This window comes from Tomitella fengzijianii, assembly GCF_007559025.1.
Lineage (GTDB): Bacteria > Actinomycetota > Actinomycetes > Mycobacteriales > Mycobacteriaceae > Tomitella > Tomitella fengzijianii.
Genome location: NZ_CP041765.1, coordinates 2,464,363 through 2,579,705 on the forward strand (window position 1 = coordinate 2,464,363; position 115,343 = coordinate 2,579,705).

General features: G+C 70.8%; 100 protein-coding genes, 1 tRNA gene, 3 rRNA genes and 1 pseudogene (2 of these 105 only partly in view). 31 read left to right on the top strand and 74 right to left on the bottom strand.

From position 1 onward, the window contains the following. A protein-coding gene (locus tag FO059_RS11180) for an ATP-dependent helicase (protein WP_143908807.1) crosses the window boundary here: on the top strand, positions 1 to 549 show its 3' end. 4,077 nt of this gene lie to the left of the window's left edge; only the last 549 of its 4,626 coding nucleotides appear in the window; its start codon lies off the left edge, out of view; the stop codon is at positions 547 to 549. Positions 550 to 565: 16 nt separating this feature from the next. Here the strand turns inward: FO059_RS11180 and FO059_RS11185 are convergent, their stop codons facing one another. The 21 genes from FO059_RS11185 to infC all read right to left on the bottom strand — a co-directional run bounded on the left by FO059_RS11185 (position 566) and on the right by infC (position 28,885). After that, positions 566 to 2,794, bottom strand: a complete 2,229-nt coding sequence (locus tag FO059_RS11185; protein WP_233267110.1) for an FUSC family protein — start codon at positions 2,792 to 2,794, stop codon at positions 566 to 568. Positions 2,795 to 2,975: 181 nt separating this feature from the next. Next, positions 2,976 to 3,091 (bottom strand): 5S ribosomal RNA (rrf, locus tag FO059_RS11190). Positions 3,092 to 3,178: 87 nt separating this feature from the next. Next, positions 3,179 to 6,325, bottom strand: a 23S ribosomal RNA gene (locus FO059_RS11195). A 344-nt stretch (positions 6,326 to 6,669) separates the two neighbouring features. Beyond that, positions 6,670 to 8,193, bottom strand: a 16S ribosomal RNA gene (locus FO059_RS11200). Together the 16S, 23S and 5S rRNA genes form the textbook arrangement of a ribosomal RNA operon. Before the next feature lie 665 nt (positions 8,194 to 8,858). Next, positions 8,859 to 10,136, bottom strand: a complete 1,278-nt coding sequence (gene tyrS / locus FO059_RS11205) for a tyrosine--tRNA ligase (RefSeq protein ID WP_143908808.1) — start codon at positions 10,134 to 10,136, stop codon at positions 8,859 to 8,861. Between the two features lie 80 nt (positions 10,137 to 10,216). Next, the gene (locus tag FO059_RS11210; protein WP_372497878.1) at positions 10,217 to 10,867 is read right to left on the bottom strand and encodes a DNA-3-methyladenine glycosylase; all 651 of its coding nucleotides are present in this window, start codon (positions 10,865 to 10,867) and stop codon (positions 10,217 to 10,219) included. Then, positions 10,864 to 13,851, bottom strand: coding sequence for an AMP-binding protein (locus FO059_RS11215; protein ID WP_143908810.1), 2,988 nt, complete (start codon positions 13,849 to 13,851; stop codon positions 10,864 to 10,866). Before FO059_RS11215 ends, FO059_RS11210 begins: the two co-directional genes overlap by 4 nt. Positions 13,852 to 13,960: 109 nt before the next feature. Continuing rightward, complete coding sequence (gene argH / locus FO059_RS11220) at positions 13,961 to 15,421, bottom strand: argininosuccinate lyase (RefSeq protein WP_143908812.1); 1,461 nt, start codon at positions 15,419 to 15,421, stop codon at positions 13,961 to 13,963. Between the two features lie 91 nt (positions 15,422 to 15,512). Continuing rightward, the gene (locus FO059_RS11225; RefSeq protein ID WP_143908814.1) at positions 15,513 to 16,712 is read right to left on the bottom strand and encodes an argininosuccinate synthase; all 1,200 of its coding nucleotides are present in this window, start codon (positions 16,710 to 16,712) and stop codon (positions 15,513 to 15,515) included. A gap of 117 nt (positions 16,713 to 16,829) precedes the next feature. Further along, positions 16,830 to 17,327 (bottom strand): arginine repressor, encoded by a 498-nt coding sequence (locus FO059_RS11230; RefSeq protein WP_143908816.1) that lies wholly within the window; start codon positions 17,325 to 17,327, stop codon positions 16,830 to 16,832. 13 nt (positions 17,328 to 17,340) lie between these two features. After that, a complete protein-coding gene (gene argF, locus FO059_RS11235; protein ID WP_143908818.1) occupies positions 17,341 to 18,264 on the bottom strand; it encodes an ornithine carbamoyltransferase in 924 nt (307 codons plus the stop codon). Continuing rightward, the gene (locus FO059_RS11240; protein WP_143908820.1) at positions 18,261 to 19,469 is read right to left on the bottom strand and encodes an acetylornithine transaminase; all 1,209 of its coding nucleotides are present in this window, start codon (positions 19,467 to 19,469) and stop codon (positions 18,261 to 18,263) included. The genes argF and FO059_RS11240 overlap by 4 nt, the downstream gene beginning before the upstream one ends. Next, positions 19,466 to 20,434 carry an acetylglutamate kinase gene (argB, locus tag FO059_RS11245; RefSeq protein WP_199257162.1) on the bottom strand — a complete coding sequence of 323 codons (969 nt, stop codon included), beginning with the start codon at positions 20,432 to 20,434 and terminating at the stop codon, positions 19,466 to 19,468. Before argB ends, FO059_RS11240 begins: the two co-directional genes overlap by 4 nt. 38 nt (positions 20,435 to 20,472) lie before the next feature. After that, positions 20,473 to 21,708: a bifunctional glutamate N-acetyltransferase/amino-acid acetyltransferase ArgJ gene (gene argJ, locus FO059_RS11250; protein ID WP_143908822.1), complete on the bottom strand. Its 1,236-nt coding sequence runs from the start codon at positions 21,706 to 21,708 to the stop codon at positions 20,473 to 20,475. Further along, complete coding sequence (gene argC, locus FO059_RS11255) at positions 21,705 to 22,754, bottom strand: N-acetyl-gamma-glutamyl-phosphate reductase (protein ID WP_143908824.1); 1,050 nt, start codon at positions 22,752 to 22,754, stop codon at positions 21,705 to 21,707. The genes argJ and argC overlap by 4 nt, the downstream gene beginning before the upstream one ends. 67 nt (positions 22,755 to 22,821) lie before the next feature. Next, positions 22,822 to 25,308, bottom strand: a complete 2,487-nt coding sequence (pheT, locus tag FO059_RS11260; protein ID WP_143908826.1) for a phenylalanine--tRNA ligase subunit beta — start codon at positions 25,306 to 25,308, stop codon at positions 22,822 to 22,824. A 100-nt stretch (positions 25,309 to 25,408) separates the two neighbouring features. Beyond that, entirely contained in the window at positions 25,409 to 26,476 is a 1,068-nt protein-coding gene (gene pheS, locus FO059_RS11265; protein WP_143908828.1) for a phenylalanine--tRNA ligase subunit alpha, read from the bottom strand. Positions 26,477 to 26,564: 88 nt separating this feature from the next. Continuing rightward, complete coding sequence (locus FO059_RS11270) at positions 26,565 to 27,485, bottom strand: TrmH family RNA methyltransferase (RefSeq protein ID WP_143908830.1); 921 nt, start codon at positions 27,483 to 27,485, stop codon at positions 26,565 to 26,567. A gap of 38 nt (positions 27,486 to 27,523) precedes the next feature. Next, a complete protein-coding gene (gene rplT / locus FO059_RS11275) occupies positions 27,524 to 27,913 on the bottom strand; it encodes a 50S ribosomal protein L20 (RefSeq protein ID WP_143908832.1) in 390 nt (129 codons plus the stop codon). Positions 27,914 to 27,993: 80 nt separating this feature from the next. After that, on the bottom strand, positions 27,994 to 28,188 hold the full coding sequence (gene rpmI, locus FO059_RS11280) for a 50S ribosomal protein L35 (protein ID WP_143908834.1): 195 nt from the start codon (positions 28,186 to 28,188) through the stop codon (positions 27,994 to 27,996). Positions 28,189 to 28,285: 97 nt separating this feature from the next. Next, positions 28,286 to 28,885 carry a translation initiation factor IF-3 gene (gene infC, locus FO059_RS11285; protein ID WP_143908836.1) on the bottom strand — a complete coding sequence of 200 codons (600 nt, stop codon included), beginning with the start codon at positions 28,883 to 28,885 and terminating at the stop codon, positions 28,286 to 28,288. 405 nt (positions 28,886 to 29,290) lie between these two features. Between infC and FO059_RS11290 the strand changes: the two genes are divergently transcribed. The 3 genes from FO059_RS11290 to FO059_RS11300 are packed head-to-tail and all read left to right on the top strand — an operon-like array spanning position 29,291 to position 33,112. Continuing rightward, positions 29,291 to 29,701, top strand: a complete 411-nt coding sequence (locus FO059_RS11290) for a DUF1844 domain-containing protein (protein WP_168226616.1) — start codon at positions 29,291 to 29,293, stop codon at positions 29,699 to 29,701. A 43-nt stretch (positions 29,702 to 29,744) separates the two neighbouring features. Continuing rightward, positions 29,745 to 30,554, top strand: coding sequence for an ABC transporter ATP-binding protein (locus FO059_RS11295; protein ID WP_143908838.1), 810 nt, complete (start codon positions 29,745 to 29,747; stop codon positions 30,552 to 30,554). A 35-nt stretch (positions 30,555 to 30,589) separates the two neighbouring features. Then, positions 30,590 to 33,112: an ABC transporter permease gene (locus tag FO059_RS11300; protein ID WP_143910682.1), complete on the top strand. Its 2,523-nt coding sequence runs from the start codon at positions 30,590 to 30,592 to the stop codon at positions 33,110 to 33,112. A gap of 13 nt (positions 33,113 to 33,125) precedes the next feature. Here the strand turns inward: FO059_RS11300 and uvrA are convergent, their stop codons facing one another. Continuing rightward, positions 33,126 to 35,981, bottom strand: coding sequence for an excinuclease ABC subunit UvrA (gene uvrA / locus FO059_RS11305; protein WP_143908840.1), 2,856 nt, complete (start codon positions 35,979 to 35,981; stop codon positions 33,126 to 33,128). A 262-nt stretch (positions 35,982 to 36,243) separates the two neighbouring features. Between uvrA and FO059_RS11310 the strand changes: the two genes are divergently transcribed. The 4 genes from FO059_RS11310 to FO059_RS11325 all read left to right on the top strand — a co-directional run bounded on the left by FO059_RS11310 (position 36,244) and on the right by FO059_RS11325 (position 40,944). Then, positions 36,244 to 36,927, top strand: coding sequence for an MBL fold metallo-hydrolase (locus tag FO059_RS11310; protein WP_143908842.1), 684 nt, complete (start codon positions 36,244 to 36,246; stop codon positions 36,925 to 36,927). 67 nt (positions 36,928 to 36,994) lie between these two features. Continuing rightward, positions 36,995 to 37,996: a DoxX family protein gene (locus FO059_RS11315; protein WP_143908844.1), complete on the top strand. Its 1,002-nt coding sequence runs from the start codon at positions 36,995 to 36,997 to the stop codon at positions 37,994 to 37,996. 195 nt (positions 37,997 to 38,191) lie between these two features. Further along, positions 38,192 to 40,516, top strand: a complete 2,325-nt coding sequence (locus tag FO059_RS11320) for a HelD family protein (protein ID WP_143910683.1) — start codon at positions 38,192 to 38,194, stop codon at positions 40,514 to 40,516. Then, a complete protein-coding gene (locus FO059_RS11325; RefSeq protein WP_143908846.1) occupies positions 40,513 to 40,944 on the top strand; it encodes a hypothetical protein in 432 nt (143 codons plus the stop codon). Before FO059_RS11320 ends, FO059_RS11325 begins: the two co-directional genes overlap by 4 nt. A 55-nt stretch (positions 40,945 to 40,999) precedes the next feature. Here FO059_RS11325 and FO059_RS11330 read toward each other — a convergent pair whose 3' ends face one another. From FO059_RS11330 to FO059_RS18380, 3 genes are all read right to left on the bottom strand, one after another. Beyond that, entirely contained in the window at positions 41,000 to 41,449 is a 450-nt protein-coding gene (locus FO059_RS11330) for a universal stress protein (protein ID WP_143908848.1), read from the bottom strand. 249 nt (positions 41,450 to 41,698) lie between these two features. After that, positions 41,699 to 43,861 carry an excinuclease ABC subunit UvrB gene (uvrB, locus tag FO059_RS11335; RefSeq protein WP_143908850.1) on the bottom strand — a complete coding sequence of 721 codons (2,163 nt, stop codon included), beginning with the start codon at positions 43,859 to 43,861 and terminating at the stop codon, positions 41,699 to 41,701. A gap of 65 nt (positions 43,862 to 43,926) precedes the next feature. Continuing rightward, entirely contained in the window at positions 43,927 to 45,249 is a 1,323-nt protein-coding gene (locus tag FO059_RS18380) for a hypothetical protein (protein ID WP_158726838.1), read from the bottom strand. 115 nt (positions 45,250 to 45,364) lie between these two features. On the opposite strand from FO059_RS18380, the gene FO059_RS11340 reads away from it, so the two are divergent. Beyond that, positions 45,365 to 45,901: a DUF402 domain-containing protein gene (locus FO059_RS11340; RefSeq protein ID WP_143908852.1), complete on the top strand. Its 537-nt coding sequence runs from the start codon at positions 45,365 to 45,367 to the stop codon at positions 45,899 to 45,901. Positions 45,902 to 45,930: 29 nt separating this feature from the next. On the opposite strand, the gene coaE is transcribed toward FO059_RS11340, so the two are convergent. Together coaE and rpsA are read right to left on the bottom strand one after the other, a co-directional pair. Beyond that, positions 45,931 to 46,824, bottom strand: a complete 894-nt coding sequence (coaE, locus tag FO059_RS11345; RefSeq protein WP_308339557.1) for a dephospho-CoA kinase — start codon at positions 46,822 to 46,824, stop codon at positions 45,931 to 45,933. 150 nt (positions 46,825 to 46,974) lie between these two features. After that, a complete protein-coding gene (gene rpsA / locus FO059_RS11350) occupies positions 46,975 to 48,459 on the bottom strand; it encodes a 30S ribosomal protein S1 (RefSeq protein ID WP_143908856.1) in 1,485 nt (494 codons plus the stop codon). Positions 48,460 to 48,790: 331 nt separating this feature from the next. Here rpsA and FO059_RS11355 point away from each other — a divergent pair, with 331 nt between their 5' ends. Next, complete coding sequence (locus tag FO059_RS11355; RefSeq protein WP_199257161.1) at positions 48,791 to 49,681, top strand: class I SAM-dependent methyltransferase; 891 nt, start codon at positions 48,791 to 48,793, stop codon at positions 49,679 to 49,681. A 20-nt stretch (positions 49,682 to 49,701) separates the two neighbouring features. Here the strand turns inward: FO059_RS11355 and FO059_RS11360 are convergent, their stop codons facing one another. The 4 genes from FO059_RS11360 to FO059_RS18765 all read right to left on the bottom strand — a co-directional run bounded on the left by FO059_RS11360 (position 49,702) and on the right by FO059_RS18765 (position 53,306). Continuing rightward, on the bottom strand, positions 49,702 to 50,454 hold the full coding sequence (locus FO059_RS11360) for an amino acid ABC transporter ATP-binding protein (RefSeq protein ID WP_143910685.1): 753 nt from the start codon (positions 50,452 to 50,454) through the stop codon (positions 49,702 to 49,704). Positions 50,455 to 50,522: 68 nt separating this feature from the next. After that, positions 50,523 to 51,458 (bottom strand): amino acid ABC transporter permease, encoded by a 936-nt coding sequence (locus FO059_RS11365; protein WP_143910686.1) that lies wholly within the window; start codon positions 51,456 to 51,458, stop codon positions 50,523 to 50,525. Between the two features lie 11 nt (positions 51,459 to 51,469). Beyond that, positions 51,470 to 52,333 (bottom strand): ABC transporter substrate-binding protein, encoded by an 864-nt coding sequence (locus FO059_RS11370; protein ID WP_372497880.1) that lies wholly within the window; start codon positions 52,331 to 52,333, stop codon positions 51,470 to 51,472. Positions 52,334 to 52,460: 127 nt separating this feature from the next. After that, entirely contained in the window at positions 52,461 to 53,306 is an 846-nt protein-coding gene (locus tag FO059_RS18765) for a patatin-like phospholipase family protein (protein ID WP_143908860.1), read from the bottom strand. A 196-nt stretch (positions 53,307 to 53,502) separates the two neighbouring features. Here FO059_RS18765 and FO059_RS11380 point away from each other — a divergent pair, with 196 nt between their 5' ends. The 4 genes from FO059_RS11380 (at position 53,503) to FO059_RS11395 (ending at position 59,188) form a co-directional block, all read left to right on the top strand. Beyond that, positions 53,503 to 55,929: a glycerol-3-phosphate 1-O-acyltransferase gene (locus FO059_RS11380; RefSeq protein ID WP_143908862.1), complete on the top strand. Its 2,427-nt coding sequence runs from the start codon at positions 53,503 to 53,505 to the stop codon at positions 55,927 to 55,929. Then, positions 55,926 to 57,380, top strand: a complete 1,455-nt coding sequence (locus FO059_RS11385; RefSeq protein ID WP_233267096.1) for an HAD-IB family hydrolase — start codon at positions 55,926 to 55,928, stop codon at positions 57,378 to 57,380. The genes FO059_RS11380 and FO059_RS11385 overlap by 4 nt, the downstream gene beginning before the upstream one ends. Before the next feature lie 147 nt (positions 57,381 to 57,527). Beyond that, complete coding sequence (locus FO059_RS11390) at positions 57,528 to 59,075, top strand: sodium-dependent transporter (RefSeq protein ID WP_143908864.1); 1,548 nt, start codon at positions 57,528 to 57,530, stop codon at positions 59,073 to 59,075. Between the two features lie 2 nt (positions 59,076 to 59,077). Then, positions 59,078 to 59,188, top strand: a complete 111-nt coding sequence (locus tag FO059_RS11395; RefSeq protein ID WP_143908866.1) for a methionine/alanine import family NSS transporter small subunit — start codon at positions 59,078 to 59,080, stop codon at positions 59,186 to 59,188. 90 nt (positions 59,189 to 59,278) lie between these two features. Here the strand turns inward: FO059_RS11395 and polA are convergent, their stop codons facing one another. Further along, positions 59,279 to 62,089, bottom strand: coding sequence for a DNA polymerase I (gene polA, locus FO059_RS11400; RefSeq protein WP_143908868.1), 2,811 nt, complete (start codon positions 62,087 to 62,089; stop codon positions 59,279 to 59,281). A gap of 40 nt (positions 62,090 to 62,129) precedes the next feature. Further along, positions 62,130 to 62,753, bottom strand: a complete 624-nt coding sequence (locus tag FO059_RS11405; protein WP_143908870.1) for an ANTAR domain-containing response regulator — start codon at positions 62,751 to 62,753, stop codon at positions 62,130 to 62,132. 192 nt (positions 62,754 to 62,945) lie between these two features. On the opposite strand from FO059_RS11405, the gene FO059_RS11410 reads away from it, so the two are divergent. The 3 genes from FO059_RS11410 to arfB all read left to right on the top strand — a co-directional run bounded on the left by FO059_RS11410 (position 62,946) and on the right by arfB (position 64,422). Further along, positions 62,946 to 63,022 (top strand) — tRNA-Leu (locus FO059_RS11410). A 305-nt stretch (positions 63,023 to 63,327) separates the two neighbouring features. After that, positions 63,328 to 63,849, top strand: coding sequence for a hypothetical protein (locus tag FO059_RS11415; protein ID WP_143908872.1), 522 nt, complete (start codon positions 63,328 to 63,330; stop codon positions 63,847 to 63,849). A 96-nt stretch (positions 63,850 to 63,945) separates the two neighbouring features. Further along, positions 63,946 to 64,422 carry an alternative ribosome rescue aminoacyl-tRNA hydrolase ArfB gene (arfB, locus tag FO059_RS11420; protein WP_143908874.1) on the top strand — a complete coding sequence of 159 codons (477 nt, stop codon included), beginning with the start codon at positions 63,946 to 63,948 and terminating at the stop codon, positions 64,420 to 64,422. 14 nt (positions 64,423 to 64,436) lie between these two features. Here arfB and FO059_RS11425 read toward each other — a convergent pair whose 3' ends face one another. The 17 genes from FO059_RS11425 to FO059_RS11505 all read right to left on the bottom strand — a co-directional run bounded on the left by FO059_RS11425 (position 64,437) and on the right by FO059_RS11505 (position 80,401). Next, a complete protein-coding gene (locus tag FO059_RS11425) occupies positions 64,437 to 64,709 on the bottom strand; it encodes a GlsB/YeaQ/YmgE family stress response membrane protein (RefSeq protein ID WP_143908876.1) in 273 nt (90 codons plus the stop codon). A 120-nt stretch (positions 64,710 to 64,829) separates the two neighbouring features. Next, entirely contained in the window at positions 64,830 to 65,423 is a 594-nt protein-coding gene (locus FO059_RS11430) for a class I SAM-dependent methyltransferase (RefSeq protein ID WP_143908878.1), read from the bottom strand. 103 nt (positions 65,424 to 65,526) lie between these two features. Further along, positions 65,527 to 67,077 carry an FAD-binding protein gene (locus FO059_RS11435; RefSeq protein WP_233267095.1) on the bottom strand — a complete coding sequence of 517 codons (1,551 nt, stop codon included), beginning with the start codon at positions 67,075 to 67,077 and terminating at the stop codon, positions 65,527 to 65,529. 96 nt (positions 67,078 to 67,173) lie between these two features. After that, positions 67,174 to 68,175, bottom strand: coding sequence for a COX15/CtaA family protein (locus tag FO059_RS11440; protein ID WP_158726837.1), 1,002 nt, complete (start codon positions 68,173 to 68,175; stop codon positions 67,174 to 67,176). A gap of 215 nt (positions 68,176 to 68,390) precedes the next feature. Next, positions 68,391 to 69,311: an acyl-CoA thioesterase gene (locus FO059_RS11445; protein ID WP_233267094.1), complete on the bottom strand. Its 921-nt coding sequence runs from the start codon at positions 69,309 to 69,311 to the stop codon at positions 68,391 to 68,393. A 4-nt stretch (positions 69,312 to 69,315) separates the two neighbouring features. Then, on the bottom strand, positions 69,316 to 70,734 hold the full coding sequence (gene pyk, locus FO059_RS11450) for a pyruvate kinase (protein WP_143908883.1): 1,419 nt from the start codon (positions 70,732 to 70,734) through the stop codon (positions 69,316 to 69,318). Positions 70,735 to 70,810: 76 nt separating this feature from the next. After that, positions 70,811 to 71,776 (bottom strand): TM2 domain-containing protein, encoded by a 966-nt coding sequence (locus tag FO059_RS11455; protein WP_143908885.1) that lies wholly within the window; start codon positions 71,774 to 71,776, stop codon positions 70,811 to 70,813. Next, complete coding sequence (gene lgt / locus FO059_RS11460) at positions 71,773 to 72,831, bottom strand: prolipoprotein diacylglyceryl transferase (protein ID WP_143908887.1); 1,059 nt, start codon at positions 72,829 to 72,831, stop codon at positions 71,773 to 71,775. Before lgt ends, FO059_RS11455 begins: the two co-directional genes overlap by 4 nt. Continuing rightward, the gene (gene trpA, locus FO059_RS11465) at positions 72,828 to 73,601 is read right to left on the bottom strand and encodes a tryptophan synthase subunit alpha (protein ID WP_282451349.1); all 774 of its coding nucleotides are present in this window, start codon (positions 73,599 to 73,601) and stop codon (positions 72,828 to 72,830) included. Before trpA ends, lgt begins: the two co-directional genes overlap by 4 nt. 20 nt (positions 73,602 to 73,621) lie before the next feature. Continuing rightward, positions 73,622 to 74,944, bottom strand: coding sequence for a tryptophan synthase subunit beta (gene trpB, locus FO059_RS11470; RefSeq protein ID WP_233267098.1), 1,323 nt, complete (start codon positions 74,942 to 74,944; stop codon positions 73,622 to 73,624). A 115-nt stretch (positions 74,945 to 75,059) separates the two neighbouring features. Continuing rightward, the gene (gene trpC / locus FO059_RS11475) at positions 75,060 to 75,869 is read right to left on the bottom strand and encodes an indole-3-glycerol phosphate synthase TrpC (RefSeq protein ID WP_143908893.1); all 810 of its coding nucleotides are present in this window, start codon (positions 75,867 to 75,869) and stop codon (positions 75,060 to 75,062) included. A 140-nt stretch (positions 75,870 to 76,009) separates the two neighbouring features. Then, a complete protein-coding gene (locus tag FO059_RS11480; protein ID WP_143908895.1) occupies positions 76,010 to 76,759 on the bottom strand; it encodes a Trp biosynthesis-associated membrane protein in 750 nt (249 codons plus the stop codon). Further along, complete coding sequence (locus FO059_RS11485; RefSeq protein WP_143908897.1) at positions 76,756 to 78,339, bottom strand: anthranilate synthase component I; 1,584 nt, start codon at positions 78,337 to 78,339, stop codon at positions 76,756 to 76,758. The genes FO059_RS11480 and FO059_RS11485 overlap by 4 nt, the downstream gene beginning before the upstream one ends. Before the next feature lie 25 nt (positions 78,340 to 78,364). Further along, positions 78,365 to 78,550 carry a tautomerase family protein gene (locus FO059_RS11490; RefSeq protein WP_143908899.1) on the bottom strand — a complete coding sequence of 62 codons (186 nt, stop codon included), beginning with the start codon at positions 78,548 to 78,550 and terminating at the stop codon, positions 78,365 to 78,367. 45 nt (positions 78,551 to 78,595) lie between these two features. Beyond that, positions 78,596 to 78,832: a hypothetical protein gene (locus tag FO059_RS11495; protein ID WP_143908901.1), complete on the bottom strand. Its 237-nt coding sequence runs from the start codon at positions 78,830 to 78,832 to the stop codon at positions 78,596 to 78,598. A gap of 149 nt (positions 78,833 to 78,981) precedes the next feature. Beyond that, positions 78,982 to 79,911: a sigma-70 family RNA polymerase sigma factor gene (locus FO059_RS11500; protein WP_143908903.1), complete on the bottom strand. Its 930-nt coding sequence runs from the start codon at positions 79,909 to 79,911 to the stop codon at positions 78,982 to 78,984. Positions 79,912 to 79,924: 13 nt separating this feature from the next. Beyond that, positions 79,925 to 80,401, bottom strand: a complete 477-nt coding sequence (locus tag FO059_RS11505; protein WP_199257160.1) for a carboxymuconolactone decarboxylase family protein — start codon at positions 80,399 to 80,401, stop codon at positions 79,925 to 79,927. A gap of 173 nt (positions 80,402 to 80,574) precedes the next feature. Here FO059_RS11505 and FO059_RS11510 point away from each other — a divergent pair, with 173 nt between their 5' ends. After that, complete coding sequence (locus tag FO059_RS11510) at positions 80,575 to 81,252, top strand: protein-L-isoaspartate(D-aspartate) O-methyltransferase (RefSeq protein WP_143908906.1); 678 nt, start codon at positions 80,575 to 80,577, stop codon at positions 81,250 to 81,252. A 27-nt stretch (positions 81,253 to 81,279) separates the two neighbouring features. On the opposite strand, the gene hisI is transcribed toward FO059_RS11510, so the two are convergent. From hisI to nadA, 13 genes are all read right to left on the bottom strand, one after another. Beyond that, positions 81,280 to 81,645, bottom strand: coding sequence for a phosphoribosyl-AMP cyclohydrolase (hisI, locus tag FO059_RS11515; RefSeq protein ID WP_143908908.1), 366 nt, complete (start codon positions 81,643 to 81,645; stop codon positions 81,280 to 81,282). Next, entirely contained in the window at positions 81,642 to 82,415 is a 774-nt protein-coding gene (gene hisF, locus FO059_RS11520; RefSeq protein WP_143908910.1) for an imidazole glycerol phosphate synthase subunit HisF, read from the bottom strand. Before hisF ends, hisI begins: the two co-directional genes overlap by 4 nt. 23 nt (positions 82,416 to 82,438) lie before the next feature. Then, positions 82,439 to 83,308 (bottom strand): inositol monophosphatase family protein, encoded by an 870-nt coding sequence (locus FO059_RS11525; protein WP_143908912.1) that lies wholly within the window; start codon positions 83,306 to 83,308, stop codon positions 82,439 to 82,441. 22 nt (positions 83,309 to 83,330) lie between these two features. After that, positions 83,331 to 84,065 carry a bifunctional 1-(5-phosphoribosyl)-5-((5-phosphoribosylamino)methylideneamino)imidazole-4-carboxamide isomerase/phosphoribosylanthranilate isomerase PriA gene (gene priA, locus FO059_RS11530; RefSeq protein WP_143908914.1) on the bottom strand — a complete coding sequence of 245 codons (735 nt, stop codon included), beginning with the start codon at positions 84,063 to 84,065 and terminating at the stop codon, positions 83,331 to 83,333. 10 nt (positions 84,066 to 84,075) lie between these two features. Beyond that, on the bottom strand, positions 84,076 to 84,429 hold the full coding sequence (locus tag FO059_RS11535; protein ID WP_143908916.1) for a hypothetical protein: 354 nt from the start codon (positions 84,427 to 84,429) through the stop codon (positions 84,076 to 84,078). Positions 84,430 to 84,510: 81 nt separating this feature from the next. Next, the gene (gene hisH / locus FO059_RS11540; protein ID WP_143908918.1) at positions 84,511 to 85,146 is read right to left on the bottom strand and encodes an imidazole glycerol phosphate synthase subunit HisH; all 636 of its coding nucleotides are present in this window, start codon (positions 85,144 to 85,146) and stop codon (positions 84,511 to 84,513) included. A 76-nt stretch (positions 85,147 to 85,222) separates the two neighbouring features. Beyond that, entirely contained in the window at positions 85,223 to 85,384 is a 162-nt protein-coding gene (locus FO059_RS18385; protein ID WP_168226617.1) for a hypothetical protein, read from the bottom strand. Beyond that, positions 85,381 to 85,995, bottom strand: a complete 615-nt coding sequence (gene hisB / locus FO059_RS11545) for an imidazoleglycerol-phosphate dehydratase HisB (protein WP_143910691.1) — start codon at positions 85,993 to 85,995, stop codon at positions 85,381 to 85,383. The genes FO059_RS18385 and hisB overlap by 4 nt, the downstream gene beginning before the upstream one ends. A gap of 2 nt (positions 85,996 to 85,997) precedes the next feature. Beyond that, a complete protein-coding gene (locus FO059_RS11550) occupies positions 85,998 to 87,173 on the bottom strand; it encodes a histidinol-phosphate transaminase (protein WP_143908920.1) in 1,176 nt (391 codons plus the stop codon). Between the two features lie 21 nt (positions 87,174 to 87,194). Then, positions 87,195 to 88,553 (bottom strand): histidinol dehydrogenase, encoded by a 1,359-nt coding sequence (gene hisD / locus FO059_RS11555; protein WP_143908922.1) that lies wholly within the window; start codon positions 88,551 to 88,553, stop codon positions 87,195 to 87,197. A 195-nt stretch (positions 88,554 to 88,748) separates the two neighbouring features. Further along, complete coding sequence (nadC, locus tag FO059_RS11560; RefSeq protein ID WP_143910692.1) at positions 88,749 to 89,627, bottom strand: carboxylating nicotinate-nucleotide diphosphorylase; 879 nt, start codon at positions 89,625 to 89,627, stop codon at positions 88,749 to 88,751. Between the two features lie 2 nt (positions 89,628 to 89,629). Continuing rightward, positions 89,630 to 91,318, bottom strand: coding sequence for an L-aspartate oxidase (locus tag FO059_RS11565; RefSeq protein WP_143908923.1), 1,689 nt, complete (start codon positions 91,316 to 91,318; stop codon positions 89,630 to 89,632). Then, positions 91,318 to 92,370 carry a quinolinate synthase NadA gene (gene nadA / locus FO059_RS11570; RefSeq protein ID WP_143908925.1) on the bottom strand — a complete coding sequence of 351 codons (1,053 nt, stop codon included), beginning with the start codon at positions 92,368 to 92,370 and terminating at the stop codon, positions 91,318 to 91,320. The genes FO059_RS11565 and nadA overlap by 1 nt, the downstream gene beginning before the upstream one ends. A 143-nt stretch (positions 92,371 to 92,513) precedes the next feature. Between nadA and FO059_RS11575 the strand changes: the two genes are divergently transcribed. Beyond that, complete coding sequence (locus FO059_RS11575) at positions 92,514 to 93,194, top strand: NUDIX hydrolase (RefSeq protein ID WP_143908927.1); 681 nt, start codon at positions 92,514 to 92,516, stop codon at positions 93,192 to 93,194. Positions 93,195 to 93,262: 68 nt separating this feature from the next. Here the strand turns inward: FO059_RS11575 and FO059_RS11580 are convergent, their stop codons facing one another. Beyond that, positions 93,263 to 93,784, bottom strand: a complete 522-nt coding sequence (locus FO059_RS11580; RefSeq protein WP_143908929.1) for a hypothetical protein — start codon at positions 93,782 to 93,784, stop codon at positions 93,263 to 93,265. 142 nt (positions 93,785 to 93,926) lie between these two features. On the opposite strand from FO059_RS11580, the gene FO059_RS11585 reads away from it, so the two are divergent. Further along, positions 93,927 to 94,529, top strand: coding sequence for a hypothetical protein (locus FO059_RS11585; RefSeq protein WP_143908931.1), 603 nt, complete (start codon positions 93,927 to 93,929; stop codon positions 94,527 to 94,529). A gap of 45 nt (positions 94,530 to 94,574) precedes the next feature. Here FO059_RS11585 and FO059_RS11590 read toward each other — a convergent pair whose 3' ends face one another. Continuing rightward, positions 94,575 to 95,192 carry a DUF2567 domain-containing protein gene (locus FO059_RS11590; RefSeq protein WP_143908932.1) on the bottom strand — a complete coding sequence of 206 codons (618 nt, stop codon included), beginning with the start codon at positions 95,190 to 95,192 and terminating at the stop codon, positions 94,575 to 94,577. 154 nt (positions 95,193 to 95,346) lie between these two features. Between FO059_RS11590 and FO059_RS18770 the strand changes: the two genes are divergently transcribed. After that, positions 95,347 to 96,984 carry an HNH endonuclease signature motif containing protein gene (locus FO059_RS18770; protein WP_158726834.1) on the top strand — a complete coding sequence of 546 codons (1,638 nt, stop codon included), beginning with the start codon at positions 95,347 to 95,349 and terminating at the stop codon, positions 96,982 to 96,984. A 102-nt stretch (positions 96,985 to 97,086) separates the two neighbouring features. Here the strand turns inward: FO059_RS18770 and FO059_RS11600 are convergent, their stop codons facing one another. Then, complete coding sequence (locus FO059_RS11600; RefSeq protein WP_143908937.1) at positions 97,087 to 97,686, bottom strand: hypothetical protein; 600 nt, start codon at positions 97,684 to 97,686, stop codon at positions 97,087 to 97,089. 131 nt (positions 97,687 to 97,817) lie between these two features. On the opposite strand from FO059_RS11600, the gene FO059_RS18960 reads away from it, so the two are divergent. Beyond that, positions 97,818 to 98,381 (top strand): DapH/DapD/GlmU-related protein, encoded by a 564-nt coding sequence (locus FO059_RS18960; RefSeq protein WP_143908939.1) that lies wholly within the window; start codon positions 97,818 to 97,820, stop codon positions 98,379 to 98,381. Between the two features lie 55 nt (positions 98,382 to 98,436). On the opposite strand, the gene bsaP is transcribed toward FO059_RS18960, so the two are convergent. Continuing rightward, the gene (gene bsaP / locus FO059_RS11610) at positions 98,437 to 98,712 is read right to left on the bottom strand and encodes a biotin synthase auxiliary protein BsaP (protein ID WP_233267093.1); all 276 of its coding nucleotides are present in this window, start codon (positions 98,710 to 98,712) and stop codon (positions 98,437 to 98,439) included. Continuing rightward, complete coding sequence (bioB, locus tag FO059_RS11615) at positions 98,709 to 99,737, bottom strand: biotin synthase BioB (protein WP_143910694.1); 1,029 nt, start codon at positions 99,735 to 99,737, stop codon at positions 98,709 to 98,711. Before bioB ends, bsaP begins: the two co-directional genes overlap by 4 nt. Before the next feature lie 169 nt (positions 99,738 to 99,906). Here bioB and FO059_RS11620 point away from each other — a divergent pair, with 169 nt between their 5' ends. From FO059_RS11620 to FO059_RS18780, 5 genes and pseudogenes are all read left to right on the top strand, one after another. Beyond that, entirely contained in the window at positions 99,907 to 100,506 is a 600-nt protein-coding gene (locus FO059_RS11620) for a TetR family transcriptional regulator (RefSeq protein WP_143908941.1), read from the top strand. 59 nt (positions 100,507 to 100,565) lie between these two features. Next, a complete protein-coding gene (locus tag FO059_RS11625; RefSeq protein ID WP_372497879.1) occupies positions 100,566 to 101,585 on the top strand; it encodes an ATP-binding cassette domain-containing protein in 1,020 nt (339 codons plus the stop codon). Further along, positions 101,582 to 102,412, top strand: coding sequence for an ABC transporter permease (locus FO059_RS11630; protein ID WP_143908943.1), 831 nt, complete (start codon positions 101,582 to 101,584; stop codon positions 102,410 to 102,412). Before FO059_RS11625 ends, FO059_RS11630 begins: the two co-directional genes overlap by 4 nt. A gap of 72 nt (positions 102,413 to 102,484) precedes the next feature. Then, positions 102,485 to 103,951: an alanine/glycine:cation symporter family protein gene (locus FO059_RS11635; RefSeq protein WP_143908945.1), complete on the top strand. Its 1,467-nt coding sequence runs from the start codon at positions 102,485 to 102,487 to the stop codon at positions 103,949 to 103,951. Then, positions 103,941 to 104,342: pseudogene (locus FO059_RS18780) on the top strand (IMPACT family protein); the annotation flags it as partial. The gene FO059_RS11635 and the pseudogene FO059_RS18780, both read left to right, overlap by 11 nt. Positions 104,343 to 104,476: 134 nt before the next feature. Here the strand turns inward: FO059_RS18780 and bioD are convergent. From bioD to FO059_RS11655, 3 genes are all read right to left on the bottom strand, one after another. Further along, positions 104,477 to 105,319: a dethiobiotin synthase gene (gene bioD, locus FO059_RS11645; RefSeq protein WP_199256988.1), complete on the bottom strand. Its 843-nt coding sequence runs from the start codon at positions 105,317 to 105,319 to the stop codon at positions 104,477 to 104,479. Beyond that, positions 105,316 to 106,521 (bottom strand): 8-amino-7-oxononanoate synthase, encoded by a 1,206-nt coding sequence (locus tag FO059_RS11650; RefSeq protein ID WP_143908949.1) that lies wholly within the window; start codon positions 106,519 to 106,521, stop codon positions 105,316 to 105,318. The genes bioD and FO059_RS11650 overlap by 4 nt, the downstream gene beginning before the upstream one ends. 63 nt (positions 106,522 to 106,584) lie before the next feature. Then, complete coding sequence (locus tag FO059_RS11655; RefSeq protein WP_233266699.1) at positions 106,585 to 107,907, bottom strand: adenosylmethionine--8-amino-7-oxononanoate transaminase; 1,323 nt, start codon at positions 107,905 to 107,907, stop codon at positions 106,585 to 106,587. 115 nt (positions 107,908 to 108,022) lie between these two features. Between FO059_RS11655 and FO059_RS11660 the strand changes: the two genes are divergently transcribed. The 3 genes from FO059_RS11660 (at position 108,023) to FO059_RS11670 (ending at position 110,738) form a co-directional block, all read left to right on the top strand. After that, positions 108,023 to 108,571, top strand: a complete 549-nt coding sequence (locus FO059_RS11660; protein WP_143908951.1) for a nuclear transport factor 2 family protein — start codon at positions 108,023 to 108,025, stop codon at positions 108,569 to 108,571. Positions 108,572 to 108,573: 2 nt separating this feature from the next. After that, complete coding sequence (locus FO059_RS11665) at positions 108,574 to 109,722, top strand: oxidoreductase (RefSeq protein ID WP_143908953.1); 1,149 nt, start codon at positions 108,574 to 108,576, stop codon at positions 109,720 to 109,722. Positions 109,723 to 109,916: 194 nt separating this feature from the next. Beyond that, on the top strand, positions 109,917 to 110,738 hold the full coding sequence (locus FO059_RS11670; protein ID WP_143908955.1) for a mycofactocin-coupled SDR family oxidoreductase: 822 nt from the start codon (positions 109,917 to 109,919) through the stop codon (positions 110,736 to 110,738). Positions 110,739 to 110,788: 50 nt separating this feature from the next. Here FO059_RS11670 and FO059_RS18390 read toward each other — a convergent pair whose 3' ends face one another. Both FO059_RS18390 and FO059_RS11680 read right to left on the bottom strand, forming a co-directional pair. Next, complete coding sequence (locus FO059_RS18390) at positions 110,789 to 111,796, bottom strand: cupredoxin domain-containing protein (RefSeq protein WP_158726374.1); 1,008 nt, start codon at positions 111,794 to 111,796, stop codon at positions 110,789 to 110,791. Positions 111,797 to 112,148: 352 nt separating this feature from the next. Continuing rightward, entirely contained in the window at positions 112,149 to 113,705 is a 1,557-nt protein-coding gene (locus FO059_RS11680) for an MFS transporter (RefSeq protein ID WP_143908957.1), read from the bottom strand. Between the two features lie 125 nt (positions 113,706 to 113,830). Here FO059_RS11680 and FO059_RS11685 point away from each other — a divergent pair, with 125 nt between their 5' ends. Beyond that, positions 113,831 to 114,364 (top strand): TetR/AcrR family transcriptional regulator, encoded by a 534-nt coding sequence (locus FO059_RS11685; RefSeq protein ID WP_143908959.1) that lies wholly within the window; start codon positions 113,831 to 113,833, stop codon positions 114,362 to 114,364. Between the two features lie 34 nt (positions 114,365 to 114,398). On the opposite strand, the gene ilvA is transcribed toward FO059_RS11685, so the two are convergent. Then, a protein-coding gene (ilvA, locus tag FO059_RS11690) for a threonine ammonia-lyase IlvA (RefSeq protein WP_143910697.1) crosses the window boundary here: on the bottom strand, positions 114,399 to 115,343 show its 3' portion. Its footprint extends 402 nt past the window's final position; 945 of the gene's 1,347 nt are visible here — the last part of the coding sequence; its start codon lies off the right edge, out of view; it ends in the stop codon at positions 114,399 to 114,401.

The following is a 115,343-nucleotide window of genomic DNA, read 5'->3' on the forward strand; positions in this document are numbered from 1 at the left end:
GGCGTGGCCGCTGCCGAAGGGGTCGTCGGCGGATTCTCCCGGCTCTACCCGGTGCTCAGCAGGTTCGAGGAGGCCGGGCACTGCCGGCGCGGGTACGTCATCGACGGACTCGGCGGCGCCCAGTTCGCGGCGCCGGAGGCGATCGACCTGCTGCGCGCGGCTGCAGTGGAGGAAGACTCCGCACCGCTGGTCCTGGCCGCGGCGGATCCCGCCAATCCGTATGGCGCGGCGGTCGATTGGCCGCGGCCGCACGCCGGCGGGCACCGCCCGTCGCGCGCCGCCGGTGCTGTCGTCGTGCTGGTCGACGGCGCGCCGCAGATCTTCGTCGAGCGCGGTGGACGCAGCATCCTCACCTTCTCGGAGGACCAGGAGAGGATCGTCGCCGCGCTGTCCGCGCTCGCCGCAGGAGCACCGTTGCGCGCCGGTGCGCGCCGGCCACTCGTCGTCACGCGGTGGGACGGCGAGTCGGTGCACGGCAATCCGCACGCGGCGCCGCTCGCCGACGCCGGCTTCCGGCTCACCCCGCGCGGCTACCGCGCCGCCTGGTGACGGGTGGCGCTGCGCCTCAGGAGAACGCCTCGAACAGCGCTCGGTTGAGTTTGCTCAGCGACCGCAAGGACAGGCGAAGGGCACCCGGGGCGTGCGTCGCCGAGAGGAGCACCGCGAGCACTGGCACCTCGGCGTCCCTGTCCGGCCGCTTGATCCTCCGGCCGGTGACGCTCCGGCGCAGCAGGTCCGCCCTGCCGCTTACCGATTCCGCCGCGGCACGCAGCTCCCCCGCCGTCTCCGCGCTCGGCGCAGTCGAGCCGTCCGCCCGCGTCGCCATGACACCCGCTCGCGCGAGCTGGTGCGCCGCACGGTTGATCACGGTGAGTGCGCGGGTGAATCTGCGGACGCTGTGCCGACTGCGCACCGCCGGGCGCAACCGTAAGGGCTCGGCCGCCTTGAGAACATCCTGCAACGCCGCGTCGAGTCGCCGCGTAGTTTCGACGACCCCGCTTGCGCCGCCGGGTGCGGCCACCGACTCGACCGCCTCCGAGATCACCTCGTCCAACAGATCGAGGTAGTCGACGGTCTTCGCCTCCAACTCGCCCTGCGTGGAGGTCGCCAGGATGAAGTACGCGGACGCGAGCCCGACGACCGCCCCCACCGCCGTCTCCGCGATCCGCAGTCCGAGTACCTCGATGCTGAAGACGCCGAGCAGGCCGTAGAGCATCGCGAGCAGCACCGTCACGCAGAACGTCAGCAGGGCGTAGGCGACGGGGGCGAAGTAGAACGCGAAGAAGATGCACACGATGATCAGCACCATCTGCAACGGCGGGTTGTGGCCGACGAGCGCGGCGATGAGGACGCCGGCCACCACCCCCGCCACCGTGCCGACGATGCGGTGCCCCGCCCGCGAGAGGATCTCGCCACGGGTGGACGCGCCGTTGAACACGAGGAACGCGGTCAGCACCGCCCAGTACCACCGATCGGGCGAGACGAGCTCTCCGAGCAGCGTGGCAGCGCTCGTGGCCACCGCCACCTGGATCGCGGCCCTCGTGGTCGGCTGCCACGCCGCGGCCCGCTCCGCGAAGCCCCGCACGGACAGGCCGTCATCGACGGCGGCCTGTTCCCCTCCGTCCGCGGACTGCGCGGGCACGGGCGACAGGCCCCGCTCGGACGCAGCGCTGTCGTGGTTCCGCACCGGCCCCTCGTCGACCCTCGCCCGGCGCGCCTTGCGACCCTGCCCCGCAGACATCCATGGCGGCGGGGCGAACAGCAGCACCGCCCGCACTGTGATGCGGTGGATCGCTATGTGCGCCTGCACGGCGCGGTGCGCAACCAATGTGGCGATACCCGCGGGGTCCGACGGGTCCGCCTCCCGTGCCGCAGCCGCAGCGACATCTGCGGCTGCTCGCAGTTCCTCCGCCGTCGGCCTGTCCTGCAGCACCACGCTCAGGGCGTTGGTCGCCCGCTCGAGCCCGCTCGGCCACCGCGCATCCGGATCCAGGTTCCACAGGGCGCTCGCGAGTTGTTCCGTGGCGATCTGCGCGTCGAACACCATCACCGAGAACGACCTGCCGGTGACGCTGACGAGCTCGGCGCCGTCGTGCCGGTCGATCCAGTCCTCGATCATCAGCGCGGTTTCACCGAGACCGTCGAGCCGTACACGAAGACGGGCGAGGTCGCGGTGATCGCGGTCGCCGCCTGCGTCGACGGCGTCGATCGATGCGGCGCGCAGTGCCCGCGCCAGCCTCCGGATTTCTAGCCGCGGACGTTCAGGGAGAACCAGCACGCGGATGAAAAGCGTGCAGGCGACGCCGACGACGATGGCGACGCAGAACATCGGCACGTCGTCGAAGGTGGAGTGCAGGAAGAGGCTGAAGAAGTACGCGACGAATGCGACCATGCCCAGCGCCTCGCCGCGCGGGCCCCACCGTCGCACCCACACCGCGACGAAGAGGACCCCGATAAAACCGACTTCGGCAAGCGGATCCACCGCCAGCAGTGCCGTCGCCAGCACGACAGCGGCAACCGCTGGCAGCGGGAAGAGCAACGTGGTGACCACGCGCGCGGACTGAGACGGGTCCTTCACGACGGCCGCCGCCTGCACCGCGATCACCGTGCCGAGGAGCGCCACCGTGATCGGTTCGTCGTAGGTGGACGTGACCGCGATCAGCACCGCCATCGCCAGCGCCGCCGACGCCGCCACGGTCGTGGCCTTGCGGAGCCGAAGCCGGCCGGGGTCGCTCACCGCGAGCGTACGCAGCCGCGCCTGGGTGTAGTCGACGACCGTCATCACATCTGGCATTGTCCGTCATCGGCGCGATGGGCACGCGGCCCCTGCCCCTTCACGCCGCGATACGGGCGGCCCTGGTGAACGCCGGCGCCGTGCGGTCACCCACGCGTGCGGGACCGCATCCACCCCCACAAACACGTTTCGGGCCCGGTCCCCCACCAAGGGGGGCCGGGCCCGAAACGATTCAAATATTGTGCGGCAGTGACCTACTCTCCCACACCCTGAGGGTGCAGTACCATCGGCGCAGTAAGGCTTAGCTACCGGGTTCGGAATGGGACCGGGCGTGACCCTCACGCTATAACCACCGCAACTCCATGCGACACACACCCACACGCAGTGAACGTGGGTGTTGCCTCAGACACCGGACAGTGGACGCACAAACAACCAGACAACTTCATGGGTAAGCCTACGGCCTATTAGTACCGGTCACCTCACACCCCTCACAGGGCTTCCAGCTCCGGCCTATCAACCCCATCATCTCTAGGGGGCCTTACCCCACAAAAGGGGAAAGAAACCTCATCTTGGAACAGGCTTCCCGCTTAGATGCTTTCAGCGGTTATCCCTCCCGAACGTAGCCAACCAGCAATGCCCCTGGCGGAACAACTGGCACACCAGAGGTTCGTCCGTCCCGGTCCTCTCGTACTAGGGACAGCCTTCCTCAAGTTTCTTACGCGCGCGGCGGATAGAGACCGAACTGTCTCACGACGTTCTAAACCCAGCTCGCGTGCCGCTTTAATGGGCGAACAGCCCAACCCTTGGGACCTACTCCAGCCCCAGGATGCGACGAGCCGACATCGAGGTGCCAAACCATCCCGTCGATATGGACTCTTGGGGAAGATCAGCCTGTTATCCCCGGGGTACCTTTTATCCGTTGAGCGACACCGCTTCCACAAGCCAGTGCCGGATCACTAGTCCCGACTTTCGTCCCTGCTCGACCCGTCAGTCTCACAGTCAAGCCCCCTTGTGCACTTGCACTCAACACCTGATTGCCAACCAGGCTGAGGGAACCTTTGGGCGCCTCCGTTACTCTTTAGGAGGCAACCGCCCCAGTTAAACTACCCACCAGGCACTGTCCCTGAACCAGATCATGGTCCGAGGTTAGAAGTCCGATACGATCAGAGTGGTATTTCAACAACGACTCCACACCGGCTGGCGCCGGCGCATCACAGTCTCCCACCTATCCTACACAAACCGAATCACACACCAATACCAAGCTATAGTAAAGGTCCCGGGGTCTTTTCGTCCTGCCGCGCGTAACGAGCATCTTTACTCGTAATGCAATTTCGCCGAGCCTGTGGTTGAGACAGCAGAGAAGTCGTTACGCCATTCGTGCAGGTCGGAACTTACCCGACAAGGAATTTCGCTACCTTAGGATGGTTATAGTTACCACCGCCGTTTACTGGGGCTTAAATTCTCAGCTTCGCGGCCCCGAAGAGCCACTAACCGGTCCTCTTAACCTTCCAGCACCGGGCAGGCGTCAGTCCGTATACATCGTCTTACGACTTCGCACGGACCTGTGTTTTTAGTAAACAGTCGCTTCTCTCTGGTCTCTGCGACCACACCCAGCTCCCACCGCACGGGTGTTCACCGGACATGGCCCCCCTTCTCCCGAAGTTACGGGGGCAATTTGCCGAGTTCCTTAACCACAGTTCTCTCGATCGCCTCGGTATTCTCTACCAGACCACCTGTGTCGGTTTGGGGTACGGGCCATGACACCACTCGCTAGAGGCTTTTCTCGACAGCATAGGATCACAGAATCCCCCACACCGGGGTCGCATCGCCTCTCAGGCCACATGAGGCACGGATTTACCTGCACCTCGCCCTACGGGCTTACACCAGTATTACCACTGACTGGCTCTGCTACCTTCCTGCGTCACCCCATCGCTTGGCTACTACCAGATCAGGTCCCACGCATCCACCACACGCCGGCACCCGAAAGTGCACGACACGGGCTTCAGGATGGTTAGTATCACTGATTCACCACGGGCGCGATATCACGGGTACGGGAATATCAACCCGTTGTCCATCGACTACGCCTGACGGCCTCGCCTTAGGTCCCGACTCACCCTGGGCGGATTAACCTGGCCCAGGAACCCTTGGTCATTCGGCGGACGAGTTTCTCACTCGTCTTTCGCTACTCATGCCTGCATTCTCACTCGCGCAGCCTCCACGGCTAGATCACTCTGCCGCTTCCCCGGCTACACGACGCTCCCCTACCCACCCACACGGCTGCACACCCACCCGCAGGCAGATGCGAACCACACATGTGAGTGCCGCGGCTTCGGCGGTGTACTTGAGCCCCGCTACATTATCGGCGCAGGACCACTCGACCAGTGAGCTATTACGCACTCTTTCAAGGATGGCTGCTTCTGAGCCAACCTCCTGGCTGTCTTCGCAATCCCACATCCTTTTCCACTTAGTACACGCTTAGGGGCCTTAGCCGGCGATCTGGGCTGTTTCCCTCTCGACTACGAAGCTTATCCCCCGCAGTCTCACTGCCACGCTCTCACACCACGGCATTCGGAGTTTGGCTGACGTCAGTAACCCGGTAAGGCCCATCAGCCAACCAGTAGCTCTACCTCCATGGTGAAACACGCGACGCTGCACCTAAATGCATTTCGGGGAGAACCAGCTATCACGGAGTTTGATTGGCCTTTCACCCCTACCCACAACTCATCCCCTCAGTTTTCAACCTAAGTGGGTTCGGGCCTCCACGACGTCTTACCGTCGCTTCACCCTGGCCATGGGTAGATCACTCCGCTTCGGGTCTAGAACATGCCACTAACTCGCCCTATTCGGACTCGCTTTCGCTACGACTACCCCACACGGGTTAACCTCGCGACATGCCACTAACTCGCAGGCTCATTCTTCAAAAGGCACGCCATCACCCACCGCAGACCAAACTACGCGCAGGCTTTGACGGATTGTAAGCACACGGTTTCAGGTACTCTTTCACTCCCCTCCCGGGGTACTTTTCACCATTCCCTCACGGTACTATCCGCTATCGGTCACCAGGGAGTATTCAGGCTTACCGGGTGGTCCCGGCAGATTCACAGCAGATTTCACGGGCCCGCTGCTACTCGGGCACCACGACAAGGCAGACACACAGCTTTCACGTACGGGACTCTCACCCACTACGGCAGGCCATCCCAGACCACTTCCGCTAACCATGTGTTTTCTACAACTACCCGCCGGCACGGCAGTACCGGCACGCCGCAGCCCCACAACCCCACACACACAACCCCTGCCGGGTATCACATGCGCATGGTTTAGCCTCATCCGCTTTCGCTCGCCACTACTCACAGAATCACTATTGTTTTCTCTTCCTACGGGTACTGAGATGTTTCACTTCCCCGCGTTCCCTCCACACGCCCTATACATTCAGGCGCGGGTAACAGCGCATCACCGCTGCTGGGTTTCCCCATTCGGACATCCTCGGATCACAGCTCGGTTGACAGCTCCCCGAGGCTTAACGCAGCCTCCCACGTCCTTCATCGGCTCCTGGTGCCAAGGCATCCACCGTGTGCTCTTACACACTTACAACACAAAGATCAAAGATGCTCGCGTCCACTGTCCAGTTCTCAAACAACACACACACCACCACACCCACCACACCCGGCCACCCACCCCACAACAGGGCAAGACCAGCCGAGCGCATCCGGCAGGCACACCGGCGCATCACATCAAGACAACCCACCACACACAAACACGCGGCGTGTTCCCTCAAAGCCCAACAGCATGCCGACTAGCACCCCCGCCCCGCACCGGCCACCACCCATAACGGCGGCGACCACCACGAAACTCCTGCACGAAGTGCCACCAGTGTCCACCCATGAGCAACCCCAGACCACACGCACGGCGGCCTCGAGGCACTTGATGCTCCTTAGAAAGGAGGTGATCCAGCCGCACCTTCCGGTACGGCTACCTTGTTACGACTTCGTCCCAATCGCCGATCCCACCTTCGACGGCTCCCTCCCACAAGGGGTTGGGCCACCGGCTTCGGGTGTTACCAACTTTCATGACGTGACGGGCGGTGTGTACAAGGCCCGGGAACGTATTCACCGCAGCGTTGCTGATCTGCGATTACTAGCGACTCCGACTTCATGGGGTCGAGTTGCAGACCCCAATCCGAACTGAGGCCGGCTTTAAGGGATTCGCTGAACCTCACGGTCTCGCAGCCCTCTGTACCGACCATTGTAGCATGTGTGAAGCCCTGGACATAAGGGGCATGATGACTTGACGTCGTCCCCACCTTCCTCCGAGTTGACCCCGGCAGTCTCCTGCGAGTCCCCACCATTACGTGCTGGCAACACAGGATAAGGGTTGCGCTCGTTGCGGGACTTAACCCAACATCTCACGACACGAGCTGACGACAGCCATGCACCACCTGTACACCGGCCACAAGGGAAACCGTGTCTCCACGGCGATCCGGCGTATGTCAAACCCAGGTAAGGTTCTTCGCGTTGCATCGAATTAATCCACATGCTCCGCCGCTTGTGCGGGCCCCCGTCAATTCCTTTGAGTTTTAGCCTTGCGGCCGTACTCCCCAGGCGGGGTACTTAATGCGTTAGCTACGGCACAGAACCCGTGGAAGGGTCCCACACCTAGTACCCACCGTTTACGGCGTGGACTACCAGGGTATCTAATCCTGTTCGCTCCCCACGCTTTCGCTCCTCAGCGTCAGTTACTGCCCAGAGACCCGCCTTCGCCACCGGTGTTCCTCCTGATATCTGCGCATTTCACCGCTACACCAGGAATTCCAGTCTCCCCTGCAGTACTCAAGTCTGCCCGTATCGCCCGCACGCCCACAGTTAAGCTGCGAGTTTTCACGGACGACGCGACAAACCGCCTACGAGCTCTTTACGCCCAGTAATTCCGGACAACGCTCGCACCCTACGTATTACCGCGGCTGCTGGCACGTAGTTGGCCGGTGCTTCTTCTGTACCTACCGTCACTTCCGCTTCGTCGGCACTGAAAGAGGTTTACAACCCGAAGGCCGTCATCCCTCACGCGGCGTCGCTGCATCAGGCTTGCGCCCATTGTGCAATATTCCCCACTGCTGCCTCCCGTAGGAGTCTGGGCCGTGTCTCAGTCCCAGTGTGGCCGGTCGCCCTCTCAGGCCGGCTACCCGTCGTCGCCTTGGTAGGCCATTACCCCACCAACAAGCTGATAGGCCGCGGGCCCATCTCACACCGCTACATAACGCTTTCCACCACACCCCATGCGAGGTACGGTCCTATCCGGTATTAGACCCGGTTTCCCAGGCTTATCCCAGAGTGCAAGGCAGATCACCCACGTGTTACTCACCCGTTCGCCACTCGAGTACCCCCGAAGGGGCCTTTCCGTTCGACTTGCATGTGTTAAGCACGCCGCCAGCGTTCGTCCTGAGCCAGGATCAAACTCTCCGTTGAAAGATTCACAACCCACCATCCCACCGGCACCACCACACACGGCAGCAGCCCCGACGACACGGCGAATCAGTCAAATCACATCGAGAAATCCACTAGCAAAACAAACCTAGCTTCAAAAAACATCGAGCCGCACCTCCCGACAGGGAATGGAAGACACGACCCGCAAACAACCACACCCCACAAACCATGGGATGCGGCATGCCAAATTATTGGCACTGGCATTCATCGACACACTGTTGAGTTCTCAAAGAACACGCACAACCACCACCACCCGGACACTCCCGAGCTTCAGCCGGCCGCACCTGCTTCACTAACTGTAGCACATCCGATTGCCGTCTCCGGCCCTCATTTGTGCAACTCTTCCACTATAGCCTATCGGATCCGCCGGCGCAAACCGATTGCCGGATCCGAAAAAGTGGATAGTCAGCGAATCAGAGGAGCTTTCCGGCGCTGCCGGGCGTCTCGCTCTGACTTGAACCAAGTTACGCGACCGGGCACGTCTTGCCAAATCGGGCCGTCATAGCCCTTTCATAAGCATCATCGCTGGTCACCGGCGCCAAATCCGGCCTGCGGCATGGGGACCCTCCTCCGCGAGGCACCGTGACGCTGGGCACACTGCCGCGAGGGCCCGGCCGGCCCGCGCTGTCCGCGGACCGGCTCCCGGTTCACGAACGCGCGCGCCGGATGCCGGCGACGTTCTTCTTCCCCCGCCGCACCACGAGCCATTCGCCGTGCAGGAAGTCGGTCGGCTCGGGTGTCCAGTCCTCATCGGCGATGCGGAGGTTGTTCACCGAGACACCGCCCTCGCGGACCGTGCGCCGCGCGGCCCCCTTGCTGGCGGACAACCCGCTCGCCACCAGAAGGTCGACGATCGAATCCGGGGCGCCGTCACCGAGTTCGGACACCGGCGCCTCCGCCAGCGCCGCGGCCAGGGTCGCGGAGTCGAGCTCCCCGAGATCCGCCCTGCCGAACAACGCCTGGCTGGCCAGTTCCACCGCGTGGGTCTGCGACTCGCCGTGCACCAACGTGGTCATCTCCCGCGCCAGCCGGCGCTGGGCTGCACGGGCGTGCGGGCGCTCGTCGGTTTCGCGCTGCAGCTCATCCAGCTCCGCGCGCTCGAGGAACGTGAACCACCGCAGGTACTTGACCACGTCCGCATCCGCGGTGTTGATGAAGTACTGGTACCAGGCGTACGGACTGGTCATCTCCGGATCCAGCCACAGGCTCCCGCCCCCGGTGGACTTTCCGAACTTGCGGCCGTCGGAGGACGTCACCAGCGGGACCGTCAGCCCGTGGGCCGTCGCGCCGTCGACCTTCCTGTTGAGGTCGACGCCCGCGACGATGTTGCCCCATTGATCCGAACCGCCCACCTGCAGGCTGCAGTCGTGCTTACGGCGCAGCTGCACGAAGTCGTTGGCCTGGAGCAGCATGTAGCTGAACTCCGTGAAGGACATCCCGTCAGCCGCCAGCCGCTTGCGGACGGTGTCCCGCGCCAGCATGACGTTGACCGAGAAGTGCTTGCCCACATCGCGCAGCAGGTCGATCGCAGTCATCCGTCCGGTCCAGTCCATGTTGTTCTCGATGACGGCGCCGGTGGGCGAATCGTCGAACTCCACGAACCTCTCGAGCTGCGAACGGATCCGCTGAGCCCACTCCGCGACGGTGTCCGCCGAGTTCATCGAGCGCTCCCCCACGTCGCGCGGGTCGCCGATCAGTCCGGTGGCCCCGCCGGCCAGCACGATCGGCCGGTGCCCGGCGCGCTGGAAGCGCTTGAGCGCCAACAGCGGGACGAGGTGCCCGGCGTGCAGACTCGGCCCGGTGGGGTCGAAGCCCGCATACAGGCTCACGGGCCCGGAATCGAGCGCGGTCCGCATCGCGTCGAGATCAGTCGACTGCGCGATGAGGCCGCGCCATTGGAGTTCATCGAGAATATTCGCAGTCACGGCATCGATCCTCCCGTATCCCCGCCGCGGAGGCGACACCGGTCGGTCCTCCGCCGGCCGTGCTGCGCAGGCCGGCGTGGTCAGTCGCGCGGCGGATCCGCGCGCGGGCTGCGGCGGTAGGCGGACACGGCAGGGCTTCCCCGCAGCCACAAGCGCCAGGGCACATCGGCATTGACGCTCACGCCCACTCGCGGACCGCTGTGCACGGCCGCGGCGTCGACGGCGCCCGCTGCGGGGAGCGTCAGGCGCATCGTCGCCCCCGGCGCCAGCAGATCGGCACCGCCGTCCCCCGTCCCGATGCCCATCACTCTGCCCAGGTTGCCCGGTCCGCGCCCCAGTGCCAGTGCGGTGCGCGCGCTCGGACGACGCTCCGCGGCCACCTCCTGCCCCTCGGTGACTTCGCCGGCGCGCAGCAGTACCGCCCACCCGGCACCCTCGAGCCCCGCGCTGACGTTCATGCAGGTGTGGATGCCGTAGCTGCGATAGACGTACAGGTGGCCGGCGGGTCCGAACATCACGCGGTTCCGCGGGGTCGGGCCCCGGTAGGCGTGCGAGGCGGGATCGGTCGAGCCGCGGTACGCCTCCACCTCGACGATGCGCACCGTCACCCCGTTGGCAGTGAAGTGCGCTCCCAGCAGCGCGCGGGCCGCGTCCAGCGGCTCGGTCGCCAGGATCGCGCGGGCCGCCTCGCCCCCCACGCGCGCATCGGGACCGTCCTGCGATTCGGTCACGGCACGGCGATGAGCGACGACCGCAGTTCCGGGGTCAGCACGGCGTAGTGCCCCGAGTCGCGGTCGTATCCGAAGACGCCGCTCCCCTCGGCGGGCAGGCCCTCCGCGGCGAATCCCGAGCCGATCGGGCGATACCAGGCGGTGCGCGGGATCGACTCGACGACGCGGACCACGGCAGGACGGTTGCCCGCCGGGAGCACCGAGACCGCCTCGTCGAGGTCCGACGCCTGCACGACGTCGCCAGCGCGGACGGTCACGGCGGCGACCGCCACCTGGGCTCCGCCCGCGTCCACACCGTAGGCCACCGCCCCGGTGACCTCCGGCAGCCGTCCGAGCGCGTCGGCCACCGGCATCCGATAGACGGGCCCGTCCACGCCGTGCACGACGCCCTCGACCGTGTCGATCATCCAGAAGTCGCCGTCGGAATCCAGGTAGAACAGGTCATGGGATGGCACCCACGCGTCGCCCGATTCGAATACGCCGCGCAGAACCGTCGCCGGGACGTCCATGTCCGGCAACACCTTCGACAGCAGCCTGCCGACCTCGCCCTCACCCGCCTGACGGACCAGCCCGTCCTCGTCCTCCAGGTACGTGCCGGACTCGACGTCGAACGCTGCGAGGCGCACCGGCGCGCTGCCGGGCAGCGGACGCCCCTTCGCGCCCGGCTTCTTCTGCGACAGGTTGGCCAGAACGGCACCGCCCTCGGTGGACGCGTAGAACTCCACCACCTGGGCGGGCGCGAAGACCTCCGTCACCGACTCCCACAGCCCCGCCGGCATCCCGGATCCGATGAACATGCGGATGGGGTGGTGCGCACCGAGTGCGGGTGCGGACTCCCCGACGAGGTCGCGCATCTGCGTCCACGTGTAGGCGACGACCGTGACCCCGTACCGCGGCACCTCCTCCACGAACCGCGCCGGGTCGAACCTGCCGGTGAGCGCAATGCGCGCGCCACCCGCCACCGCGCCGCCGACGCTGGTGAGCAGCCCCGACGGATGGTTCAGCGGGGTGAGGCAGTAGACGGTGTCGCCGTTACCGAGCGCCGCCGCGCTGGCGGTGCCGAATGCCGACAGCGCCCACCGCCTGTTGCTGATGCGCCGCGCCTCCACTTGGCCGCCCGATTCTGCGAACATGATGAAGGCGAGGTCACGGGCCTGACCCGGGTCCGGCCGGTACCACTTGGGCAGACGGACCGTCGTCGGGTCGATCTTCTCCATGTCCACGACCTGGTGGCGCCCGCGCAGGTCGAGCTCGCGCGCGTCTCCGCCGCCGAGCACCAGTACGCGGCACCCGGCCTCCGCGGCCTCTTCGATGCTCTCGGGATCGGCCAGCACTGTGCTCACCGAGGTCAGCTCCATCGCCGGTCTGAGCCCTTCGCCCATCGGCAGGAGCACGGCGACGGCGCCCAGGCGCGACAGGGCGGCGATGGCCACGAGCGCACTGGGGCGCGTCTCCATCAGCACCCCGACCTCCGCCCCCTGGCGCACGCCTACGTGGATCAGGCCCCGCACGACGTTGTCGATGCGCTCGTCGACCGCCTTATTGGTGTGCACGCGGTCCTCGAACAGGAAGCATTCGCCGTCCGGCGCCGCCTGGGCCTGCTCCGCCAGGAGGCGGCCGAAGGAGATGCGCGTGTGCGACTGCATCTCGCCGAGCCGCGCGAGCCGGGGCAGGGTGCGCGCCGCCTCCTCCGCGATCGCGACCGCGCTGCGGGTGACGCCGAGAGTCAGCCCGATGATGCTCTTCGTGGCGCCGATACCCGCCTCCGTGAGCGTGTTGACGCCGTGACTCAGCCGCGAGGTCACTGTGACACCGGTGTCGCCGGGCTCGCCCTCGTCCGGCGCCATCCGGTGGATGCGATCGCTGAGCTCGGCCGTACCGTTCTGCGCGCCGGCCTCCTGCCACAGGATCCACGATGCCGTGCCCGGCCACGTCTGCTCCGCCGCCGTGGATCCGACGACGAGGCCGAAGTGCCCGGACGGCAGGCGGTGTTCGTAGACGTCCGCTTTGGGCGCCGCCTTGACTATGCCCTGCACCGCGACAGGCTGGCCGATGTCGTCGACGTCGCCGACGAACGCCAGGACCGGACAGGTGATCTCGGCGAGGCTGACGAGCCGCCCGTCGATGACGAACCCGCCCGTCATCATGCGGTTGTGCGCGATGAACTGCTTGAGCAGTTCGGCGATGGCCGGGCCCGCATAGGCGACGAAGCCGTCGTTCTCCAGGAACCTTCGCTGCGCCTCCCTCGGCAGCAGCGCGTCGCGATCGTGCAGCTGGCGCACGAAGTCCAGCCGCGACTTGGCCGTCTTCACCGGGTCGAGCAGCTGGAAGCCCAGTCGCGCGCCCCAGGCGGGGAGGTAAAGGTGGCTCAGCACGTGGTCCGCCAGCAGGTCCGCGCCGCGGGTCGCCAGGCCCACCGGCAGGCCGAAGGGCAGTCCGGCGAGCGTGTCGACAGGGCTTCCGAAGGTGATGACCCCCGCCAGCCCGGCCGACTGGCGGTACGCCGCCGCCTGGTAGGCGAACATGCCGCCCTGCGAGTACCCGGCCAGATGGACGTCACGCCCGGTGCGCTCGCGAATCGTGTCGACGGCCTGGCTCACCGCCACGATGTGGTCCGCCAGATTGCGTCCCAGGCCACCGGCCTCCGTGTCCGGAGAACCGAAGTCGATCACCCACGGATCCACGCCGTGGTCGTGCAGGACCCCCGCGCCGCCCTTGTCGCGCGTGACGTCGTAGACCTCGGCGTCGAGCATCATCGGCGGGATGAGCAGGATCGGCGGACGGTCCGACACGCCGTCGACCGCGTGGACGGACTCCGGGAAGTACCTGCGCAAGCGGTACATCGGGCGACGGTCGACCACCTCGAAAGGGGACTTCTCCGGTTCCATCTCCAACCCGCCCAGGCGCAGGACCTCCAGGCCGTTCTGCGCCGTGGCGAGCACCCTGTTGACCGAGTTCGCCACCGACCTGCCACCGATGATCACCTGCGCACCTGCCTCTCCCCTGGTCCCGCGCGCGGCGGCGCGACGTCCCCTGCGCCGGCGCGCGATGTGCGACAGTGCCTGCTACGAGTCGATACCCTCTCGCTGCGAGTCAGCTGTGAGTCAGCTCGCGCCGGAACGATGAAAGTGTCTCACGTACGCCCGCGAGCTGTTCGGTGACTCGCACCTCCGCCGTACCGCCCTTGGCGTCGCGCGAGGCGATCGATCCCGGAACCGTCAGCACCTCGCGCACGTCGGGCGTCAGATGCGGGTCCACCGCGGCCAGTTCGTCATCGGTCAGGTCGTCGAGCCCCACGGCGCGCTCCTCGGCGGCACGAACGCATCCGCCGGCGGCCTCGTGCGCCACCCGGAAGGGCACGCCTCGCCGCACCAGCCACTCGGCTATGTCGGTCGCCAGCGTGAAGCCCGCCGGGGCCAGCTCGGCCATGCGGTCCCCGTGGAACACCAGCGTGGAAACCAGCCCGGTCACCGCCGGCAGCAGCAGCTCCAGCTGTGCCACCGAGTCGAACACCGGCTCCTTGTCCTCCTGGAGATCGCGGTTGTACGCCAGGGGCTGCGCCTTGAGGGTGGCCATGAGCCCGGTCAGATTGCCGATGAGCCGCCCCGTCTTGCCGCGCACCAGCTCCGCGACGTCGGGGTTCTTCTTCTGCGGCATGATCGACGAGCCGGTGGACCAGGCGTCGGCCAGGGTGACGTACCCGAACTCCGCGGTGGACCAGGTGATGATCTCCTCGGACAGCCGCGACAGGTCCACCGCGATCATCGCGAAGACGAAGGCGGCCTCGGCGGCGAAGTCGCGGGCGGCCGTGCCGTCGATCGAGTTCTCCGACGACGACGCGAAGCCGAGGTCGGCGGCGATCGCCTCCGGGTCCAGCCCCAGGGAGGATCCGGCGAGGGCGCCCGAACCGTACGGGGAGACCGCAAGTCGGACGTCGAGGTCCGTCAGCCGCTGCACGTCCCGCAGCAGCGGGTGCGCGTGCGCCAGCAGGTGGTGCGACAGCAGGATCGGCTGCGCGTGTTGCAGGTGCGTGCGGCCCGGCATGGGCGCGCCCATGTGCGCGTCGGCCTGATCGGCCAGCGCCCCCACCACGTCGAGCACGCCTGCGGCGACCCGCCGGGAGGCCTCCCGCAGCCACATCCGGAACAACGTGGCCACCTGGTCGTTGCGGGAGCGGCCCGCGCGCAGCCGTCCGCCCACCTCGGGACCGACGCGGTCGATCAGCCCGCGCTCGAGGGCGCCGTGCACGTCTTCGTCGGACTCGGCGGGAACGAAGGCGCTGGACGCGACGTCGTCGGCCAACTGCCGCAGCCCCCGGAGCATCTCCGCATGGTCGGCGTCGGAGAGCAGTCCGGCGCGATGGAGCACGTCCGCATGCGCCTGCGAGGCGCGCACGTCGTACGGCGCGAGCACCCAGTCGAAGTGCGTCGACTTGCTCAGCGCGGCCATCGCCTCCGCCGGGCCGGAGGCGAAGCGGCCGCCCCACAACGCGCCCTCATTGGTCCCATGCGAGTCCTCGTGGGCCTCGTTGCGGGTTCCCGGGTTTTCCACCATGTGCTCCTCGACGTCCCTTCACGGTGCCGGCCCCGGTACGGCCCGCGACGGGACGGACCGGGGCCGGGGACCGGCGGATGCGGTTACGGGCCTACAGGCCCAGGTCGCGCTTGGCCGCAACCTTGCTGGAAAGTCCGTGGATCTGGACGAAGCCCTTGGCGTAGGACTGGTCGAACGAGTCGCCCTCGTCGTAGGTGGCCAGGTTGAAGTCGTAGAGCGACTCGCCGCTGCGCCGGCCGTTGACCGTGATGCCGCCGCCGTGCAGGACCAGCCGGATGTCGCCGGAGACCCGCTCCTGCGTCTTGTCGATGAAGGTGTCCAGCGCAGTCCGGAGCGGGGAGAACCACAGGCCGTCGTACACCAGCTCGCCCCAGCGCTGCTCAGTCTGCCGCTTGAAGCGGCCCAGCTCGCGCTCGAGGGTGACGTGCTCGAGTTCCTGGTGCGCCGTGATCAGCACCATGGCGCCGGGCGCCTCGTAGATCTCGCGGCTCTTGATGCCGACGAGGCGGTCCTCGACCACGTCCAGGCGCCCCACGCCCTGCGCACCCGCGCGGCGGTTGAGCTCCTCGATCGCGCCGAGGACGGAGACCGGGCGACCGTCGATGGCCACCGGGCGGCCCTTGTCGAAGGAGATGATCAGCTCATCCGGCGCCTGCCAGTTGGTGGTGGGGTCCTCGGTGTAGCTGTAGACGTCCTTGGTGGGCGCGTTCCACAGGTCCTCGAGGAAGCCGGTCTCCACCGCACGTCCCCAGACGTTCTGGTCGATCGAGAACGGCGATTTCTTGGTGACGTTGATCGGGATGTCGTTCTGCTCCGCGAACGCGATCGCCTTCTCGCGGGTCCAGGCGTAGTCGCGCACCGGGGCGATGACGTCGAGGTCGGGCGCCAGCGAGCCGAAGCCCACCTCGAAGCGCACCTGGTCGTTGCCCTTGCCCGTGCAGCCGTGCGCCACGGTGGTGCCGCCGTGCGACCGCGCGGCCTCCACGAGGTGCTTGACGATCAGCGGCCGGCTGATCGCCGAGACCAACGGGTACCGGTCCATGTAGAGACCGTTGGCGGCGATCGTGGGCAGGCAGTACTCGTCCGCGAACTCGTCGCGCGCGTCCACCACCACCGCCTCGACGGCACCGCAGTCCAGTGCGCGCCGACGCACCGTCTCCATGTCCTCGCCGCCCTGGCCGAGGTCGATCGCCACGGCGACGACCTCCTTGCCGGTCTCCTTGCCGATCCAGCTGATGGCAACGGAGGTGTCCAGTCCTCCCGAGTAGGCGAGAATCACGCGATCAGCCATGGTGTGCGCTCCTTATCGATCTGGTCTGTCTTCTGCAAAGTTCCACAATCCGCGCCGGCGGACCGCCCGCCGCCGCACTTCCGGTCCTGCCCCGCGCCGCCCGCCAATCGTGCCACGTCATCGCGCCGTGAGCGCACTCAGGAGGCCCGCCAGCTGTGCGCCTGTCGTCGGGTCGCGCGCGATCACGGCGATGGTGTCGTCGCCGGCGATCGTGCCCACGACCTCCGGCAGCCCCGCACGGTCGAGGGCGCTCGCCAGAAACGAGGCCGCCCCCGGCGGCGTCCGCAGCACCGCGATGTTGCCGCTCGCGTCCACGGAGGCCAGCAGCTCGCCCAGCAACCGCGCGAGCCTGTCGGTTCCGCCGACCGCGCCGCGGACCGGGCTGCCGTCCTCCGGCACCACGTAGACGCCCACCCCGCCGTCGACTCCGCGCAGCTTGACGGCGCCGAGGTCGTCGAGGTCGCGGGAGATCGTCGCCTGCGTCGCCGCGATGCCGTCCTTGGCCAGCAACGCCTGCAGCTCCGGCTGACTGCGTACCTGGTGGGCGGCCAGGATCGCCACGATCCTGGCCTGCCGGGCGGCGCGCGTCGCGGCCGGGCGCGGTTCCTCGCTCATCGCCGGCACCGGCTCATTGGTGCTCCAGCAGCCACACCATCAGCGCCTTCTGCGCGTGCAGTCTGTTCTCCGCCTCGTCCCACACCACGGCGCGCGGCCCGTCCAGCACGTCCGCCGTGATCTCGTTCCCCCGATACGCCGGCAGGCAGTGCAGGACTATCGAGTCGGATGCGGACCGCGTCAGGATCTCCGCGTCGAGCTGGTAGGGGCGCAGGTCGGAAAGCCGTCCGGCCTTCTCCGCCTCCTGCCCCATCGACACCCACGTGTCGGTGACCAGCACGTCCGCACCCTCGGCGGCCGCATGCGGGTCCGTGCCGACGGTGACGCTGCCGCCGGTCTCCCCGGCCCGGCGGCGCGCCGCATCCACCACGGAGTCCGCCGGAAGGTAGCCCTCGGGTCCGGCGACGCGCACGTGCATGCCCGCTGTGGCGCCGCCCAGCATCAGCGAGTTCGCCATGTTGTTGGCGCCGTCGCCCAGGTAGGTCAGCGTCAGGCCCGCGGTGGCCCCTTTGTGCTCGCGGATCGTCTGCAGGTCCGCCAGCACCTGGCACGGATGGAAGTCGTCGGTGAGCGCGTTGATCAGAGGCACCGTCGCGTTGCGGGCGAACGCCTCCACACGCTCCTGCCCGTAGGTGCGCCACACGACCATCTCGACGAACCGCGACATCACGCGCGCGGTGTCCTCCACCGTCTCGCCCTTGCCGATCTGCGTGCTCGACGAGTCGACGACGATCGAATGACCGCCGAGCTCGGCGATCCCCGCGTCGAACGACATGCGCGTGCGCGTGGAGGTCTTGTCGAACAGCACGGCGACCGACTTCGGCCCTTCCAGGGGCCGGCGCGAGTACGGCCGCGCCTTCAGCTCGGCCGCAAGTGCGAGCACCTCCGCCTGCTCGGCCGGGGAGAGGTCGTCGTCGCGGAGAATGTGGCGGGTCATCCGTCAGTGCCTTTCGTTTCCATTGCCGCGGTCGCGTCGACGGCGGCATCCAGCATCGCGGGCAGCGCGGCGACGAAGCCCGCCGCCTGCTCCGCGCTGAGGATCAGCGGCGGAGCGATGCGGATCACGTCCGGACGCGGCGCGTTGATCAGGTATCCGGCCGAGCGCGCGGCCGCCTCCGCCTGCTTGGCCACCGGCGAGGTCAGGACGATTCCGAGCAGCAGCCCCTCGCCGCGGACGTGGTCGATCGCCGGGTGGCCCAGGGATTCCACGTCCGATGCGATCGCCCTGCCGAGCGTCCGCACGTGGTCGAGCAGCCCGCCGGACTCGATGGTCTCCAGCACCGCGAGCGCCGCGGCCGCGCACACCGGGTTGCCGCCGAACGTGGTGCCGTGCTGCCCCGGTCCGAACAGCGCCGCGGCCTTTCCGACGGCGATGCACGCGCCGATCGGCAGCCCGCCGCCGAGCCCCTTCGCGAGGGTTACGACGTCGGGCACCACGCCGGCGCTCTGATGCGCGAACCAGCGGCCCATGCGCCCCACGCCCGTCTGGACCTCGTCGAGCATGAGCAGCGCCCCGTGCTCCTCGGTGATCCGCCGCGCCTCCACCAGGTATCCGGCGGGCGGCGCGACCACCCCGATCTCGCCCTGCACCGGCTCGAGCATCACGGCCGCGGTCTGATCGTCCACCGCCGCGGCCAAGGCCGCGGCGTCACCGAACGGAACGAACTCGACGCCCGGGGGCATCGGTTCGAACGGTGCGCGCTTGTCGGGCTGGCCGGTCATCGCGAGCGCGCCCATGGTGCGACCGTGGAAACCGCCCTCGGCGGCGATGATCTTCGGCCGTCCGGTGCGCCGGGCGATCTTGAACGCCGCCTCGTTGGCCTCGGTCCCCGAGTTGCACAGGAACACCCGGCCGGTCTGTCCCAGCTTGTCCAGCAGCGCCTCCGCCAGGGCGACCGGCGGTTCGCTGGCGTACAGATTGGACACGTGGCCGAGCGTGGTGAGCTGGAGGTGCACCGCGTCGACGACGGCGGGATGGCCGTGCCCGAGGCAGTTGACGGCGATGCCCCCGAGCAGGTCCAGGTAGCGCTTGCCGTCGGCGTCGGTGAGCACCGCGCCATCCCCGCGCGCCAATGCCACCCCGGGCACGCCGTAGGTGTTCATGAGCGCGTCCGACCAGCGGTCCTGCAGTGGTCCGGTCATGCGCGTGCAGCCTCCTGTCCTGAGTGTCCCGGGGTCGCGGCCGGCGTCACCATGGTGCCGATGCCCTCCTCTGTGAGCAGCTCGAGCAGTACCGAGTGGCCGAGCCGCCCGTCGATGACGTGGGCGCTGGGCACCCCGCCGTGCACCGCACGCAGGCAGGCCTCCATCTTGGGCACCATGCCGGAATCCAGCCGCGGCAGGAGCTGCTCCAACGCGGCGGCATCGATGCGGCTGACCAGCGAATCGCGGTCTGGCCATTCGGTGTAGAGGCCTTCGACGTCCGTGAGGACCACCAGCTTCTCCGCGCCGATCGCCGCGGCCAGCGCGCCCGCCGCCGTATCGGCGTTGACGTTGTGCACGACACCGTCCGCGTCCGGCGCCACGGTGGACACCACCGGGATGCGCCCGGCATCGATGAGGTCCAGCACCGCGTCGGGGTTCACCGACGCGATGTCGCCGACGAGACCGATGTCGGTGGCCACGCCTTCGACCATCACGCTGCGCTGCGCCGCGGTGAACAGATGGGCGTCCTCGCCGGAGATGCCCACCGCGTACGGGCCGTGCGCGTTGATCAGGCCCACGAGCTCGCGCCCCACCTGGCCGAACAGCACCATGCGCACCACGTCCATCACCTCGGGCGTGGTCACCCGGAACCCGCCCTTGAACTCGCCCTCCAAGCCGAGACGCGCCAGCATCGAGCTGATCTGCGGGCCGCCGCCGTGCACCACCACCGGCTGGATGCCGACCGTGCGCAGGAACACCATGTCCGCCGCGAAGGCCCGCTTGAGCGCGTCGTCGATCATCGCGTTGCCGCCGTACTTTACGACCACGGTGCGGCCGCGGAACTGCTGCAGCCAGGGCAGCGCCTCGGCGAGGACGTACGCCTTGTCCATCGCGGTGAGAGCGCCCAGGGCCGGCGACGGCGCCGTCGGCCTGTGCACGGTCGTCCCCTCGTCGCGCGTCATACCGGTTCCCCTGTCCTGGCCCTCCCGGCCGTCGCCGCTCACGACGAGTAGGCCGAGTTCTCTTCGACGTACGCGTGCGACAGGTCCGTGGTGCGGATCGAGGCCGACGCGGCGCCCATGCCCAGCTCGACGAGCACGTGGATGTCCTCCCCGCTCAGGTCCACCTCACGCGCGCCGGGCGCACCCATGCCGTCGATGCACACGGGCGCCCCGTTGAACGAGACCCGGATGCGGTCGGGATCCAGCGCGATGGGGGCGATGCCGATGGCGGCCAGCACCCGTCCCCAGTTGGGGTCCGAGCCGAACAGCGCCGTCTTGACCAGGCTGTCGCGGGCGACGGCGCGGGCGCCGACGAGCGCCTCTTCCTCGCTGGAGGCGCCCTCCACCGTGATGCGCACGCGCTTGGTCACGCCCTCGGCGTCCGCCATCATCTGATCGGCGAGGCTGTCGCACACCGCGAACACCGCGGCGTCGAGCTGATCCTGCTGGGCCGTCACGCCGCTCGCGCCCGACGCGAGGAGCAGCACCGTGTCGTTCGTGGACGTGGCCCCGTCGACATCGAGCCGGTCGAAGGTCCGCGCCGTCGCATTGCGCAACGCCTGGTCCAACTGTGCGGGTGTCGCCGACACGTCGGTGGTGATCACGCAGAGCATCGTGGCGAGCGAGGGCGCCAGCATGCCGGCCCCCTTGGCCATCCCGCCCACGTTCCACTTGCCGGCATGGTGGACCGCCGCCTGCTTCGGAACCGTGTCCGTGGTCATGATCGCCCGCGCGGCAGCGTCGCCCCCGGTGAGTCCGCCGGCGAGCTCATGCACGATCTCGCGCACCCCGGACAGCAGCGTGTCCATCGGCAACCGGTCTCCGATCAGCCCGGTGGAGCACACCGCCACCTCGCCGGCGCCCGTCTCGCTCCCCCAGTCGCTGAGCGCCGCGGCGGTCTCCTCCGCCGTGCGGTGCGCGTCCTGGAATCCCGGCGCGCCGGTGCAGGCGTTGGCGCCGCCCGAGTTGAGGACGACCGCGCGCACGCGCTCACCGCGCAGAACCTGCGACGACCACAGGACCGGCGCCGCCTTGACCTTGTTGCGCGTGAACACGCCGGCGGCGGCGAAGTCCGGCCCCTCGTTGAGCAGCAGGGCCAGGTCGGGCCGGCCGCTCGCCTTGATTCCCGCGACGATGCCCGCGGCGCGGAACCCCGCCGCCGCGGTGACGCCCTGATCCGTCACCACCCTGGTCTCCGCCTGTTCGTGCTGCGCGGCGTCCGCTGAATCGGTCATGGTGCCACCCCTGCGATCGGTAGGCCCTGGGTCTCCGGCAGCCCCAGGGCGAGGTTCATCGACTGGACCGCGCCGCCGGCCGTTCCCTTGGTCAGGTTGTCCAGCGCGGCCAGCGCCACAAGACGGCCCGCGCGCTCGTCCACCGTGACCTGCACGTGCACGGTGTTCGATCCGATGACGGAGCTGGTCTGCGGCAGCTGCCCCTGCGGGAGCACGTGCACGAACGGCTCGTCGGCGTAGGCCGCGGCGTACACCGCGCGGATCGCGTCCTCGTCCGGCGTCACGCCGGGGGCCAACGGCGCGACGCACGTGGCCAGGATTCCGCGCGCCATCGGCGCGAGGACGGGGGTGAACGACACCGACACCTCTCCGCCGGCGAACCGTGAAAGGTTCTGGATGATCTCGGGCGTGTGCCGGTGCGCCCCGCCGACCCCGTAGGCCCGCGCCGAGCCGATGATCTCCGAGCCCAGCAGGTCCGTGCGCAGCGACCTGCCGGCGCCGGACGAGCCGCTGACGGCCACGACGGTGACCTCCGGCCGCACGAGCCCGGCCGCCACGGCGGGCGTGATCGCCAGGTTCGCACTGCTCGGGTAGCAGCCGGGCACCGCGATCCGCTTCGCGCCGTGCAGCGCCTCCCTGTTACCCGGCAGCTCCGGCAGCCCGTACGGCCAGGTGCCGGCATGGTGGCCGCCGTAGTAGCGGTCCCATTCTGCGGCCTCGCCCAGCCGGAAGTCCGCGCCGCAGTCGATGATGGTCACCGACTCCGCCAACCGCCCGGCGATCTCCGCCGACTTGCCGTGCGGAAGCGCGAGGAAGACCACGTCGTGTCCGCCGAGCACCTCGGGGTTGGTGTCCTCCAGCATGCGGCCCGCCAGGGGCGTCAGGTGCGGCTGCAGCGATCCCAGCGCCGCGCCCGCGTTACCGCCGGCGGTCAGTGCGCCGATCTCGATGGAACCGTCCTGCACGCCCGGGTGCCCCAGGAGGAGACGCAGAATCTCCCCGCCCGCGTAGCCACTGGCACCGGCGACCGCAACCTTCGTCGTCATGCGTATAAGTATGCACGCTTCCGAATCTTCATGCAAGCAATGGTCGCGGCCGCGCCGGCACGTGCCGTCAGCTGCGCAGCTCGGCCCCCACCGCGTCGGCCGCCGCGGCCACCGCCGCCTCGCGGTGCACGCTGACCTCGTCCTCGGTCAGTGTCCTGTCGGCGGCCCGGAAGGTGAGCGCGTAGGCCAGCGACTTGCGACCCCCGCCCAGCTGCTCGCCCGTGAACACGTCGAAGAGCGCGAGGTCCTCCAGCAGCTCGCCGGCCCCCTTCCGCAGGGCGGCCTCCACCGCCGCGGCCGGCACACCGGCGTCGACCACCACCGCGACGTCCTGCAGCACCGCGGGGTAGGCGGAGATGGTGGGCGCCGGGTAGTTCTCGGTGATCGGCAGCCCGTCCAGATCCATCTCGACAGCGCAGGTGCGCGCCGGAAGCCCCGCACGCTCCAGCACGGCGGGGTGCAGCTCGCCGGCATACCCGACCGTCCGCCCGCCCACCGACAACCGCGCACACCGCCCCGGGTGCCAGGGAAGATGCTGCGCGGCTTCGATGTCCAGTCCGATCCCCGCGGTGCCGGCGATGAGCCGGGCCGCGTCGATCGCGTCGGCCGCATCGGCAGGCCGTCCCGGCCCCCACTGCCCACGCGGATCACGCAGCCCCGTCAGCACCGCGCCGACGTGCACGGGCTGATCCGGCAGCGAGTCGATCAGCATGGCGATCTGCGCGTCGCTCGGGCGACGGTCCACCGGCAGCGCCGGCACCGGCTCGGTGCCGGGATGTGGAAGGACCACCTGCGCGATCGAGAACAGCGACAGGTCGCGGCGGCCGCGGGCCACGTTGCGGGCGACGATCTCGAGGAGCCCGGGCAGAAGAGTGGTCGCCAGCTCGGGCCGATCGGCCTCCAGCGGATTGAGCACCGAGGTGGTGGTGCGGCGCGGGTCGTCGGCGTCAAGGCCCCAGGTGTCGAAGACCGCGGCCGGCAGGAACGGGCTGGGCAGCACCTCAATGTACCCGCCGTGCGCCAGGGCCCGTCCGACCGACCGGCGGCGGCGCTGCCGCGGCGTCAACCCGCGCCCGGCGGGCGTCGCCGGCACCACCGACGGGATCTTCTCGAGCCCTTCGAGCCGCAGCACCTCCTCGACCAGGTCGGCGGGCCGGGTCAGGTCGGGGCGCCAGGTCGGCGGCGTCACCGAGAGCACATCCCCGCCGGCGCGGACCGCGCAGCCGATCTGCCGCAGCCGGCGCTCCGCCGCGCCCTGCGCGTAGCCGGTGCCCGCGACCCGCTCCGGCAGTCCCGCATCCATCGTGATCCCCGCGGTCTCCGGCACGCCGCCGACGTCCGTGAGCACGGGCTCCACCCGGCCGCCTGAGATCCCGGTGAGCAGCGCCGCGGCGCGGTCGAGCGCGGCCGCGGCGACGGCCGGATCCACGTTGCGCTCGAACCTGCGGCTCGCCTCACTGGGCAGCTTGTGGCGCCGGGCGGTCTTGAACACTGCGAGCGGGTCCCAGCAGGCCGCCTCCAGAAGGATGCGGGTGGACGAGTCGCGCACCTCGGTGGACTCCCCGCCCATCACACCGGCGAGCGAGACGGGGCCCGAGTCGTCGCAGATCACGACGTCCTCGGCGTCGAGCTTCCGTTCGATCCCGTCCAGGGTGGTGAGCGTCTCGCCCGGCGCGGCGCGGCGCACGACCAGCCCGCCGCGCACCTGGTCGGCGTCGAAAGCGTGCAGCGGCTGGCCGAGCTCGAGCATCACGTAGTTGGTGACGTCCACGGCCGGCGAGATGGGCCGGATCCCGGAGAGCAACAGACGCCGGCGCATCCACCACGGCGTGAGCGCCGCCGGGTCCACCCCGGTGACCTCGCGCATCGCGAAGCGCTGCGCCCCCGACTCGGCGCGCAGCTCCACCGTCGGCCCCCCTCCCCCGACGGGAAGCGGGGCCACGTCCGCGGGGTCGGCGAATTCGAGGTCGAACCCGCAGGCCAGTTCCCTGGCCAGACCGCGCAGGCTCAAGCAGTAGCCGCGGTCGGGTGTCACAGCGAGCTCGAAGACCGAGTCGTCCAGACCGAGCAGCGGCAGCGCGTCGTCGCCCGGCGCATGCGCGCCTTGCGCCCCCGCCGCGGACTCGAGGACGAGGATCCCGGAATGGTCGTCACCCACGCCGAGCTCGGACGGCGAGCAGATCATGCCGTCCGAGACCTGGCCGTACGTCTTGCGCGAGGCGATGGCGAAACCGCCCGGGAGCTCGGCCCCCGGCAGCGCGACGACGACCAGGTCGCCCTCGGCGAAGTTGCGCGCGCCGCACACGATGCTGCGCGGCTCCTGCTCCCCCACGTCCACCTGGCAGTGCCGGATGGGCTTCTTGAACCCTTCGAGCTCCACGATCTGCGCGACCCGGCCCACCACCACGGGCCCGCGGACGGCGTCGAACCCCGTCACTTCCTCCACTTCGAGGCCCACGCGCACGAAGCCCGCGTCCAGTTCCGCGGGCGTCACCTGCCAGCCCGCGTTGGCCTGCCGGAGTACCTCGGTCACCCAGGATTGCGCTACTCGCACGTTGCTTCGCTCTCTCGATCGTGGAAGTGGTGTGTGCCGATCGTGGAAGTGGTGTTTTCGCCGATCGGGGAAGTGGTGGTGGCGATGCCCTCGGCAGGCCCTAGACCTCGACGCCGAACGGCAGGGTGAAACGGGCATCGCCCTCGACGATGTCACGCATGTCGGGGATGCCGTTGCGGAACTGCAGCGTGCGCTCGAGCCCCATCCCGAACGCGAACCCGGAATACACCTCGGGATCGATCCCGCATGCGATGAGCACGTTCGGATCGACCATGCCGCAGCCGCCCCATTCCACCCAGCCGGCGCCGCCCTTCTTGCGGGGGAACCACACGTCCACCTCCGCGGAAGGCTCGGTGAACGGGAAGTAGTTGGGCCGCATGCGCGTGCGCGTCTCCTCACCGAACAGCGCGCGCGCGAACGCGTCGAGCGTGCCCTTGAGGTGGGCCATCGTCAGCCCTTCGTCCACGGCCAGGCCCTCGATCTGGGAGAACACCGGCGTGTGGGTGGCGTCGAGCTCGTCGGTGCGGAACGTCCGCCCCGGGCACACCACGTACAGCGGCAGATCGCGGCTCAGCATGGAACGCACCTGGACCGGCGAGGTGTGGGTGCGCATCACCTGGCGGGACCCCTCCGGCGCGATGTGGAAGGTGTCCTGCATGGTGCGGGCGGGGTGATCCGGCAGGAAATTGAGGGCGTCGAAGTTGAAGTGCTCGGTCTCGACCTCCGGCCCGTCCGCGACCTCCCAGCCCATACCGACGAACACGTCGGTGATCTGCTCGGAGATCAGGGTGATGGGGTGCCGTGCGCCGACGGGGCGGCGGGTCGACGGCACCGTCACGTCGATGGCCTCGGAGACCAGGACCGCGGCGTCGCGCTCGGCGAGCAGCACCCCGCGGCGCGCCTCGTACGCCTTGTGCACGCGGCCGATCGCCATGTTGACGGCGCGCCCGGCGTCCTTGCGATCGCCCTTGGGCAGCGAGCCCAGCCCGCGCTTGGCCGACGGCAGGACCGCACGGTCGCCCAGGTGGGCGTGCCGGGCCTCCGTGAGCGCGTCCAGGTCCGCGGCACCGGCGAACGCCGACTCGGCCGAATCCGCCGCGGCGGTCAGCCGGTCCTCGGCGTAATCGGACTGCGCTACGGCGTCCTTCGCGTCCTGTTCGGTCTCCATCGCCACAGGGGAACACTCCTCGTCAGTTCTCGTCCGGCCCCGCGCCGGCGGCACAGCCAGAGTTTATGGGACCCGCGCGGCCGGTCCCTCAGCCGCGGGTGCCCGCGCGCCGCTGCGCCCGCGCGGACGCGTGCAGGCAGATCGCCGCCGCGGTGGCCAGGTTGAGGCTCTCGGCCCGCCCGCCGATGGGGATCCGCACCCGGTGATCCGCGGCCGCCGCGTCACCGGGAGCCAGTCCGTGCGCCTCGTTGCCGAACAGCCACGCGGTGGGCCCGGCCAGAATGTCGTCGGCGTCGTCCACGTCCACCTCGCCGTCCGCGGCGGTGGCCAGAATCCGCACGCCGCGGTCGCGCAGCTCCGCCAGCGCCCCCGCGGTGTCGCGGCGGCGGGCGATCGGCACATGGAACACGCTGCCCGCCGACGAGCGCACGCACTTGCCGTTGTGCGGGTCGACGCTGTCGCCCGCGAGGACCACGGCGCGCGCGCCCATCGCGTCCGCGATCCGGACGATCGTCCCGGCGTTCCCCGGGTCGGCGACTCCCACCGGGACCGCGACCAGTCCGGGCGTGGCCGGACCCAGCGCCTCGTCCAGGCCGACGTCGAGGAGGCGGCAGACCGCGACGATGCCCTGCGGCGTGACCGTCTCCGAGAGTCGCGCGGCCGCCCGCTCGGTGACCTGCCGGACCGGTATGCCGCAGGCCTGCGCCCGGGCGAGCGCGTCATGGATGCCGGGTCGCCCGGCCGCCGATGCGGCGTAGAAGATCTCGGTGCACGCGCCCGTCCCGGTGGGCTGCACGGCCGAGTCCGGGTGCGCGTCGGGTCGGGACTCGAGCGCCGCGATCACCGCGTTCGCCCCTTCCGCGAGGAAAAGTCCGCGCTTGCGGCGTTCCGGCGCGCGATGAAGCTTGACAGCCGACACGACCCGCGGGTTCCGCTCGGAGAGCGGCTCCGCGGGCCGTGCCCCGCCATCGGCGCCCCGTGCCGAACCGTCGGTGCTCCGGGGTGCCAAGGCGGTCGCGTCCTTCCGTGAGACCGAGGGCCGGCCTGTCAGGCCGCGTCGCCTGCGGGCGCGTTGACGTCGGCGGGCAGCGCCGCCTTCGCCACGGCGACGAGGCCGGCGAACGCCTCCGGCTCGTTGACGGCCAGCTCGGCGAGGTTCTTGCGGTCCACCTCCACATCCGCGGCCTTCAGGCCCTGGATGAAGCGGTTGTAGGTCATGTCGTTGGCGCGGGCCGCGGCGTTGATGCGCGCGATCCACAGCTTGCGGAAGTCGCCCTTGCGCGCACGGCGGTCGCGGTAGGAGTAGGTCATCGAGTGGAGCATCTGCTCCTTGGCCTTGCGGTACAGCCGCGAACGCTGACCGCGGTAGCCCTTGGTTGACTCGAGAACCGTACGACGCTTCTTCTGGGCGTTGACCGCCCTCTTCACGCGTGCCACTTGATAGATCCTGTCGAACTCAGGGGCGCTGCGCGCCCGGAGGGGATGTCGGGACTACTGCCGCTGCGAACGGCGGCCGGTCACTTGCCGAGCAGGCGCTTGACGCGGGCCGTGTCGTTCTTGTGCACGTCGGCGGTGCCTTCCAGACGGCGGGTGCGGCGCGACGACTTGTGCTCGAGCAGGTGGCGGCGTCCGGCGCGCTCGCGGCGGAGCTTGCCGCTGCCGGTGACCTTGAAGCGCTTGGCGGTGCCGCTATGGGTCTTGGCCTTAGGCATGGAATCCTCGAACTTTCATGGTTGTTAGCCCTCCGGGCGACGGGCGCGATCGATCAGCGCCCCGGAGGGGGGTCCTGTCGGAAATGGACCGCAGCGCCTACGCGCCGGCCCCCTGCGCATCCGCCGGCTGCTGTCCGCTGCGGCCGCGACCGCCGCCGTCCTGCTTGGTCTGACCGCGCGTCTTGGCGTTCTTGTGCGGTGCCACGACCATCGTCATGTTGCGGCCGTCCTGCTTGGCCGGGGTCTCGACGAAGCCGAGCTCCTCGATGTCGGAGGCGAGACGCTGCAGCAGGCGGAAACCCAGCTCCGGGCGCGACTGCTCACGGCCGCGGAACATGATCGTGACCTTGACCTTGGAGCCCTGCTCGAGGAAGCGGACGACGTTCTTCTTCTTGGTCTCGTAGTCATGGTCGTCGATCTTGGGGCGCAGCTTCTGCTCTTTGATCACGGTCTGCTGCTGATTACGGCGCGATTCACGGGCCTTCTGCGCGGCCTCGTACTTGAACTTGCCGTAGTCCATGATCTTGCACACCGGCGGACGGGCCGTGGGAGCGACCTCGACCAGGTCCAGGTCCGCCTCCACTGCCAGCCGGAGTGCATCCTCGACACGCACGATCCCGACCTGCTCTCCGCCGGGTCCGACAAGGCGGACCTCTGGTACGCGGATGCGGTCGTTGATGCGGTTGTCAGCGCTGATGGGGCCTCCTCGGTAGATACTGCGTTCTCAGTACGGCCGCGAGCAACACCACAGAATCCACCGCCGGCGGCGGCGCCGGCGAAATGGCGCCTCACCTCAGCAGTAAGGCCCCCGCGTATGCCCGGGCTGACGCCCGGACCCGCCAGGGGCCCGTCACCGACCGTTCCACGGCCCGCCGCACTACGGACGGGCGCCTGCGTCACGCCTGCAGCGGCGCGTGCAGTCCACCGTGCCCGCGCGGGCACGGGGTGGACCGGACCGCACAACCGTCGTATCCGTCGCCGCAGGGCGGCGTCGCGAGAGTAATGCACGCGAAACGGATACAGTCGTCGAACGGTGGGAGCGGGACTCCACTTGTTGCCCCCGGTTGCTCCGGGGGCGGTCGTGAATGCAAGGCTACCAGGCATGACCGATCACTCCCAGCCGACCCCCGAGCCCCCCACGCCCGGCGCCGACTCCCCCGCCGCCGCGGATTCCCCCGACGGCCCCGAAGCGCCCGTCCGCGAACTCGATTCCATCCCCGCCATCGAGGTTATCTCCCGTGCCGCCGTCATGCTGATGAGCGCCGCCGCGGAGAAGCTGGGCCTGGCGCACGAGGACCCGGACACCAGCCCGCATCGCGACCTCGACGAGGCGCGGCGGCTGATCCAGGCTCTCGCGGGCCTGATCACGGAGTCGGCCGAGTACCTCGGACCGCACGCAGCGCCGCTGCGCGACGGGCTGCAGTCGCTGCAGCGCGCGTTCCGCGAGACGTCCGCCATCCCGGACGAGCCCGGCAAGGGGCCCGGCGAACACCTGACCGGCCCGGTCCGCTGACGCCTCCTCGCGCACGCCGCCGCGACGCGTCACACTCAGTGCTATGAGCGCGCACGGGCAGGTCCCCGCCGCCCAGGCCGAGGGCCTGGTCAAGACCTACGGTTCCGGGGCCGCGAAGGTGGTCGCCCTGGGCGGCGACGACCTGACCGGCGTGGACCTGACGCTGCCCCGCGGGGAGTTCACGGCGATCATGGGGCCGTCCGGCTCCGGCAAGTCCACCCTGATGCACTGCCTCGCGGGCCTCGATTCCCCCACGTCGGGATCCGTGCACATCGGTGCGACGGAGCTGGGCGGCCTGGGCGACAAGGCGCTCACTGAACTCCGGCGCGACCGCATCGGTTTCGTGTTCCAGTCGTTCAACCTCGTTCCCACGCTGACCGCCGCGGAGAACATCACCCTGCCCGTGGACATCGCCGGGCGGGCGGTCGACCGCGACCGCTACGACAGCGTGATCGACCGGCTCGGACTGCGCGACCGGCTCGGGCACCGCCCGTCCGAGCTCTCGGGCGGCCAGCAGCAGCGTGTCGCCTGCGCGCGGGCGCTCGTCGGTGCGCCCGAGCTGGTTTTCGGCGACGAACCCACCGGCAACCTCGACTCACGGTCCTCCGGCGAGGTGCTCGGTATCCTGCGCGACGCCGTGGACGTGCTGGGGCACACCGTCGTCATCGTCACCCACGAGCCGTCGGCCGCCGCATACGCCGACCGCGTCGTCTTCCTGGCGGATGGGCGCATCGTGGGCGAGTTGCGCGACCCCACCGCCGATTCGGTGCTGGACAGGATGAAGGTGCTGGACGTCGGCACGCCCACCTCCACCGGGCACGGCGCCGCCGACGGGGAGTACGAGGACGCGTGACGACCGGGCGGGCCCGCGGCGGGCATGCGCCGGCGATGCGCCGGGTCGCGCTGCGCAACCTCGCCGCCAACCGGGTCCGCCTCGCGCTCACCGTCATCGCGGTGGTGCTCGGAACCGCGTTCGTCGCGGGTTCCTTCGTCTTCACCGACACCCTGCACAAGGCGTTCGACGGCGTGTTCGCCGATGTGGCCCGGGGAGTGGACGTGCAGGTCTCCCCGGAGCACAGGGGCGCAGGCGGGGTCCCCGACTCCTACCGCCCGCTGCTCCGCGGTCTCCCCCACGTCGCCGAGGTGACGCCGCAAGTGTCCGGGCCGGTGGTCCTGGTCGACGCCGAGGGGGATCCCGTGCAGACCGGCGGCGCCCCGAGCATGGGGATGTCTTACACGCCGCCCGGCGAGGCGCCGGGCCCCACCACGCCCGTCGTGGCCGGTGCGCCGCCGTCCTCCCCCGGGGACGTGATGCTCAATACCGGCGCAGCGCGCGCCGCCGGCCTGCGGGTCGGTGACCGGACGCAGGTGCTCGTTCCGGCCAAGGGCCTGCAGGACGTCACCGTCACCGGCGTCTACTCCCCTGCCGCGGACTCGGGCGGTTACGTGGGCGTCGAGTTCACCCCGGCGCAGGCCCGCGCACTGTTCACCGACGGCGCGCACGTCGCCGCGTTCGACGTGACCGCCGCCCCCGGCACCGAACCCGCCGCATTGCGCGACGAGATCGCCGCCGCCCTGCCCGACAACCCGGACCTACGGGTCGAGACCGGCGCACAGGTACGCGCGCGCGTGCAGTCGCAACTCGACGACGCGCTGCGTTTCGTGAACTACTTCCTATTCGCCTTCGGCGCCATCGCGCTGCTCGCGGGGACGTTCATCATCTACAACACCTTCTCGATGATCGTGGCGCAGCGCATGCGCGAGCTGGCGCTGCTGCGGGCGGTCGGCGCCGGGCGCCGTCAGCTCCGCCGCTCGGTGCTGGGCGAGGCGGCGGCGGTGGGCATCGCGGGCAGCGCGGTAGGCCTGGCCGCGGGGATCGGTCTGGCATACGGACTGCGCGCCGCCCTCAACGCGGCCGACCTGGGCCTGCCCCGCGGCGACCTCGCGGTGACCGCCCGGACCGTGCTGACCGCGCTGGTGATCGGCACGGTCGTCACCGTCGTCAGCGCCTGGGTGCCCGCGCGGCGCGCGTCGTCGGTGCCGCCCGTGGCCGCGATGCGGGCGGAGTTCGCCTCCACCGGGACGTCGCTGCGCCGGCGCACCGCCGCCGGGGCGCTGGGGATCGCCGGCGGTGCCGTGGCGCTCGCGCTCGGCGCGACGGCGGACACCACCCCCGTCGCCGCCTCCGTCGTCGGCGCCGGCGCCGCAGCGGTGCTGATCGGCACCCTGCTGGTCTCGCCCGCACTGTCCTCGCCCGCCATCCGCCTGATCGGGGCGGCCGTCCCGCGGATCTTCCGCACCCCCGGGCGCCTCGCGCTCACCAACGCCACCCGCAATCCGCGCCGCACCTCGGCCACCGGCTTCGCCCTCACGCTCGGCCTCATGCTGGTCACCCTGATCGGCGTGTTCGGGGCGTCCGCCCGCAGCAGCGTGGACGCGCTCATCAACACAGGAATCCGCGCGGAGTTCGTACTCACCGGCATCGGGCACTCCGGCGTGCCGCCACGCGCCGCCGACGCCGCGGCCGAGGCTCCGGGCGTCGGCGAGGTGGTCCGTTTCCATCCCGTCCGGGCGGAGCTGGACGGCGCCTCGGCCACCGGCTTCGCCGCCTCCGGCCCCGTGTCCGACCTGCTACGGCTCGACATCGCCTCCGGACGCGCGGAACTGTCCGGCGACGGCATGCTCGTGTCCACCGACGCCGCCGCGGAACACGGGTGGCACATGGGCGATGCCGTCGAGCTGACCGGGCCGGACGGCACCGTGTCCCGCAACATCGTCCGGGGCACCTACGCGCCGCAGCCCGCGCTGGGCGACTGGATCGTCGGCGACGCCGCCTATCGCGCCCTCGTGCCGGAACTGGCGCGCCACGACATCCTCATCCTCGTGGACCCCGCGCCCGGCGTCACTCCGGGAGCCTTGCGGACCGCGCTGACCGAGGCCACGGACCCGTACCTGGTGGTGCAGGTGCAGGACCGCGACGAGTTCCGCGGTGCGCAGGCCCGGCAGATCGACCAGATGCTCGCGGTGCTCTACGGGCTGCTTGCGCTCGCGATCGTCATCGCAGTGCTGGGGATCGTCAACACGCTCGCGCTGTCGGTGGTCGAGCGGCGGCGGGAGATCGGCATGCTGCGGGCCATCGGCATGCACCGCGCCCAGGTGCGCCGGACCGTGTACCTCGAGTCGACGCTCATCGCCGTGTACGGGGCGGTGATCGGGGTGGTCCTGGGTCTCGCCTTCGGGGCTGCGTTCGTCCACGCGCTGCGGAACGAAGGGATCGATCACCTCGCGATCCCCTGGGCGCAATCGCTCGCCATGCTCGTCGGCTCCGCCGCGGTCGGCGTCGCCGCAGCGGTGTGGCCCGCATCCCGTGCGGCGCGCACCGATCCGCTCACCGCGATAGAGGAGCCGTGAACCGGCGCACCGGTCAGCGCAGCAACGGCTTGAGGAAGCGGCCCGTGTAGCTCTCGGGCGCCGCCGCGATGTCCTCCGGCGTACCGGATGCGACGACCGTGCCCCCGCCGGCACCGCCCTCCGGGCCCATGTCGATGATCCAGTCCGACGTCTTGACGACATCCAGGTTGTGCTCGATGACCAATACGGTGTTCCCCTTGTCCACCAGGCCGCCGATCACCGCGAGCAGTTTGCGGATGTCCTCGAAGTGCAGCCCTGTGGTGGGCTCGTCGAGCACGTAGACAGTGCGCCCGTTGGAACGCTTCTGCAGCTCTGCGGCGAGCTTGACGCGCTGCGCCTCGCCGCCGGAGAGCGTCGGCGCCGGCTGGCCCAGCCGCACGTAGCCCAGTCCGACGTCGACCAGAGTGGCCAGGTACCGGTGGATCGAGGTGATCGGCTTGAAGAACTCCGCCGCCTCCTCGATGGACATCTCGAGCACCTCGGCGATGGTCTTGCCCTTGTAGCGGACCTCGAGCGTCTCGCGGTTGTACCGGGCGCCGTGGCACACCTCGCACGGCACGTAGACGTCCGGCAGGAAGTTCATCTCGATCTTCAGGGTGCCGTCTCCCGAACACGCCTCGCAGCGCCCGCCCTTGACGTTGAACGAGAACCGCCCGGGCTGGTAACCGCGCACCTTGGCCTCGGTGGTGGCGGCGAACAGCGTGCGGATCTTGTCGAACACCCCGGTGTAGGTGGCCGGGTTGGACCGGGGCGTACGGCCGATCGGTGACTGGTCCACCTGCACGAGCTTGTCCAGATTGTCCAGGCCGGTGATCCGCTTGTGCCTGCCGGGGACCTGCCGCGCGCCGTTGAGCCGGTTGGCCAACACGGTCGAGAGGATGGTGTTGACCAGGGTCGACTTTCCCGAACCGGACACACCGGTGATCGTCGTGAGGACGCCGAGCGGGAACGGGACATCGATATCGCGCAGGTTGTTCTCACGCGCGCCCACGACCGTGAGCATCCGCGCGGGGTCCACCGGGCGCCGGGCCGCCGGCAGCGGGATCTGTTCGCGCCCGGCCAGATACGCGCCCGTGAGCGACTCCGCGTTGTCGAGCAGATCCGCGAAGCTGCCGCTGTGGACGATCCTGCCGCCGTGCTCGCCGGCATGCGGCCCGATGTCGACGATCCAGTCGGAGGCCCGGATGGTGTCCTCGTCGTGCTCGACGACGATGAGCGTGTTGCCGAGGTCCCGCAGCCGCGACAGGGTTTCCAGAAGCCGGTGGTTGTCGCGCTGATGCAGGCCGATCGACGGCTCGTCCAGAACGTAGAGAACCCCCACCAGACCGGAGCCGATCTGCGTGGCGAGGCGGATGCGCTGCGCCTCGCCGCCGGACAGCGTGGCCGCCGGCCGCTCCAGCGACAGGTACTCCAGCCCCACGTCCAGCAGGAACCCCAGGCGCGCCTGCACCTCCCGCAGCACCTGGCCCGCGATGGCCTCCTCGCGCCTGCCGAGGGTGAGGCTGCCCAGGAACTTCGCGCATTCGGAGATCGACAGCGCACAGACCTCGGCGATGGATCTGCGCCCGCTCTGCCCGCCGGAGAGGGTCACCGAAAGGATCTCCGGGCGCAGCCGCGCGCCCCCGCACGCGGGGCACGGGACGTCGCGCATGTAGCCCTCGTAGCGCTCCTTCATCTGGTCGGACTCGGTCTGCTCCAGGCGGCGGTGGAGGAAGGGGATCACGCCCTCGAATGCCGCATAGTAGGACCGGGTGCGGCCGTAACGGTTGCGATAGCGCACGTGCACCTGCGCGTCGCTACCGTGCAGCACCGCCTTGCGCACCTTCTTGGGCAGTTCCCGCCAGGGCGCGTCGATGTCGAACTCGAGTTCCCCCGCCAGGCCGGAGAGCAGCCGGCCGAAGTACTCGGCGCTCTGGCCCGTCGACCACGGCGCCACCGCGCCATCGGCGAGGCTGAGATCCGGATCCGGCACCACCAGGTCCGGATCGACCTCCTTGTGGATGCCCAGGCCCGCGCACTCCGGGCACGCGCCGTACGGGGAGTTGAATGAGAACGACCGCGGCTCGAGGTCGTCGATGGCCAGCGCGTGGCCGTTGGGGCAGGCCAGCTTTTCCGAGAAGCGCCGCAGCCGGTCCGGCGCATCCTCCTCCCGGTCGACGAACTCGAGCACGACGATGCCGTCCGCCAGCCGCAACGCGGTCTCGACGGAGTCCGTCAGCCGCTGCTTCGCCGACGCCTTGACCGTGAGGCGGTCCACGACCACGTCGACGTCGTGCTTCTCCTGCTTCTTGAGCTTCGGCGGGTCGGTCAGCGGATAAACCTGGCCGTCGACGCGCACGCGGGCGAATCCCTGCGCAGCGAGCTGCTCGAACAGATCCACGAACTCGCCCTTGCGCGTGCGGACCACCGGGGCCAGCACCTGGAACTTGGTGCGCTCCTCCATGGCCAGGACCTGGTCCACGATCTGCTGCGGAGTCTGCCGCGTGATGGGCTCACCGCACTGCGGGCAGTGCGCGGAACCGGCGCGCGCATACAGCAGGCGCAGGTAGTCGTAGACCTCCGTGATGGTGCCCACGGTGGATCGCGGATTGCGGTTGGTGGACTTCTGGTCGATCGACACGGCCGGCGAGAGGCCCTCGATGAAGTCGACGTCGGGCTTGTCCATCTGGCCGAGGAACTGGCGGGCGTAGGCCGACAGGGACTCGACGTAGCGGCGCTGCCCCTCCGCGAAGATCGTGTCGAACGCTAGCGACGACTTGCCCGAACCGGACAGCCCCGTGAACGCGATCATCGCGTCCCGCGGAAGATCCAGATCCACCCCGCGCAGGTTGTGCTCGCGGGCGCCCCGCACGATCAGCCGATCACTCACCGGTTAGGTCCTCCCAGCGTGTCACGCGCGGCGGCAGTGCTCCGCAGCGCATTCGGTGGCCTCCGGGACGGAAGCTCCGCGGTTCCCCCGCGCCGCCGCCGGGCGTGAGCGGAGCCGGTGCGAGGCCGGCCCCGGCCCCCTTCCGGACACCACTTCTCTCGAACGCAGATTCTAACGGATTCCATCCCCCTGTTCACCCCGGGACCCGACGCACCGCGGCGGGGGCACGACCGCGCGCCGAGGAATCTGTAGCGTGTGGGCAATGACGACCGCACCGTTGAAGATCGCCGACGAGTACACCGGCACGCTCTCGCCCGGCGGCACACCGCAGCGCCGCACGTTGAGCGGAGCCACCATCATCAAGGCGTCCGTCGGCCCGATGGACAACAACGCCTACCTCGTCACCTGCACGAAGACCGGTTCCGCTGTGCTCATCGATGCGGCCAACGATTCCGAAGACCTGATGCGGATCATCGACGAGAGCGCTCCGGAGCTGAGCCTCATCGTCACGACCCATCGGCACCCCGACCACTGGCAGTCGCTCGAGGACGTCGTGGCCGGATTCGCCTCGCCCACCGCCGCGAGCGCGGTGGACGGCCCGGAACTTCCGGTCACCCCGGACCGCACCGTCGCGCACGGCGACACGGTCACCGTCGGCGCACTGTCGTTCAAGGTCATCGAGTTGCGCGGCCACACACCGGGGTCCATCGCCCTGGCGTTGAAGGTCGACGGCGCCACCCACCTGTTCACGGGCGACAGCCTCTTTCCCGGCGGGCCGGGGAAGACCGACGGAGCAGCCGAATTCGGCGCGCTGATGACCGACCTGGAGCAGCGCGTGTTCAGCGTTTACGACGACTCCACGGTGGTATATCCGGGGCACGGGGCCGACACGACTCTCGGCGCCGAGCGTCCGCACCTGAAACAATGGCGCGAACGCGGTTGGTGACCACCCGCCGCGATCCGAGCGCCGCGCAGATCGGCGCCCTTCCGGGGCGCCGGACCAGGAGGTAGCCATGCTCGTCCGCAGAATCGCCCGGCCGATGCTCGCATCGATCTTCGTGATCATGGGCGCGGACGCGCTCCGCGACCCGTCCGGACGCGCCGTCGCCGTGACCGGCTTCGCGGACAGCTACCGCAGCGCGCTCCCAGACGCCGTGTGCGGCGCGATGGAGTCCGCGCCCGAGAACCTCGTCCGCGCCAACGGGCTGGTCCAGGTCGGCGGCGGCCTCATGCTCGCCGCGGGTCGGTACCCGCGTGTCGCTGCGGGGACCCTCGCCGCGTCGATGGGGCCGACGACGGTGATCGGCCACGACTTCTGGAACGAGTCCGACCCCGCCCAGCGCAAGGCGCAGATGGTCCAGTTCCTCAAGAACCTGGGGCTGACCGGCGGGCTGCTGCTCGCCGCCGTCGACACAGAGGGCAAGCCCTCACTGGGCTGGCGCGGGCGGCGCGCGATCCACAAGATGCAGGAGGCCGTCGTCACCGCCGGACCGGGCGGCGCGGACACCACCGCACGCCATGGGGCGGAACTCACCGAGACCGCCGCCCAGCGCGGGGCCGAGTGGGCGGACGCGGCCCGGCGCTGGGGCGGCGATGTCGCCGATTCGGCCGGCTCCGCCGGTCACCGCGGGTCGCAGTGGGCGGATGCCGCCCTGCACCGGGGCGCCGAATGGGCCGAGACGGCGCGCAAGCGCGGCGCAGAGCTCACCGACGTCGCGGAGAGCCGCGGTGCGGGACTGGCCGAGACGGCGCGCAAGCGCGGCGCCGAACTCGCCGACGCCGCGGAGAGCCGCGGTGCCGAGTGGGCGGAGGCCGCCGGAGATTGGGCGGGCGCCGCCGGGCACCGAGGCGGCGAATGGCTCGAGCGTGCCCAGGCTCGCGCCCAGGCCGAAGCGCCGCAGCTGGGCCGCAGGGCCCAGGCCCGCGCCGAGAAGGCGGCCCGCCGATCCGCCCGCGCCGCCGGGAACCTGTCCGACGAGGTCAAGCGGAGTGGCCTCCTCGGCAAGTCGAGGTAACTCCGGCTTCTCGTCTAGACTGGCGTGTCGCCGTCCACGGTCCCGCGCCACCGGCCGGGCGTGCGCATCGGCAGCCGTATCCGCCCGTCAGGAGAGTGCACCCCCGCCTTGTCCGACAATGCACCTGCCGACCCCCCGCCTGTCGACCCCGCACATTCCGCCGAGCTTGCACGGGAACAGCGTGCGCTCGACGCCATGTACACCCGGCTGGACCAATTGCGCGGCTACACGCGTGAGCGGTTGAGCCGCGTGCTTCTCGAAAGCGGCGGCACGCCCCAGGCCCGCTCCGAGCGGGAGTCCTACACCCAGCTCTACACCGACGACATCGTCCGCTACGACGCCGCCGAACACGGTCTGTGCTTCGGCCGGCTGGACATGGACGACGGCGAGACCCGCCGGATAGGCCGCATCGGCATCCGCGACGAGGACGACTTCGCCACCCCTCTGCTCCTGGACTGGCGCGCCCCGCTCGCCAGGCCGTTCTACCTGGCCACCGCGCTCTCCCCGGACGGGGTCGCACGCCGCCTGCACCTGCGCACCCGCAACCGCCGGGTCACCGGCCTCAGCGACGAGCACCTGAGCGGCGCCGCGGATGCCGGCCGGGCCTCCGCAGACGGCGGCGCGGCCCGCGACGCGACCTCCGCCGGGGTGGCAGGCGAGGAGGCCCTGCTGACGGCCCTGGAGCAGGCGCGCACCGGGCGGATGTCCGACATCGTCGAGACCATCCAGGGCCAGCAGGACACGATCATCCGCTCCGGTCACCGCGGGGTCCTCGTCGTCCAGGGCGGGCCCGGCACGGGCAAGACGGCAGTGGCGCTGCACCGCGCGGCCTTCCTGCTCTACACGCACCGCAAGCAGCTCGCCCGCAGCGGCGTTCTGGTCATCGGGCCCAACCCCACGTTCCTCGACTACATCGCCCGCGTTCTCCCGTCCCTCGGCGAGACCGGCGTGCTGCTGTCCACGATCGGCGACCTCTACCCCGGCGTCACTGCCGAGGGGACCGATGGTCGCGCCGCCGCAGCGGTCAAGGGATCGCTCGATGTGATCGCGATCCTCAAGAAGGCGGTCCGCGACCGTCAGGGCGTGCCGGACGAGCCGATCACCGTCCGGTTCGACGGCTACTCCCTGCGCATCGACAAGAAGATGTGCACAAGGGCACGGGGGCGTGCCCGTTCGTCGCGGCGCCCGCACAACCTTGCGCGGCCCCTCTTCCGTTCCGTGGTGATCGACGCGCTGGCCGATCAGCTGGCGGAGACGATCGGCACCAGCGTCGTCGACGGTTCGAACCTGCTCAGTGCGGCGGACCTGGCCGACATCCGGCACGACCTGCGCCAGGATCAGGAGGTGCGCGCGGAGATCGATGCCCTCTACCCGGAGCTCACCCCCCAACAGGTGCTCTCGGACCTGTTCGCCTCCGAGGACCGGCTGCGCTCAGCCGCGCCCGGGCTCGACGACGACCAGGTCGCCGCCCTGCTGCGGCCCGCACCGGCCGGATTCAGCGACGCGGACGCGCCGCTGCTGGACGAGCTCGCGGAGTTGCTCGGCGTCGACGATTCCGCCGAGCAGGACCGCGAGAGGTCCCGGTGGCGCAGGCAGATCGCCGACGCGCAGGGCGCCCTCGACATCCTCACCGGCTCCGCGCCCCAGGACCTCGAGGACGAGTTGGACCCCGAGATCCTCATGGCCTACGACCTCATCGATGCCGACGAGCTCGCCCGCCGCCACGACACCGCCGAGAGCCGCACCGCCGCGGAGCGCGCTGCGGAGGATCGAACCTGGGCGTTCGGTCACGTGATCGTGGATGAGGCGCAGGAACTGTCCCCGATGGCCTGGCGCATGCTCATGCGCCGCTCCCCCAATCGCTGGATGACGGTGGTGGGCGACACCGCGCAGACGGGCGCCGTCGACGGCGCCTCCGCGTGGGACGACGTGCTCTCGCCGTATGTGGCGCAACGCTGGCGCCTGGCCGAGCTCACCGTCAACTACCGGACCCCCGGCGAGATCATGGCCGTGGCCGCCCCGCTGCTGGCCGCGATCGACCCGGCTCAGACGCCGCCGGTGTCCGTGCGTGATTCGGGGCACCCGCCGGAGAGCGTCGCCACCGAGTCGGAGCGGATCGAGGAGTCCGTCGCCGAGGTCGTCGCCGCGCTGCCTCCCGTCGGCACCGCGGCGGTGCTGTGCACGCCGGAGCTTGTGGACCGCCTGCGGCATCTGGGCGGTGACCGCGTCGACGTGATGCCGGTGGCGGACGTCAAGGGGCTCGAGTTCGACTCCGTGATCGTCGTCGAACCCGACGCGATCATCGGCGGGTCGGAGCGTGGCCTCGCCGACCTCTATGTGGCGTTGACACGTGCGACCCAACGCCTGTCCGTGGTGCACAGCCGGGTGCTGCCGAGGGAGCTCGCAGGGCTGCGGGCAGTCGGCGGCGTCCCCGCGGCAGCCAGGCCCGCGGCGGACGACATCGCCGCGGGGGCCGGGGCCGCTGCTGCGGAGGCCACTGCTGCGGAGGCCGCGCGGTGATCCGACGGCGCACGAGGGCCGCGTTGGCGGGCCTGATCCCCGTACTGGCGATCGTCACGGCATGCGGCTCGGGCGCCGATGCGGGCTCCGCCCCCGCGCCGTCGGCGGTCACTCCGCCGAGCGCGGCCACCGCACCCGAACGCTCACAGGCACAGGAGGCCGGCCGCACCATGGCCGAGCCGGGGCCGGGATTCGCGCGTGCCCTCACCGACCGCGGCATTCCCGCCGAGAAGCTGGGCGATGCCGCGACGCTCGCCCAGCTGGCGCGGGGGATCTGCAGCCAAGACGCGGCCGGGATGCCCGCCGCGGAGATCCGCGAGCATCTGGCCCCGGTTCTCCGCTATGCCCAGTCGCTGGTCGGCGACGCGATGAACGTGGACCAACTCTCCGCGTCGTTCATCGATTCCGCGCGGCAGACCAGCTGTTGACCTGACGGGGCGGAACAAGTGAGCGCGGCGGGCATGATGGAATGACCGCCGCCGGTCAGCGCACCGTGTGCACGATGAGGACGTCGCTGTGCGCCTTGCGCGCCACGTCCGAGGGAACCGACCCGAGCAGCCGGCCGGTGATCGTGTTCAGCCCGCGGTTGCCCACCACGAGGAGGTCCGCGGAGACGTCGTTGGTCAGCTTCAGCAGCGACTCCACCGGCGGCCCCACGATGGAGCGCTCCTCGATGTTCGTCGCACCGGCCCCGCGCGCCCGCTCGTTGGCGGTACGCAGGATCTCGTAAGTGGGTGCCGCGCCGTGCACCTGGTAGGCGTCTTCGCGGAGCTGGTCGGATGCCGACTCGACGCTGCGCGGATCCGACGGGAAATATGCGCAGGCGATGACGAGCTTGGCGGTCGACCCGGCGATGCTCGCGGCGCGTTGCACTGCCTTCAGGGACGATTCCGACCCGTCGGTCCCCACCACGACGGTCGTGTATTCGCTCATTCATTCCTCCATGTCGGGGCGGCGGTCCCGCGGCATGTGCCGCGCCGGTCCCGTGCCCGGCGGTTCCTGGTGCGGTGGTTCCTGGTGCGGTGGCAGCCCGTTCGACCACCGCATTCTGCGGCTCCGCCGCGACACGACGCGATCGCCGTGCCGCGGCGTCCCGCGTCCCACGCTGACCTTATCGTCAGTCGGCTGTTCACACATACTTTTGCCGAGGGTTCCACGCAGGTTCGCGCTGCACGGCGCGTTTCAGCTGATGCCGGCCTCGTCCATCCCGCGCAGTTCCTTCTTCAGGTCGCCGACCTCGTCACGCAGCCGGGCTGCGAGCTCGAACTGCAGGTCGCGAGCGGCCGCCATCATCTGATCGGTCAGCTCCGAGATGAGATCCGCAAGCTCGGCCCGCGGCATCGACGACGTGTCCCGCCCCTCGTAGATGCCGGCGCTCACGGCCCGGCCCGCCTCCCCCTGGGCGCGCCTGCCGCGGCTCGCGTTGCGTCCGGAACCGCCGACCTCCACCAGCTGATCGACGTCGTCGGCCTCCTCGTAGACGCGGTCGAGGATGTCCGCGATCTGTTTGCGCAACGGGGTCGGATCGATGCCGTTCTCGGTGTTGTAGGCGATCTGCTTCTCGCGGCGGCGCTCGGTCTCCTCGATGGCCTGCGCCATCGAGTCGGTGATGCGGTCCGCGTACATGTGGACCTCGCCGGAGACGTTGCGCGCCGCACGTCCGATCGTCTGGATGAGACTGCGGGTGCTGCGCAGGAAGCCCTCTTTGTCAGCGTCCAGGATCGCGACCAGCGAAACCTCGGGCAGGTCCAGCCCCTCGCGCAGCAGGTTGATGCCCACCAGCACGTCGTACTCGCCCAGGCGGAGCTCACGGAGCAGTTCCACACGGCGGAGCGTGTCGATGTCCGAGTGCAGGTACCGCACGCGGATGCCGAGCTCGAGCAGATAGTCGGTGAGGTCCTCGGACATCTTCTTGGTCAGCGTGGTGACCAGGACGCGCTCGTCGCGGGCGGTGCGCTCGCGGACCTGTTCCACGAGGTCGTCGATCTGGCCGTCCGTCGGCTTGACCACCACCTTGGGGTCGAGCAGGCCGGTCGGCCGGATCACCTGTTCGACGAACTCACCGCCGGTGCGGCCCATCTCGTAGTCGCCCGGGGTGGCCGACATGTACACCGTCTGGCCCACCCTGTCGGAGAATTCGTCCCAGGTCAGCGGCCGGTTGTCGGTGGCCGACGGCAGGCGGAAGCCGAAGTCCACGAGGTTGCGCTTGCGGGACATGTCGCCCTCGTACATCGCGCCGATCTGCGGCACGGTCACATGCGACTCGTCGATGACCAGCAGGAAGTCCTCCGGGAAGTAGTCGAGCAGCGTCGCGGGGGCGGAGCCGGCCGGCCGGCCGTCGATGTGCCGCGAATAGTTCTCGATGCCGGAGCAGAACCCGACCTGCCGGATCATCTCGAGGTCGTAGGTGGTGCGCATGCGCAGCCGCTGGGCCTCCAGAAGCTTGCCGCGGTTCTCCAGGTCCGCCAGCCGCTCCTCCAGCTCCGCCTCGATGTCGTGCACCGCGCGCTCCATGCGCTCCGGGCCCGCCACATAGTGCGTGGCGGGGAAGATCCGCAGTGCGTCGACCTTTTTGACCGCCTCGCCGGTGAGCGGGTTCAGGTAGTAGAGCGCATCGATCTCATCACCGAAGAACTCGATGCGCACCGCCAGCTCCTCGTAGGCGGGGATGATGTCGACCGTGTCGCCCTTGACCCGGAACGACCCGCGCGTGAACGCCATGTCGTTGCGCGTGTACTGCACGTCGACGAGCAGCCGCAGCAGTTGGTCGCGCGGCACCTCCACGCCCACCTCCAGCGGAACGGAGCGGTCGAGGTAGGACTGCGGCGTGCCCAGCCCGTAGATGCAGGACACCGACGCGACCACGACGACGTCGCGGCGCGAAAGCAGGCTCGACGTCGCCGAGTGACGCAGGCGCTCCACGTCGTCGTTGATGGACGAGTCCTTCTCGATGTAGGTGTCCGTCTGCGCGATGTACGCCTCGGGCTGGTAGTAGTCGTAATACGAGACGAAGTATTCCACTGCGTTGTGCGGCAGCATCTCGCGAAGTTCGTTGGCCAGCTGAGCGGCGAGCGTCTTGTTCGGCGCCATGACCAGCGTGGGCCGCTGCACTTTCTCGATCAGCCAGGCCGCGGTGGCCGACTTGCCGGTGCCGGTGGCGCCGAGCAGCACGACGTCCCGCTCCCCGCCGTCCAGCCGCCCGGCGAGTTCCGCGATGGCCTTCGGCTGGTCGCCGGACGGCGTGTAGTCGCTGACGACCTCGAACCCGCCGTCCGCGCGTTCGATCGCCCCGATGGGACGAAACTCCGACTGCGCGACCACGGGATGCTCCGACGCGAATGCCATGCAACCAGGCTAACCGCAGGGACCGACGACTTCGCACCGTCGTACGCACGGCGGCGCGGTGGCCGTCACCGTCCCCTCGCCGCAGTGAGCTCCTCGATCTCGCGCTCGACCTGGCTGCGGTAGCCGATGACGTTCCAGTCGCCGGAATCCGCCTCTTCGCCGAGCCTGTGCAGGTCCTCGGTGAACAGCATCCGGCCGCCCGTACGCCCGACGAGCCCATCGATGCGGCCGTCCAGCGATTCCGCGCGCTGCGCCGCGCTCTCCGCGCGCAGCCCGGCATCGAGCCGATCCATCGCTTCCGCGATGCGGTCGAACGACACGAGCCTCTCGACAAGCCGGTCCCAGACCGGCCGCAGGGCCCGTGAGCGCGCGTCGACCTCGCCGAGCGCCCGCCCGCCGGACGCCGAGGACCGCGCCGCCGCCAGCTCGCCGGCCAAGCTCTGCAGCTCTGCCGAGTCCCTCGACAGTTCCACCAGCTCGCCGGCGAGATCCACCCGGCCCCGGTGCACCGCGAACGCCTCCGAATTCCACGCCTCCGAACGCCGGATCCTGTCGAAGTACCGGCCGCACAGGTACACGAGAGTCTCGTAGGGGTCGTGGAACGGCGCACCCGGCTGCGTGTGCCGGGCCTGCTCCCCCGCCCCTGCCCCCGCCCACCGCTCGATGCGCTGCAGCGCCGCCGGCACCGCGGCGGCGGCACCGTCGCCGCGGCCGCCGGAACCCGTCCTGCGGCCGGCCGCCGCATCCCACTTTGTCGCTGCGAGGTCCACCAGGTCGGCCACCGCCGCCTGCCCGAACCCGGCGATGCGCCCGCGCCCCTGCGACTCCGGCGCGGGAGTCCAGCACAGCAGCCCGAACACCTGCTCCCGCTGGTCGAGCGTCAGGTGGATCCCCTCGCGGCGTTCGCGCCGCACGCCCCGCAGCCCGCCGCCGTGCACCACCAGCGACGCCGCGACCCGGGAACGGGTCGCGCCGAGCTGCCGGCGCAGCAGGTCCGCTCGGCGATTGCGCAGCATCGCACGCGCCCCGCCCGGCACCGCCGCCGCACCGGCATCGAATTCACGCAGCCGAGCCGCGTCGCTCCGGAGCCCGGTGTAGTCGCCGATCGCGGGAACCCCGACCCCCGCACGCGCCCGCGCGGTGAGCACCGCGCGCAGCGCATCCCCGGAACGCCCCGCCGCGATGTACAGCGCGGCCAGGTCGGACAGGTCCGGCACAGGACCCGGGATCACCGAGCGGGCGCACCACGTGTGCAGCGCCGCCACGCGCCGCGCCCGCTGCGCGTCCCCCTCGCGCGCCGCCGCGCCGGGGGCCCGTCCTCCGCCCGTACCACCCGCACCACCTGCGCCGCCGTCGCCGTCGCCGTCGCCGAAAGGTTCACCGCCCATCGACACTCCGCCTCCCGTTCACCGCGTACCCGTCCAGGATGCCGGAATCGCCGACGGCGCGCACCGTGCGGAAGTCCGCACGCGCCGCGCCGCCGCGTGCGATGCTGGCGGTGTCATGAGCGACGCCCCCGCCCGGCCCCCGCATGCCGCCGCACACCCGCCCAAGCACGAGACCTTCGACCTGCGCGCGAAGACCAATACCGACCCGAAAGGCTTCGTCCGCCCGGTCGACGAGTACCGCGTCGAGGGGTGGGGCCTGTACATGGCACGCCCCGCCGACCACGAGCGGTTCCACTACCTGGAGTCCTGGCTGCTTCCCGGCCCGGCGCTGCGCGTATCGGTCTTCCACTTCACCCCGGGGAACGAGCAGGACCAGGACCACTACGTGGACATCGGCGCGTTCGAGGACCGCGGCGGAAAGTGGACCGCCGAGGACCACTACCTCGATCTGGTGGTCCGGACGGGACGGGACACCGAGGTCCTCGACGTCGATGAGCTGTTCGACGCCGTCGCCGCCGGATTCCTCACCGGGCGCGCGGCGGAGACCGCCGTGCTGCGGGCGTTCGCCGCCGTCGACGGCATCGCCGCGCACGGCCACGATCTCATCGCCTGGCTCGCCGCGCGGGGAACGCCCATCACCTTCCGGGATTGACACCGCCCACCGCACCCGGACGCGGGCGCCTACCCGACGACGTCGACCATCGCGGCCGCGCCCGGGTCCGCACTGCGGAACCGGGAAGCGCCGGCCCTGACCAGTCCCGCCCCCGGCATGCGCGCGGCCATCGAGTCCGCCGTCGCCCCGGCTGCCGGCCGCACCGTCGCCTCGACGCCTGCGTCGGCGCCGCGTGATTCGACCTCTGCGGCGTCCGCTCCGAGCACCACCCGCAGGCGCTGCGCAAGGCGGCGCGCCGCCCCCGCCGCGCCGTCGGCGTTCGCGGCCACCGCCGCCTTCGGATCCGGCCGGGCTGTGTCGCCCGCGGCCAGGTTGCGCGCGAACGGCACCAGCCGGTGCTCCCACAGCTGCTCCACCGCGTGATCCAGCGCGCCCGCGGGCCCGGAATTGTCCAGCCACACGTCGGCCACAGCGCGCCGCTGTTCCCCGGTGGCCTGCGCGGCGATGCGCGCACGGGCGTCGGATTCGTCCAACCCGCGACTGCCGACGAGGCGCGACACGCGCGTGTCCTCATCGGCGTCGACGACGACGACCACGTGGAACAAGGGCCCCATCGAGCCCTCCACCAGCAGCGGGATGTCCTGGACGACGATCGAGCCGGCGGGTGCGGCATCGATCCGCTCCTGGGTCCTGGCGCCGATCCGCGGATGCAGGATCGCGTTGAGCCGCAGACGTGAGGACTCGTCGGCGAAGGCCACCGCCGCCAACGCCGGCCGGTCCAGCGTGCCGTCCGGCGACAGGATCGACTTTCCGAACTCCGCCGCCAGCTCCGCCAGGCCGGGTGTGCCCGGTTCGACGACCTCACGGGCGATCGCATCGGCGTCGATCACCGTCGCGCCGGCGCGCGCGAGCACCGCCGCCACCGTCGACTTGCCCGCCCCGATTCCTCCGGTCAAACCCACTCTCAGCACGCCGCCGAGTCTTCCACACGGCGGGCGGGTCACCGCCGACGGCACGGGACCGGGACCCGCAGACGCCACGGAGCCCCGGATCCGATGCGGATCCGGGGCTCCGTGCAGGTCACACCGGCGGGTGCCGGGGACTGCTGCCGATCAGTTGCCGGCGAGCTTCTCACGCAGCGCGGCAAGCTGCTCGTCGCTCGCCAGCGAGCCGCCGGAGGCGGCCGGCGCGGGGCTGCCCGACGACGACTGCGACGCGGCCGCCGGGGCGCCCTCGTCCTCGCCGCCCGACGAGTAGCTGCCGCCCGCGGCCTCTTCCGCCGCGGCCGCCGCCATCTTCTCGATCTGCGCGGTGTGCAGGCGGTGACGGCGCTCCGCCTCCTGGTAGCGCGCCTCCCACGCCTGACGCTGCTCGTCGAAGCCCTCGAGCCACTCGTTGGTCTCCGAGTCGAAGCCCTCGGGGAAGATGTAGTTGCCCTGCTCGTCGTAGCTGTCGGCCATGCCGTAACGCGAGGGATCGAACTCCTCGGTGTAGTCCTCGTTGGCCTGCTTGAGGCTCAGCGAGATGCGGCGGCGGTCCAGGTCGATGTCGATGACCTTGACCATGGCGTCGTCGCCCACGGACACGACCTGGTCCGGGACCTCCACGTGGCGCTCGGCCAGCTCGGAGATGTGCACCAGGCCCTCGATGCCCTCCTCGACGCGGACGAACGCGCCGAACGGCACCAGCTTGGTGACCTTGCCCGGCACGATCTGGCCGATGGCGTGCGTGCGGGCGAACTGGCGCCACGGGTCTTCCTGGGTGGCCTTGAGCGACAGGGACACGCGCTCGCGGTCCATGTCGACGTCGAGCACCTCGACGGTGACCTCGTCGCCCACGGTGACGACCTCGGACGGGTGGTCGATGTGCTTCCAGGACAGCTCGGACACGTGCACCAGGCCGTCGACGCCGCCGAGGTCGACGAACGCGCCGAAGTTGACGATCGAGGACACGGTGCCCTTGCGGACCTGTCCCTTCTGCAACTGGTGCAGGAACTCGCTGCGGACCTCCGACTGGGTCTGCTCCAGCCAGGCGCGACGCGAAAGGACCACGTTGTTGCGGTTCTTGTCCAGCTCGATGATCTTGGCCTCGATCTCCTTGCCGACGTACGGCTGCAGATCGCGGACGCGGCGCATCTCCACCAGCGATGCCGGCAGGAAGCCGCGCAGGCCGATGTCGAGGATGAGGCCGCCCTTGACGACCTCGATGACGGTGCCGGTGACGGCCTCGTCCTTCTCCTTGAGCTCCTCGATGGTGCCCCAGGCGCGCTCGTACTGGGCGCGCTTCTTCGACAGGATCAGCCGGCCGTCCTTGTCCTCCTTGGTGAGGACGAGGGCTTCGACCTCGTCGCCGACGGCGACGACCTCGTTGGGATCGACGTCGTGCTTGATCGACAGCTCACGCGAGGGGATCACGCCCTCGGTCTTGTAGCCGATGTCGAGCAGCACCTCGTCGCGATCGACCTTGACGATCGTGCCCTCGACGATGTCGCCATCGTCGAAGTACTTGATCGTCTTGTCGACTGCGGCGAGGAAATCCTCGGCGGTGCCGATGTCGTTGACGGCGACCTGCGGCGAGGTGGAAGTAGAGGTGGGCATTGGGTGAGTAGCTCCGAAGGGGATTGTGGTTGTGTTGGCCGGCCCGCCCTGCAGTGCGGCCCGACGCATCTGTCGGTCAACTGGCATCCCGGCCGCTGCCGGGACGGCCGCCGGGACGATGGCCACAGTAGCCGCAGCCATCGCTGCGCCACTTGCTGCGGTCATCACTTGTGGCCATCGATGCGCCCAACGTTGTGTCGAACGTTGTGTCGAACGTTGTGTCGAACGTTGTGTCGAACGAGGTGCCCATCGATGCGGCCACCGCGAGCCCCTGCACCCGGGTGGGAACGCGGGGACACTCGCACCGCGCGACATTACTAGAGTTGCGTAGGTGCAGGCAAATGTGTATTCAGACGGCCAGGAGGGCGGCGGCCCCGACCGGCATCGGGGCGCGGAGGACGTGCTGGGCGAGGGCCGGGTGGTGCGGGTCGACCTGGGGTCCGAGGACAGCGAGCGGGCCAGCCGGCTGTGGTGGGACGCCGACGCCGACGACTATCACCGGACCCATGCCGGGTTCCTCGGCGTCGACGCCGAGGACGGGGACTTCCTCTGGTGCCCCGAGGGGCTGCGCGAGGCGGACGCGCAACTGCTCGGCCCGGCATCGGGCCTGGCCGGGATGCGGATACTCGAGGTCGGCTGCGGGTCGGCGCCCTGTGCGCGGTGGCTGGCCGCGCAGGGCGCGGAGGTCGTCGGGCTGGACCTGTCCATGGCGATGCTGCGCCGCGGCGCGCGGGCGATGGCGCACGGCCGCCCGGTACCGCTGATCCAGGCCGGCGCCGAACGACTGCCGGTCCGCTCGCAGAGCTTCGACGCGGTGTGCTCGTCGTTCGGCGCGGTGCCCTTCGTCGCCGACTCGGCGGGTCTGATGCGCGAGGCGGCGCGCGCGCTGCGCCCCGGCGGCCGTTGGGTGTTCTCGGTCAACCACCCGATGCGCTGGGTGTTCCCCGACGATCCCGGCCCCCTGGGCCTCACCGCGGCGGTGCCGTACTTCGACCGCGCACCGTATGTGGAGGTCGACGACACCGGCCGGCCGATCTACGTGGAGCATCACCGGACCATCGGCGACCGGGTCCGCGAGATCACCGCGGCGGGCATGGTGCTCGAGGACATCGTCGAGCCGGAGTGGCCCGAGCACCTCGAGCGCGAGTGGGGGCAATGGAGCCCGCTGCGCGGACGCATCTTCCCGGGCACCGCGATCTTCTGCTGCCGCAAGCCCGAGTGACCCGGGCCGGTCCGCGCCCCTCAGAGCAGTTTGGACAGGAACGCCTGGGTGCGCTCGTGCCGCGGGTTCTCGAGCAGATCGTGCGGCGGCCCGGACTCCACCACCACTCCCCCGTCCATGAACACCAAGGTGTCCGCCACCTCGCGGGCGAAGCCCATCTCGTGGGTCACCACCACCATCGTCATGCCCTCGGAGGCGAGGTTCTTCATCACCTCCAGCACGTCGCCCACCAGCTCCGGGTCGAGCGCCGACGTGGGCTCGTCGAAGAGCATCAGCTTGGGCTCCATCGCCAGCGCCCGGGCGATGGCCACCCGCTGCTGTTGGCCGCCGGAGAGCTGCGCGGGGTACGCATCGGCCTTCGCGGCCAGGCCCACCTGCGCGAGCAGCGCGGCTCCCTTTTCGAGGGCGTCCTTCTTGCGCATTCCCCGGACCAGCATCGGCGCCTCGATGACGTTCTCCAGCGCGGTGCGGTGCGGAAACAGGTTGAAATGCTGGAAAACCATCCCGATGTCGCGCCGTTGCCGGGCGGCCTGCCGGGGGTGCAGCTCGAATATCCTGCCGCCCCGCTCGCTGTAACCGACCAGCTCCCCGTCCACGTACAGCCGGCCCGCGTCGACCCTCTCGAGGTGATTGATGCAGCGCAGGAAGGTGGACTTGCCCGAGCCGGACGGCCCGATCAGGCACAGCACCTTCCCGCGTTGCACCTCGAGTGAGACGCCCTTGAGCACCTTGAGCGCCCCATAGTTCTTGCAGACCTGGTCCGCCAGCACCATCGGGGGCGCCGACGCCTCGGCGGGCCGGCCCGTCCCGGCGCCCCGCGCCATCGCATCGTCCGTCGTCATCAGTGCGCCCCCGTCGCCTCGGCCTGTTCGCGCTCCAGCGCCCTGCGCTGCCGCGCGGTGAGTTGGCGGCTGGCGCCCTTGGAGAAGTACTTCTCCAGGAAGTGCTGCCCCACCATCAGCACGCTCGTGATCGCCAAATACCAGGTGGCGGCGACGAGCAGGAGCGGGATCGGCTCGAAGATGACCCCGGCTATGTCACGTTGACGACCGTAGAGTTCCATCGTGTACGGCACGGCGCTGACCAGCGAGGTGGTCTTGAGCATGCCGATCAGCTCGTTGCCCGTGGGCGGGATGATCACCCGCATCGCCTGCGGCAGCACCGTGCGCCTCATCGTCTGCCACCAGGTCATGCCCAGCGCGATCGACGCCTCCGTCTGCCCCTCGTTCACCGACGAGATGCCGGCGCGGACGATCTCCGCCATGTAGGCCGCCTCGTTGAGGCCCAGCCCGATGATCGCGAACATGAACGCCGCATTGAGGTCTTGCAGGTCGATGTGCGCGAACTGCTGGACGAACGGTATTCCGAGGTCGATCCGCTTGTAGATGGCCGGAAACAGACCCCAGAACACCAGCTGCACGTACACCGGCGTGCCACGGAAGAACCACACGAACAGCCACGACGAGCCGCGCAGGACCGGGTTGGGCGAGAGCCGCATCACCGCGAGCACCACGCCCAGGACGATCGCGAGCACCATCGACAGGATCGTCAGCTGGACGGTGTTCCAGGCCGCGCTGCTGATGCGTTCGTCGAACAGGTAGCGCCCGTAGGTGCCCCACCCGTAGGCCTCGTTGGTGGCGGCCCCGTAGACGAACAGCGCGAACAACGCGACGATGACCACGGCCGCGGCCCAGCGGCCGGGATGCCGCAGCGGAACGGCCCGGATGGGGGCGGGCTCCACGGCGTCCGGTTCGCCGCCGGCGGGCGGGCCGGTCATGTCGGGCCCGGTCATGACGCCGCCGCGTTGATCCGCGAGGTCGTGATCATTCCAGCTTCAACTCCCCAGTCCTCGGCGATGGTGCGGTAGGCGCCGGTGTCGATGAGATGCTGCATCGCCTGCTGCAACGCGGGCCCCAGCGGTGAGCCCGTGCGCACCGGCCACCCGTACGGTGCGGAGTCCTTCACCGGGCCCGCGAAGGCCAGGCGGCCGTCGGAGCGCTTGATCGCGTACGCCGTCACAGGCAGGTCCGCGGAGAACGCGTCGACACGGCCGAGCAGCAGCGCGTTGGTGGCGTCCGCCTGGCTCAGGTACTTGATCTTGTGGACGGGCGGCTCGCCCGCGGCCGCGCAGGCCTCGCTCACCGCGGGAACCTCCACGATGTCCTCCGTGGTCCCGGTCTGCACCGCGACGCGCAGCCCGCAGGCGTCCCCGGGAAGGATGTGATCGCCGCTCTGCTGCGCCCACCGGATGCCGGACCGGTAGTAGGTGACGAAATCGACCGCGTTCTCCCGCTCGAGGGTGTCGGTGAACGACGACATGCCCAGGTCGTACGTGCCGGCCTGGACCGCCGGGATGATCTTGTCGAAGTCCGCCTGCTCGTACCGTGCGGTCAGCCCCAGCACGGCGGCCACCGCGTTCATCAGATCCACGTCGAATCCGACGATCTTCCCCGACGGGTCCTTGAACTCGTTGGGCGCGTACGGCGGGTTGGTCCCCACCTCCAGCCGGCCCGCGGCACGGATCTGCGGCGGAACCAGCGCGGCGATCGAGGGGACCGGTTCGATGTGCAGCGGCGTGCGCTGCGGAACGGTGCCGTCGTCGTTCTTGACGCACCCCGCCAACAGCAGTGTCAGCGCACCGATCAGAGCGATGCATGCGCCCGCCCATCGCGCAGGCCTGCGTCCCGCTCCGGGGCCGGCCTGCACGGACACCTCCACGGAACGTCGATCCGGCACGCGGACAGGGTACGCGCCGCCGGTGCCGCCGCCCGACACCGACCTACAGCGACAGCGCGATGCCCACGCGCATCGCCTCGGCCCTCCCCTGCCGCAGTCCGGCCTCGACCGCAGGCCCCCGGGTGGACGGGTCCATCGGGTCGACCCCGATCGCGGTGAGCGAAGCGGCATCCGGGTCGATCACGGCGCTGCGCACTGCCGCGCCCAACTCCTCGAGCTCGGCATCGGTGCCCGGCCCCACCAGCGACATGGTGAACGGCGCGACGACGAGGACCTCGGTGCACCCGTCGGCCTGATCGGCATGCGTGGGCGAGGCCATCCCGCCGTCGAAGTACTGGCGGCCGTCCACGGTGACGAGCGGGAAGACGCCCGGCACTGCGCAGGAGGCGGCCACCGCCTCCGCGAGCGCCACGCCGGAATCCCGCCCCCAGATGCGGACCGCGCCCGTCTGCGCGTCCACCCCCGTCACCCGCAGCTCCACGTCCCGCGGCCAGTCACCGGGGACCATCGCCGCCATCGATTCGACATACGGCCCTTCCGGCACCGTGTCCGCGGCCCGCGCCAGAGCGCCCATCCGGCGCAGCTGCTCGTCGCGGGTGCCCGGCGTGCCGAGGACCTCCGCCCACGCGTCCGCGTCCGCCGTCAGCGGGGCACGCCACGCCGAGGTCGCGGCCCCGCCGGACCCGTGCGCGCTGCGCTGCCGGTCGAGCATCTCCTCGATCCGCACGCCGGCCGCCAGTGATGCGCCCACCACCGATCCCGCCGACGTTCCGACGATGCGGGATGCGCCGTCCAGGCGCACGCCGACCTCGGCGAGGCCCGCGATCACACCGATCTCCCAGGCGATCCCGGCCACTCCGCCGCCCCCGAGCACCACTGCCAGAGTCATCCTCCGCCTCCTGACCTCGCGCCCCCGCATACCCCGCCCGCCCCTCGGAACCTACCCGTAGCACCCGTCGGCCGCCCGCGCATTCACGCGCAACCGGATTCCAGCGGACACCCACCCGGTAGGTTCATCGATGCGGCGGATGGTGACGCGCGTCCCACCGTCGGCACGAGCGTTCCAACGCGGCGAGGAGGGGTCGATGGATACCGGGGATCCGGAAACCGTGGTGCTGGCACAAGCGTCCACGCCGCTGGAGCGCCGGCTGATCGAGCAGTGGATCAGCGAGGGCGCTCCGGGCCACGAGGAGATCGCCCCGGGCACCGCCGTGCGCAGCCTGCCGCTGTCGGCGCGCCGGCTGGCCTCCGCATTGGTGGACCGGACGGACGATCCTCTGCTGCTTCCGGTGAAGATCACCTGGCTGCCGCCGGAGCGGGGCGGCCGCCGCAGCGCCCGCATCAGCGACGTCATCGCGTTGACCAACCCGCGCAACCCCAACCGGCTCATTCAGCGTCACATCGTCCGGTCCTCCCCCGACCGTTGGCGGGTCATCACCGGTGAGCCCGCGCCGCTGGATGAGCTGCGGGCACGCTTCGCCGCCCTCGAGGAAGGCGCAGACGAGGCCCCCGGGACCGACGGAGCCGACGGCGGCGGCGGGAGCGTCCCCGCGGCGTCCGCGACCCGGGCGATGGAGCCCCTGCAGTACGGCGCGTTCGCGCGGTTCATCGTCAACACCGCCGTGGTGACGCTTGCGCGCAGCGAACGCGAACTGCTCGGCGAGCGCTACAAGGTGCCGCGGGTGGTGGCCGAGCAGATCATGGACTCGCCCCGGTTCCGCCACCGGGTCGAGGAGCTGGGCCGGGAGAAGGGCCTGACCGACAGGCAATCGCTCGACCACGCGCAGGCCAGCCTGGACAGCCTCGTGGCGGTCCAGAGCCGCCTGGTCTCAGACGTCTTCACGCAGATCATGCACCCGCTCTACGGCAACGCGTGGACCGTGGACGCCGACGAATCACGGCTGACGGAGCTGCGCGAGCTCAACAAGACGCGACCGCTGGTGTTCCTCCCGTCGCACCGGTCCTACGCGGACGCCTTCGTGCTGGGCGACGTCCTGGCCCGCAACGAGTTTCCGCGCAATCACCTGCTGGGCGGGGCGAACCTGCAGTTCTGGCCCATCGGCGCGATCGCCAAACGCACCGGCACCGTGTTCATCCGGCGCAGCTTCGGCGACGACACCATCTACAAGGCCTCGCTCGAGGAGTACTTCGCCCACCTGCTTTCCAAACGCTTCAATTTGGAGTGGTACTTCGAGGGCGGGCGCACCCGCACCGGCAAGCTCCGCAAGCCCAAATACGGACTTCTCAACTACGTCGCGAACTCGGTGCGCAGCGGCAGGGTGAACGACGCCCTGCTCGTCCCGGTGTCGATCACCTACGAGCGCATGGCCGAGGTGGGCGCCGTGGCCGCCGAACAGATGGGCGCGGCAAAGCAGCCCGAGGGCCTCAAGTGGATGGCCCGCTACGCCCGCGGACAGCAGCGGCGCGCGGGCAACGTGTACGTGCGCTTCGGCGATCCGATCTCGCTGCGCGACCAGCTCACCGCCGCCGGCGATCCGGACCTGGCCGCCGGGCCGGACGACGCCCCGGCCACGCCCGACGAGCACGACGCGCGGGCGCGCCTGGCGCTCCAGAAGACGGGCATCGAAGTCGCGGTGGGCATCAACCGGGCCACCCCCGTCACCATCAACTCGCTGGTCACCCTGGCGCTGCTGGGTGTCCGTGACCGAGCGCTGACGCTGAGCGAGGTGGCCGCGGTCATCGCGCCCGTGCGCGAGTACCTGGACCGGCGGGACATCCCCCAGGGCGAGCTCTCCGTGCTCGACACCGATGCCGGGCTGGCGAACGTCCTCCGCAGGCTGGCGGACGGCGGCGTGGTCACCGTCTACGACGGCGGCGTCGAGCCCGTCTACGCCATCGAGCCGGGCCAGCACATCGTCGCCGCGTTCTACCGCAACAGCGGCATCCACTGGTTCGTCAACCGCGCGATCCTGGAGCTCTCCATCGTGCACGCGCACCAGGGCTCGTACAGCGACCCGGCACGCGCCGGCTGGGAGGAGTCCAAGCGGCTGCGCGACCTTCTGAAGTTCGAGTTCTTCTTCCCCGAACGCGACACGTTCGAGGCGGAGCTGACCGAGGAGCTCGAGCTGGTGGCCCCGGAATGGCGCAGCACCTTCCCCTCCGCCGACGTGGCACTGGAACGGCTGGTCGCCACCGGGTTCTTCATGGCGCACCGCACGCTCCGCTCGTTCTTCGGCGCCCAGCTGGTGGTGGCCGAGCGGCTGGCCGTCAGGACACCCGACACGCCGTTCGACCGCGCCGCGTTCCTGGCGGAGTGCTCGGCCGTGGGCCGTCAGATGCTGCTGCAGGGGCGGCTCTACGGGCCCGAGTCGCTGTCGCTCGAGTTGTTCGCCGCCGCAGTCGAGCTCGCCGACAACCGCGGCCTGCTGGGCCCCGGCGGCACGGAACTGGCCGGCCGGCGCGAGGAGTTCGCGGAGCAGCTCCGGGCGATCGTTCGCGCGCTGGCCGTCACCGAAGCTCTCGACGTATCCAACCGGAAGGAACAGCCTTGAGCGTCGACAACACTGCGACCCGCCCGCTCGACGACGCCCTTGCGCGCATCGCCGCCGCACCCGACGGCCCCGGCGTGGCGGCGATGTTCGACTTCGACGGCACCATCGTCCACGGCTACTCCGGGGTGCACTTCTTCCGCGACCGGCTGACGGCGGGCAAGGTGGGGCCGCGCGAACTCCTGGGCACGGCCGTCAACGGCCTGCGCGGCACCGACAGCGAGGCCGAGTTCGAACGCTTCGTCGCCGTCGCCTTCCGCGCGTGGGCCGGTCACACCGAGGCGGAACTGCAGCAGGTGGGACGCGACGTCTTCGAGAACACCCTGGCGGGGCTGATCTACCCGGAGGCCTGGCGGCTCATCGAGGCGCACAAGCGCAAGAGGCACACGCTCGTCATCGCCTCGTCCGCTTCGCGGTACCAGTTCGAGGCGGCGGCCGAATCACTGGGAGTGGACAACCTGCTCTTCACCCCGCTCGAGGTGGTGGACGGGGTCCTCACCGGGAAGGTCGACGGAGCATCGCTGTGGCGCAGCGGCAAGGCCCGTGCCGCACGGGAGTTCGCCGCCGAGCATGACATCGACACCACAACCTCCTTCGCCTATTCCAACGGCGGCGAGGACGTCGGGTTCCTCGCCACCATGGGCCACCCCACTGCCGTCAATCCGGACAAGAAGCTGACCCGCGAGGCGGACGAACGCGGCTGGCCGGTGCTGCGGTTCCGGCAGCGCGGCGCATACAACGTCAAGGACCTCGCCCGCACCGCCGCCTCCCTGGGCACACTCGCCGGGTCCGTGGGCGCCGGCGTGGGGCTGGGGCTGCTGAACCTCGACCGTCGCGTGGGCATCGACGCGGTCTCCGCCATCGCACCGGAGACGATGCTGGCGACGGCCGGAGTCCGCGTGGACATCCGCGGCGAGGACAACGCGTGGAAAACGCGCCCCGCCGTGTTCATATTCAACCACCAGAGTTTCCTGGACACGGTGCTGATCGCCCGGGTGCTGCGCGAGGGGTTCACCGGCGTCACCAAGAAGGAGATGGCCACGAACCCGCTGTACGGGCTGCCGCTGCGCATCGCGGGCGCCACCTTCGTGGACCGGCAGAACACCGACCGGGCCAAGGAGGCGCTCCGGCCGGTGGTCGACACCCTGCGAGCCGGGACGTCGGTGGTCATCTCCCCCGAGGGCACCCGCTCGCTCACGCCGTCGATCGGCCGCTTCAAGAAGGGCGCCTTCCACATCGCCATCCAGGCCGGCGTGCCGGTCGTGCCGATCGTCATCCGCAACGCGGGCGAACTCATGTCCAAGGGCGCCAAGCTGGTCCGCTCCGGCACGGTCGACATCGCCGTGCTCCCGCCGATGGATGTCTCCGGCTGGGATCCCGCCGATCTGCAGCCCCGCATCGATGCGGTCGAATCCCTTTACCGCGATACGCTCAACGACTGGCCGCGCGGATGAGATGGTGATCGTGCGAGCCGGGGAGCAGCCACCGGCCCGGCGCCGCAGGTTCTACGGGTGGTGTCATGCCCGCAGTCGGATCAGGGGCGATCTCGCGACTGCGGACGGACCGCGTGCACTGCACGCACATACGAGAAAGGGAACGCGATGACACAACCGGCCGACGCCGATCCGTCGCCGGGCCGCGAGGTCTGGTCCAGACGTTCGGTATTCATCCTCGCCGCGATCGGGTCCGCCGTGGGTCTGGGCAACATCTGGCGTTTCCCGTACGTCGCCTACTCCAACGGCGGCGGCGCGTTCATGATCCCCTACCTCGTGGCGCTGCTCACCGCGGGAATCCCGCTGCTGTTCCTGTACTACTCGATCGGCCACCGGTTCAAAGGCTCACCGCCGCTGGCCTTCCGGCGCATGTCCAAACGGGCCGAGGGCCTGGGCTGGTGGCAGGTGGGGATCTGCTTCATCATCGCCGTCTACTACGCGGTGATCATCGCCTGGGCGGCCCGCTTCGCGATCTTCTCCGCCAAGGGCGACCTCTCCAGCCCCGAGAAGGCGGGTGACGCCTTCGGCAACCTCACCAAGTCCGACCAGACCTCGCTGGGCTTCGACTACGTCGCGGGAGTCGCGTGGCCGCTGCTGATCACGTGGGTCGTGGTGATCGCGATCCTGGCGTTCGGCGTGCAGAAGGGCATCGGCGCCACTGCGCAGTTCTTCGTGCCGGTGCTGGTGGTCCTGTTCATCGCCGTGGTCATCCGGGCCCTGCTGCTCGACGGCGCCGGCGAAGGCCTCAACTCGCTGTTCACCCCCGACTGGGGCGCGCTCACCGACTCGTCGGTGTGGATCGCCGCGTACGGGCAGATCTTCTTCTCGCTGTCCGTGGGCTTCGGCATCATGATCACCTACTCGTCGTACCTCAAGCGCAAGACCAACCTCACGGGTGCGGGCCTGGTGGTCGGGTTCTCCAACAGCGCGTTCGAAATCCTCGCCGGCATCGGCGTGTTCGCAGCCCTCGGCTACATGGCCGCGGTCCAGGGCGTGCCCGTCGTCGACGTGGCGGACAGCGGGATCGGGCTCGCCTTCGTCGCCTTCCCCACCATCATCTCCACCATGTGGGGCGGCTCAGTGTTCGGCCTGCTGTTCTTCATCTCGCTGATCTTCGCGGGGATCACCTCGCTGGTCAGCATCATCGAGGTGATCATCTCCGCCGTGCGCGACAAGACGGGGATGCGCCGCGTGCCCGCGACGATCCTGGTCGGCGCGGCGGCGACGATCGTCTCCATGGTGTTCTTCCCCACGCGCAGCGGCGTCTCCGTCCTCGATACGGTCGACCACTTCGCCAACGAGTTCGGCATCGTCGGCGCGGCGTTGACATCGGTCGTCGTGGTCACCTGGCTGCTGCGGAAGCTGCCGCAGCAGCGTGACCATCTCAACGGCGTCTCCTCGTTCAAGCTCGGCTGGATCTGGATGGCGTGCGTAGGCGTGATCACCCCGATCGTCCTGGCATACATGCTCATCGACCAGATCATCGACACCGTGCAGAACGGGTACGGGGATTACGGCGGCGGGCTCGTCGCCGGATTCGGGTGGGCGCTGCAGATCGCGCTCATCGTCATCGCGGTGGCGGTCGGCTTCACCCGGTGGCACAAGTCCGCCGATCAGGTCATCGAATCCGACGACGCCGTAGCAGTGAGGAGCTGATCATGGACGCATCCGCCATCGTCATGATGATCGTGGCACTGGTGACGGTGTGGGGCGGGCTGCTGGTCAGCGTGGTCCACCTGCACAAGCATCCGGACGAGGAGGAGGACTAGCACTCCCCGTCGCCACCACCGTGCGGGGCGTTTTCCGGTGATCCTCGCGATCTGAGCACCGGAGAACGCCCCGCGCGGCGTTTCCGGCCGTCAGTGCGCGGCTTCGTCCCACGTGCCGCCGGCCCCGATGGACACCTCCAGCGGCACCGACAGCTCGATGACGCCGGACATCTCCGCGCGCAGCAGCTCCTCGACCCGCTCACGCTCGGCCGCCACCACCTCGACGACCAGCTCGTCGTGCACCTGCAGCAGCACGCGTGAACGCAGGTCCTCCGCGGCGAGCGCGCGCTGCAGATTGATCATGGCCACCTTGATTATGTCGGCGGCGCTGCCCTGGATGGGAGCGTTCAGTGCGGCGCGCTCGGCGATCTCCCGGCGCTGACGGTTGTGGCTGTTCAGGTCCGGCAGGTAGCGGCGCCGACCATAGATGGTCTCGGTGTACCCGTCCTTGCGGGCCTGCTCCACCACGGCGTGGAGGTAGTCGCGCACCCCGCCGAACCGCGCGAAATACGCGTCCATCTGTTCCTTCGCCTCGCCCGCGGAGATCTTGAGCTGCTGGGCCAGCCCGTAGGCGCTGAGCCCGTAGGCCAGGCCGTAGCTCATCGCCTTGACCCGGCGGCGCAGGTCCGCGGTGACCTCGTCGATGGGCACCCCGAACGCCCGGGCGCCCACGAAGTTGTGCAGGTCCTCCCCCGATCGGAACGCCTCGATGAGCCCCTCGTCGCCGGAGAGGTGCGCCATGATCCGCATCTCGATCTGCGAGTAGTCGGCGGTGACCAGGGTGTCGTACCCGTCGCCCACCACGAAGCCGTGGCGGATCTGCCGCCCCGCCTCCGTGCGTACCGGGATGTTCTGCAGGTTCGGTTCGGTGGACGAGAGCCGTCCGGTGGCGGCGACGTTCTGGTTGAACGTGGTGTGGATGCGCCCGTCGTCGGCCACCGTCTTGAGCAGCCCGTCCACCGTGACCTTGAGCCGGGTGGCGTCGCGGTGCTCCAGCAGGTGTTCGAGGAACGGGTGCCCCGTCTTTTCGAACAGCGTCTGCAACGCGTCGGCGTCGGTGGTGTAGCCGGTCTTGGTGCGCTTGGTCTTGGGCATGTCGAGCTTGTCGAACAGCACCGCCTGGAGCTGTTTGGGCGAGCCCAGGTTGATCTGTTCGCCGTCGATGGCCGCGTAGGCGGAATCCGCGGCCTCCGTGACCCGCGCCGCGAACTCGGAGCGCAGGTTGTGCATGTGGTCCGAGTCGACGGCGATGCCGGCGGCCTCCAGCTCCGCCAGGACGAAGAGCATCGGCAGTTCGATGTCCGAGAGCAGCGGGCCCGCCTCCATGGCGTCAAGCTCGGCGTCGAACGCCGCGGCGAGGTCGAGCGTGGCGCGGGCCCGCAGCATCTGCTGCTGCGCGTCGCGCTGCAGCGCCGACTCGTCCGCGTCCGGGTCGGCGGTGCCGCCGGCGTCGAGCAGGGACATCTGCTGGTCGTCACCGGTGTCGTCGGCCCGCAGCTCTCGCTGCAGGTAGCGCAGCGAGAGGTCCTCCAGGTCGAACTTGCGCTGGCCCGGCCGCAGCAGATACGCCGCCAGCACCGTGTCGCTGGTGACGCCCCCCAGCGTCCAGCCACGCCCGCGCAGGGCGTGGATCGCCCACTTGCCGTCGTGCAGCGCCTTGGGCCGGGTCTCGTCGGCGAGCCACGCGCCCAGCGCCTCCTCGTCCTCCGGGGAGAGCGCGGTGGTCCGCACGTATCCGCCGGCGCCGTCGGCGGCGGCGAACGCCAGCGCCTCGGCATCCGTGCCGTACACGTGGTGCGGCGACACGACGGTGATCCCGTGCCGCGCGCCGGGGCCGGCGTGCTCCGACAGCCACGTGGACAGCGCGCCGGGGGCGATCACCTCTCCGTGCACATCGAAGCCCTCGTCGGCCTCCGGCTCGGCAGACGTGAGCGTGGCGAAGAGCCGGTCACGCAGGACCGCGAACTCGAGCCGGTCGAAGACCTCGTGGATCCGCTCCCGGTCCCACGGGGCCACCTCGAGCTGGTCCGGCGTGTATTCCAAGTGCATGTCGCGGATCATCTCGGTGAGGTCGCGGTTGGTGAGCACCTGGGCGAGGTTCTCGCGGAGCGACTCGCCCACCTTGCCGCGCACCTCGTCTGCGTGCTCCACCAGTCCGTCGAGCGAGCCGAACTCGCGGATCCACTTGGCGGCCGTCTTCTCCCCCACCCGCGGGATTCCGGGGAGGTTGTCGCTGGGGTCGCCGCGCAGCGCCGCGTAGTCCGGGTACTGGGCGGGGGTGAGGCCGTATTTGGCCTCGACCTCCTCCGGCGTGAAGCGGACCAGGTCGGAGACGCCCTTCTTGGGGTAGAGCACCGTGACGTCGTCGGTGACCAGCTGCAACGAGTCCCGGTCGCCGGTGCACACCAGCACCTTGTAGCCGAGCTGCTGCGCCTGCGTGGCGAGCGTGGCGATGATGTCGTCCGCCTCGAACCCGTCCACCTCCATCGTGCGGATGTTCAGCGCCTCCAGCACCTCCTTGGCCAGCGGCACCTGGCCGGAGAACTCGTCCGGCGACTTGGCGCGATTCGCCTTGTACTCGGGGAACTTCTCGGAACGGAACGTCTTGCGCGACACGTCGAACGCCGCGGCCACGTGCGTGGGCGCCTCGTCGCGCAGCAGACTGATAAGCATCGAGGTGAACCCGTAGACGGCGTTGGTGTGCTGGCCCGTCGAGGTGGAGAAGTTCTCCACCGGCAGGGCGTAGAACGCGCGATAGGCCAGCGAATGCCCGTCCAACAGAAGCAGGACCGGGCGCGCATCACCCGACCCGGATGCGGCGGCCGGCGCTGCGCCGGAGACGTCGGGCTTGCTGGAGACGTCGGGCTTGCTGGACGCGGGGCTCTTCGCTGCGGGACTCACGCCGACGAGTCTATGTGCCCGCTCCGACGTCCACCGCCCCCTATGTCGTGTCGCCGATGGTGTCGACGATCGTCTTCGCCACCGCCTTCATGGTGGTGCGCCGGTCCATGGCCGCGCGCTGGATCCACGCGAACGCCTGGGGCTCCGTCATCGCGTCCGCGGCCATGAGCACGGCCTTGGCGCGCTCGATGAGCTTGCGGGCGTCGAGGCGGTCGGCCAGGTCCTGCACCTCACGCTCGAGGGCGTGCAGCTCGGCGAACCTGCTGACGGCGAGCTCCACTGCGGGCACCAGGTCGGAGACGAAGAACGGCTTGACCAGGTAGGCCATGGCGCCGGCGTCACGGGCGCGTTCCACCAGTTCCCGCTGGCTGAAGGCCGTGAGGATGACGACGGGGGCGATGCGGCGCGACGCGATCTCGGACGCCGCGTCGATGCCGTCGCGGCGGGGCATCTTGACGTCCATGATGACCAGGTCGGGCTTCAGCTCGGCGGCCAGATCGACCGCCTTCTGGCCGTCCGCGGCCTCCCCCACCACCTCGTAGCCGACCTCGGTGAGCATCTCGACCAGGTCCAGGCGGATGAGGGCCTCGTCCTCGGCGACGAGCACCCGGCGGGGCTGCTGCGCCGCCCGTTCCCGACCGGCGTGCGCGGAATCCTCCGCCATGAGCCCTGTCCTCCGCCCTCGTCGATCGCCTGCATGCACCGCGCCCGAGACCGTGCACCGCGCTCAGGGATGAATCCTATGGCCCGGGCGCACTGTCCGGACGCGGGAGGCGCGATCGGCCCGTCGCACCCGACCCGCTAGGCTGCTTACCGCACACTGCGCATGCAGCACTTCGGCATGGCGGAGCCGCACGCCCCCGTAGCCCAATTGGCAGAGGCAACGGATTCAAAACCCGTCCAGTGTCGGTTCGAGTCCGACCGGGGGCACCACGTTCGACCAGGTAATCCACACAGCCGGATCCGCCGGCCTGCCGTCGCCCGCTCCCCATGCACCGCCTGCCGTTGCCGCGTGAGGTCCGGGTACCGCTCCGCCTCAGTGTGCGGTGAGTGGTCGCGGGCATGGGCGAGCATGCCTCCCAGCGACATGGAAGTGCGGGTGACGGCGTGCCCGACACCGGCGCCGCGGCCGCACCGCGCGGCTAACGCGGCCGGCGGCGCGTCCGATTCCCCTTCTACAGGGTCGGCCCGTCCGAGTGCCCGGGCCGACCGTCCGGACCACAACCCGGGAGTCACTCATGCGCAACCGCACCCGCATCACCGCCCGCACCTTCGCCGTCGCCGCCGCGGCAGCCGCCATCCCCCTCGCGCTCACCGCACCGGCGATGGCGCAGGACGAGGGCCCACTGGGGCCGACCGGCTCGATCGGCGGACTGCCGAACCTGCCCGGGGTGTTCGCCCCGGGCGGCGACAGCCTGGTGGCCGTAGGCGGATCCCCCTCCGGCACCTGCTGGGGCGCCGTGTCCGTCGGCATCAACGGCGACGGCTACCCCGGCTCGGCCGTGGCCACGTGGAACATCGGCGTGCTCGGGTTCGGCGACTGCGGCCTGCACGCCACCCTGCACTGGACGAACCTCGACGAGGGCACTTCGGGTGAGCAGACCATCGCGGTGGACGCGCCGCAGATCTTCCCCGCCCGCAATGACGGCAAGTCGGGGATCCTGAACACCGGCGTGGGCGACATCGAGTACACGCTCACCACCGACGGCGGGGCGCACTCGGACACGATCACCGTGCACACCGACCCGTACGACGGCTGATCCGGCACCCCGGCGCGGCTGCTTCTGGGCGAAGAGCTCAAGCACGATGTGGTCGGGCCGACGGAACTCGAGGTTCCACGCGGCTATCGTGGCCGGGTGGACACGACCGGCGCTCACGAGGAGCCCGGCGGCCCCGGCACCCCGGGCGTCGCCGGGCCGCTCGCCGTCACCGCGTCCGTCATCGTGCCGCCGGCCGCGCTGCACTGGCGCTTCTCCCGCGCGCACGGCCCTGGCGGACAGGGCGTCAACACCACCGACTCGCGCGTGGAGCTGGTGGTGCGGCTCGACGCGGCCGGCATGACCGGGCCGCAGCTGGACCGCGTGCGCACGGCGCTGGCGCACCGGCTGGCCGACGACGCGCTGGTGGTCGTGGCCTCCGAGCATCGCTCGCAACTGCGCAACCGGCAGGCCGCCCGCGACCGGGCCACCGCACTGCTGCGGCAGGCCCTCACCGCCCCGCCGCCCCGCACCCGCAAGCGCCGCAGGCCGTCCCGAGCCGCGAAGCAACGGCGGCTCGACGCCAAGAAGCGACGGGGTCAGACCAAGTCTCTGCGCCGCCGGCCCGACCACTGAACGGCGTACGCGGATCAGACCCTGCTCGTCCCCCGCACCTTCTTGACTATCCACAGGAGGATGCTCGCGCCGGCCAGGCAGGTGAGGAAGCTGAAGAACCAGCCGCCGCTCGCCACGTCCACCCCCACCCAGCCGAGGATCCAGCCGCCCACGAGGCCGCCGACCACGCCCACCACGATGTTGAGGAAGATCCCCTGCTGGGCATCGGTGCCCATGAACTTCGAGGCGATCCAGCCTGCGAGGCCCCCGATGATGATCCATCCGATGATGCTCAGCGACAGTGTCATGACGGCACTCCTTCATCCGCGGGACCGGGGCGGGACGCACCCGGCGGCATGCCCCCAGCACACCACCCGACGGCGCGTTCCGCACGGTATACCGGCACACCGCCGCCCGCTGTGCACCACCTACTCCGTCCGGCGCATCCGGTACCACCAGAACTCGGCGTCGCGCAGCGGCCCCTTGCCTGTGCCGGCCGGCGCGGGCGCGACGCTCACCGTCTCCCATCCGGGCCCCAGCAACGCCGAGAGCCCGTGCGCGCTGATGCCCTTGGGCCCCGGGCCGTGTCGCGGTTGCGCCGCGGCCACCACCATCCCGGCGCCCGGCGCGGTGTGTCCCGTCACCCACTCGGTATAGGCGCGACGGGAGGCGTCCGGCAGCCCGTGCAGACAACCCATGTCGGTGACCACGTCGAACTGTCCCTCGTCGAGTGCCGCCTCGAGGTGCGCCACGTCCGCCGAGAGGAACCGGACGCGGTCGGCGACACCCGCGTGCGCGGCGCGCGTGCGTGCCCGCGCCAGCGCCTTGCCGACGTAGTCGACGCCCACCACCTCCCAGCCGCGCTCGGCCATCTTCACCGAGTGCCGGCCGGTGCCGCAGCCGCAGTCCAGCGCGCGGCCCGGCGACCGCGCGTCGAGCACGTCGGACAGCGGGCCGTAATCCGCCTCGCCCTCCCACGGCGTGTACCCGATGGCGTACATGAGCGAATACATGCTGACCATGGCAGACTCCCTGAGCGCCCGGACCTGTGCATTCCCATGATGCGCCGGTGCGGCGCACGGCACAATGCCATGCGCCGCACCAGGAGCGGATACGACTCGGAGGTCAGCCCTCGGCCAGATCCTTCGCCGCAAGGTGCGCGAACACCATCGACGTGCCGATGGGGTTGCCGCCGCCCGGGTAGACGTAGCCGCTGGGGGCGGCCATCGAGTTGCCCGCCGCGTACAGCCCGCGGATCACCCCGCCCTCGGCGTCGAGCACACGGCCGACGGTGTCGGTGCGCATGCCGCCCTTGGTGCCCAGATCCGACAGCCCGAACCGCGCGGCGTGGAACGGCCCCTGGGTGATCGGGGTCAGCGGCAGCTCGCCGTCGCTGAAGGCGCGGTCGTAGGGCTCGTCGCCGCGCAGGAAGTCGTCGTCGTGCCCGTTCTTCACGAACCCGTTGAAGCGCTCGACCGTGGCGACCAGGCGGTCCGCGGGCACGCCGATCTGCTCGGCCAGCTCCTCGAGCGTGTCCGCCGTCTTCCACAGCCCGGCGTCGACGTACTTCTCCGACTCCTGCATCGACACGTTGGTGGCCTTGATCGGCGGCTCGAGGCCCTCACGGTCGTCGTAGACCATCCAGAACGGCAGGGTCAGCGTGCCGTCGGCGATCTGATCGAGCGCGGCGCGGCCCAGCCGGTCGTAGGCGGCCGACTCGTTGACGAAACGCTCACCGTCCTGGTTCACGAAGATGCCACCGGTGAACCACAGTGCGAACGAGGAGTTGCCGTCGGGATGCGTCAGCCCGGGCGACCACCACGCCTGGTCCATCAGGTCGGTGTCCGCCCCGGCCGCGATGCCGGCGGCGATCGCCTTGCCCTGGCTTCCGGGAGGCGCCATCGAGTCACGGGACACCCCGGGCACGCCGTACTTCGTGCGCATCTCGTCGTTGCGCTCGAACCCGCCCGACGCCACGATCACGCCGCGCCGCACCTTGATCGCGGTGCGCTCGCCGCCGGTGTCGGCGATGGCGCCCACCACCTTGCCGTCCTCCATCACCAGCTCGTCGATCGCGCAGTTGAGCCTGGTGCGGGCGTTGGGGTACTGCTCGATGGCCAGCAGGAAGCGGCCGATGAGCGCCTGCCCGCCGATGACCTGCGGCGGCAGTTCCCAGCCGAGCCAGTCTGTGTCCAGCGGCGGCCGCAGCGAATCACGCAGCTCGCCGAGCCGCGCCGGGTCCAGCGGCACGGGGATGATGTGGCGGCCCTTGGCGCTGGCCTTCGGGGCCTTGCCGAAGTAGTCGGGCCACGGCAGCTCCATGAACTTGAAGTTCTTGTCCTGCTCCAGGTAATCGATCAGCGGGGCCCCGGCCCGCACGAACGCCTCCTGCAGGTCCGCCGGGGTGCGGTCCCCCACCACCGAGCGGTAGTACGTCAGGGCGTCCTCGATGGTGTCCTCGTCGCCGCCGCGCTTGAGCACGGCGTTGGTGGGGAACCACATGCCGCCGCCGCCCGAGTACGAGGTGACGCCGCCGAAGCGGTCGGTGGCCTCCGCCATGATGGTCTCGAGGCCCTCACGCGCCGCCGTGTAGGCGCCGGTGACGCCGCCGCCTCCGGAACCCACCACCAGCACGTCGCACTCGTCGTCCCACTGCACGTCTTGCTGCACCGCCACTCACCCTTCGCTACGGAAACGTCTCCACTGGAAGGTTCCACGGGGTCGCCCACGGCGGCAGGGGCCTTTCCCGGTCACAGGGACGGGCGCGCGTGCTCAGCCGGCGACCGGCGTGCCCTCCGCGTGGGCCATGCCGGGTTTGGCGGACGAACGCGGCGTGTCCAGCGCCACCCGCACCGCGCCGATCCACACCAGCGCCGCGCCCATCAGGTGCAGCACCACGACCAACTCCGGCAGGTGCGTCAGGCTCTGGAAGATTCCGATGCAGCCCTGCAGCAGCAGGACGCCCAGGAACGTGGCCACGCGCAATCGCGCCGTCCTGGCCTCCGGCGCCAGCGACCGCATCAACAGGACCGCGACCACCAGGGTCGCCGCCGCCGCTATTCCGTGGATCCAGGTGATCATCTCCCACGCGATGGGGATCCGGTGCACGTCGCTGCTGTCGCCCGCATGCGGACCGGCCCCGGTGGTGATGGTCCCCAGGACCACGACCACCGCGCTCGCCGCCAGCAGCGCCCGGCCCAGCAGGTGGGAGCGCTCGCCGACGGCGACGGGCGTCGGCGCGTCCATGGCGCGCACCCGGTGCCAGGTGAACACCGTCGTGGTCAACAAGGCCGTCGCCGCCAGGAAGTGGCCGGCCACGATGTACGGGTTGAGGCCGGTCAGTACGGTGATGCCGCCGATGACGGCGTTGAGCATGACCATCCAGAACTGCGACCAGGCCAGCCTGGTGGTGATGAGGTCGTGCGGTTTCTGCAGCCGCGAGGCGATGATCGCCCAGCCCACCGCGGCGCTGAGCACCCAGGTGAGCATGCGGTTGCCGAACTCGATGATGCCGTGCAGGCCCATCTCCGCCGTGGTGGTGAGCGAATCGTCCGTGCACGAAGGCCACTCCGGGCACCCGAGGCCCGACCCGGTCACGCGCACCACGCCGCCGGTGACGATGAGCACGACGCTCATCAGCATCGCGGCCGTCGTGGCCCAGTACAGCCCGCGGCGCCCCACGGTGAAGCGGTCGGCCAGCAGGGTGAACGGGGTGACCCGCGGCATCGGCAGCCACGGGCGTACCGGAGCCTCGGCACCCTTTCGTTCGTCCACCGCCGGGGACTGCCGAGACGGCCCGGGGTTCAGCGGGGTGTGGGACATGTGCGGCACGACCTTTCCTGCGCAGTGGCCGCGCACGAGTCTATCGGTCCGATCCCGGACGGCGGCCGGGAGCCGCCACCGGGGAGAGCACTGTCACACGCCGGGGCAGGGACGCGGCCCCATGGAACCGAGGCCGTGGATATCCGCCGCAGGCCGGACCCGTCGGCTCAGGTGCCGCTCGGAGCCCGTGGCGCGAAGTACCGCACCACGCCCTCCTGCACCACGGAGGCCTGTGTGGTGCCGTCCGGGGCGAAGAAGGTTCCCGTGCCCGTGCCCCGCGAGCCCGCCGCCACCGGCGACGTGCTGGCGTACAGCAGCCACCGGTCGAATCTGGCCGGCCGATGGAACCACAGCGAATGGTTGAGGGTGGCGGCCAGTACGCGGTCGATGCCCCAGGACAGGCCGTGCCTGGTGAGGATCGTGTCCAGCACGGTCATGTCCGATGCGTAGGCCAGCAGCGCCGCATGCAGGTGCGGGTCGTCGGGAAACTCCCCGGCGGGCCGCATCCACACGTGGTTCTCCGTGCGCGCCTCGCCCGTGCCCTTCTGCACCCACGGCGGATCGTGGGCGTAGCGCAGGTCGATCGGATGGAGCGCACCGGAGAACACGGCCAACGGGTCTTCGTATCCCCGCAGCGCCTCGTCGAACACCGGCAGCCCCTCCGGCGGGGGCACCTGAGGCAGGGCCCGCCCGTGCTCCAGGCCGTCCGCGGGCCCGGAGAACGCCGCCAGCATCGTGCACACCAGCGCGCCGTCCTGGGTGACGTCCACCCTCCGGTTGGCGAACCCGCGGCCGTCCCGCAGGCGCGCCACCGTGAAGTCGAGGTCGCGCCGCTTGTCGCCGCCGCGGATGAAGTGCGTCTGTGCGGAGTGCACGTACCGGTCACCGTCGACGGTGCGCCCGGCCGCCATCAGTGATTGCGCCAGCAGCTGGCCGCCGAAGGTCCTGCTGAACGTGGTGCGCTCGGGGTGCCTGCCGACGAAGCGCTCCGTGCCGTCGGGCCCCGCTCCCCCGTCCACGCGCTCGAGGTCCAGCAATTCCAGGACGACGGGCAGATCGTCTTCGCGGCCCGGCGGCGCGGTCACCACGGGGTCAGCGGTCCTCGGTGCCGATGCGGTGCACGTGCACCATGTTGGTCGAGCCCACCGTGTGCGGCGGCGACCCCGCCACGATCACGACCACGTCGCCCCGCTCGTAGCGGTCCAGCCCCAGCAGCGCACGGTCCACCTGGTGCATCATCTCGTCGGTCGACTCGACCTTGTCCACCAGCACCGACTCGGTGCCCCACGACAGCGTCAGCTGGTTGTACACGTCCTGAAGCGGCGTGAAGGCCAGGATGGGGAGCCAGGTGTGCAGGCGGGACACGCGGCGGACGGTGTCGCCGGACTGGGTGAACGCGGCGAGCGCGGCCACGTCCAGCCGCTCGCCGATCTCGCGGGCGGCGTCGGTGATGACCCCCCGCTTGGTGCGCGGCGCGTGCGTGAGCGGCGGGACGTCCACAGAGTCCGCCTCCACCGCCGTGATGATCCGTCCCATCGCCTGCACGGCCTCGACGGGGTACTTGCCGACGGAGGTCTCGCCGGAGAGCATCACCGCGTCCGCCCCGTCGAGCACCGCGTTGGCCACATCCGACGCTTCAGCACGGGTGGGCCGGGCGTTCTCGATCATCGAATCGAGCATCTGGGTGGCGACGATGACGGGCCGGGCGTTCTCACGCGCCACTTGGATGGCGCGCTTCTGCACCAGCGGCACCTCCTCCATCGGCAGCTCCACGCCCAGATCGCCGCGGGCCACCATGACGGCGTCGAAGGCCAGCACGATCGCCTCGAGATCCTCGATGGCCTCGGGCTTCTCCAGCTTGGCGATGACGGGCACGGTGCGCCCCACCCGGTCCATCACCTCGCGGACCAGGTCGACGTCGGACGGCGAACGCACGAACGACAGCGCGATGAAATCGACGCCCAGGCCCAGCGCGAACTCGCAGTCCGCCACGTCCTTCTCCGACATCGCGGGCACCGACACGTTCATCCCCGGCAACGACACGCCCTTGTGGTTGCTCACCGGCCCGCCTTCGACCACCCGGCAGACGACGTCATCGCCGTCGACCTCGGTGACCACCAACGCGACCTTGCCGTCGTCCACCAGCAGCCGGTCCCCCGCCACGGCGTCCTGCGCAAGCCCCTTGTAGGTGGTGGAGACGCGGTCGTGCGTGCCCTCGACGTCCTCCACCGTGATGCGCACGGTCTCGCCCGTGTTCCACACCGTCGCGCCGTCGGCGAAGCGGCCGAGGCGGATCTTGGGTCCCTGCAGATCCGCGAGGATCCCCACCGGGCGGCCGGCCTTCGCCGCCGCCTCGCGCACACGCGTGAACGCGATCTCGTGATCGGCGTGATCGCCGTGGCTGAAGTTGAGCCGGGCGACGTTCATCCCGGCCGCGACCAGGGCATCGAGCTGCTCAGTCGAGGAAGTTGCGGGGCCCAGGGTGCAAACAATCTTTGCGCGTCGTGTCACATCCACCACCCTAGTGGTTGGCCGCGAGCGCCCCGCGACGGCACGACCGGCAGATGACCGTGCGCGGGGGCGCCGATCAGTCGCGCAGCGGGCGGCCCTGGGAGTCCCGCACGTTGCCCATGAGGATGAGGATGCCGTCGATCAACGGCCAGAGCGCACCGATCCCGCACGTGAACACGCTGACCAGCAACTGCGCCACGCCCATGCCGTTGTCGCCCAGGTAGAAGCGGCCCGCGCCGGTCCAGCCGACGAAGATCTGCAGCAGCCCGGCCACCAGCTTCTGTTTGTCCGAGAACGCCTCGCCTGTGACGGGGTGGCGACCGTAGGGCGCCGTCGGATCCGGGGCCCACATGCCCGGCCCGGGCCCGTATCCGGCAGGTCCGTAACCGGGAGCGCCGTATCCGGCGGGACCGTACCCCGGGGGCGCGTAACCGGGAGCGCCGTATCCGGCGGGGCCGTACTCCCCGCCCGGCGGCGGGGGCGGCATGCCCGGCGGCGGAGGCGGCATGCCCGGCGGGGGCGTCCCCGGTCCGGGCCCCTCCGCGCCCGCGTCCGCGTCATGGCGGGGCGCGTCGTCCGCGATCGGATCCGAGTAGTCCGGCTCCACGTCGTCCGCCTCGGGATCCACGGGCGCCGATTCGGCGGCCTCCACTGCGTCGGCCTCGTAGCGTGCCGTCTCCCCGTACGAGGTGCCGAAGGGCGTGGCGTCGGACTCGTACAGCGGCGCGCTGCCCCATCCGGGGCCGCTGCCGGCCCCGGCCTGGGTGGTCCAGCCCGGGCCCGGCGACTCCTTGCGGATGGTCCACGCCTCGTCGGCGTCGTAGCCCGACGCCGATCCGCCGGACTCGGGCCCGCCGGAATCCACGGACTCCTGGCCGAAGGCGGTGTCGTCGTACGGCGATCCGCGTCGTCCGAGCGAGTCGAGGTCGGCGGTGTCGCCGGAGGCCGGGTCTGCGTCGCCGTACCCGCCGCCGGAACCTCGGTTGCCGGAGACGCCCGGCGTGTCGTCGTCCGACCGGTCCTGCGGTCCGGTGTCCGTCATTTCGCACCCCCGTGCGTGTCGACCTCGTCGTTACTGCCCTGCAGGGTCTCGATGCCTCCACCGCCGGACCCGCCGCCGCCGGACGCCTCGTCGCCGGACGCCTCGTCTCGCCCGTCGTCGTCACTGCCGTCCCCGCCGCCGGCGGCGTCGGTGCCGGCCGCGCCGGGCTCCGCGGCGATCTCCTCGCGCGCCGCACGCGAAAGGAGGTCGTGCGGGTCCTCCCTGCCGCGCCGCGCCCACATGAAGTAGGCGACGGCGAGTACGAAGATCACAGCCGAGGTGATCGAGTTGATCCGGACGCCGAACACGTGCGTGGCGTGGTCGTCGCGCAGCAGCTCGACCCAGAACCGGCCGAAGCAGTAGCCCGCGACGTACAGCGCGAACAGCCTGCCGTGGCCGATCACGAACCTGCGGTCGATCCACACCAGCGCGATCACGACCAGAACATTCCAGATGAGCTCGTAGAGGAAGGTCGGCTGCACCACGGCGATCACGTTTCCGTTGGAGACGCCGTCGAGCATGTCGATGTGCCCGTCACGCACCCGCTCAGTGATCTCCAGCCCCCAGGGCATGGAGGTGGCGCGCCCGTACAGTTCCTCGTTGAAGTAGTTGCCGAGCCGCCCGATCCCCTGCGCCAGCAGGATGCCCGGCGCGATGGCGTCGCCGAACGCCGGCAGCGGGATCCCGCGCACCCGGCACCCGATCCACGCGCCCAGCGCGCCGAGCGCCACCGCACCCCAGATGCCGAGCCCGCCGTCCCATATCTTGAGCGCGTCGATGGGCTGCGCGGTGGCGTCCGCGCCGAAGTAGGTGCTCCAGTCCGTCAGCACGTGGTAAAGACGACCGCCGATGAGCCCGAACGGCACCGCCCAGATGGCGATGTCGAACACCGTGCCCTTCTCGCCGCCGCGGGCGACCCACCGGCGGTCGCCCCACACGATGGCGATGATGATGCCGACGATGATGCAGACGGCGTAGGCACGGATGGCGACGGGGCCGATGTACCAGACGCCCTGCGGCGGACTGGGGAATGAAGCGAGGAGGGTTGTCGTCACGGTGCCACGGTAGCCGAACGAACGCCCTCGGCGAGTTCACGCGTGAGCGCCTCCACCGACGCCGGCCCCTCCGGGACGCGCGCCACCAGGGCCGAACCGACGATGACGGCGTCGGCGAATCCGGCGATCTGCGCGGCCTGTTCCCTGGACCGCACGCCGAGCCCCACACCGACGGGGATGTCCGAGTGCTCCTTGACCCGGGCGACGAGCTCAGGGGCGGCCGTCGACACCGCGTCGCGCGCGCCGGTGACCCCCATGGTGGAGGTGGCGTAGACGAAACCGCGGCTGGCTTCGACGGTGCGCACCAGGCGTTCCTCCGTGGACGAGGGCGCCACGAGGAAGGTGCGCCCCAGCCGGTGAGCGTCGGACGCCGCGATCCACTCCGCCGCTTCGTCGGGGATCAGGTCGGGCGTGATCATGCCGAGCCCGCCGGCCGACGCCAGATCCCGTGCAAAGGCATCGACGCCGTAGTGCAGCACCAGATTCCAGTAGGTCATCACGACCGCGTTGCCGCCCGCCGCGACGATCTTCTCGATCACGCGCAGGGTGTCCCGGACGCGGAAGCCCGCGTCCAGCGCAGTGGTGGCCGCCTGCTGGATCGTCGGTCCGTCCATGACCGGATCCGAGTACGGCACGCCCACCTCGATCAGGTCGGTCCCGCCGTCGATGAGCGCGCGGAACGCGTCCACGGATCCGTCCACTGTGGGATATCCGGCGGGGAGGTAGCTCACCAACGCCGCCCTGCTCTCCGCCCGGCACGTCTCGAACATGCCGCGCAGCTTCGCCTCGCTCACTTCGCCCCTCCCTGCGCGGCACCCGCCGCGTCGTCCGTTGCGGCACTGTCCGTTGCGGCACTGTCCGTTGCGGCGTCCCCGCCGCCATCGCCCTCGGCGGGGAGCAGGCCGAACCAGCGCGCCGCCGTGTCCACGTCCTTGTCGCCGCGCCCGGAGATGTTGACGAGAACGGTCGCGTCCGGCCCCAGCTCGCGGCCGAGCACGAGCGCTCCGGCCACCGCGTGGGCGGACTCGATGGCGGGGATGATGCCCTCGGACTCCGAGAGGATCCGGAAGGCGTCCATGGCCTCGGCGTCCGTGACCGGCCGGTACTCCGCCCTTCCGGTGTCGTTGAGCAGCGAATGCTCCGGGCCCACGCCCGGGTAGTCGAGCCCGGCGGAGATCGAATGCGACTCGATGGTCTGGCCGTCGTCGTCCTGCAGCAGATAGGAGAACGCGCCGTGCAGGGCGCCCGGCGACCCGCCGGTGATCGTCGACGCGTGTCGGCCGGTCTCGACCCCGTCGCCGCCGGCCTCGAGGCCGACGAGCCTGACGGCGGGGTCGTCGAGGAACGCGTGGAAAATGCCGATGGCGTTGGACCCGCCGCCCACGCAGGCCGCCACCGCGTCCGGCAGCCGGCCGGTCATCTCCAGGACCTGTGCGCGCGCCTCGAGGCCGATGATGCGCTGGAAGTCCCGCACCATCACGGGGAACGGGTGCGGCCCGGCGACGGTGCCGAAGCAGTAGTAGGTGTCGTGCGCGTTGGTGACCCAGTCGCGCAGCGCCTCGTTGATCGCGTCCTTGAGGGTGCGGGAGCCGGTGAGCGCCGGGACGACCTCCGCGCCCAGCAGTCGCATGCGTGCGACGTTCAGCGCCTGGCGCTCGGTGTCCACCTCGCCCATGTAGACGACGCACGTGAGCCCCAGCAGCGCGCACGCGGTGGCGGTGGCCACGCCGTGCTGACCCGCGCCGGTCTCGGCGATCACGCGCGTCTTGCCCATCCGCTGCGCCAGCAGCGCCTGGCCCAGCACGTTGTTGATCTTGTGCGAGCCCGTGTGGTTGAGGTCCTCCCGCTTGAGCAGCATCCGGGCGCCGCCCGCGTGCTCCGAGAGCCGCCGCGCGTCGTACACCGGCGACGGGCGCCCGGTGTAGTGGCGCTGGAGCCGGTCCAGCTCGGCGAGGAAATCGGGATCGAGGCGGGCCTTGCCGTACTCGGCGGTGACCTCCTCGATGACGGCCATCAGGGCCTCGGGCACGAACCGCCCGCCGTACGCGCCGAAGTGTCCGCCATCGTCGGGCTCGTGCGTGGTGCCGGCGAGTCCGGCGCTGGTCTGCGGCACATCCGTTCCGCGGCCGTCGAAAGTGCGATCGTCGAAAGTCACGCCCCAAGTATGCCTGCGGCCCCCGACACACCACCGGGAGGGATGAGCGGCGCCGCCCGGGCGGCGCCGAACGTCACCGCGCGGGCTTGGGGCACGACGGGTGGGACCCCGCGGCGACCAGGTCCGACACCATCACGCGCGGGTCGCCGGCCGTCACCAGCCCCTCGCCCACCAGTACCGCGTCCGCACCGGCCCCGGCGTAGGCCATCAGATCGGCGGGGCCGCGCACGCCGGACTCCGCGATCTTGACGACCTCCGGCGGCAGCCCCGGCGCGATCCGGGAGAAGTTGTCGCGGTCCACCTCGAGCGTCTTCAGGTCACGGGCGTTGACCCCGATCACCGTGGCGCCCGCCTCCAGCGCGCGATCCGCCTCCTCGGTGGTGTGCACCTCCACCAGGGCGGTCATCCCCAGCGACTCGGTCCTGTCCAGGAGCGCCGTGAGCGTGCTCTGGTCCAGCGCGGCGACGATGAGCAGGATGATGTCCGCGCCGTGCGCACGCGCCTCGTGGATCTGATACGGGCCGACGACGAAATCCTTGCGCAGCACCGGCACCGAGACCGCCCTGCGCACCGCGTCGAGGTCTGCGAGGGAGCCGTGGAAACGCCGCTCCTCGGTGAGCACGCTGATGGCGTGCGCGCCGCCGTCCGCGTACGCCGCGGCGAGCTCCGCGGGATCGCCGATGTCCGCCAGCGCTCCCCGCGACGGGCTCGCCCGCTTGACCTCCGCGATCACCGAGATCCCGTCACCACGCAGCACCGCGGCCGCATCGAGCGGGGCGGGTGCCCGGCGCGCCAGCTCCTTGACGGCCTGCAGATCACGCTGCGCCTGACGTGCCGCCACGTCCTGGCGTACTCCGTCGATGATCGAGTCGAGAACACTCATGGTGGCCGCATCCCTTCGCACTGACCGTCATCCCGCGCCCCGGCGCTCCCCGCCGCCGCGGCGCCACTGCGGCTCAGACTAGCCATCGGCCCCCACTCCGCCCGCCCCGGGGTGGTGACGTGGATCGCCGACGACGGCGGTCAGCGCGGCGCGTCTCCGCCGGGCCCGGCGGCGTCCCCGGCCCCGCCCGCGGGATCCTCGTCATCGGTGGGGTCCGCGCCCGAGTCGAGCGCCTCCCACATCAGCCGCTGCGTCATGTCGTCGTCCGCGCCGCCCCCCGCGGACGCGCCCTGCCCGGCACCGGCCGGCCCCTTCGCACGGTCACGCCGTGCAGCCATGGCCTTGGCCACCGAATCGCGCCGGGCGGCGGGCGTCTCGTACTTCGACGGCAGCTCCCGCCGCGGCCGCGGGCGCACCACCATCAGCAGGCCCGCGGCGGCGGCGAGGACACCGCCGACGATGGCCAGGACGATGGGCCCGGGATGCGTCTGCGCCGCCGTGACCACCGCGCCGGCGCGCAGATCCCCCAGCCGGGTCACCTCGGCCGGGTCGGCCGCCGCGCTCAGCGCCATCGACGACCGGACGACGATCGTGGCGCCGGCCGCGGTCACGATCAGCCCGATGACGCGTTGCGCCCAGCCGCGCACGGCGAACATCGCCGCGATCCCCGCCAGCAGCACCAGCGCCAGAGGTGTGAGCTCGGACGCCCACGCCGCGCCGTCGAAGGAGCCGTCCACCGGCGGCTGCAGGCCGTTCTCGTAGGTGTAGCCCACCCAGTCCATCCGGCCGGCGGCCCAGGTGACCAGCGCACCCAGCGCCAGCAGACCCGCCTCCACCACCATCCGACGGGCGTCGCCGCGGCGCGTCGCGGCCCCCTCCCCACCACTCATCGCACACCGCCGTCCGCCATGCCGCTGCCCCCGCCCACGCTCGTGATGGTCCCGGCGGCCGCGATCGCGCGCAGCACGGCCGAGGCCTTGTCGCGCGTCTCGCGTTCCTCGCTCTCCGGCACGGAATCCGCCACCACCCCCGCGCCGGCCTGCACGTAAGCCGTGCCGTCCTTCATCACCGCGGACCGGATCGCGATGGCGGTGTCCGCGTCGCCCGCGAAGTCCAGATACCCGACGATCCCGCCGTACACGCCGCGCCGCGAGGTCTCAAGCTCCTCGATCAGCTCGAGGGCCCGCGGCTTGGGCGCACCGGACAGCGTTCCCGCGGGGAAGCACGCGGTGACGGCATCGAGCGCGGACCGACCCGCGCGCAGCCGCCCCGACACCGTGGAAACGAGGTGCATGACGTGGCTGTAGCGTTCGACGTGCCGGTAGTCGCTCACCTTCACCGTGCCCGGCTCGCAGACCTTCCCCAGGTCGTTGCGCCCCAGGTCCACCAGCATCAGGTGCTCGGAGTTCTCCTTCTCGTCCGTGGACAGGTCCTTCGCAAGCAGCAGGTCTTCCTCCTCTGTGGCGCCGCGCCACCGGGTCCCGGCGATGGGATGCGTGGTGGCCGTACCGTCCGCCACCGTCACCAGCGCCTCCGGGCTCGATCCGACGATCGTGAACGCGCCGTGCCCGCCGCCCGCGCCGCCGGGCACCGCCGGAACGTTGACCAGGAACATGTAGGGGCTCGGGTTCGACGCGCGCAGGATCCGGTAGACGTCCAGCGGATCGGCGTCCGTGTCCATCTCGAAGCGCTGCGACAGCACCACCTGGAAGGCTTCGCCCGCACCGATGTCGTCGATCAGCCGGCGCACGCCCGCGTGATACTCCTCGGCGGTCCGCTGCCGCCGGTACTCCGGCTCCGGTCGCTCGTACGAGGCCACGGTGGACAGCGCAGGCTCGGACAACGCGCGCGTCATCGCGTCGAGACGTGCCACGGCGTCGTCGTAGGCCTCGTCGACGCGCTCGTCGCTGCCGTCCCAGTTGACCGCATTGGCGATGAGCGTGATGGCGCCCTCGTGGTGGTCCACCGCCGCCACGTCGGTGGCGAGCAGCATCACCAGCTCCGGCAACTCCAGGTCGTCCACCGTGGAGTCGTCGAGCCGTTCGATCCGGCGCACGATGTCGTAGCCGAGGTAGCCGACCATCCCGCCGGTGAGCGGCGGCATCCCCGGGATCCGCTCGGATTCGAGCAGGCGGAGCGTCTCGCGCAGCGCATCCATCGGATCGCCGCCCGACGGGGCTCCGGTCGGCACGTTGCCCTGCCAGGCCGCCTGGCCGTCGACGACGCTGAGAGCTGCCGGGCTGCCCGCGCCGATGAACGACCAGCGCGACCACGACCGCCCGTGCTCGGCGGACTCGAACAGGAACGTGCCGGGCCGGCCCGCCGCGAGCTTGCGGTAGGCCGACAACGGCGTCTCCGAATCCGCGAGCACCTTGCGCGTCACCGGCACCACGCGGTGCTCCGCCGCCAAGGCCCGGAACGTCTCGCGCGCGGTGGTCAGGTGCTGCGCGGCTGCACTCATCGCCTCCATGCCGCCAATACTCCCAGGGTCGCGATCAGCCCTGCGATAGCGGTACCCCTCCCACACCCCATGCCTCGCGCGGGATGTCGGTGACGGTCACCCACACCGCACTCTCGGCCTTGCCTGCGGCCTTGGCGTAGGCCCGGGTCACCTCGGCGATGACGGCGGACTTCTGCTCGTCGGTGAGCCCCGGGGTCTGCGAGATCTGGATCAGCGGCATGGCACCGACGGTACCGGCCCTGCGGCCGCCGGCGCCCGCGCCGCATCACTCCTCGGGCAGCTCCGCGAACGCCCGCTTCGTGTCGTTGTACCAGCCCATCGCCTTCTTCGGATGCACCCAGCGCCACTTCATGTCCTTGCGGGCCTGCTCGTGGGCGCCGTCCCCTGCGGCCACCGCCTCCTTGAGGTGCCGGTCCTGCGCGTTGATCACGTCATCGGCGGTCTCACCATGGTGCTGCAGATCGCAGGGGCCGCCGAGCTGGCTGCAGGTCATCGTCTTCATCTCGATCCTCGTCCTCTCGTGTCCGCGGGCCGCGACGGCCAGCGTCGGTCCGAGCCGTGCACGCCATGGACGGCGTGTGCTCACCCAGGTGACGGTCGGGGCGCGGAAAGTGTGACACGCCGGGGCGCCGGGTCCCCTGCGCACGGCCGTCAGCTCCGCGCCGCCCCGCCCGTGCGCCGCACCAGCGCTTCGAGCACCGGCGCCTCCGCCCGGAACTCGATGCTCCGCACCCTGCCGTCCGTGACGGTGAAGTCGAACGCCACCCGCGGCCGCCCGCGCAGGAACCAGGCGGCACCGGGCCGGCCGTCGATGAACACCGGCAGCGCCGACTGCGCGGCGCCGTCGAACATGGCGGCCACCGCCTCGCGGCCGACCAGCCGTGCGGGTGTTCCCGTCGCGACGGTGTCCGCGTCCGCGGTCACGATCGCGTCCGGCGCAAGCAGTGCGAGCAGCCGCGCGAACTCCCCCTCGCGGGCGGCCGTGAGGAAGGCGTCCACGATCCGCCAGTCCGTCGGGCCGGCGGACACCGGCTCCGCCGGCGACCCGTCCGCCGCCTGCGCCAGGCGCACCCGTGCCCGCGAGGCGCGCTTGCGCGCCGCAGCCGGGGTGCAGTCGAGGATGCGTGCGATCGCCGGGAAATCGAAGCCGAAGCTGTCGTGCAACACGAACGCCACGCGCTCCGACGGCGGGAGGGCGTCGATCACCACGCGGAGCGCGGCGCCGACGCCGTCGGCCGACGCGGCCGCATGGGCGGGGTCGCCGTCCGGAAGCCGATGCGGCGCCTCCCCGTGCACCGGCCGCTCGTCGTCGCCGACGTCCGCCTGGGGCGTGGCACGCCGCGCCCTCAGCACGTCGAGGCACAGCCGGGTGGTCACCGTCGTCAGCCATCCCGGAAGGTTGCCGATGGCGGCGGCGTCCGCGCCGTGCAGCCTGATCCAGGCCTGCTGGACTACGTCATCGGCCTCCGTCTCGTCGTCCAGGATGCGTGCCGCGATGCGCCGGAGCCGCGGCCGCTCCGCCTCGAACGCCCGCGTGCCGTCGGCGGGCGGCCCCGTCCGGCTTCCCGGTGTCGCGGTCATCGCGCCCGGTCCGTCACCCGGAGACCACCGGCTGTTCGGGCAGGTCCGCGCGCACGGCGACGTTCATCCGGTTCCAGACGTTGATGGCGGCGATGGTCATGAGCAGCTCCAGCGTCTCCTGCTCGCTGAACACTGCCCGCACCTGCGCCCAGACATCGTCGGACACGCCCTGCTCGCTGATGAGCGTGACCTGCTCGGTCAGCGCCAACGCCGCGCGCTCGCGGTCGTCGAAGAACGCGGGCGCCTCCCGCCAGGCCGCGATCAGATCGATCTGCCGTTGCGGCGCGCCGGCGCCGCGCGCCTCCGCCACGTGCATGTCCAGACACCACGCGCAATGGTTGATCTGCGAGGCGCGGATGTCGACGATCGCCCGCAGTCGCACGCCCACGGTCCCCGAGTTCACATACTTCTGCAGGCCCAGGACCGCCTTGTACGCATCCCCGTCCACCTCGCTGATCGACATCCTCTGCATCGAAGGCAGGTCCGTCATCTCCTGGTCATCTCCGTCATCTCCTCGGGTATCGGCGGTGACGATCGCGCAGCCGCTGGTCGCGGTGCTGATGCTACGCCGGGCGGACGCCCCTGCGGTTAGCCTTGGAGTGACGGGTCCGGCCCGGCGCGGCCGGCGCACCAGCACGGAGGATCGGCGGCGATCGACGAGCCATGGCCGGCAGACACCGACGCAACGGCAACCGCGGCGGGCACGCGGTGACGGACGCCCCCGGGGCGCTGGACGCCCGCCGGGAAATGGTCGGAAGGCTGCGCCGGAAGGGGCTCACCGATCCGCGTGTCCTCGAAGCCATGAGCACCGTGCCGCGCGAGCGGTTCATCCCCGAGCAGTACGCCGCCATGGCCTACGAAGACCGCCCGGTGCCCATCGGCGCGGGACAGACCGTCTCCGCGCCGGACATCGTGGCCCTCACCGCGACCGCACTGGCACTGACCGGCCGCGAGTCGGTGCTCGAGGTGGGCGGTGGCTCCGGGTATGCGGCGGCCGTGCTGGCGCTGTGCGCGTCGCACGTGATCACGATCGAACGGCGCGCGCACCTGGCGGACCGCGCCCGGCGCGTGCTCGGCGACCTCGGCTACGACACCATCGAGGTACGGCACGCCGACGGCATGACGGGGGCGCCGGACGCGGCCCCGTTCGACGCCATCGCGGTCGCGGCCATGGCACACGAGATCCCTCCGGCGCTGTTCGACCAGCTCGCCCCGGACGGGGTCCTCGTATGCCCGGTGGGCGACGCGTCGAGCGGAGAGCTCCTGCTCGCCGGGGCAGGCCGCCGGACGTCGCTGAGCCGGGTCAGCTTCGTGCCGCTGGTGGAGGGCCTGGACAGGTAGGCGGCCTCCACGCCGCCGACGATGCCGTCAGCCCTCGCCCAGCAGCAGATCCGCGTCGAAACAGGTGTGATCGCCCGTGTGGCACGCCCCGCCCTCCTGGTCGACGGTCACCAGGAGAGTGTCGCCGTCGCAGTCCAGGCGCACCTCGTGCACGTACTGGGTGTGCCCGGAGGTCTCGCCCTTCACCCAGTACTCGCCGCGGGAACGCGACCAGTAGGTGCCCTTGCGGGTATGCAGGGTGCGGGCGAGCGCCTCGTCGTCCATCCACGCCACCATGAGCACGTCCCGGGTGGAGCGTTCCTGCACCACGGCGCAGACGAGGCCGTCGTCGCTGCGCTTGAGGCGCGCGGCCACCGCCGGGTCCAGGGCGGCCGCGCCGTCGGAGTCACTCATCGGACCACCAGCCCCTCCGCCGCCATCGCCGTCTTGACCTCGCCGATCGACACCTCGCCGAAGTGGAAGATGCTCGCCGCCAAGACCGCGTCCGCCCCCGCACGCACCGCCGGGGCGAAGTGCCCGGCCTCGCCGGCCCCGCCCGACGCGATCACCGGCACGTGCACCACCGCGCGCACCGCCTCGATGAGCGGCAGATCGAAACCGTTCTTGGTGCCGTCGCCGTCCATCGAGTTCAGCAGGATCTCCCCCACGCCCAACTCGGCGCCGCGCTGCGCCCACTCCAGTGCGTCGACCCCGGCGCTGCGGCTGCCGCCGTGGGTGGTGACCTCCCAGCCGGACGCGGTGGGCGTGCCGCCCTCCGGCACGCGCCGGGCGTCCACCGAGAGCACCACGCACTGCGAGCCGAACCGCCTGCTCAGTTCACGGAGCAACTCCGGCCGCGCGATCGCCGCGGTGTTGACGCCGACCTTGTCCGCCCCGGCGCGCAACAGCTGGTCCGCGTCGTCCACCGAGCGCACTCCGCCGCCCACGGTGAGCGGGATGAACACCTGCTCGGCGGTGCGCGTCACCACGTCGAGCATCGTGCCGCGCCCCGCCTTGGACGCCGATACGTCGAGGAACGTCAGTTCGTCGGCCCCGGCCGCGTCGTACGCCGCGGCCAGTTCGACCGGGTCGCCCGCGTCCCGCAGCCCCTCGAAATTCACGCCCTTGACCACCCTGCCCGCGTCGACATCCAGGCACGGGATCACTCGGACCGCCAGCGTCACTTGCAGCTCCGTTCGTACTCGTCCTACGGGAAGACCTCGCCGGGTTCCGGGAGGAAGCCCTCCGGATCGCCCAGGTCCAGGAACACCTGCAGCATCTCCTGCTGCGCGCCGGGCGCACCCACCACCACCGACGGCGAGTGGATGTTCCACTCGTGCCCGGCCAGGTCGGTGACCACCCCGCCCGCCGCACGCACCAGCGCGACGCCGGCGGCGTTGTCCCACGGGTGGTCCCCGAAGCCCACCGCGGCGTCGAGAACCCCGGCCGCGGTGAACGCCAGATCCGCCCCGGTACTGCCGTGCATCCGCATGCGCGCCACCCGACGGCTCAGCTCGCCCAGCGCGGCGATCCGGTAGCGCCCAGGATACCGGCCCCGGCCCTCGATGTTCAGCGCACCGAGCGCGATCACCGATTCCGACAGCCCGCGCGGCTCCAGCGGCGGCAGCGGCACCCCGTTGCACACTACGGGGCCGTCCACCGCGGCCGCGATCCGCTGGCCCACCAGCGGAAGCCACGTCAGCCCCAGCACGGGCACGCCCTCGTGGATCAGCGCGAGCAGCACGCCCGCCATGGGCAGGCCCACCGAGTAGTTGTAGGTGCCGTCCACCGGGTCGAGCACCCAGACGGTGCCGGTGTCCAGGCGCGGTCCACCGAACTCCTCCCCGTGCACGGGGATCCCGGTGCGCTCGTGGAGGCTGCCGCTGAGGCGCCGCTCCAGCTCGAGATCCACCTGGGTGGCGAAGTCGTGGTGACCCTTGTCCACCTTGCCCGGCGCGCCCACATTGCTCCGGAAATGGTCGACGACGCCGTCCAGCAGCCCCGACGCCACGGCGAGCAGGTGCCGGGGGTCGTCGGGCAGCCCGGTGGGAATCTGAGGGGATTCGTTCACCGGCATCGTCGGATCCGCGGGGGCGGGGTCAGCCCGCCACCGCTGCCAGCGCCTGCGGCAGAGTGAACCGGCCGGCGTAGAGCGCCTTGCCGACGATGGCGCCCTCCACGCCCTGCCCCGTCAGCCCGGCGATGGCACGCAGGTCGTCGAGAGTGGAAACGCCGCCCGACGCGATCACCGGCGCGCGCGTTTCGCCGCACACCTTCGTGAGAAGGTCCAGATTGGGGCCCTGCAGTGTGCCGTCCTTGCTCACGTCCGTGGCGACGTAGCGCGAGCAGCCCTCGCTGTCCAGCCGCGCCAGCACCTCCCACAGGTCACCGCCGTCGCTGACCCAGCCGCGACCGCGCAGCCGCCACTCGCCGTCGATCTGCTTGACGTCCAGGCCCACCGCGACGCGGTCGCCGTAGTCGGCGATGGCCTTCGCACACCACGCGGGGTCTTCGATCGCCGCCGTTCCGAGGTTCACCCGCGCGCAGCCCGTGGCCATCGCGGCGTCGAGCGAATCCTGGTCGCGGATGCCGCCGGAGAGCTCCACCTTGACGTCGAGCTCGCCCACCACCTGCGCCAGCAGCGCGCGGTTGGAGCCGCGGCCGAACGCCGCGTCGAGGTCCACCAGGTGCACCCACTCCGCGCCGTCCGACTGCCACTGGAGGGCTGCGTCACGGGGCGCGCCGTAGGAGGTCTCGCTACCGGCCTCCCCTTGAACCAGGCGCACGGCTTGACCATCGGCGACATCGACTGCAGGCAGCAGAACAAGACTCACGCCGACGAGCCTAGCCAGTGGGCGGCGGCCGCTTCCGGCCGGGTTCGGCGTGCCCGCCCTCGGAACCCCCGCCGTCGGAAACCGAGCTCTCGGAACCTCCGCCGCCTGCGCCCGGCCGCAGGAAACGCCCGGTGAGGCGCCGGGAGATCTGTGAGAGCACGACCACTGCCAGCACCACCGCCACGGCGACGATCACCAGCCCCCACACCGGTGCAGGTTTCACCAGCACGATGAGCACCGTCGCCACCGCGAAGACCACCGCCACTGCGGCGACGCTCATCAGTGCGAGCCGCACGAAATACCCGACGAATTGCGGGTCCATCGCTTGCCTGTGCTGCTGACGTCGACCGTCTGCCCCGTTCACGCCCCCGAGCCTGTCACACCGGGCCCGTGGATGCGCCCTGCTACGCCGCAAAAGGGGCCGACCCGTCAGAGGTCCCGGCCGTCAGAGCCCGTCGATCCAGTTGCGCAACAGGTGCGCGCCCGCGTCGCCGGACTTCTCGGGGTGGAACTGCGTTGCGGTCAGCGGCCCGTTCTCGACGGCCGCGACAAACGGTTCGCCATGCTCCGCCCACGTGACCAGCGGCGGAGAGAGCACGTCGGACTCCGGCATGTCCCAGGTACGTGCGGCGTAGGAGTGCACGAAGTAGAACCGGGTGTCGTCGTCCAGCCCGCGGAACAGCCGCGACCCTTCGGGTGCCCGCACGGTGTTCCAACCCATGTGGGGCAGTACCGGGGCGTGCAGGCCGTCGACGGTGCCCGCCCACTCGCCGCAGCCCTCGGTCTCGATGCCGAATTCCACGCCGCGCTCGAACATGATCTGCATGCCCACGCAGATGCCCAGCACCGGCCGACCGCCGGCGAGGCGCTTGCCGACGATCCGCTCGCCGCGGATCGCGCGGAAGCCCGCCATGCACGAGGCGAAGGCGCCCACCCCGGGCACGACGAGCCCGTCCGCCGCCAGAGCGGCATCGGGATCGGCCGTGACCGTCACCCGTGCGCCGGCACGCACCAGGGCGCGCTCGGCCGAATGCAGGTTGCCCGAGCCGTAGTCGAGAAGGGTGACGGTCTTCGCGGTCATCGCGGCCTTTCGTGCGCTTGCGCGTGCTGTCGTACGTTCACGGTTCGACGGTCTCCACCGCGGCGGCAGGCGGCCGTCAGACTTCACCGACGAGCTGGAGCACGCCGCCGACCGCCGCCAGGACGGCGAGCACCACGAGGATGCCCGCGCCGAACTTGCTCACCTTCAGCAGACTGAACGCGCCGCCCGCCAGGAACCCGGCCAGGATGAACAGGCCGTAGACGGCGAAATCCTTCACAGGGCTCCCTTGGTGGACGGCACGCCGCTCACGCGCGGGTCGGGTTCGACGGCGGCCCGGAGCGCCCGCGCCACCGCCTTGTACTGGGCCTCGGTGATGTGGTGCGGGTCGCGCCCGTAGAGCGTGCGCACGTGCAGCGCGATCCGCGCATTGGAGGCGAGCGTCTCGAAGACGTGCCGGTTGATCACGGTGTAGTACGGCACGCCCGGGTAGCCGCCGATGACGCTGTGCGTGAGCTGCTCCGGCTCGCCGGTGTGCACGCAGTAGGGCCGGCCGGAGACGTCCACGGCCGCGTGCGCGAGCGTCTCGTCCATGGGGATGAAGCAGTCGCCGAACCGCCGGATGCCCTTCTTGTCGCCCAGCGCCTGCAGCAGCGCCTGGCCGAGCACGATGGCCGTGTCCTCCACGGTGTGGTGGGCGTCGATCTCGACGTCGCCCTGCGCCTGCACCGTGAGATCGAAGCTGCCGTGCACGCCGAACGCGGTGAGCATGTGGTCGAAGAACGGAACGCCGGTGGCGACGTCGACGACGCCGGTGCCGTCGAGGCCCAGTTCCACGGCTATGGACGATTCGCTGGTGACGCGCTCGACGCGCGCCGTGCGTCCGGTCACTGTCATCCCCTGTCGTTGTCGCTGTCCGCGGGCCGCGCCGCGTCGGTGAGCGCCGTCGCGGCGATCGCGCGTGCCGCCGCGAGGAAGGCGTCGTTCTCCTCCGGCAACCCGATGGTCGTGCGCAGGTGCGCCTCGATGCCCACATCCCGCACCAGGACGCCGCGGTCGAGGAACAGCTGCCAGGCGGCCGCCGCGTCGTCGAACCGCCCGAACAGCACGAAGTTCGCGTCGCTGGGCACCACCCGGTACCCGTAGCCTGCCAGAGCCTCGCACACGCGCTCGCGTTCGGCCACCAGCGCAGCCACGCTGCCCAGCGTCTCCTCAGCGTGCCGGAGTGCCGCCCGCGCCGCCACCTGCGTGAGCACCGACAGGTGGTACGGGAGCCGTACGAGCAGCAGCGCCTCGATCACGGCGGGCGCCGCGGCGAGATAGCCCAGCCGGCCGCCGGCGAACGCGAACGCCTTGCTCATGGTGCGCGAGACGACGACCCGCGAGGGGTACTCGTCGATGAGCGACACCGCGCTGGGCGCCGAGGAGAACTCCGCGTACGCCTCGTCGACGATGACGACCCCGGGCGACGCGTCGAGGATCGTGCGCAGTTCGTCGAGCGCGATGCTGTGCCCCGTCGGGTTGTTGGGGCTGGTGACGAAGACGACGTCGGGGCGCTGCTCGGCGATCACCGCGGCGGCCCGTTCGGCGTCGATGGTGAAGTCGTCGCGGCGCGGGGTCGGCAGCCAGCGGGTCTGCGTGCCGGACACCAGGATCGGGTGCACCGAGTACGACGGCACGAACCCGAGTGCCGTCCGCCCCGGCCCCCCGAACACCTGCAGGAGCTGCTGCAGCACCTCATTGGAACCGTTTGCGGCCCAGAGGTTCTCCGTCGTCAGCGGCGTGCCTGTCTGGCGGCTCAGATAGGCGGCCAGGTCGGCGCGCAGTTCGACGGCGTCGCGGTCCGGATAGCGGTTGAGGTCCGCGGCGGCGGCACGCACCGCCTCCGTCACCTCCGCCACCAGGGCCGGGGTGGGCGCGTGCGGATTCTCGTTGGTGTTGAGCCGGTAGGGCACGTCCAGCTGCGGCGCACCGTACGGTGACGCGCCGCGCAGGTCGTCGCGGATGGGCAGCGATGCGAGCCGGAGCGCCGCACCGGGAGCCCGGTCCGCGGGCTTCTGGGATGTCATGCGGATAGTCCTCGTGGAAGTTCAGTTGCGGGGCGTGAGCGGTTCGAAGCGCAGCCGCACCGCCTCGCCATGGGCGGGCAGGTCCTCGGCGTTCGCCAACGCGACCACATGGTGGCGGACGTCCTCCAGCGCCTGCTCGGAGTAGTCGACCACGTGGATCCCCCGCAGGAAGGTCTGCACGCTGAGGCCCGACGAGTGCCGCGCGCACCCCGCTGTGGGCAGCACGTGGTTGGAGCCGGCGCAGTAGTCGCCCAGGCTCACCGGCGCCCAGGGCCCCACGAAGATCGCGCCCGCCGACCGGACGCGCGTCGCCACCGCCCGCGCATCCTCGGTCTGGATCTCGAGGTGCTCGGCCGCGTAGGCGTCGACCACCGTGAGCCCCTGCGCGATGTCGTCGACCAGCACGATCCCGGACTGCCGACCGGACAGGGCGGTGGCGACCCGTTCAGCGTGCTTGGTGGTGGTCAGCTGCGCGTTCACGGCGTCGTCGACCGCGTCCGCGAGCGCCGAGGATGTGGTGACGAGGACGCTGGCCGCCATGACATCGTGCTCGGCCTGGCTGATCAGGTCCGCCGCGACATGCGCGGGGTCGGCGGTGCCGTCGGCGAGGACGGCGATCTCGGTGGGCCCGGCCTCGGCGTCGATTCCCACCACGCCGCGGCACAGCCTCTTGGCCGCGGTGACGTAGATGTTGCCGGGGCCGGTGATCATGTCCACCGGGGCCAGGTCGTCGGAGCCGTCGACGTCAGCAGTATCGGTGCCGCCGAAGGCCAGCAGCGCCACGGCCTGCGCGCCGCCGACGGCCCACACCTCGTCGACGCCCAGCATCGCGGCCGCAGCCAGGACCGTCGGGTGCGGGAGGCCGTCGAACCGCGCCTGCGGCGGGGAGCACACCACGAGCGATCCGACCCCGGCCTGCTGGGCGGGGACGACGTTCATCACGACCGACGACGGGTACACGGCGTTGCCGCCGGGCACGTACAGGCCGACGCGCTCCACGGGAACCCAGCGTTCCGTCACCGTGCCGCCGGGCACCACCTCGGTGGTGACGTCGGTGCGGCGCTGCGCCGCGTGCACGGTGCGGGCCCGGGAGATGGACGTTTCGAGTGCTTCGCGGACCGCGGAGTCGAGTTCGGCGAGGGCCTTGTCCAATTGCGCGCGCGGGACCCGGACCGTCGGCGGCCGGACGCCGTCGAACTTCTCGCTCAAGTCCAGCGCCGCGGCGCTGCCGCGCTCGCGCACGTCGTCCACCACCGGCTGCACTTGATGCAGCACCGCGTCCACGTCCACTCCGCCGCGCGGCAGCTCGGAGCGCAGCCGTGCGCGTGAGGGTGTGGTGCCTCGCAGGTCGAGACGTGCGAGCTGTACGCGGGCGGGCATTCTGGTCCTCTCGGGCGGTGGCGTCTAGTTCAGGTCTTGCGCGTTCAGGTCTTGCGCGCGGAGTGCATGCTTGCAGCCCCGGCCGGGCACGCCGACGTATCACTGCGGGCGTGACACCGGTGAACACCCAGGATAGACCGCATCACGCGGCGGGCTCCGGCGCCCTCGCCACTGTCGGGACCGGACGCGGCCGCGTCACATGTCGAGACCCAGGTCCAGTACCCGCACCGAATGTGTGAGCGCGCCGACGGCCAGATAGTCGACGCCGGTCCGGGCATAGTCGGCGGCGGCCCCGAACGCCAGCCCGCCCGACGACTCGAGCCGGGTCCCGGGCGACACGACGTCGCGCCGCTGCACGGCGATCTGCGTCTGCCACACCGGGAAGTTGTCCAGCAGCACCAGCTCGGCACGCTCGGCGAGCACGGCGTCGAGCTGCTCGAGCGTGTCCACCTCCACCTCGCAGGGCACCCCCGGCGCCGCCGCGCGCACCGCCCGAAGCGCTCCGACGATCGAGCCGGCTGCCGCCACGTGGTTGTCCTTGATCAGCGCCTGGTCGCCGAGCCCCATGCGGTGGTTGACCCCGCCACCGACGCGCACCGCGTACTTCTGCAGATCGCGCAGGCCGGGCAGGGTCTTGCGGCTGTCGCGGATGCGGCATTCGGTGCCGTCGACGGCGGCCACCCAGCGGGCCGTCTCCGAGGCGATGCCGGACAGATGGCACAGCAGGTTCAGCATCGTGCGCTCCGCGGTGAGCATCCCGCGCGCCGGGGCGTCGATGCGCAGCACCTCGGTGCCCGGCGCGACGGCGGTGCCGTCAGCGACGCGGGCGAGGACCCGGAAGCCGTCCGCACCCAGCACCTCGTCGAGCACGAGCAGGGCCACGCCGACGCCGGCGACCACGCCGTGCTCACGGCTCACGACGGCCGCCTCGCCGCGCGCGTCCGCGGGGATCGTCGCGTCGGTGGTGATGTCCGGCCCGTAGCGCAGGTCCTCATCGAGCGCGACGCGGATCAGGGTGCGCGTCGCCTCCACGTCGTAGCCGGAGGCCGTCGCACCCGCTTCCGCCTCGTGCATCGTCATCTGTCCGCTCCTGCCGTCTCGAGGTGGGAATCCCGCGCCGGACCTTCGGTAAGAGGTCCGGACTTCACCAGCCGCGGCATTCCGCCCTCCCCCTGCTCGAACACGATGCTGCGCAGCCATTCCGGGCGTGCCGTGGGATGATCCTCCCGGGTGTGGCAGCCGCGCGTCTCCGTGCGCCGCGCCGCCGACGCCAGCACCGCCGACGCGGCGATCGTCAGCGCTGCGTCCTCGGCGTCGGACCGGGTGCGCACGAGCACCGGCTCCGCCGCGCTGCGGATTCCGGCGGCGCCCGCCGCCAACCCGTCGGCGGCACGGGTCACCGAACCGTGCGCCGTCATCATCTCCTGCACCCGTTCCCGCGGCGCGGCCGGCGCCAGCCGGAACGCCGCGTCGAGCACCTCGGGGCTCATAGTCGCCCGCTCCACCGCGGCGAGACCGGCGCGTTCGCCCACCACGAGCCCCTCCAGAAGGCTGTTGGAGGCCAGGCGGTTGGCGCCGTGCAGGCCGGTGCGCGCCACCTCGCCCGCGGCGAAGAGCCCGGGGACCCCGGTGCGCCCGTGCACGTCGGTCACCACGCCTCCGCAGGAGAAGTGCGCGGCGGGGGCGACGGGGATCGGCTCCACCGCCGGGTCGATGCCGATAGGCAGGCAGGACGCCGTGATCGTCGGGAACCGCGCGGAGAAGCCCTCGACGGCGCGGGCGTCCAGGTACACGTGCGTGTCCCCCGTTTCCCGCATCCGGGCGGCGATCGCGCGGGCGACGACGTCGCGCGGCGCCAGGTCGCCCATGGGGTGCGCGCCGTCGGTCACCGACCTGCCGCGCGAGTCGACCAGCACCCCGCCCTCGCCGCGGACCGCCTCGCTGACGAGCGGGCTCCGCCCCTGCGCGCCGGGCACGTGGAGCGCCGTCGGATGGAACTGGATGAACTCGAGGTCCGCCGCCTGCGCGCCCGCGTCGAGCGCCAGCGCGATCCCATCGCCGGTGGCCGCGGCCGGATTGGTGCTGACCGAGTAGAGGCGCCCCAGGCCGCCGGTGGCAAGCAGCACGGAGTGCGCATGCACCACGCCGTGCCCGTCCGCCGTCTCGGCGAGCACGCCCGTCACGCCGCGATGGTCGGTGCACACGCGCAGCACCGTCGCTCCGGTCACGCGTGCGATGCCGGAGTCCCCCACGCCGCAGGCGGCGTCGAGCGCCCGCTGCACCTCTGCCCCCGTGGCGTCGCCATGCGCGTGCAGGATCCGGCGCACCCGGTGGCCGCCCTCGCGCGTGACCGCGTAATCGCCGTCCGAGCAGCGGTCGAACTCGGCGCCGGACTCGACGAGCCTGGCGAGCGCCCGCGGGCCGTCGGCGACGATCGACTCGACCGCCGACCGATCGCACAGCCCGGCACCCGCATCGCACGTGTCGTCGGCGTGCGCGGCCGGAGAGTCGTTCCGCGTCCTCGCCACCGCCACGCCGCCCTGCGCGAACGCGGTGGACGTGTCGACAGCTGCCGCACCGCCGTCGACCGGCCCGTCCACGAGAGACGTGCCCTTCTGCAGCACCAGGACCGCGAGCCCGCGCCGGGCGGCCGCCCGGGCCGCGCTGAGCCCGGCCACCCCGCCACCCACGACGACGAGGTCGGCGTGCGCCTCCCACCGGACCGCGGCCACGGCCGGCCCCACGCCCCGGCCGGCGCCGGCCATCACTCCCCGCTGCCGGGGTCGCCGTGCCCGATCATGCGCTCCACCGACAGCCGGGCGGCGTGCGCCGTCTGCTCGTCCACGTGCACCTCGTCGGCCCCCACCGCGAGGCTGCGCAGCAATGCCGCCGGCGTGATCATCTTCATGTAGGGGCAGGCGGCGCGGTCGTTCACCGGTTGGAAGTCCACCTCCGGCGCGGCCTTGCGCAGCTGGTAGAGCATGCCCACCTCCGTCGCGACCAGCACCTTCTCCGCCTTCGTCTGCGACGCCTGGTCCAGCATGCCGCCCGTCGAGAGGATCTTGACGCGGTCCTCGGGCACCGTGCCCTCGCCGGCCAGGTAGAGCGCCGACGTGGCGCAGCCGCACTCGGGGTGCACGAAAAGCTCGGCGTCGGGGCTGGCCTCCACCTGCGCGGTGAGCTCCTCGCCGTTGATGCCGGCGTGCACGTGGCACTCGCCCGCCCAGATGTGGATGTTGTCGCGCCCGGTCACCCGCTTGACGTGGGCACCCAGGAACTGGTCCGGCAGGAAGAGCACCTCGCGGTCCGGGTCGATGGACTCGACCACGTCCACCGCGTTGGACGACGTGCAGCAGATGTCGGTCAGCGCCTTCACCTCGGCCGTGGTGTTGACGTAGGAGACGACGACGGCGTCCGGGTGCTCGGACTTCCACTCGCGCAGGTCGGCGGCGGTGATGGAATCGGCGAGCGAGCAGCCGGCGCGCTCGTCGGGGATCAGGACCGTCTTCTCCGGGCTGAGGATCTTGGCCGACTCGGCCATGAAGTGCACGCCGCAGAAGACGATGGTCTGCTCGGGGGCGGCGGCCGCGGCGCGGGCCAGGGCCAGGGAGTCGCCCACGTGGTCGGCGATGTCCTGGATGGCCGGCAGCTGGTAGTTGTGCGCCAGGATCGTGGCGTTGCGCAGCGTGGCCAGGCGGCGGACCTCAGCGGCCCACTCCGGCCCCGCCTCCACGCCCGTGTAGCCGCCTGGGCCGTCGACGATTCCTGCGGCCAACTCCGATTCGAGCCGTACAGGCTGGGTCAGCGTGGTCGTCATGGCTTCACTCCTCACCGAAAGATGCCGCGGGGCATCACACGTGCCGCCCGCCCGGTCGGTGAACCGCCGCGGGCCCGGTCTGGAACCGCCCGCGCACGATGGCGCATTTGAGGCGATCCGGTTTTCGACTTACAATCGAAAACATGCCATATGATAGCACCACGCACCACGAGGTACTGGTTGCGGTCTTCCAGAAACGCGGTGACGAGCTCTGCGTGCTCCTGTGGCAACGCGCGCTCGAACCCGAGGCCGGCACCTGGTCGCTCCCCGGCGGGGCGCTCGGCGCCGACGAGGACCTGCCGACCTCCGCGACGCGTCAACTCGCGGAGAAGGTCGACGTGCAGGAACTCGCCCATCTCGAGCAGCTCTCGGTGTTCAGCGATCCGCACCGCGTACCCGGGCCGCGCACCATCGCGTCGACGTTCCTCGGGTTGATCCCCTCCCCCTCCGACCCGCGGCTGCCGCCCGACACCCGCTGGCACCCGGTGTCGGACCTGCCGCAGACGAGCTTCGACCACGGCGTCGTCGTCCGGTACGCGCGCCGCCGGCTGGCCGCCAAGCTGTCCTACACCAACATCGCGTTCGCCCTGGCCGCCGACGAGTTCACGATGTCGGCGCTACGCGACCTGTACACGTGCGCAATCGGCCACGCGGTGGACACCACCAATCTGCAGCGCATCCTGCGACGCCGGGGCGTGATCACCACGACAGGGAAGACGGCGCCGCCGGGGCGCGCCGGGGGCCGGCCCGCGGCGCTGTTCCGATTCACCGAGTCGCGATTGCGCGTGACCGACGAGTTCGCGGTGCTGCGTCCGCCGGTGTGAGGCGCGCACCTGCCGGCGCGCACGAGGCCCGGCCGCGCTCGAACGCGACGGACGGCGGGCCCCCGCCGCTACATGTCAAGCGAACGTTGATAGCGGTACCAATGACCGCCGAGCCGCTCGTAATCGCCGGCAGGAAGGCCCGGCGGTCCGTCTGCCGAGTACACCCACCCCTGCTCGAGCGTGAACATCGTGTTGCGCGCGTCGACGAAGTACGCGTCCCCCGACCGGACATACACTCCGCCCACCTCGAACCGTCCGATCCTGAGACCGCCACGACCCGGCGGCTCTCCGGAATTGAGCACCCGCATCGCCGCAGCGTCGAACTCGGGGCGGGCGTCGGCGAATTCCGGGGGAACGACGACGAGCGCGACGGCCGTGCCGAGTACGGCAACGACCGGCCACGTGCACTGCCACCACGACCAGGACCGCCGATACCCGATCGTGTACACCGCCGAAATCGCCCAGCACAGCGCCGCCACGGCCAGCAGCGCCCAGCCCGCCGCCGCAGTGAGCATCCAGGCGGAATCCCGCGGCCACCACTGCCCCATCGCCAGGAACAGCAGAATCAACGCGACGGCCGTGCCTGCCATGATGGCCGCCCACCGAACGTGGTGCCCGCGATCCTGTGCGGCGCGCGGGCCGCGAGTTCTTCTCACAGACGCCATCCTCGCCGACCCGTACGACATTTCCTACGGCGATGACGAATCGTCCGCGTGCCGTACCGTCTCCACCGTGGCCTACGACGCGCTGGCGGAAAGCGTGGCGCTCATCGAATCGAGATCGCTCACGCCCGTATTCCGGCTGAGCCGGCGCCGCCGATTCGCCGCGATGGCCGTCGATGTGGACGGCGACGTCGCCGCCACCATGTTCCTGCGCCGCGGCGCAGGCCGGGTGCACGAAGAGATCCACATCCTGACTTTGCGCGGGTCCACCTGGCGTCTTCTCGGTGGCGGCGGGGCGGCTGTGAGTCTCGACGACGGCGATGCTCTTCTTGCGGAGCGGCCGTCCGCGCTACCTCAGGCGCAGCTGAGCGCTTCCGACACCCTGCGCGGCATCAGCCGGAAGGTGATGACGCCCGGGGCTTCCGGGGGCGTGCTGGACGACGACGGCCGTTCCGGGCGCCTGCCGTGGCAAGGACGATGGATCGGCTACACCACCGTGCAGGTGCGCCGGCGCGTGGAGCGGGTGCAGGTCGACGACCGCACCATCCCCGTCCCCTGGCACGGCCAGGTGCTCATCGTCCGGCGGGGACACCGATCCGCGCGCATCGTCGCGTACGACGCCGAAGCGAGAGCCCTAGGAAAGGCTCGACTGCCCTCCGTGCGCCGGTACTAGCCGCGCCCGGAGGGGTATCGGTGTACTCGTCGCAAACCCCGCTGGTCACGTCCCGATCGCGGACCCGCCGCGACCAGGTTCCGCAGCCGGAGTCGATGCGCTTGGCACGACGCCGGGCTCAAGGCTGGCACTCCCCGACGGCACCGCATGTGCGGCAGCCGAACCCAAGTCCGCATCCGGCGCGAGCAGTACAGCGACAAGATAGACCAGCCCCGCGGCCAACGGCTGCATGACCAGCGCGATCCACAACTCCACAGACGGCGCCTGCACCACCACCTGACCCACCATCGAGTCCAGCTCGGACGCGCCCGGCCAGTCGAACCTGCTCTGCGCCACCAGGTCCCCCATGCCCGCCGCGAGCCAGGCGCCGGCCACGCCGCCCACGATCACCGCCAACGCCGTCAACGGGCCGCGGATGCTGCGCCAGGCCCAGGCGGCCGCGCCGCTCACGACGCCGACGACCACCGAGATCCACACGAAGATCGCCAGCGCGTCGAACTCGTGGTTGGCCGACATGTCCACGGACAGCAACAACCCGCCGTGCGCCACCACCTGCGTCCGCCCCGGCGCCAGCAGGCCCCAGACGACACCGCCGAGCACCCCCGCGAGTGCGCAGCCGATGCCGACGAGCGTGGCGCCCCGCGCGGGGGAGAAAGTCCTCACCCGGCCAGCCTAGAGGGTCACGCGCACACGACGTCGACGGCTCGGCGGGGAGCCGACGCTCCGCGCCTTCTGCTTTCGCATCCGCAGTTACGAACATGTTTGCTATCGAATGTTTGTTCCGGTACTGTCGGATGCAAGGGGATCGGGGGATGCCATGGGGTCGGAGTCGCAGGGGAATCAGGCGCAGGACAACAAGGCGCAGGGGACCGCTTTCAAGCAGGCCGTTACGAGCGACACCAGCGTCGTCGACGGAATCGGGGCACCGGTGGGTCCCGACGCATCCCGGCACCGCGACCGTGTCGGCTCGTTCGCCGAGCTGGTGATGGCACCGCTGTCCGAGGGGCTGTGGCAGCACTCCGAGTACGAGCTGGGCGCGTGGACCGCAGAGGTCGCCGCCTGGGAACTGTCGCTGCATATCGGGCAACTGCGCATCTGCGCCGAGCAGGTCGCACGCCGCACCGACATACTCGGCCTGAGCGAGACCCGCGCGATCAACCGCACCGGGGACGAGCTCGCCTCGCGCAGCCGTATCGGCGTCGACAGCGCCCGCTCCACCGTCATGTTCGCCGTCGCCGTGTCCGCCCGCCCCGCCGTGCTCGCCGCCATCGCACGCGCCCGGGCCACCGAGGCGCAGGCCAAAGCGATCCTCCGGCTGATCGCCTCGCTCCCCGAGGACGACCCCGATTCGATCGCACTGGCCGACCAGATCGAGGCCGTACTCCTCGATACCGCCCGCTCCTGCCGCAGCGCGCAGTCCGGCGCGTTCGCGGACGCGGTCACCAAGTTCGATGCCGTCCTCAACCCAGACGGCACGCCGCCCGCCGACGACGCCGAACGCAACGAGTTCTCCGTCGCCCGGTTGCTCAACGGCCGCTACCGCGTCCGCGGCGACGTCGACGCCGAGACGGGCGAGCAGATCCACGCCGCCCTTTCTCCCCTGTCCGCGCCGCGGCCGGAGGACGACGGCACCCGCGACCGCCGGGGGCCGGCCCGACGACGCGCGGACGCGCTCGCAGAGATCATCCGCCGGTACCTGTGCGGCCTCGGCCCCGACGACCAGCCGGGCGGAGCCGCGGGCGACGCACGCGGAGACCGGAATGCCGACGGCGCGGGCGAGACCGCCACAGATGCAGGGACCTGCACCGCCGACGATCCCGCTGAGCGCGCCGCGAACTGCTCCGCCCGCGACGGGGGCAACACCCACGGCGAGGTCCTGCCGGGCGGAAACGCCCGCCCCCAAGTGCACGTGCACATTCGGGCACGCGACCTCGCCGACCTGCCCGCCGACCAGGACCAGCTTCTGTCGCTGCTGCGGCAGGGGCGGATCCACGACATGTTCGCGCTGCTGCAGTCCGGGTGGACCGGGCACCACGGCGCCATGTCCACCTCCGTGCTGCGGCGGATAGCCTGCGATGCGGCCGTCACGCCGATCCTCGTCGACGGGCACGGCACGCCCCTCGACCTGGGCCGCACCGCACGGCTGGCCTCCCGTGCGCAGCGCCGCGCGCTCGCGGCCCGCGACCACGGTTGCGCGTTCCCGGGCTGCACCCGGCCCATCGCCTGGACCGACGCGCACCACATCATCCACTGGGCCGACGGCGGACCCACCGACCTCGACAATCTCGTCCTGCTGTGCACGGCGCACCACCGTGCCGTGCACAACGACGGCTGGGACATCGCCATGTCGGAGCACCGCAGACCCGTGTTCCGGCCGCCTGCCGGCATCGACCCCTTCCGGCGCTGGATCGACCACGAGGGGCTCGCCACGGCGGAACCCGACGGGCCGCCGTGACATTCGCGGCCGTCCCTCGACGCCCCTGCCCCCGATAGCTCCCAAATGACGCCGAACCCCCGCGTCGCACAGCGACACGGGGGCAGAGGTGCGCGCGCAGTGTCAGCGGCGCCCGACGTCCGTCGTCTTCTCCGCAACGGCGGTCAGCAACGCGATCACGAGGATCCCCAGGAACGCATTGAGCACCGCGGTGATCAGCCGCGCCACCCAGTCGGTGCCGCTGAGGAACGGCAACACCACCCCCGCGAACACGACGAGCCCCATGATCCAGCGGAAGAACGTCAACGGGGACGGGACCAGGTTCAGGAACATCCACAGAACGGCACCGGCCACCAGGCCGCCCACTCCCCCGAGCAGCGCAGAATCCCACGGGTCCTGTTCCCCGTCCACCCAGGCCGAACCCAGGGCATTCGAGGTGTAGACGGCATTGATGATCGCGGTGATGACGAACCCGGCCACCGCCGCGACCAGTGCCGTGGCCACCGCGCCCGCCGCGAACTGCGCGTGATCGATGACGGCGCCGTTCGGCGACTTCTCCGGCCCCCCGGCCTGCGCAGGCTGCCGGCCGGCCCCCGGATCTCCGGTGGGCCGCCCCGCGTAGGCCTGCGTCTCATACGCCTGTGTCTCGTATCCGCGATCGCGGTATTCGGGCCCCTGCTGATGCCCCTGCCCCCGGTATTCGCGGCCGTAGTTGTCGGTCATGAGTTCCCCGTTCCCGTCGACGCCATGCCCTGAGGATAAAGAACCGCGCGCCGATAAAGAACCCGGCGCGCAGAACCCGTCGACGCATGTCAGCATCACGTGGGACGCCCACGGCGTGCAATGATCGTCCGATGCGCAATCAGCGGCTGATCCGACGACGCACTCCGGAATCCCGGGCGCTCGCCGAGCGCACGCAGGTCGTCATGGAGCTGACCTCCCGCTTGAACACGCTGCTCCACAGCGACGTCGAGGCCCGCACTGCGCTGCTCGGTCAGATCCTCGGTCGGCCGGTGCCCGAAACCCTCACCCTCTACCCGCCGTTCTATTGCGATCACGGCTTGAGCCTGGAGTTCGGCGAGCACGTGTTCGTGAATCAGAACTGCTCGTTCTACGACATCGGCGGAATCTCCATCGGAGACTGGACGATGGTCGGCCCCGGGGTCACGCTGACCACGGCCGGACACCCCGTCGAGCGCGCACGACGATTCGACGGCATCACCGCCGCGCCGATCACCATCGGCGCGGACGTCTGGATCGGCGCGAACGCCACGGTGGCACCGGGCGTCCGCATCGGCGCCGGCTCCGTCGTCGCCGCGGGGGCCGTGGTGGCGAAGGACGTCCCCGCCGATCACCTCGTCAGCAGCGCCGGCCACATCATGCGGCGCGATCTCGCACCCGCCACCGGGCCGGAGTAGCCGCACTGCCGCCGGGGCCGCCGCGCCGCGAGCACGCCGACCTCCGGCACCCTGGTCAGCGCAGGTCCAGGGCCGATGAATCCACCCGCCCATGCCGCGAGCACTGCGCCCACCAGCCGTCGGGCCGCACCTGCACGACCATGCGGCGCGCGCACACTCCGCAGTATCGCGGCGGCTGAAAACTGTCGGCGAGACGGCCGGACGACCCCGCACCTTCCGCATCCGCCCCGATCTCCGCGCCCGTGTGCACGTCGAAACGCCGCGCGCCGACATCGAGTGGCCCGCCGACGAGCAACTCGTAGCCGGCCCCGACCCCATCGGAGACGGTCACAGCGTCGCGTTCAGAGCCTTGACGGGCATCGTCAGCTCGCCCAGCATCTCCAGGTCCGTTTCCGGCGTCCGGCCCAACGTGGTGAGGTAGTTGCCGACGATCACCGCGTTGATGCCGCCGAGCAGGCCCTTCCGCGCGCCCAGGTCGCCCAGGGTGAGCTCACGGCCGCCCGCGAACCGCAGCATCGTGCGTGGCAGGGCCAGCCGAAACGCGGCGACGGCACGCAGCGCATCGGCCGCCGGCATCACGTCGAGGTCGCCGAACGGGGTCCCCGGCCGCGGGTCGAAGAAGTTCAGCGGCACCTCGTCCGGATCGAGGGCGGTCAGATCCGCTGCGAACTCGGCCCGCTGCTCGAGCGTCTCGCCCATCCCGAGGATCCCGCCGCAGCACACCTCCATCCCCGCGTCGGCCACCATCCGCAGCGTCTGCTCGCGCTCCTCCCACGTGTGCGTGGTGACGACCTGCGGAAAATACGACCGCGCCGTCTCCAGATTGTGGTTGTAGCGGTGCACCCCCATCGCCGCCAGAGCATCGACCTGCTCCCGGGTGAGCATGCCCAGCGAACATGCGATCTGGATGTCCACCTCGTCGCGGATCGCCTCGATTCCGGCGGCCACCTGCGCCATCAGCCGCTCGTCCGGCCCGCGCACCGCGGCGACGATGCAGAACTCGGTGGCGCCCGTCTTCGCCGTCTGCTTCGCGGCCTCCACCAGGCTCGGGATGTCCAGCCTGGCCGCGCGTACGGGCGACGCGAAAAGCCCCGACTGCGAACAGAAGTGGCAGTCTTCCGGGCAGCCGCCGGTCTTGAGGCTGATGATGCCCTCCACCTCGACCTCCGGCCCCGCCCACTTCATGCGCACCTCGTGGGCCAACCCCAGCGCCTCGTCCAGAAATTCTTCCGGAAGCCGGAGCACGCGGAGCACCTGGTCCTTGCCGAGCGGTTCGCCGTTCTCGAGCACCTGGGCGCGGGCGACGGCGAGGATGCCGCCGTCGGGCAGGTCCGGGGAGGGCGAGTGGGCCGCCATCGCTTCGGTCACGAAGTCTCCTTCGATCGTCACAAGACTGAGCGCCGCCGGGGCGCAACGCACACCCGGCAACTTGAACACCGTACAAGTTGTACGCCGTTCAAGTTAGAATGCGGATGGGTAGGGTGTCAAAAGGTCCCGGTCCCGCGAAACCCGAGAAGGGCGTTCCATGCAGCTGCGCAGGCACGATGTACTCGCGGGCGCCATCGCGATCCTCGACGAGTACGGCCTGGCGGATCTCACGATGCGCCGTCTCGCGTCGTCGCTGGGCGTGCAGCCGGGGGCGCTGTACTGGCATTTCCCCAACAAGCAGACGCTGCTGGCCGCCATCACCGACGAGATCCTCGCCGACGCCTCCGCGGGACCGCCGGCGCCGGCCGAAACCTGGGACGAGCGGCTGCCAACGCTGGCACGCCGGATGCGCGACGCGCTGCTGTCGCACCGCGACGGCGCGGAAGTGGCCTCCGCCTCGTACGCGGCGCGCTTGGCCTCGGAGGCGCCCCAGACGGCGTTGGCGGCCGCCTGCATCGACGGCGGGCTGCCGGCGGACGAGGCCGGCATGGCCGCCCGCGCCCTGTTCTCCTACGTCCTCGGGCAGACCATGGACGAGCAGTCCCGCATGCAGATGGACTCGCACGGGGCGCTGACGGAGTCCGCCTCCCCGCTGTTCGAGTCACCCACGGCCGCCGATGGTTTCGAGTACGGATTGGGTTTGTTCATCGGCGGCGTCCGCGCACTCCCCGCCGTCGTCGATCAGCGGTTATCCTGAACCGGACGCACGCCGAGGCCGCCCGCACGGAGCGGCCGTGAAGCCCAGTGGAGCGCCCCGTGGCACCGATGATCGAAGCCCGCAATCTGGTGAAGAAATACCGTGACGTGACCGCGTTGGACGGACTCGATCTGGCGGTCCCGGAGGGCACGGTCCTGGGACTGCTGGGGCCCAACGGGGCCGGCAAGACCACGGCGGTGCGCATCATCTCCACGCTGCTGATCCCCGATTCCGGCACGGTGCACCTGGCGGGGGTGGACGTCCTCGCCGAACCCGACGCCGCCCGCGCCCGCCTGGGGCTGTCCGGCCAGTACGCGGCGGTGGACGAGCACCTCACCGGCTTCGAGAACCTGGAAATGGTGGGACGCCTGTACGGATTCCGCCGAAAATACGCACGCACCCGCGCCCGCGAGCTGCTCGCCCAGTTCTCCCTGTCGGACGCCGCGGACCGCCCCTCCAAGACGTACTCCGGCGGCATGCGGCGCCGCCTCGACCTGGCAGGGGCGCTCGTGGCCGCACCCCCCGTGCTGGTCCTCGACGAGCCCACCACCGGCCTCGATCCGCGCAGCCGCAACGAGATGTGGTCGGTGATCCGCTCGCTCGTCGCCGACGGCGCCACGGTGCTGCTCACCACCCAGTACCTGGAGGAGGCGGACAACCTGGCCGACGACATCGTCGTCATCGACCACGGGCGTGCCATCGCCCACGGCACCGCCGACCAGCTCAAGCAGGACTTCGGCGCCGACCGCATAGAGCTGGTGGTCACCGATCCGGCCGACATCCCGCGGGCCCGCGCCGCACTCGAATCCGGCTCCGACGACGCCGTCCAGCTGGACGAGCCGTCGCGCACGCTGGCGGTCCCGGCGCCGGGCGGTTCCCGCGCCCTGATGGACACGCTTCGCGGGCTGGACTCCGCCGGGATCGAGGTGTCCGACATCGGACTGCGGCGCCCCACACTCGACGACGTGTTCCTCGCCCTCACCGGTCATGCCGCGGAAGAGGATGCGGTACCCGACGACATCCCGGCCCCCTCCCCCGACAGGCCCGGCGACCAGACCGCGAGCGAGGCGAACCGATGACCACGACGGCACTTCCCGTACCCCACCGCGGCCGCACCCGGGTCTTCACCGACTCGGTGGTGATCGCCAAGCGCAACCTGATCAAGATCATCCGCGTGCCGGAAGTCCTCGTGTTCGTCCTTATCTCGCCGATCATGTTCGTGCTGCTGTTCGCGTACGTCTTCGGCGGCGCGATCGACCCGGGCGGCGGCGTGAACTACCGGGAGTTCCTGATCGGCGGGATCTTCGCGCAGACAGTCGTCTTCGGCGCCACCTTCACCGGCGCGGGGCTCGCCGAAGACATGCAGAAGGGCATCATCGACCGGTTCCGATCGCTGCCCATGTCGCGGTCTGCCGTGCTGATCGGCCGCACGGTCTCCGACATCGCCTACAACCTGCTCTCCATCGCCATCATGGCCGTCACCGGGCTGCTGGTGGGGTGGCGCATGCGCGGGTCGTTCCTCGACGCCGTCGCGGGATTCCTGCTGCTGCTGGTGTTCTCGTACGCCTTCAGCTGGATCATGGCCTATGTGGGCCTGCTGGTGCCCAGCGTCGAGGTGATCAACAACGCCTCGTTCGTCGTGATCATGCCGCTGACGTTCGTGTCCAACGCCTTCGTGCCGCTCGAGTCGTTCCCCACGTTCCTGCAGTACTTCGTGGAGTGGAATCCGGTTTCGGCGGTCACGCAGGCGGTGCGCGAGTTCTTCGGCAACACCAATCCGTCGATCCCCGTCTCCGACGCCTGGTCGATGCAGCACCCCACCGCGTACACGCTGTGCTGGGTGGTGCTGATCCTCGTGATCTTCATGCCGCTGTCCATCGGTCGGTACAAGCGGGCGGTGCGGTAGAAGCCGCCGAAAATCCAGCCGACCTGGCGGTTCGCCGCAGGTGGGGCCGGTCACGCCGTTAGAGTGTGCGGAATGGATTCCGTCGACGATGCCATAGTCTGGTTCAACGACAAGTACGGCTATGTGCTGATCGTCCTGCTGGTCGGCGCCGGACTGTACTTCGGCACCCGCACCGCCGTCGTGCAGCTCCGCATGATCCCCGAGATGCTCCGGTCCCTGCGTGAACGCCCGGCCCGCACCGAGGGCGACAACGGCCCCGGCGCCATCTCGGCCTTCCGCGCGTTCTGCATCTCCGCCGCATCCCGCGTGGGCACGGGCAACGTCGCCGGCGTGGCGGTCGCCATCACGGTGGGCGGTCCCGGCGCGGTGTTCTGGATGTGGCTGCTGGCCGTCATCGGCGGCGCGACCGCCTTCGTCGAATCCACGCTGGGCCAGCTCTACAAGGTGCGCGACGGCCGCGACTACCGCGGTGGCCCCGCCTATTACCTCAGCCGGGGCATCAAGAACCGCAAGGCCGGCCTGGTGATGGCGTTCCTGTTCGCCGTGGCGATCACCTTCACCTACGGGTTCGTGTTCAACGCCGTCCAGTCGAACTCCATCTCCAGCGCGTTCGAGCTGGCCGCCGGGTCGGACGCGGACTGGATTCCGGTCGCCATCGGCGTCGCGCTCGCCGTCCTGGCCGGCCTGGTCATCTTCGGCGGAGTGCACCGCATCTCCGGGGTCTCCCAGATCGTCGTGCCCGTCATGGCCGTGCTTTACGTGGGGATCGCGCTGTTCGTCATCGTCACCAACCTGCCGCACATCCCCGCAGTGGTCGCCGACATCGTCGAGTCGGCGTTCGGCATCCGGCAGTTCGCGGGCGCCGGCATCTGGGCGGCGATGATGCAGGGCATGCGGCGCGGGCTGTTCTCCAACGAGGCCGGCATGGGCTCGACCCCCAATGCCGCCGCCACCGCCGCCGTCTCCCACCCCGTCAAGCAGGGCCTGGTCCAGACCCTCGGCGTCTACTTCGACACCCTCGTGGTGTGTTCGGCCACCGCGTTCATCATCCTGCTGTCCAACCCCACGTTCGGCAGCGACGTGGAGGGCGTGCAGCTCACCCAGACAGCGCTGCAGGAACACATGGGCAGCTGGGCCGCGCCCGTCCTGGCGGTCATCCTTTTCTTCCTCGCCTTCAGCTCCATCATCGGCAACTACTACTACGGCGAGACCAACATCGCGTTCTTCACGGGCCGCAAGTCGGTGCTGGTCGTCTTCCGCGTGCTCGTCATCGGGTTCGTGTTCTTCGGCGCCATCGCCGAGGTGAGCCTGGTGTGGAACCTCGCCGACGTGTTCTCGTCGCTCATGGCCACGATCAACATCCTCGGGCTGATCGCCATCGGCGGCGTCGCCGTCGTGCTGCTGCGCCACTACTCGCAGCAGAAGTCCCGCGGGCTCGACCCGGTGTTCCACCGCGACGACGTCCCCGGCCTGAGCAACGTCGAATGCTGGGACGGCACCGACCCGGAGACGGTCCGCGAGCCCGTCGATGTCCGATAGCAGGCCACAGCCCGCTCCGGCGCCGGACGATGTCCCCGACGCCTACCTGGTGATCGGCCGTGACACCGACGTCGAGACCGAGGTGCAGCGTTCACGGTTCTGCACTCGCCTGCGCCGGGTGGAGGACGAGGACGCCGCGCGGGAACTGGTCGCGCGCACCCGCCGCGAGCACAGCGCCGCCCGGCACCACTGCACCGCATTCATCATCGGCCCGCACGGGCGGCTGCAACGGTCGAACGACGACGGCGAGCCGGCGGGCACAGCGGGCGCGCCGATGCTCGACGCCCTCACCGGCCGCGGGGTGAGCGACGTGGTGGCGGTGGTGACCCGCTATTTCGGCGGGGTCAAGCTGGGCACCGGCGGCCTGGTGCGCGCCTACGGCGACGCCGTGTCCGCGGCCCTCGACGCCGCGGGCACCCGCACCCGCATGCGGGTGGAGTACAGGACGGCGACGGTGACGGCGGCCGATGCCGGTCGGCTCGAAAACGAACTGCGTGCCGACGGACTGCGTATCACGGCCGTCGATTACGGGGTGGGCCCCGGCGGCGCGGATGCCGCGATCACCGTCGCAGTGCCCGCCGCCGGGTCGGGCGCACTCGCCGGGCTGATCGCATCACGCACCGGCGGGCGTACGGAAGCCCGGCTTTCGGGGCGCGGCTGGGTCGACCGCGACGAGTGAGCCGCGAGGCCCGGAGCGCACCTGCGCCGCGCCTCGGCCGCGAACTCCGCGCGCCCCATCGCCCCCGCCCCCTCGGGCAGTCGGCCGATGACCGGCACCCCGGTCACTGCGGGCAGGTCGTCGAGGTTGCACCGCATCGCCAGATCGGGCTCGCCCGGCCACGCTCCGATCACCAGCCCGGCGCATCGCACGCCCGCCGACCTCAGGGCCCGCACGGTGAGCTCGGCGTGGTTGAGGGCGCCCAGCGCCGGGTCCACCACGACCACCGCAGCGACCTCGCCGACGCCGGCATCCCGGACCCCGGCCGCCACGTCGGCGAGGGTGAAGCCGCCCTCGCCGAGGCGCACCAGCACTCCCCCGGCGCCCTCGACCAGAACGTGGTCGTGTTTCGCGGCGAGTTCCCGCACGGACTCCACCACCTCGCCGCACCGCAGCAGAGGCATTCCGGCGCGTCGCGCGGCGGTGTCGGGTGCCAGTGGTTCCGGATACCGGGCCAGCTCCACCGTCGTCACCGCGCCGGCCAGCCGGACGACGTCGGCAATATCCCCGGGTTCCCCCGGCAGCAGCCCCGTCTGGGCGGGCTTGCACACCGCGACGCTCCCGGAGCCCGTGAGGACCGACGCGAGCGCCGCAGTGGTCACGGTCTTGCCGACCCCGGTGGACGTGCCGGTGACGAACGTGATGCTCACGACGCCGCACCCGCGGTGCGCGTCCCGGCGATCCAGCTGCCGTCCGCCACCGCGCCCAACACGTCAGCGGCCACCGCCATGTCGCCGGCGTTGAGGTCGGCCCGCGCGGTGAGCCGCAGCCGCGACGTCCCCGCCGGCACCGACGGCGGACGGAAGCAGCCCACGCGCAGTCCTCTGCCGGCACACCACCGTGCCGCGTCGACGGCCCGCTGCGGGTCGCCGAGCACGAGCGACACCACCGCCGACTCCGGCCGCGCCCCTCCGCAGATCGCCGCCAGCTCACGCGCGCGATCGAGGACCGCGACGGCACGCGCGGGTTCGCGGCCGAGGACGGTGAGCGCCGCCCTGGCCGCACCGACGGACGCCGGGGCCAGGCCCGTATCGAAGATGAACGACCGCGCCGCGTCGATGAGGTGCTCCCGCACGCGCGGATCGGCGAGCACCACGCCGCCCTGGCCGCCCAGCGATTTCGACAGCGTCGCGGTGACGACGACGTCCGGGGCGCCGGCGAGCCCCAGCTCGTGCACCAGCCCCCGGCCGCCGTCGCCGCGCACGCCCAGCGCGTGCGCCTCGTCGACCAGCAGCACCGCGCCCCGGCGCCGGCACGCCGCGTGCAGGGCGCGCAGCGGCGCCAGGTCGCCGTCGGCGCTGAACACGGAGTCGGTGATGACCAGCGCCCGCGACTCGTCCCGGGTGGCCAGCGCCCGCTCCACCGCGTCGACGTCGGCGTGCGGCGTGACCACCACGCGGGCACGGGAGAGCCGGCAGGCGTCGACCAGCGACGCGTGGCTGCCGGCGTCGGACACGATCAGCGAGCCCCGGCCCGCCAGCGCCGTCACCGCGCCGAGGTTCGCCGTGTAGCCGGACGAGAAGATCAGGCCGGATCCGGCGCCGGCGAAATCCGCGAGTTCCCGCTCCAGCGCATCGTGCTCCTCTGTGCTGCCGGTGACCAGGCGTGAGCCGGTGGAGCCGGTGCCCCAGCGGCGCGCCGCGTCGACGGCACCGGCGATCACCTCGGGATGGCCGCTGAGCCCCAGGTAGTCGTTGGAGGCGAGGTCGATTGGGCCGCGGGCGCCGCGAGGCGCGTCGGCGGCACGGGGAGAAAGCTCCCGGTGCAGCCCCGCGCTGCGGCGATCCGCGGCCTCAGCGTCGAGCCATGCGAGCGGGTCGGGCCCGGCGGCGGTCAAGTTCTGGGCGAGCATGGGCCGACCATACACGGATTGAACACCGTTCAAGTAGCCGGACTTGCTGCATAGACGTCCGACTCAGCCCGGGCTGCCTCCCTGCGCCTGGCTCGCCGCCGCCGCGACCATGGCCCCGGTGACCGTCGCGAGGTCGTCGGGCGTGCTGATGTACGGCGGCATCGCGTAGATCAGCGTCCGGAACGGCCGCAGCCACCCCCCGGCGGCGACGGCGGCGTCCGTCGCGGAGACCATGTCCACCGGCGCGTCGAGCTCGATGACCCCGATCCCGCCGAGCACCCGCACGTCGACGACGTTCGGCAGGTCCCACGCAGGCGCCAGCCCCGCGGTGAGCCCGTCCTCTAGGTCGGCCACCTCTGTCTCCCAGTCGCGCGAGACGAGCAGCTCCAGCGACGCGGCGCCCACCGCGCACGCCAGCGGGTTGGCCATGAACGTGGGCCCGTGCATGAGCCCGCCGGCCTCGCCGGCGCTGATCGCACGCCCCAGTTCCGCCGTGCACAGCGTGGCCGCGAGGGTCATGTAGCCCCCTGTGAGCGCCTTGCCGACGCACATGATGTCCGGCCGCACGTCGGCGTGGTCGGCGGCGAACATGCGCCCGGTGCGGCCGAACCCGGTGGCGATCTCGTCGAAGATCAGCAGCACCCCGTGCCGGTCGCATGCGTCGCGCAGCGCCTGCAGGTAGCGGGGGTCGTGGAAGCGCATGCCCCCGGCGCCCTGCACCAGCGGTTCCACGATCACGGCCGCCGTCTCGTCCGCTTGCGCCGACAGCAGCAGTTCCAGGTTCAGCACGTAGTCCGGGTCGTAGTCACGGGGCGGCGTCGGGGCGAAGATCTGCCGCGGCAGCACGTCCGACCACATCGAGTGCATCCCCCCGTCCGGGTCGCACACGCTCATCGGCCCCATCGTGTCGCCGTGGTATCCGCCTCGCCACGTGAGCAGGCGGTGTTTGCCCGGCCGCCCCTTGGACCGCCAGTACTGGATGGCCATCTTCATCGCCACCTCCACCGACACCGAGCCCGAGTCGGCGAAGAACACCTGCTCCAGGCCGTCGGGCGTGACATCGGTGAGCAGCTGCGCCAGGCGCGCCGCCGGCTCGTGGGTGAGGCCCCCGAACATCACATGGCTCATCCGGTCCAGCTGTGCGCGCGCCGCGTCGTCCAGAACCGGGTGCCGGTATCCGTGGATGGCCGCCCACCACGACCCCATGCCGTCCACCAGCTCGCGGCCGTCGGCGAGACGCAGGCGCGTGCCGGACGCGCTCTCCACCACCAGCGACGGCGTCGACGGCGGGAACGCCCCGTAGGGATGCCAGATATGCCCCGCGTCGATCTCGGTAATCTGCCGGGCGGTCAGCGCCGCCCCTGCCGGAATGCGCTCGTCTGTCACAGCGACGACCCTAACCGCTGGTCGGCGCACCACCCTTCCCGGCTGGCGGGACTTTCTTTCCCGCTGTCCGGGACGCCCGCAACAACCCTGCCCACGCGCGTGGCGAACTGGAGGCATGACCGATACCGACACGGCGACCGTGATCCGCGAACTCTCCGCCCGCCTGGCCGTCCTCGAGGACCGCCAGGCGATCGTCGACCTGATGACCTCCTACGGCCCGGCCGTGGACTCCGGCTCCGAGGAGGCGGTGGCGCGCGTGTGGACCGAGGACGGCGTCTACGACGTAGACACCGGCATCATGCGCGGGCACGCGGAGATCACGGCGATGGTCCGCGGCGAGAACCACCAGGGGTTCATCACGAACGGCTGCGCGCACGTGCTCGAACCGGGGAACGTGATCGTCGACGGCGACACCGCCGTGGCCACCTGCAAGTCGCTGCTCATCCTCGCGCGCCCCGACAAGTCGGCGTTCACGGTGCTGCGCGCCACCGCGAACCGTTGGGAGCTGATCAAGACCGCCGACGGCGAGTGGAAGTGCACCCGCCGCACCAGCCGGGTGCTGGACGGCCGCTCCGAGGCCCCCCGCGTGCTGGCCGAGGGCGTCCCCGGCCCCGACGGCACGCTCAAGCACGGCGCAGGCGCCGGCACCATCGGAAGGGCGTGACGATGAGCGGAACAACCCCCGCCTCCCCCATCTTCCGGCCGCTGGGCATCCGATCGCTGGAGCTGAAGAACCGCCTGGTGATGTCCCCGATGACCCGGTCGTTCTCCCCCGGCGGCGTGCCCGGTGCCGACGTGGCCGAGTACTACCGAAAGCGCGCCGAGGGCGGCACCGGCCTGCTGATCACCGAGGGCGTCGCCATCGACCATCCCGCCGCCGTGGAGAACCCGTCGGTCCCCCACATGTACGGCGACGAAGCCCTGGCCGGCTGGCGCCGCGTGGTGGACGACGTCCACGCCGCGGGCGGAAAGATCATCCCCCAGCTGTGGCACGTGGGCCCCCTGTGGGGCGCGATGGGCCGCCCCGATCCGGCGATCAAGCCCATGCGCCCGTCCGGGCTGTGGGGCACGCCCGGCGTCACCTCGTACCCGGAGAAGCTCGTCGCCCGCTACTCCCCCGCGACGGAGCCCATGACCGAGCAGGACATCGACGACGTCCTGTCCGCCTACGTGCGCTCGGCGCGCAACGCGGTGGACGCGGGCTTCGACGGCATCGCCATCCACGGCGGCCACGGTTACCTTCTCGACGCGTTCATGTGGGCCGACACCAACCGGCGCACCGACAAGTGGGGCGGGAGCCTGGAGGCGCGCGCCGCGTTCCCCGCGGCCGTCGTCGCGGCGATCCGTGCGGAGATCGGCGACGAGCTGCCCGTGTTCTACCGCTTCTCCCAGCACAAGCAGCAGGACTACAAGGCCCGCATCGCCGACACGCCCGACGAGCTCAAGGTGCTGCTGGGCGCGCTGGTCGACGCGGGGGCGGACGTGCTGGACGCGTCCATCCGCAGGTTCGACGCTCCCGCATTCGACGGCGACCCGTGCTCGCTGGCCGGGTGGGCGAAGAGGCTCACCGGCGCCCGCGCCATGGCCGTGGGCAGCTTCGGGCTGGGCAAGACGCTGCGCGAGGGCCGCGGCGCCGGGACCATCCCCAGCGAGGACAACCGCGACGGGCTGCACCAGCGGCTCGAGGACGAGGAGTTCGACCTGATCGCGGTGGGACGTCTGCACCTGGCCGACCCGGATCTGGCGCAGCACCTGTTCGAGGGCGGCCCGCTGCCGGAGTTCGACCGCGACAAGCACGAGCGGGTCCTGCACTGACCTGACCCGGGCCGGCACCGGGCCGGCCGCATCACCAGTCGGCACCCACTGTGACGGTGGTCCCACTCCGGTGGGACTTCCGGGTGGGTGCCGGCGGCGTTTCCGGATAGCTTGTAACCCGACAACGTGAACCGTACAAACGACCGATAGGTCTACCGACAGGCACCGATCCTGTCGCGAGGAAGGCAGGAAGCATGAGCACCAACGAGGGGCGCTTCGCGGGCAAGGTCGCATTCATCACCGGCGCGGCCCGGGGCCAGGGCCGCGCGGAGGCGGTGAAGTTCGCACGCGAAGGCGCGAACATCATCGCGGTGGACATCTGCGCGGAGTTCCAGTCCACCCCCTACCCCGGTGCCACCAAGGCCGACCTGGACGAGACCGTCCGCCTCGTCGAGGAGGCCGGCGCCAAGATCGTCGCGAAGGTCGCCGACGTGCGCGACTTCGACGGTCTCTCCGCGGCGCTGCAGGCCGGCCTGGACGCGTTCGGCCGGCTCGACGTCGTCATCGCCAACGCGGGCATCTGCTCCGGGCGCATGAGCTGGGAGGTCTCCGCCGAGGACTGGAAGGAGACCGTCGACGTCAACCTGACGGGCACCTTCAACACGGCCAAGGCGGCCATCCCCTACCTGATCGAACAGGGCGAAGGCGGCGCGATGGTGTTCACCAGCTCCGTGTCCGGGCTCAAGGGCACGCCGTTCACCGGGCACTACGCGGCGACCAAGCACGGCATCACCGGCCTGGCCAAGACGATGGCGAACGAGCTGGGCGAGCACAAGATCCGCGTGAACACCATCCACCCCGCCGGCGTCGATACCGGGATGAACATGTCCGCGGACATGGGGCCGCTGTTCGCCGCGCACGCGCACACGCTGGCGCCGATCTTCATGAACTCGCTGCCCTACGCGATCACGCAGCCCGAGGAGATCGCCGACGTCGTCGCGTGGGTGTGCTCCGACGAGGCCAAGTACATGACCGGCGTGCAGGTTCCGATCGACATCGGCAACCTCAACCGCTGACCCGGACGCGGGGCCGCATGCAGCGCGCATGCGGCCCCGCACCCGTCCTGCTACTTCACCGTGACGGGCTGTTCCATCCCCAGCATGTAGTGGGGCTTGCCGCTGACCGGATCGACCACGAAGCACACGAGCAGATAATCCCCCGCGTCGAGCTCGAGCGTGGTCTGCTGCTGCACGTCCGGCGCGGCCGCGGCGACTCCGCCGTAGGTCTCGTACGGCGGCGCCCCCTGCGCGGCGCCCTCCGGCGCCGACAGCGCCGCCCGCACGTCGTCCATCGTCTTGCCGTCCGCCGGCGCCAGGACCGCCAGCTCGTGCGGCTGGTCGCCGTCGTTGACCACCGTGATCGGCTTGTTCCAGTCGATCGACGACGGCTCGGAGAACTTGAAGTCGGTCATCTTCACGGTGGCGTCGGTCTTGGGCCACCCGTCGCTCTGCGCCGTGGCCGCCGTGGTGAAGTGCGCGATCATCCCCAGCGCGTAGTGCGGCTTGCCGCCCGGCCCGGGGATCTGGCAGATCACCATGTAGGTGGATCCGGGGTCCAGGTGCAGGACCACGCTGGACTCGTCGCCGGGCATGACCGCGTTGGGCCCGCCCGCGAAGTCCGCCAGCGGAGCCACCGCACCGACGCCCGCCGGTGTGGCGAGCGCGTCGGTGAACTGCTGGACCGTCACGCCCGGATGCAGCTTCAGCAGCTGCGCCTGGTGCGGCATCATCGTGTCGTTGTTCTTCAGCGTGACCATCACCGTGCCGGCGGGGGCCTCCGCGGACGGCAGGGTGTAGGACATCGCGCCGTCGGCGGTGGTGGCGTCGGCGTCGATCTCGAAGCGCGGCAACGAATCCGCAGACACGGAGCCCGCCGCAGCGGCACCGCCGCCGGACTCCGCGGCGCCGGTGGCGGTGGCCGCCGTGGTGCCGGAAGCGCCCCCGCCGCCGTCGCCGCCGCACGCGGCCAGCAATCCCGCCGCGGCCAGCAGGGCGCCCGCCGCGAGCGCGGCCCGCCGACCGCGCCGCCGCCCACTCCGCGCCCGCTCACGCTGCAGCGCTTGTGCTTTCCGCACGGACTCTCCCGTTCCCCATCGAACCGACAGCATCTTCCGTCATCTCCTACAACAGGCACCCGCTCCCCGTCGGGCACCCACGTCATGATCATGGAACGCGACGCGCCGACGGCCATGGCCCAACACGGCACGTGCTCCGAAGTATTGCGCCCCGCGCCGACGGCCGGGACCGATCCGATGTCATCCGAGAAGGCGCAGCGCACATTCGGCACTGCGGCGACGATTCCACCCCGATGGGACGATTCCCCCTACTGGAGGCCCGCCTTTACGGGGACGGCCGCCACCGGGCGGCTTCTGCAGCCTGGACGGCGTTGTTCACAGTTGTTGACGATACTCCCGCCGTCACCGGTGCTCAAGAGGCCGAATTGCCGTTGGCCGGGGCCGGCTCGCGCTCCGCCGTGCCGCCGCGCAGCAGCACGAGCACCGCCACTGCGGCGCAGGCGAGGAGCGCCGCGGTGGACCCTGCCGCGACGTGCATGCCGTCCACGAAGGAGCTCCGGGCCGAGTCGAGCAGCTCGGCGCCCTGCGGGCCGCCGATCTCGTCCGCGACGCGCACCGCGCCACCGAGCGTGTCGCGCACCGCGGTCGCCTGCTCCGCCGCGAGCCCCGCGACGTCCACACCCGCCCGGTAGATGCCCATCACCACGCTGCCGAGCACCGCGACACCCGCAGCCACTCCCAACTCGTAGGAGGTTTCGGAGATCCCCGAGGCCGCCCCGGCACGTTCCGGCTCGACCACGTCGACGACGACCGCCGATGTGAGCGTCAGCCCCAGCCCGCTGCCGAGCCCCACCACCACGAAGCCCACGACGAACACGAGCGCGCGGCCGTCGACGCCCAGTGCCATCAGCATGACTGCGCCGACGGCCGCGAACAGGATCGATCCCGCCAGCGCCCGGCGCACCCCGATCCGGCGCGCCACCGCGGCGGCGAGCAACGCCGCGACCATGCTCGCCGCGGTGCCGGGGGCCGCGAGCAGCCCGGCTTCCAGCGGCGAGTACCCGAGCACCATCTGCAGGTACTGGGTGCCGAAGAACAGCACCCCCGCGAGCCCGAACACCGACAGCAGGTTCGTCAGGATCGCCGTGGAGAACACGGGGTTACGGAACAGGCGCACATCGATCATCGGGTCGGCCGCGCGGCGCTGCCGGGACACGAAGGCCCACCCGCACAGCACGCCCGCCACGACGAGGGCGCCCGTGAGCGGGCTCGGGCCGTGCGAAGCGGCGTCCTTGAGCGCGTAGATCAGCGGTACCAAGGTGCCCGCGGACAGCACCACACCGGGGAAGTCGAACCGGCCGGGGTGCGGATCGCGGGACTCGCGCAGCACGAACGGCATGGCGACGAGCATCACGAGCAGGACCGGGACGGCGACGAGGAAGACAGAGCCCCACCAGAAGTGCTCCAGCAGCCAGCCGCCCACCAGCGGCCCGCCGGCCGCGCCGCCGCCCCACATCGCGCCCCAGACGCCGATGGCCGTGGCCCGCTGACGGCTGTCCAGGAAAGTCGCGCGGATGATGCCGAGCGTCGACGGCATGAGCATCGCGCCGAAGAGCCCCTGCAGCACGCGGGCCGCGATGAGCATCGCGGGCGAGACGGAGAAGGCCGCGAGGACCGACGCCGCGCCGAAGCCCGCCACGCCGAGCATCAGCAGTCGGCGGCGCCCCACCCTGTCGGCCAGCACGCCCATCGTCACCAGCAGCGCGGCAAGGACGAACGAGTAGACGTCGATGATCCACAGCAGCTGCGCGGTGGACGGTTCCAGGTGCTCCGAGATCGACGGCACGGCCAGGTCCAGCACCGTGGCGTCGATGGCGATGATGAGCACCGCCCCGCACAGCACGGCGAGCCCGATCCAGTCGCGCACCCCGGCCCGCGCCGATCCGCGTTCGGCCATCGTCGTCGACATCTTCCGCACCTTCGATCTCCCGCCACGCTCCGAGCGCGGCGCTCGCCACATCAAATACCGTCGGGACGGTACACAGATTATCACTGTACCGTCCGGACGGTACAGTTCCGTGTAGGGTGATGTGCATGACCACGCAGCAGTCCACGCCCGACAGAATCCTCGACGCCCTCGAGCGGGTGCTGCTGCACCAGGGGCCCGGGGCGGCGACGCTCGAGGCGGTAGCGGCGGACGCCGGCGTGTCCAAGGGCGGGCTGCTCTACCACTTCCCCACCAAGGAGGCGATGCTCGCGGCGATGGTGCGGCGCCTCGGCGCGCGCTCCGACGCGGAGTTGGACGCGGCGGTGGCCGGCGGGACCACCGTCGCCGAGTTCTACCTGCAGGCGCTGGACGACGACTCGTTCAGCGACAAGCCGCTCTACCAGTCGGCCATCGCCGCGCTGCGCGGCCTCGACGGGCGGCACGAGGACGTCCAGACCGCGATGACCGAGGTGCTGCGCGGCTGGGACGCGGGCCTGCAGAAGGAGTTCGACGACCCGGTGGATGCGGAGATCGTCCGGCTCGCCGGCGACGGCATCCTGCTCGCCGCGTTGCTGGATCTGCCTGCCCCGGACCCGCGATTGCACGCACAGGTGGTGGCAAGGCTCCTCGGCCGCGAGTGATCCGCGCCGCCGCGCCCGTCAGGTCGGATACCCGTCAGGTCAGATAGCGGTAGGCCGGCGACCCCGGCACCAGTCGGTCGACCTGCATCGGCGACGCCTCCATGCGCGCGAGCAGTGCGGCCAGGTCCTCACGCTCACCCAGCTCGACGCCCACGAGCGCCTCACCGGTCTCCCTGTTGTTGCGCTTGACGTACTCGAAGAGCGTGATGTCGTCGTCGGGCCCCAGGACCTCGTCCAGGAACCGCCGCAGCGCACCCGGCTCCTGGGGGAAGTCGACCAGGAAGTAGTGCTTGAGCCCCAGGTGCACAAGTGAGCGTTCGAGGATCTCCCCGTAGCGCGAGACGTCGTTGTTTCCGCCGCTGATCACGCACACCACCGTGGAGCCCGGCTCCAGGCGCATATGCTCGAGCGCCGTCACCGACAGCGCACCGGCGGGCTCGGCGATGACGCCCTCGGTCTGGTAAAGGTCCAGCATCGCGGTGCACACCGCACCCTCGTCCACCTGCAGCATCGCGATCCCGCCGCCGTCGGCGCGCGGGACGGTGGTGGTGACCATCGGCAGCGACGCGTGCGTCACGACATGCGCGCCCGCCGCCAGCAGCACGTCGTAGGGCAGTGCGCCCACCCGGCGCACCGCGGCGCCGTCGACGAACGGGTCCGCCTCCGACAGCGTGACCGGGCCGCCCGCGGCCAGCGCCGCCGTCATCGACGCCGCGCCCGCCGGCTCCACCCCCGCCACGTACACGCCGGGGGCACGGTCGTGCAGATAGGTCACCAGCCCTGCCATCAGCCCGCCGCCGCCCACCGGGACCACCACCGTGTCCGGGGCACTGCCGAGCTGCTCGATGATCTCCGCCGCCACCGTGCCCTGTCCGGCGATGGTGCGGGCGTCGTCGAAGGGGGGGACGATCGTCGCGCCGGTGCGCTCCGCGTCCGCCTGCGCCGCAGCGGATGCCGCATCGAACGTGGTGCCGGTGAC

Excerpts from the sequence above, each read along its gene's own strand:
- FO059_RS11415 (WP_143908872.1), top strand. The coding sequence starts at position 63,328 with ATGCGCAACCGCACCCGCATCACCGCCCGCACCTTCGCCGTCGCCGCC.
- FO059_RS11510 (WP_143908906.1), top strand. The coding sequence starts at position 80,575 with ATGGCCGGCAGACACCGACGCAACGGCAACCGCGGCGGGCACGCGGTG.
- hisH (WP_143908918.1), bottom strand. The coding sequence starts at position 85,146 with ATGACCGCGAAGACCGTCACCCTTCTCGACTACGGCTCGGGCAACCTG.
- trpC (WP_143908893.1), bottom strand. The coding sequence starts at position 75,869 with ATGAGTGTTCTCGACTCGATCATCGACGGAGTACGCCAGGACGTGGCG.
- FO059_RS11670 (WP_143908955.1), top strand. The coding sequence starts at position 109,917 with ATGAGCACCAACGAGGGGCGCTTCGCGGGCAAGGTCGCATTCATCACC.
- FO059_RS11340 (WP_143908852.1), top strand. The coding sequence starts at position 45,365 with ATGAGCGACGCCCCCGCCCGGCCCCCGCATGCCGCCGCACACCCGCCC.
- FO059_RS11660 (WP_143908951.1), top strand. The coding sequence starts at position 108,023 with ATGACCGATACCGACACGGCGACCGTGATCCGCGAACTCTCCGCCCGC.
- FO059_RS11225 (WP_143908814.1), bottom strand. The coding sequence starts at position 16,712 with ATGGCTGATCGCGTGATTCTCGCCTACTCGGGAGGACTGGACACCTCC.
- FO059_RS11310 (WP_143908842.1), top strand. The coding sequence starts at position 36,244 with ATGACGACCGCACCGTTGAAGATCGCCGACGAGTACACCGGCACGCTC.
- bioB (WP_143910694.1), bottom strand. The coding sequence starts at position 99,737 with ATGGCGGCCCACTCGCCCTCCCCGGACCTGCCCGACGGCGGCATCCTC.
- FO059_RS11390 (WP_143908864.1), top strand. The coding sequence starts at position 57,528 with ATGACACAACCGGCCGACGCCGATCCGTCGCCGGGCCGCGAGGTCTGG.
- FO059_RS18960 (WP_143908939.1), top strand. The coding sequence starts at position 97,818 with ATGCGCAATCAGCGGCTGATCCGACGACGCACTCCGGAATCCCGGGCG.
- nadC (WP_143910692.1), bottom strand. The coding sequence starts at position 89,627 with ATGCACGAGGCGGAAGCGGGTGCGACGGCCTCCGGCTACGACGTGGAG.
- argJ (WP_143908822.1), bottom strand. The coding sequence starts at position 21,708 with ATGACCGATTCAGCGGACGCCGCGCAGCACGAACAGGCGGAGACCAGG.
- FO059_RS11490 (WP_143908899.1), bottom strand. The coding sequence starts at position 78,550 with ATGCCGCTGATCCAGATCTCGCAGACCCCGGGGCTCACCGACGAGCAG.
- nadA (WP_143908925.1), bottom strand. The coding sequence starts at position 92,370 with ATGACGACCACGCTGACCCAGCCTGTACGGCTCGAATCGGAGTTGGCC.
- argF (WP_143908818.1), bottom strand. The coding sequence starts at position 18,264 with ATGACCCGCCACATTCTCCGCGACGACGACCTCTCCCCGGCCGAGCAG.
- FO059_RS11240 (WP_143908820.1), bottom strand. The coding sequence starts at position 19,469 with ATGACCGGACCACTGCAGGACCGCTGGTCGGACGCGCTCATGAACACC.
- FO059_RS11580 (WP_143908929.1), bottom strand. The coding sequence starts at position 93,784 with ATGGCAGGCACGGCCGTCGCGTTGATTCTGCTGTTCCTGGCGATGGGG.
- FO059_RS18380 (WP_158726838.1), bottom strand. The coding sequence starts at position 45,249 with ATGGGCGGTGAACCTTTCGGCGACGGCGACGGCGACGGCGGCGCAGGT.
- FO059_RS11295 (WP_143908838.1), top strand. The coding sequence starts at position 29,745 with ATGAGCGCGCACGGGCAGGTCCCCGCCGCCCAGGCCGAGGGCCTGGTC.
- FO059_RS11480 (WP_143908895.1), bottom strand. The coding sequence starts at position 76,759 with ATGAGTGGTGGGGAGGGGGCCGCGACGCGCCGCGGCGACGCCCGTCGG.
- hisI (WP_143908908.1), bottom strand. The coding sequence starts at position 81,645 with ATGAGTGACTCCGACGGCGCGGCCGCCCTGGACCCGGCGGTGGCCGCG.
- FO059_RS11650 (WP_143908949.1), bottom strand. The coding sequence starts at position 106,521 with ATGCTCGCCCAGAACTTGACCGCCGCCGGGCCCGACCCGCTCGCATGG.
- argB (WP_199257162.1), bottom strand. The coding sequence starts at position 20,434 with ATGACGCGCGACGAGGGGACGACCGTGCACAGGCCGACGGCGCCGTCG.
- FO059_RS11505 (WP_199257160.1), bottom strand. The coding sequence starts at position 80,401 with ATGACGGACCTGCCTTCGATGCAGAGGATGTCGATCAGCGAGGTGGAC.
- argH (WP_143908812.1), bottom strand. The coding sequence starts at position 15,421 with ATGGTGGAAAACCCGGGAACCCGCAACGAGGCCCACGAGGACTCGCAT.
- pheS (WP_143908828.1), bottom strand. The coding sequence starts at position 26,476 with ATGGAGACCGAACAGGACGCGAAGGACGCCGTAGCGCAGTCCGATTAC.
- FO059_RS11630 (WP_143908943.1), top strand. The coding sequence starts at position 101,582 with ATGACCACGACGGCACTTCCCGTACCCCACCGCGGCCGCACCCGGGTC.
- FO059_RS11485 (WP_143908897.1), bottom strand. The coding sequence starts at position 78,339 with ATGGAGGCGATGAGTGCAGCCGCGCAGCACCTGACCACCGCGCGCGAG.
- FO059_RS11315 (WP_143908844.1), top strand. The coding sequence starts at position 36,995 with ATGCTCGTCCGCAGAATCGCCCGGCCGATGCTCGCATCGATCTTCGTG.
- FO059_RS11360 (WP_143910685.1), bottom strand. The coding sequence starts at position 50,454 with ATGGTGCTGGCGGACCAGGTCTGCAAGAACTATGGGGCGCTCAAGGTG.
- FO059_RS11455 (WP_143908885.1), bottom strand. The coding sequence starts at position 71,776 with ATGACGGACACCGGACCGCAGGACCGGTCGGACGACGACACGCCGGGC.
- FO059_RS18770 (WP_158726834.1), top strand. The coding sequence starts at position 95,347 with ATGGGGTCGGAGTCGCAGGGGAATCAGGCGCAGGACAACAAGGCGCAG.
- hisD (WP_143908922.1), bottom strand. The coding sequence starts at position 88,553 with ATGCCCGCCCGCGTACAGCTCGCACGTCTCGACCTGCGAGGCACCACA.
- FO059_RS11575 (WP_143908927.1), top strand. The coding sequence starts at position 92,514 with ATGCCATATGATAGCACCACGCACCACGAGGTACTGGTTGCGGTCTTC.
- FO059_RS11425 (WP_143908876.1), bottom strand. The coding sequence starts at position 64,709 with ATGACACTGTCGCTGAGCATCATCGGATGGATCATCATCGGGGGCCTC.
- FO059_RS11620 (WP_143908941.1), top strand. The coding sequence starts at position 99,907 with ATGCAGCTGCGCAGGCACGATGTACTCGCGGGCGCCATCGCGATCCTC.
- argC (WP_143908824.1), bottom strand. The coding sequence starts at position 22,754 with ATGACGACGAAGGTTGCGGTCGCCGGTGCCAGTGGCTACGCGGGCGGG.
- FO059_RS11230 (WP_143908816.1), bottom strand. The coding sequence starts at position 17,327 with ATGAGCGAGGAACCGCGCCCGGCCGCGACGCGCGCCGCCCGGCAGGCC.
- uvrB (WP_143908850.1), bottom strand. The coding sequence starts at position 43,861 with ATGGCATTCGCGTCGGAGCATCCCGTGGTCGCGCAGTCGGAGTTTCGT.
- FO059_RS11330 (WP_143908848.1), bottom strand. The coding sequence starts at position 41,449 with ATGAGCGAATACACGACCGTCGTGGTGGGGACCGACGGGTCGGAATCG.
- FO059_RS11600 (WP_143908937.1), bottom strand. The coding sequence starts at position 97,686 with ATGACCGACAACTACGGCCGCGAATACCGGGGGCAGGGGCATCAGCAG.
- FO059_RS11680 (WP_143908957.1), bottom strand. The coding sequence starts at position 113,705 with ATGTCGACGACGATGGCCGAACGCGGATCGGCGCGGGCCGGGGTGCGC.
- FO059_RS11380 (WP_143908862.1), top strand. The coding sequence starts at position 53,503 with ATGGATACCGGGGATCCGGAAACCGTGGTGCTGGCACAAGCGTCCACG.
- FO059_RS11685 (WP_143908959.1), top strand. The coding sequence starts at position 113,831 with ATGACCACGCAGCAGTCCACGCCCGACAGAATCCTCGACGCCCTCGAG.
- FO059_RS11290 (WP_168226616.1), top strand. The coding sequence starts at position 29,291 with ATGACCGATCACTCCCAGCCGACCCCCGAGCCCCCCACGCCCGGCGCC.
- FO059_RS11525 (WP_143908912.1), bottom strand. The coding sequence starts at position 83,308 with ATGCCGGTGAACGAATCCCCTCAGATTCCCACCGGGCTGCCCGACGAC.
- FO059_RS11300 (WP_143910682.1), top strand. The coding sequence starts at position 30,590 with ATGCGCCGGGTCGCGCTGCGCAACCTCGCCGCCAACCGGGTCCGCCTC.
- FO059_RS11185 (WP_233267110.1), bottom strand. The coding sequence starts at position 2,794 with ATGCCAGATGTGATGACGGTCGTCGACTACACCCAGGCGCGGCTGCGT.
- FO059_RS11565 (WP_143908923.1), bottom strand. The coding sequence starts at position 91,318 with ATGGCCGGCGCCGGCCGGGGCGTGGGGCCGGCCGTGGCCGCGGTCCGG.
- rpmI (WP_143908834.1), bottom strand. The coding sequence starts at position 28,188 with ATGCCTAAGGCCAAGACCCATAGCGGCACCGCCAAGCGCTTCAAGGTC.
- FO059_RS11405 (WP_143908870.1), bottom strand. The coding sequence starts at position 62,753 with ATGGCGGAGGATTCCGCGCACGCCGGTCGGGAACGGGCGGCGCAGCAG.
- trpA (WP_282451349.1), bottom strand. The coding sequence starts at position 73,601 with ATGTTCGAGACGTGCCGGGCGGAGAGCAGGGCGGCGTTGGTGAGCTAC.
- FO059_RS11665 (WP_143908953.1), top strand. The coding sequence starts at position 108,574 with ATGAGCGGAACAACCCCCGCCTCCCCCATCTTCCGGCCGCTGGGCATC.
- FO059_RS11635 (WP_143908945.1), top strand. The coding sequence starts at position 102,485 with ATGGATTCCGTCGACGATGCCATAGTCTGGTTCAACGACAAGTACGGC.
- FO059_RS18765 (WP_143908860.1), bottom strand. The coding sequence starts at position 53,306 with ATGACTCTGGCAGTGGTGCTCGGGGGCGGCGGAGTGGCCGGGATCGCC.
- rpsA (WP_143908856.1), bottom strand. The coding sequence starts at position 48,459 with ATGCCCACCTCTACTTCCACCTCGCCGCAGGTCGCCGTCAACGACATC.
- FO059_RS11365 (WP_143910686.1), bottom strand. The coding sequence starts at position 51,458 with ATGACCGGCCCGCCCGCCGGCGGCGAACCGGACGCCGTGGAGCCCGCC.
- FO059_RS11320 (WP_143910683.1), top strand. The coding sequence starts at position 38,192 with ATGTACACCCGGCTGGACCAATTGCGCGGCTACACGCGTGAGCGGTTG.
- FO059_RS11430 (WP_143908878.1), bottom strand. The coding sequence starts at position 65,423 with ATGGTCAGCATGTATTCGCTCATGTACGCCATCGGGTACACGCCGTGG.
- FO059_RS11395 (WP_143908866.1), top strand. The coding sequence starts at position 59,078 with ATGGACGCATCCGCCATCGTCATGATGATCGTGGCACTGGTGACGGTG.
- FO059_RS11500 (WP_143908903.1), bottom strand. The coding sequence starts at position 79,911 with ATGACCGCGACACCGGGAAGCCGGACGGGGCCGCCCGCCGACGGCACG.
- FO059_RS11550 (WP_143908920.1), bottom strand. The coding sequence starts at position 87,173 with ATGACATCCCAGAAGCCCGCGGACCGGGCTCCCGGTGCGGCGCTCCGG.
- FO059_RS11495 (WP_143908901.1), bottom strand. The coding sequence starts at position 78,832 with ATGAAGACGATGACCTGCAGCCAGCTCGGCGGCCCCTGCGATCTGCAG.